This window comes from Cytobacillus sp. MT66 (assembly GCF_058792595.1).
The window spans coordinates 114,327-229,669 of the sequence record NZ_JBXAFB010000005.1; the positions used below are offsets into that span (position 1 = coordinate 114,327).

Genomic DNA, 115,343 nt, shown 5'->3' on the forward strand with positions numbered 1-115,343 from the left:
CAAGAAGCTCCACACAACACAGTAATCAAACGTCTTGACGAAACTCTGGCAGCACGCAAGCCAGTCCTGCGCTACCAAAAACAATAAGTGGACAGAGGTCCTTTGTCCTGTTTTCTCCAGCTATGCAAACGGGTCAGTGGGTTAAACCATTGTCCCGTTTTTTTACTATCAGGATAAGGGGTGCACAGCACCTAACTATTAATTGGCAGTAAAAAAAGACCTCTCAAAATGAGAGGCCTTTTTATATCGCTTGCTATTTTACTTCCTTTTGATTTTTCCTGACCATTTTTTAAAGCCGCCCTGCAGTTGAGAAAGGTCTTTGTAGCCTTTACGATGCAGAAATTGTGCAGCCCTTCCGCTTCTCATACCGCTTTGACAATATAAGTAGACTGGCTTGTCCGGGCGAAGCTCAGTTAGCCGCATTTTCATCTGCGAAAGCGGGATATTGCGCGCCCCAAGGATATGTCCTGCTTCGAACTCATTTGGTTCGCGGACATCAATTAATTGTGCTTTGCGGTATCCTTCACGGAATTGATCTTCAGTTAAGGTTTTGACAATCCTTTTCTGATACAGCCACATGATAATAGAATAAACAGCAAGGGCTCCTAAGATAATTAGCAGGAAATATAGTGTGTTCAATTTTAGTCTTTCTCCTTTCACGCTTAACTAAGCCAATTCTATTATATAAGTCATCATCCGCATGAGTAAAGGAATTCGGACAAATTTTTCATGATAGCCTGAAATGAGAATCCTTTGAAATTTGGCTGATTTTTGGTAGACTTAAACACAGGATTAATCTATTGGAAAAAGAGGTTTTTAAAATTATGGCAAAAGAAGTTTGGCGTTTTATTGATTCAGGGGCAGGTTCCCCTTCATTTAATATGGCTTTGGATGAAGCCTTGCTTAATTGGAACAGTGAAGGAAAAATACCTCCCACTATCCGTTTTTATACATGGAATCCAGCAACACTCTCCATTGGATACTTTCAGAAGGCTGAAAAGGAGATAGATTTGGAAGCTGTTAAGAAGCATGGACTAGGCTTTGTCCGCCGGCCAACCGGGGGCAGGGGTGTACTCCATGAGCATGAACTTACATATAGTGTCATCGTTTCTGAAGACCATCCGGAGATGCCCGAAACGGTCACAGAAGCATACCGCGTCATTTCTGAAGGGATTCTCAAAGGATTCCAACATTTAGGCTTGGAAGCGTATTTTGCGGTGCCGCGGACGGCTGAAGAGAGAGAGGCGCTGAAAAGCCCAAGATCTGCCGTTTGTTTTGATGCCCCAAGCTGGTATGAGCTAGTTGTAGAAGGCAGAAAAGTGGCAGGAAGTGCACAGACACGGCAAAAAGGAGTGATTCTGCAGCATGGAGCCATCTTGCTCGATCTTGAGGAGGACAAGCTTTTCAGTCTATTTAAATATCCGAATGATCGCGTAAAGGAACGGATGCAAAGGGCCTTTAAAAATAAAGCAGTGGCGATCAATGAATTAACCAATAATCCAGTTACTCTTGAACAGGCAAAAGTGGCTTTTAAAAAAGGCTTTGAAGACGGCCTTAACATCGAATTGCAGCCATACGAACTTACAGCAGAAGAACTTGAATACGTCAACAAAATTGCAAAAGAACGCTACGAAAACGACGAATGGAACTTCAAAAGATAACTGGGCAGCGGGAGATTCTTCGCATGCTTGCCAATGGCAAAACAGCCAAAGAAATATCTGCATCTTTATTTCTATCACAAGGCACGGTAAGAAACTACATGTCTGAAATTATAAGCAAGCTTCATGTGAAAAATCGCATTGAAGCCATAAGCACTGCAGAGGAAAAAGGGTGGATATAAGGGGAGAGTAGCAAAAAAAGCGGCATTACGCCGCTTTTTTTCGTATCTTATTATTCTTTTAAGTCTTCAATGGAATCAATGTCCATGTATTTTGGGACAACCAAACCAATTTTTGTGCCTTTCATGTTGTCGCCAAGGTCATCGAATTTGCCTTCGAATTTGGCAGCATAATCAGCATGTGTAACAGGCAGCCATGCAGCAACGCTTGCGTCAAGGCTTCCATCAGCAACTCCAGCCCATAGCGGACCTGCTTCAAGCTGGCTTAATTTAACCTTATAGCCTAGGTCGGTAAGCACTTGTGCAATGATATTGGTGCTGGCTATTTCACTATCCCATGCCACATAGCCAATATTAATTTCATCGCCGTCCACTTCTTCAACGCCTTCTGTCCATTGGGCTACCTTGTCTGAATTTTCGTCAACCCATGCTCTAGCGGCAGCTTCTGGATCTTCGCCATCCGTAATACTAACCATCACAGAACCCATATCATCGGCGGTCCAATTGAATTGGTCAAGGAATTTATAGGCATTTGGCTGATCTTCTGAAAGCCCTAAACGGGTAATGGTATTAATGTTTTCTTCTTCACCATAGACACCCTTTGGATCATCTAAATATTTAAGATCAAATTTGGAGAACATCCAGTGCGGAGTCCAGCCAGTTATGATGATAGGCTCTTCTTTATCATAGGCCTTTTTTAATGCAGCCGTCATTGCTGCACCAGAACCCTCCACTAATTCCCAGTCATTAAGCTCATACTCTTCAATAGCAGAGGCTGTAGCCTTCATAATGCCAGCTCCTGGATCGATGCCAATGATTTTATAGTCGACACTTTCGCCGACAGAGCTTTGGGCTGTCCCATTATCGTCTGTTTTTGATTTTTCGCTGCTTGCTTCGTCTGAACCACACGCGGCAAGTCCTAATGCTAGAACAGGCACGATAAGGGCAGACATCCATTTTTTCTTCATTACATATTTCCCCCTTGTTTTTTAACTCCTATATTTTGGGTAATCCGGTCAAGGACAATGGCAATTACCACGATCGCAAGACCAGCCTCAAAACCTTTACCAATTTGAATTTGAGTTACCGCACGGTAGACGTCGGCACCAAGTCCAGGCGCTCCAACCATGGAAGCAATAACTACCATTGATAAGGCGAGCATGATGCTTTGGTTTATGCCAGCCATAATGGTTGGCATAGCAAGAGGCAGCTGAACTTTTATAAGGCGCTGGCCTGTTGTTGACCCAAAGCTCTCTGTCGCTTCGATAATATCTGCCGGCACCTGGTGAATTCCGAGAATGGTCAGCCTGATGGTAGGCGGCACGGCAAAAATGACAGATGCCACAACTCCAGGAACGATACCTATATTAAAGAAAAAGATAGCAGGTATTAAGTAGACGAATGCAGGCATCGTCTGCATGAAATCCAAAACAGGTGTGACTATTTGCTTGACAGTTCTGTTTTGTGAAGCCCAAATTCCCACTGGGACACCAATAATAACGGACAGGAAGACCGCTGATAGAACCAGTGCGAGCGTTTCTAGCATTGGCTCCCAATATCCCAAGTTTTCTATTAAAAGCAGACCAATCACGGTAAACAGGGCGATTCCTTTAGAAGATAGCTTCCATGCAACGAGTCCTAATAGAATAATAAATATATAAAATGGAATATATCCTAATCCAGTGACAATGCCTTCAACAATTGTCTCAAGCCCATTAGAGACACCATCAAAAGCTGCGGCAAATGTAACTGTCAGCCAATCGACAAACAAATCAACCCATTTGGAAACCGGCAGTTTTGGGATTATGCCTTCCATTATTGATTCCCCCCTTTGAGCTGACTGGCAGCCGCTTCTGCTCTTGCTTGGTCAATGTCATTTATTGTTTCATTATTTCCGGCTAAAGCCCCAATGACTGCTCCTCTGACAAGGATGCCAAGAAGGCGGCTATTTTCATCAACAGCAGCAACCGGTAAAGAAGCGGTTGATACTTGATCGAATAGATCTGTTAATAAAGTATCGCTTGTCACTTTCTGCACATTGGGATCAATAATGTCATGGAGACCTTTTCCTGCTTCGACTGCTTCTTTGGCGTCCTCGGCATGAATCGCTCCAAGCAGGGTCTGTTTTTTATCCACCACATATATGCTTGATATGCCAAGCTTTTTCATCAGCTGCAAAGCAACGCGAGGTCCTTTGTCAACTTGAACAGTTTCAGCCCGTTTCATGACATGGCCAGCAGTGAGCACCTTCGATAAATCTACATCCTCTACAAATCTCTCAACATATTGATTAGAAGGGTTCATAAGAATTTCTTCAGGGGTGCCAATCTGGACGATTTCACCATCCTTCATAAGAGCAATGCGGTCGCCGATCCGAAGTGCTTCATCTAGATCGTGCGTTATGAAAATTATTGTTTTTTCCATTGAATTTTGCAGCTCTAAAAGCTCGTCCTGCATATCCTTTCTGATCAGCGGGTCAAGCGCGCTGAAAGCCTCGTCCATAAGCAGGATATCCGTATCGGTTGCAAGTGCCCTGGCCAGTCCTACACGCTGCTGCATACCGCCTGAAAGCTGGTTTGGATACTGGTTTTCATACCCCTCAAGTCCAACTAATTTAAGAGCCTTTATCCCACTTTCTTTTCTTTTGTCCTTTTGAATCCCTTGAATTTCAAGACCATATTCGGTGTTTTCAAGGACAGTTCGGTGCGGAAACAAAGCGAACTTTTGAAATACCATGCTGATTTTTTTTCGCCGAATGTCTCTTAGTTCGTCCTTTTTCATCTTGGTAATATCCTTGCCATCAATCAAAATCTCACCGGCCGTCGGATCAATCAGGCGATTGATCGTTCTGACCAATGTGGATTTACCGCTGCCGGAAAGCCCCATGATAACGAAAATTTCACCTGCATACACATCAAAAGCAGCCTGATTTACACCGACAGTTGAACCAGTCTTTTTTAATATTTCTCCTTTTGAAGAACCTTCTTTTAGAAGCTGAATAGCTTTTTTGGGGTTTTTTCCAAAGATTTTTGTTACATTTTTAACACTTAACTTTATATTCTTTTCACTCAAATATACTCACCTCATTCAATGTCAACCGGCCTAACGACCTTTTAATTGTATATTTTTTAGAAAAGGTGGGCAAAGCTGGTAAACAGGGATATTTGGCCGTAAAATCTATACAGTAAAAACTGAACGTACTGTACGTACGATATACTTAAAATTCCTGTCTTTTCCTTAATAATGCTCGCGGATGGGGTTCTTTACTTTCTAAAAAAACATGCTAGTCTAGTTTATGAGCATTTTTTTTTAGGGGATGCTGCAGGGTAAATCAGAAATTTTTCATTTAATGGATGTGAAAAGTAGTAATGGATGGAAAAGAACAGCTTGAGCGTGTTCGTGAACGAGTAATTGAAACGATTGCCAATAATATGAACTTATATGGTGTAACTGATTCAATTGGCCGCCTATATGGAATGCTATATTTTCATAATCAGCCTATGACCCTGGATGAAATGAAGGAAGAGCTTGGGATGAGCAAAACTAGCATGAGCACTTCTATTCGTCATTTATTAGAGTTAAAAATGGTTGAAAAAGTATGGAAGAAGGGAACAAGGAAGGATTTATATCAAGCCGAGGAAGACTGGTATCAAACCTTTATTGATTTCTTTACAATTAAGTGGCGTTCTGGTGTGACAATGAATATGTCAGCAATGACTAAGGCGATCACCGAGCTTGAAAAAATTATGAATGACGAGAATGTAAGCGAAGACGTAAAGTCGGAGGCAATGATTGATATAGAAAAAATGAAAAGTGCACTTGAGTATTATGACTGGCTTAACCGGGTCGTTGATTGCTTCGAATCAGGAAAAATATTTGATTTTATTCCTAAAACAGGTGAAAATGAATAAATGCAGCGGACGCACGCTATCGGCGTCCGTTTTGTATTTGCAAAGGTTCCCTTGATTGGAATTGTTTTCCTGACCACAGTGCAAGCCGTAAAATTTGTTGAAATTAATCTAAATCTGTCATTAATCTATGATTCTCTTTTATTATCTCTCGTTTCTAGTTTTTTTTGATTTTGACAAAAAAGAAATAACATGAATCGAACACAATATGTAGTGGTGTCGAAAATATTTTCGGTACTATATATAGTTTTATTTATTGATTTTACTAATTCTATATGATAACGTAATGTTATTACATCAAGATAGACTCACAAAGAATCTACTTTAAAATTGAATATATTATTTGAAGGAGTTGTGAAAATGTCTGTAGCATTAGGACAAAAAATGAGTGTGAACATTGACCGATTAAACAAGGACATCCGTTTATTTCCTCAAGTTCATCCAATCACCTCTGATATGAAGCTGACCCACAAAGGAGTTTCCCGTTTGGTCATGCTCGACAGATATACATTTAAGGATACAGAAAAAATTACTTTGACTAGTGGGGACTTTGTTGTACTTACCATTAAAGAAGATCCGAAATTTCCAGCAAGAGGCTTAGGCTATATTGTAGATATTGATTGGGAAAATAAGGCTGCAACCGTTCTAGTGGAAGAAGATTATAGAGGAGTGCTTGATGACCCAGAAGAGGCCCAAACAGGCATCATCAAGAGATCTCTGGACGTAATTGAAAAACCGCTGGAGCTTTTTTATGAGCAAATTGCTAAACGTAATGCAACAGGCCTTGCTTCTGTTGAAGAAACAGAAGAGAAGAAACAAGAATGGTTTGAAAAGTTCTACGAAGAACTTGTGAGCCTGAACTTCATTCCTGCTGGACGCGTGCTATATGGAGCGGGAGCGGAAACAGACGTAACCTACTTCAACTGTTACGTTATGCCTTTTGTTCAAGACTCACGCGAAGGTATTTCTGAACACCGCAAACAGGTCATGGAGATCATGAGCCGCGGCGGCGGAGTAGGAACGAACGGCTCAACGCTAAGACCGCGCAACACATTGGCAAAAGGCGTAAACGGCAAATCATCCGGATCGGTTTCATGGCTGGATGATATTGCAAAGCTTACACATCTTGTGGAGCAAGGGGGATCCCGCAGGGGTGCTCAGATGATAATGTTGGCGGATTAAATTAATAGACAATTTGCTGTTCTCTTGTTAAGATAAAAATAGAACAAACGTTCCTGTAAAAGGGGTGTATCTATGGATCTTACAAGGGAGCTACTTTACCGGAAATATATAATTGAAAACCAGACAACTACTCAAATTGCTAATGAATATGGATACTCAAAAACAAAAGTCAAAGGATGTCTTAGAAGATTTGGAATAAGAAAGACTCCGTTAAAACTTGGTAGTAAAATCTACGATAACAAGGATTGGCTTTTTGAAGAGTATATAGTAAAGAAAAAAGGATATACCGTAATTGCAGATGAATTAGGGGTAAGCTATACAACGATTCTAGATCGGGTTCTGTACTTTGGCTGGGAGTTAAGAGGTCATGAGGATATAGACAAAGGTGCTCCAAGAAGAGGAAAAAAACACTCTGCACAATCTTTGCTAAAAATTAAGAAGTCTAGAATAAAAAATCGAGTCCCTTTTTACTGCTTGAATTGTAATAGGAAAAATGAAAAGGTATTTTCTCTATATGTTAAAGCGAAAAGAAGATATTGCAGTTATAGCTGCTATATTGAGTATTTGAGAAAAAACAGAGTTGAAGCTGAAGATATTACAGATTCTGCAGAGTATAAAGAGTGGAGAAAAAAAGTTTACCTTAGAGATGGATATCGTTGTAAAATGCCTGACTGCAACTCTAGATCAAGGGATATAGCGGCCCATCATATTTATCCTAAAAAGAAGTATCCTGAAAAGCAATTTGATATAGATAATGGAATAACATTATGTAGGAAATGTCACGAGCTGACATACGGTAAAGAAGAGCAATTTATAGATGCACTAGTCCGCGTCGTTCAGAGATGAATGACAAGAAAATCGGGTGAATTGCAGGAAACTCCTTAGAGGCAGACAAGCTACAACGTGACTGGAAACGGTGAGCGTGAATGCTTAAAAATTGTCTGCATTGGACAATCTGCAGCCAAGCGTCATTGGGCAAAAGGTAATGGCGAAGGTTCAACGACTAGAGAGTGAGTCCCAACAATAATCTCTCATTAGCGCCCGGCCCCTAACAGATAATGCTGAGGGTGATGATATAGTCTAGTCCGGCTGCAAATGCAGCATAATATCCTGAAAGGGACGGTAAATACGTGGCATCCTGACATCATCGAATTTATTATTTCGAAAATGCAAAACCCAAGAATTTTACGATTCTTGCTTGAAACAACAAATGATGAGACCATCAAAAAATATGCAAAAGAAAAGCTGAAATTCACACCTTTTACTGAACAAGAGATTGCAATGTATCAAGGAATTATTAACTATAAACATATTCCTGGCTATGGCGGCTTCAGTGAAAAGATTATTAGTGATGCTGAGGAAAGTCTTGCAACTGGAGGAACATATTCTGTACACAACTCTGAATTCTTAACAGGTGCAAACATTTCCGTCTGCCTAACTAAAGAATTTATGGAAGCAGTAGAAAATGATGCAGAGTACGAGCTCCGCTTCCCAGATGTGGAAGGCTATAATAAAGAAGAAATGCAACATTATAATGAAGAATGGCACAAGATCGGTGATGTTCGTGAATGGGAAAAACTAGGCAATAAGGTTAGAGTATATCGTAAAATCAAAGCGAAAGAGCTTTGGAACCTAATCAATATTTGCGCAACCTATTCAGCAGAGCCAGGCATTTTCTTCATCGATAATGCGAATGATATGACAAACGCAAAAGCTTATGGACAAAAGGTTGTAGCGACAAATCCGTGTGGTAGAGTAGCTTAGTTTGCCTCACGTTAAAAACTGCGGAATGAAGCGGGAACCCTGAGATGGGAATCCGAACCGAAGATTATCTATAAAAAGGTAGTCAGGGGCAGAGCATAGATGGTGAACCTGTAAAACATTGCAGAATATAATCCATCCACGAGGCCGCAGCGTTGTGTTGATCCTACACAATGAAAAGATATGCCGACCTTACAGGAAACTGAACTGTAAGAACTAGAGGATAAAAAGCCTTTAGGATAACAAAATGGAACAGCCTCTCGCACCATTCAGTGTTTGTAACTTAGCTGCCGTGAACTTAGCAGAAATGGCAGATAAAGAAACAAAAACCGTTAACTTTGAAAAGCTTAAGAAAACTGTAGAAGTTGGCGTTAGAATGCAGGATAACGTTATTAACGCTACGCCTTACTTCTTAGAAGAAAATAAAAAGCAGGCCCTTGGCGAACGCCGTGTCGGCCTTGGAGTAATGGGACTGCATGACCTATTAATCTACTGTGAATCCGAATACGGTTCAGAAGAAAGCAATAAGCTCGTTGATAAGGTATTCGAAACAATTGCAACGACTGCTTATCGTGCATCCGTAGAGCTTGCCAAAGAAAAAGGAAGCTTTCCATTCTTAACAGGCGAAACAGAAGAAGAAACAAATAGACTTCGCCAAGCCTTTATCGAAACAGGCTACATGAAAAAAATGCCTGAAGATATCCGTGAATCTATTTTAGAAAATGGAATTCGCAATTCACATTTACTGACCGTTGCTCCGACTGGATCCACTGGGACAATGGTTGGCGTGTCAACAGGCCTTGAACCTTATTTCTCATTCTCATACTTCAGAAGCGGCCGACTAGGCAAGTTCATTGAAGTCAAAGCAGATATTGTTCAAGAGTATTTAGATAATAATCCAGAAGCAGATCCAAATAATCTTCCTAAATGGTTTGTAGCTGCAATGGACTTAGCTCCTGAAGCGCATGCAGATGTTCAATGTGTGATTCAGCGCTGGATTGACAGTTCGATCAGTAAGACGGTGAATGCACCAAAAGGCTACAGTGTGGAGCAGGTTGAAAAGGTATACGAGCGCCTATACCGCGGCGGTGCAAAAGGCGGTACTGTATATGTTGATGGCTCACGCGATTCCCAAGTTCTTACTTTAAAGGCAGAGGAAAACAGCTTTGATGATTCGTCCTTTGAGAAAAAAGAAAAGGCAAAAGCGCATGTAGTACTAGTTGATACCATTAACGATCTTCGCTCAACAAACGTAACGATTGGCAACGAGGTAGGAAATATTTGCCCAGTTTGCCGCAAAGGAAGCGTTGAAGAAATTGGCGGCTGTAACACATGTACAAACTGTAACGCACAGCTAAAATGCGGATTATAATATGAATCTAAAGAAGGTGGAGAGATCCATCTTCTTTTTTTGTGGATGCTTCCATACAATTTTCTCCTCGTCCAAAGTACTATTTTCTCCATTAGGTGATTATTAATAAATCAAGTACAACGACGGGAGTGGCTGCCTATGTATGTGGACGGGGTTTTTTCCGGCGGGGGAATTAAGGGGTTTGCCATTATTGGGGCTCACCGCGAGATTGAGAGAAGGGGCTTTCGTTTTAAAAGGGTTGCTGGAACCAGTGCAGGTTCTATTATGGCAGCCCTAATTGCCGCGAACTATACGAGTGAGGAAATTTATCAGATGATTGATGAACTCGATTTGAAAAGTTTTTTGGATGAGCGAAAAACCTATTTGCCTTTTAATCTGACGAAATGGCTTCTCGTTTATTGGCGCCTTGGCAGATACAAAGGGGATGAGCTGGAAAAATGGGTTGCCCACCATTTGGCAAGAAGAGGAATCTATAAATTCTCTGATCTGCCGCCGCAGACATTAAGGGTCATTGCTTCGGATTTAACAAATGGCCAGCTCGTTGTTTTGCCTGATGACCTTGTCAAATATGGAATTGACCCAGGCTCTTTTCCTGTAGCCAAAGCAATAAGAATGAGCTGCAGTCTGCCGTATTTTTTTGAACCTGTCAAGCTGTACGAAGGAAAATCTCCAAATATAATTGTTGATGGCGGTGTGTTAAGCAATTTTCCCATGTGGCTATTTGATCAGGAAAATGTGAAAAAGGTCCGCCCCGTATTAGGTGTCAAGCTCAGTCACAGCATCATACACAGTCCGAAAAATAAAATAAAAAATGCCATCCAAATGTATGAAGCTCTGTTTGAAACGATGAAGGATGCCCATGATGATCGCTATATTTCAAGAAAACACGCAAAAAATATTGTGTTTATTCCGACAGACGGTCTATTGGCAACTGAATTCGAAATGACAGAGGAGAAGAAAAAGGAACTCATTCAATTGGGGGAAACCTATGCAAAGCAATTCTTTTCCCAATGGTGCTATTAGAAAGGAACAGTGTTTGAAAAAATAAAAGCAATCGGTTAAAGCACTCCGATTGCTCCGCAATAAGCTTAGAGGATCGAGAATTAAAGGGAAGCTCGATCCTTCTTTTTGCCTTTTTTCCCTTCGATCACTGTTAAATGAACAGAGGATTTTTTTCTCATTTTTCTTAGGGATGTAATGGAACTAGCACTGCCTTTACGAAGATTGTCCTTCACTGTACTTTGCTGGAACCGTTTCTTCGATCTTTTTGCTGCTCGAACAAATGCACGCTGATCACGCTTTTTGGGATTAGCTCCATAAAGCCGACGAACTATGAAGAAAATAACAGCCCCTACTAATGCAATGACTGCTAATCTTTGAAAAAAGCCGGCAGGATTCGTAATCATGCCAACGGCCAATCCAAAAACGGCCAAGCCAATTAGAACGGAGATTACTATACTAGAGATCCTCATTTTCAAGAAAGCCACCTCCCTATGAGCATGATGAGCATATTTGCAAGCTTTTAAACTAATTCACGGAAATTTATCACTTTCTAACCATTTAAAGTATTACACAATTCCTTCTGTTTTTATTCGTTCCTCTGCTTCTCTTTCTTTTTTTAATAGCTGCTTAAAAGATAAGATGGCAACTTCGACCTGATCATCCTTTGGCTCCTTTGTGGTGAGAAGCTGAAGCCACAGGCCTGGAAGACCTAAATATTTCAGAACAGGAATGTCTCTTACTTTATTTGTTAATTGAAGAACTTCAAAGGAAATCCCCAAAACAACCGGTATTAAGGCAATTCGGTTTAGGACCCTGACATATAGCGGCTCTGTCGGTACAAGCAAATAAACAAACACACCAACAATAACCGTAAATAAGATGAAGCTGCTTCCGCATCGATAATGCAGGCGCGATGAGGCTTGCACATTTTCAATGGTTAATTCCATACCGCTTTCGTAAGCATTGATTACCTTATGCTCAGCTCCATGGTATTGAAACACCCTTTTTATAATGGGCGTAAGCGAGACAAAATAAATATAACAGAGCAACAGCAGCAGTTTAAAAAGGCCTTCAACCAAAATTTGCGATAAATCGCTGGAAAAAATCGGCTTTGTTAGTGCAGCTAAAAAAACGGGGACGAGTGTGAAGATGAATTTCCCAAAAATAAAGGAAAGGACCCCAATGGCTGCTACTCCAAGCCACATTGTCAGCTTTGAGCTCTCCTGCTGTTCTTGAAGCTTATAATCCTCACTCGGGTCTAAATCATAGCGTTCAGAGGAAAAATTCAAATGCTTAGAACCATTTGCACTGGCCTCAATAATAGCTATAATCCCACGAAGAAACGGAATTTTTTTCAGTGCTTGCAATGTCGGGTTTGACTTTCTCGGAAGCTCAAAATATTCGATGGAATGATCTTTGCGGCGGACGGCTGTAACATAATGATACTTGCCGCCAAACATAACGCCTTCTACAACGGCCTGGCCTCCGTATGCTGGCTTTTGATTATTTGACATAGAAGTTTACACCAACCTATAAATTAAACTCGGAATGAAACAGCTAATTCGACGTTGAACTTTAAGCATAGGCCAATGAATTGTTCAAAAGATCTGGCGTACTTTTAGAGGTATCCATCAAAAGCTGTATATACCTATATTTATTCTACTAAAAAAGCGAAAAAACCTCTAGGAAGGATCCTTCTTTTTAACGAATTTATGAAGAGTGATGTTTATTCCCGTTTTTTAATTCTAATTTTTTGGATGCAAGGTAATAAAAGGTCATGGACATAATAGGAATGGAGGTGTTGAAATTGGCTGAAGAAGAAAAGCAAGATTCCGGACAAAGAGAAAGAGAAGAGCCAATGACATTTATGACACTGGTTATTTTAACCGGGTTAATTGGAGGTGTCTTTTGGAGTGGGCTTGGCTATTTGGCACATACCATCAATTTGACGGAAATCCATCCTAGAGTGATCTTAGAACCTTGGACAATAGGAGATTGGAAGTCGGGCTGGCTTGGAACAGTTATTTCCCTCCTTTTGATTGGGGTAATCTCTATTTTAGCGGCACTTATTTATTATGGCACGTTACGAAAGTTTTACAGCATGTGGGCAGGAGTTGCTTATGGAGTCATACTGTTCCTCCTGGTGTTTTTTGTGTTAAATCCCATTTTTCCAAGCATAAGTCCAATCAATGAATTGGGAAGGGACACCATTATTACAACCGTATGTTTATATATATTATATGGTGTATTTGTTGGATATTCTATTTCCTATGAGGAAGCTGAACGAAAATATGCAGAAAAGAGGGAAAAAGAAGAGCAAGATGCGCCATCTGGCTAAAAGTGGCCTAGACAATTTTCGTTGGAAAAGAATTCATTTATGATAAAATGTTCTTGTGACTTTTTGGAAACGATTCAATGACAAGGGGAGAGGGTCTGATGGAAAAATTACAAAAACTTCGTGCCATTATTGAAAAATTAGGCATGGATGGAATGCTTATTACAAGCCCATATAACCGCCGCTACATGACAAACTTCACTGGTTCAGCAGGTGTGGTTTTGATATCAGGGGAAAGCGCACAATTTATCACAGATTTCCGCTATATTGAACAGGCTTCTAAGCAATGTGAAGGCTACGAAATTGTCAAGCATACCGGCTCAATCCCGGAGGAGGTTGCTAAGCAGGCAAAGAACTTAGGCATTAAAAAGCTGGGATTCGAGGAAGATTACCTGACTTTTTCAGCATACAAAGCCTATGAAAAAGCCGTAGAAGGTGAATTAGTGCCTGTTTCTGGCGAAATTGAAAAGTTGCGCTTGATTAAGACTGAAGCAGAGATTAATATATTAAAGGAAGCAGCGAAGATTGCAGACGCTGCATACAAACATATCCTTGAATTTATTCGCCCAGGCTTAACAGAGCTTGAAGTTTCGAATGAATTAGAGTTTTTTATGAGAAAAGCCGGCGCAGTTTCATCATCTTTTGATACAATCGTCGCTTCTGGTTTCCGTTCGGCACTGCCGCATGGCGTGGCAAGTGATAAAGTGATTGAAAAAGGCGATATGGTGACATTAGACTATGGTGCCTATTATAATGGCTATGTTTCGGATATTACCCGTACATTGGCAGTCGGCCAGCCGGATGCGAAGCTAAAGGAAATTTATGATATCGTTCTTGAAGCGCAATTGCGCGGCATGAAAGGATTCAAGCCTGGAATGACAGGGAAGGAAGCAGATGCCTTAACGCGTGATTATATTACGGAAAAAGGCTATGGTGAATATTTCGGACACTCTACAGGCCACGGCATTGGACTGGAAGTGCATGAAGGACCTGCCCTATCATTTAGATCTGATATTATTTTAGAACCTGGCATGGTCGTTACATGTGAACCTGGCATTTACATACCTGGATTAGGCGGAGTACGAATTGAAGATGACACATTGATTACAAAAGAGCACAATGAAGCGCTGACACATTCAACAAAGGAACTGATTATTCTTTAACACTTTAAAGCAACGGGGGCCTGTCCCCCGGCGCGGTAATGCTTTAAAGGGTGATAGCGTTCCTTTTTAAAACTTGAGGTTAGAATTAGGAGGATTTTTACATGATTTCTGTTAACGACTTTCGGACAGGTTTAACCATTGAGGTAGACGGCGGCATTTGGCGCGTAATGGATTTCCAGCATGTTAAGCCAGGAAAAGGTGCAGCATTTGTGCGCTCAAAGCTTCGTAATCTGCGTAATGGTGCAATTCAGGAAAAAACATTTCGTGCTGGTGAAAAAGTAGGCAAAGCACAAATTGACAATCGCAGAATGCAATATCTATATGCAAACGGCGATTCCCATGTATTCATGGACAACGAATCCTATGAGCAAATTGAATTGCCTGCAAACTCTATCGAACATGAATTGAAATTCCTTAAAGAAAACATGGAAGTTCATATCATGATGTACCAGGGAGAAACACTAGGTGTCGAGCTTCCAAATACAGTTGAATTAGAAGTAATTGAAACAGAGCCAGGCATTAAAGGAGACACAGCTTCCGGCGGCTCCAAGCCTGCAAAAATGGAAACTGGCATCATCGTCCAAGTTCCATTCTTCGTTAACCAAGGCGACAGACTTATCGTCAACACAGACGACGGTTCCTATGTATCCCGCGCTTAATAACTAAAAACCCGAAAGGACAAGTTGTCCTTTCGGGTTTTTTTAGTGCATTAACGCACTGGGGGCCTGACCCCCGCTGGTTCACCGCATTAACGCACTGGGGGTCAGGCCCCCGGTGGTTTAACGCGTTACCGTGTTGGGTTTCTTCCTTCTGCGCCTGGTGAGATGTTTGTGTTGTTAGCGCTGTTGTAGTCAGGGTTTGAGGTGGCTGGCGTTTGGTTGCTGCGGGCACCGCCCAGGTAGCTTGCCCTTGCGTTTTTTTCTTTTGAATTGATGTCTCCCCGGTCTCTAATTGTCATATCTTATAGCCCCTTTAGAAATATTTGGCCCATCTTTGAACCTAATTTTATTATTTTAAAGTGGGGCGCAGTTTATGAAACTTACGCAGTGACATTGATTTCCACTTGTAAAACATCGGGTATTCGGGTAATATAAGAGTACAAACAAGCTGCATTGTTCGCTAGTATATGAAGTTTCAACCATTGAATCAATTTAGGGAGTTCAAAATCATTTCCGGAACAACATGCCTCCATGGCTGAGGACGATTGCGAAAGAAATTGAGAACACCCACCTGGCGGAGCAGGTATGAAACTCCATATAAGACGGCGGCAACAGCGGCTATATATAAGAGTTCAAAAGCAACAACCTTTAATGGTTGTTGCTTTTTTTGTTTCCGTTATCTGGAAGGACAAGGGGCCTGTCCCCGCGTCCTGCTTAGTATTCAAACTCTGCTGTTACTTGACTTTGGATTTCGAGGGTTCCTGGCTGGATTGGGGTTGTGGCCGCTGCTTTGACAAAGGCGGTGGTCTGGTATGGGATAGGTCCTCCTTCCCCAACGGCTGTTTCGCTTACTTTTAAAGGAGTCGGGTTGAGGGTCACCCCAAGGGTTTTTGCGATGGTTTCTGCCTTTTCATAGGCATCTGCTACGGCCAGTGAGAGAGCAAGCTGTTGATAGGCGCCAGTATCTTCAACAGAAAATTGAATGCCAGAAACCTGATTGGCCCCATTTTTCACAGCGGTATCCACGATCATTCCCACGCTATCTATATCCTTGACCGTAATTTGCAGCATGTGTTCGACTCGATATCCCCGGAATTCCTGTTTGCCATCTACATAATCATATTGTGGAAAAATCGAATAATTGATAGTTTGAATCCCATCATCCGGGATCCCTGCTGTATTTAACGCGCTTTTAATGGCCGAAATAATCTCAGCATTTTCCCTTTGCGCGGCTTCTAACGAAATATCCTCTGTTACTGCGCCCAAGGTAACCTTTGCCTGATCGGGTTCAGCCGTTACTTTTCCTTCTCCAAAAACCCTTATTTTATGTTTCCTTCGGTCTGCATGAAGATGCCGGTATCCTGGCTGTTGATAGTACATATACTTCTCCCCCGTTTTTTTGTATTATTTCCATCATTTATAAGTACGGCAAAAGTGATTGGAGCATGCACATTCGGATGAAAAACAATAAAAGAAAAGTCATATTGTTTGTTTGCGGGCATACATTTTAAGTAGAAAAGCTAGTCCATCAACTTGATAGAACCAAAAACTAGGACTGCTAAATACTATAAGAAAAATAATAGGAGGCACAGTGACTTGGATACGATTCTAGCCTTTTTGCCGAAAACCATTGCAGACCAGCTGTTGAACATCCCTCCTGTCAAGTTAGCAGAGCTCGAAGAAATCCGGATCCGAATCCATCGGCCCATTGAGTTAACGATAAAGGGTGTCCCGCAATTTTTACCCTACATCGTAAAACCGGATGATGCCGTCCATCTGCTAAATAAAATCAGCCATTTTTCCATTTATACATTGGAAGAGGAGCTCAAGCGAGGCTATATCACGATAGAGGGCGGCCACCGTGTCGGATTGGCCGGTAAGGTGATTCTCGAAGAAAGCAAAGTGAAAGCAATCCGCGATATTTCTTCTTTTAACATCCGGATTGCCAGAGAGAAAATTGGCATTGCCAATCAATTAGTTCCGCTCCTATTGAATCGTGATCAATCCTGGTATCACACGATGATTATCGGCCCGCCTCAGACAGGAAAAACAACCTTGCTCAGAGATATCGCAAGAATCATTTCAAGCGGGGACGAACATAGGAGCTTACCTCCTTATAAGGTCGGGATTATTGATGAACGGTCCGAAATAGCAGGCAGTGTCAGCGGAATACCGCAAATGACCTTTGGGCCGCGCATTGATGTGCTTGATGCCTGTCCAAAAGCAGAAGGCATGATGATGATGATTCGTTCGATGAGCCCCGATGTGCTAATCGTTGATGAAATTGGCAGAAAAGAAGATGCCGATGCGATCATGGAAGCCATCAATGCCGGAATTAAATTAATCACAACGACACACGGCTATTCTTTAGGGGATATCCAAAAACGGCCGACACTAAAGCCTATCCTTGAAATGGCAAATTTCCAGCGCTACATCGAACTAAATCGAAAAAAAGGCCCTGGAACGGTGGCAAGTATAAAGGATGGAAGCGGAAAAGAAATTCTGTACGAAGTGAGAGTGACATAAAATGATCAAATTAATCGGTGCGATCATCATCATTGTTGCATCCACTTGGGGAGGATTTGAAGCGGCAAAAACTTTGACTGCACGGCCCCGGCAGCTGCGTCAGCTTAAATCAGCACTGCAATCATTAGAAGCGGAAATTATGTATGGACACACCCCTCTTCATGAGGCGGCCAGAAGGCTGTCTGCGCAAACTTCTAAGCCATTATCGCAATTTTTTGCTGCATTTGCTAAAAAGCTGACATATTCCGAAACAACCGTGAAGGATGCTTGGGAAGAAAGCCTAAAGGAAATATGGAAACTCACCGCTTTAAAGCAAAGTGAATTTGAAATCATGAAGCAATTTGGGGAGACCCTTGGCAGGCATGACCGCCATTCGCAGCAAAAGCAGATCATGCTGACCTTGACCCATCTGGAAAGAGAAGAAGCGGATGCCAGAGACAAGCAGGCACGGTATGAAAAAATGGTGAAAAGCCTCGGTTTCCTTTCAGGCCTGCTTTTGGTGATTTTATTAATATAGAGCAGAACAACTGTACAAGCGCTTAATAGTTTAGGAGGAGAATTTATGGGCTTAGAGGTAGATATTATTTTTAAAATTGCCGGTGTCGGAATTGTCGTCGCATTCCTTCACACCATTCTCGATCAGGTTGGAAAAAAAGAATATGCCCAATGGGTCACATTATTTGGATTTATCTACATTTTGTTCATGGTTGCCTCCATTGTGGACGACCTCTTCCAAAAAATTAAATCCGTCTTTCTATTTCAAGGCTAAAAGGAGGGCTCACCCATTGAGATCTTAAAAATTGTTGGTGTTGCGCTTGTTGCTACTTTTCTGGCTTTGATTGTCAAGGAGCAAAAACCGAATTTTGCCTTCCTCCTTATAGTTTTCGTCGGCTGTTCGATCTTTCTTTTTCTAGTAGACCAGATATATGCAATTATTCAAATGGTGGAAAGAATTGCCGTCAATGCAAAAGTAAATATGGTCTATATTGAGACCATTTTAAAAATTATTGGGATTGCCTACATCGCTGAATTTGCTGCACAGATAACGAAAGATGCCGGTCAGGGTGCAATTGCCTCAAAAATTGAGCTGGGCGGAAAAATCCTTATCCTTGCTATGGCCATTCCAATCCTGACAGTCATGATCGAAACGATCATTCAGATGATTCCTAATTAATATCAGCTTTGAACGCAGTTTTTGACCAAGAAGGATACCTAGGCTTAAAGCGAGGTGTAAAGATGAAGCAATGGATGCAGAAAATATTATTTCTAAATCTCCTATTCTTTTTTTTACTTATTCCAGATGTACAAGCCTCACCCAACACCACTGATCTGGCTGAAAAAATAAATCCGCAGGCTATTGTCAATTCCCAGCTGAATTCCTTAAATATTGATGAACTTAAAGGGTTTTGGGAAAAAATCAGTACACAATACGGCGGATTCTTGCCAGAAAGCCAAAAAGGAAGCCTATATGAGTTTTTAAAAGGGGAAAAACAGTTTTCCTTTAAAGAATGGTCAAAAGGCTTTATGAAATTTATGTTCCATGAATTTTTAGTGAACGGCAAATTGCTTGGTTCTTTGATTCTGCTGACAGTGCTCAGTATGTTTCTGCAATCCCTGCAAAATGCCTTTGAAAAAAGTACGATCAGCAAGGCAGCATATGCCATTGTGTTCATGGTTCTCATTATTATTGCCCTAAATAGCTTCCATGTAGTGATGAGCTATGCTCAGGAAACCATTGATACGATGATTTCCTTTATTTTAGCCCTGATTCCGCTTTTGCTCGCATTAATTGCCTCATCAGGAGGGCTTGTCTCAGCAGCATTTTTTCACCCGGTCATTTTATTTCTCATGAATATTAGCGGACTGCTTATTCAATATGTCGTTTTGCCGCTTTTGTTTTTATCAGCCTTATTGAGCATTGTCAGTACCCTTTCCGAGCAATACAAAGTCACCCAGCTGGCTAACCTGCTGAAGAATTGGAGTATCGGTCTTCTTGGAGCTTTTTTAACCGTGTTTCTCGGAGTCATTTCCGTTCAGGGGGCATCGGCTGCTGTGGCAGACGGGGTAACGCTTCGAACAGCAAAGTTTATCACCGGCAACTTTATTCCCGTCATTGGCCGAATGTTTACAGATGCAACGGATACCGTGATCACAGCATCGGTTCTGTTAAAAAATACGGTCGGGATTGCCGGTGTGGCCATCCTGCTCATCATTGCAGCTTTCCCAGCAATTAAGATTCTAATGGTCGCGTTTATTTACAAATTTTCCGCGGCCATCCTGCAGCCGCTTGGCGGCGGGCCGATTATAAGTTGCCTTGATATTATCAGCAAAAGCGTCATTTATGTTTTTGCAGCGTTAGCTATTGTTTCCCTTATGTTTTTCCTAAGCGTCACGGTGATCATCGCAGCCGGAAATTTGACAATGATGGTCAGGTAGGAGGCAGCCAACATGGATTTTATTAAAGAATGGATTACAAATATAATCTTATTTGTTCTTCTAGCCACCGTTATTGATATGCTTTTGCCAAATTCCAGCATGCAAAAGTACACAAAAATGGTGACGGGGCTGCTGCTGATTGCGGTTATTTTAACACCGGTATTAAAGCTGGTTTCTCAGGATTTCGAAGAAGCCATTGCGTCAGTCCCTGTATTTGAGGCATCAGAAGAAAAAAATATGGAAAATTCAATAGAATTGAAGAAAAAAGAAATACAAGCTCTAAACCATGCATATATTTTAGAAGAAATGGCTGTCCAAGTTAAAAAGGATGTGGAAGAGGAGTTGATGGATAAGTATCAATTGGAAATTACTAAGATTGAATTTGTCACAGATGAATATGATCAGCGCGCCTTCCCGGACAACCTGGATAAGGTAATGGTTGCAGTAAAGCAAAAAGAAGAAAATCAAGCAGCAGATGCCGTCGAGGTGGTCAAACAGGTAGAAATTAATGCACAAGAGGCACTTCCGTCAAAAAGTCATTCAAATGAGGCAGACAAAATCGCTGCGATATTAGCCGATAGGCTGGAAGTCAATGAAAAAATGATCGAAGTTGTGGTGGAAGGGGGGACATAGAAAAAGATGGACAAAGAAAAAGGGCCGTGGTCTTCATTGAAAAAGCTTTTTTCAAAAGAGGACCAGTCGGGCAAAAAGCCTGGAAAATATCAATACCTGCTCCTTGTCCTTTTGTTCGGAGCAGCCATAATGCTAGTCAGCAACGTACTTTTTTCAGACAAGACAGCAAATAGTGATGCAGCTGTTTTCAGCGATAAGAATGAAACGAATAATGAAGAGGATGTTCCGGCCTTCGGTAATAAAAAAGAGGCTGGAAATGATGACATTGCAAGCTACGAAAGAGCGTACGAGGAGCAATTAAAGGAAGCTTTAGACGCTATCGTCGGTGTTGAAGACGTATCAGTCGTAGTCAATGTCGATGCTTCTGAAAAAAAAGTTTTAGAAAAAAATACAACAAGCAAGGTTCAGACAACAGATGAAACCGACCGTGAAGGCGGAAAAAGAAAGGTTGAAGACCAGTCTAAAGAGGAGCAGCTGGTTATCATCCGCAATGGCGAAAAAGAGGTTCCTATTGTCATAGAAACGAAGAAACCAGTGATTAGAGGTGTCCTAGTGGTAGCTAAAGGGGCCGATAACATACAGGTGAAAAAGTGGATTATAGAAGCTGTTACAAAGTCTTTGGATGTGCCTGCGCATCGAGTAGCCGTCATGCCTAAAAAAACTAAGGGGGAATAATAGATGTTATTGAAAAAGCAAACAGTATGGTTATTAACAATGCTAAGTCTTGTAGTTGTTTTGTCGGTGTATTACATTACTTCACCTGAACAGAAAGGACAGGACCTGGCAGCAGTTGAGGAAAAAGCCGAAAAGGCAGTACAAAAAGAGGGAGCAGCAGCTGAAAATCCTGAAGATGCAGCCATCATTACAAATGCTTCCGGCGATGAAATGTTTGAGGCTTTAAGAATTCAGCTTAATGAAGAGCGCAGCAAGATCAAGGAAGAATTAACAGCGGTTGTCGGAGCTGCAGATGTTCCTGCAGAAGAGCGCAGTGCGGCAAAGGATCAATTGGATGAGCTAGACGAATTAGCGCAAAAAGAGCAAATGCTTGAAACATTAATCAGAGCTATGAACTATGAAGATGTCCTAGTTCGTGCAGACGGCAAAAACGTTCTAGTCACAGTAAAAGCCGATGAACTTGACCGCTCATCTGCCAACGACATCATCCGCGAAGTGCGCAACGAAATCGGCAGCACCCAACTAGTAACAGTAGAATTCCAGCCAGCTAAATAAGGACACAGGCTCTCTTTCCCGTGGACATGGGCGTGGACACGGGGACGGTTCCTTTGTCCTTGCAGGAAATGCTCAGGACATGTGGATCTGTCCTCACTATAAAGGTGTAGAAAATTGCTTCTGTATTCTCACCAATCAAAAAATAGCGGGTACTCCTAGTGGAGCCCGCTATTTTTGCTGAAGCTGAAGCAGGTATTCCATTGATTCGTTTGCATCGGCAACAGATGTAAATAAATTTTCATGATGCTTGGTCTGCAGACCGACTGCTGATGAGATTTCCTGCAGGGAGGCGCTTGCCTGTTCGATGACGGAACTAAATTCGCTGATCGATGATCCGATAATCTGCGAGGAATCGCGGATTTTTCTTGTTAACTGATCGTAATTGGCAATGTCATCCCTGAGCTGAAGAAAAGTATTTTTGATTGATTGAAAAGTGGCTTGAGTATCTGCTGCCAATTGAAGATTGTTTGTTAATTTTTCACCAGTGATTTGAACACTTTCCTTCGTTAATTCCGTATCTTCAATGACATTTTCCAAGTTCTCCGTAATTTGCAATGCAGTTTTGCCTGTTATATCAGCAAGCTTTCTAACTTCAGCAGCAACAACGGCAAATCCCTTGCCGCTTTCCCCGGCTCTGGCAGCTTCAATTGACGCATTTAATGCCAGGAGATTCGTCTGGCTGGCAATCTCATGGATAGCTGCAGCGAAGTTTGAGGTTTCTTTAACGAGATTGGATAATGACATCATGTGTCCATTCACTTTTTCCATTTCGGCGTAGGAATGAGAAATATCCTTTTTTAGCTGGCCGACAAGAGCATCCCCTTTATTGGTGATTTCTTCTGCTTGAATCGCATCGTTATGTAAATTTTCAACAAGTATGGCAGTTTCCTCGGTTATCCGGTGTGTATCCTCAAGAGATTGCGTAATATCAATGATTGTATCAGACTGGGCATGGATGCCGACAGAAATCTCTGCAATCGAAGCATTCATGTCTTTGGCAGACTGGCAGTTTTCTTCACTCATATGCTTGACATCTTGAATCATTAGGGAAAGATTTTTTGTGCTTTTTTCGACCGTCTTTTTCATTTCGATGTTATTTTCCAATAACAATTGGGTTTCTTTTTGAGCCGAAACAATATTTTCAGATAATTTTTTTGCCAGGGAAAGCTGAAAGGATAGCAAAATCGTAATCAGTATAAAAAGCAGGTATATCGTTACATAATTTTTCGTTTCCAGCGGGAGCTGTTCGTGATGCAAAAAGGTGAAAACAGTGATAACAGCAAGCCCAAGTCCGGAAGAAAGCCAGAGAATGCTTCTGACCATATAGATAGCTGCCAGGGCTATTACATAGTAAATTAAAAAATACGCTGTAGCCGAAACGGTGTTTTGCATTATGATGAACATCACTGCAGACACTAGAATAACAGCGATGTAAGGTATGGCTGAAATCATCTTTTGCAGATAATGCATAGCCGCTGTAATTCCCACACCGATCCCGCCAGCAATAATAATGGATAAAATAACTGCAAGCTCCTTCTTCATTGCAATATCAACAATTGCTGCCAGGATCACGCATACAAAGGTTGACTTTACAACAAGGGAGTTTTTCCTTATTAAATCCTCTTTCTTTATTTCATCAAGACTCTGCATTCCCGATCTCACCCTTCTAAACTAGTTCCTAAGCATTATTATTTCGATATTTTAATCAAAATTCCTCTGAAAAAATTACAAATATTCGTGAAAAAATAAACAGGAAAATAGTCAAGTACTGTTGGTTTAACGCAGTAAAGCACTGGGGGCCTGACCCCCGGAACTTCACAGCGTTAAAGCGCCGGGGGACAGGCCCCCAATGCGGTGATGTGCTAAAGTGGGTGGGTACATCCCATCCCATCATTTCCTGCCACTTGTTACACGATTATGAATACTGGTAAAATAGAGAAGTCAGACAGGGTTTTGAGCAGATAGGTATATTCCATTATTGAATTCTTAATAGGTGTTATCGTATGATATTAATAGCTAGTCATAATTTATTTCAATTGTGTGTGTTGTGCAAAAAATGACACATCAAATCTAAGGGGTGCTAATGAATATGTTGAAGGTTCAAGAAATTAGAGAACTAATTAAGCTAATTGATCAGTCGAATATTGATGAGTTTGTATACGAAAATGACGGCTCAAAAATTAAAATGAAAAAGAAGGTACAAGAAGCTGAATCCGTTCAGCAGGTAAGAACCGTTGTTCAGGAAGTGCCAGTTCAAGCAGCGCCTGTACAGCCTGCTGCTGTTATCCAGGAAGCTCCAGCCGCTGTCCAAGCAGAAGCTGCTGCACCTGCTGCAAAAGCGCCAGAAGCAGACACATCTAATCTACATAAAATTGTCTCCCCAATGGTAGGCACATTCTATCAATCTCCATCACCAGATGCTGACGCCTACGTAAAAGCCGGTTCAAAGGTGACAAATGATTCTATCGTATGTATTGTAGAAGCAATGAAACTTTTCAATGAAATCGAAGCAGAGGTTAACGGAGAAATCGTTGAGATTCTTGTTAAAGACGGACAGCTTGTTGAATACGGCCAGCCGTTATTTTTAGTAAAACCTGAATAAGGAGCGGTCACGCAAATGATAAAAAAACTGTTAATTGCAAACAGAGGAGAAATCGCAGTCCGTATCATTCGTGCATGCCGCGAAATGGGGATTGAAACCGTCGCTGTCTTTTCTGAGGCAGATCGCGAAGCCCTGCACGTCCAGCTGGCGGATGAAGCATTCTGTATAGGTCCAAAAGCATCGAAAGACAGTTACTTAAATTTCACGAATATTATAAGCGTTGCCAAGCTTACTGACTGTGACGCCATCCATCCAGGCTATGGCTTCCTTGCTGAGAATGCCGATTTTGCGGATCTTTGCCGGGAGTGCAATATCATTTTTGTTGGGCCAACACCTGAAGCTATTACAAAAATGGGAACAAAGGATATTGCAAGAGAAACCATGAAAGAGGCTGGCGTTCCGATTGTTCCAGGTTCAAACGGAATCATTAAAGACATTGATGAAGCCATTGAACTTGCGAATAAGATTCAATACCCAGTCATCATTAAAGCAACTGCTGGCGGAGGCGGTAAAGGAATCCGTGTTGCCAAAAATGAACAAGAGCTGGTCAAGGGCATTAATATTACCCAGCAGGAAGCATTAACAGCTTTCGGTAATCCAGGTGTATATATAGAAAAATATATTGAAGACTTCCGCCATGTTGAAATTCAGGTCCTTGCGGATACACATGGCAACGTCATTCACCTTGGCGAGCGTGATTGCTCCATCCAAAGACGTCTGCAGAAGCTTCTCGAAGAAACGCCTTCACCAGCGCTTGATGGGGAAACTCGTGCGGAAATGGGGGCTGCTGCTGTAAAGGCTGCACAGGCAGTAGATTACACTGGGGCAGGCACCATTGAGTTTATTTACGATTATAATAACCGTAAATTTTATTTCATGGAAATGAACACAAGAATACAAGTAGAACACCCGGTAACTGAAATGGTTACAGGCGTTGATTTAATTAAAGAACAGATCAGAGTAGCATCTGGAGAAAAGCTTAGCCTGCGTCAAGAAGACGTTACATACACTGGCTGGGCAATTGAATGCCGGATCAATGCCGAAAATCCGGAGAAGAATTTCATGCCATCTGCTGGTAAAATTGAAATGTATTTACCGCCGGGCGGCCTTGGTGTACGCGTAGATTCTGCCGCATACCCGGGATATACCATTCCTCCATATTACGATTCTATGATTGCCAAGCTGATCACGTATGGAGCTACTAGGGAAGAAGCCATTTCCCGAATGAAGAGAGCCCTAAGCGAATTTGTGATAGAAGGAATTCATACAACGATTCCATTCCATTTAAAACTTCTTAGCCATGAAAAATTTGTGGAAGGGCAATTTAATACGAAGTTTTTGGAAATGTATAACGTAATGAATAAAGAAGACTAACGGAGGTGTCATGATGAGCGAAAATATTTTAGAAATGAGTCATGAGGATACCGGTCTTGGAAAAATTGAAATTGCACCCGAAGTTATCGAGGTCATTGCCGGAATCGCTGCATCTGAAGTAGAAGGGGTCGCGCAAATGCGCGGGAACTTTGCATCTGGTGTTGTTGAAAGATTAGGCAAGAAAAATCACGGCAAAGGTGTAAAAGTAGAACTTGCTGAAGATGGCATAAAGGTAGATGTTTATTGTGTCATGAAATTTGGGGTATCTATACCGACAGTTGCCCAGAAAATTCAAGATAATATCCGTCAGGCCTTATTGAATATGACAGCTTTAGAAGCGCAAGAAGTAAACATCCATGTTGTCGGAATTACATTTGAAAATCAAAAGAATGAGCTTGAAATCGATCAGGAACTCTAATAATAAAGCTTTGAGCCAAAGGCACATTTACTTGTCTTTGGCTTTTTGCCTTTCTTTTTTCAGACAGGGCTGGAAAAACGGTGCGAAAATCATGCCTCTTATGCTATGATGAATAAGGTATTTTTGGCATAGAGGTATAAAGCTATGATAAAAAAGGTGAAGCTATAGATAAATGCGCAAGGCGCTGATCAAAATTAAGTATTTATATCTATCCTACCTTTAATAAGACTATGCCGTTAATCCGTCATTTTTCGCCTGAAAAAGGAGTTTAATAATAGAATGAGTAAAATGAAACGTAGAACAGCAAGAGAAAAAGCGTTACAGGCATTATTTCAAATCGATATGAGCGGAGCTGAACCAGGCTCTGCGATTGAACATGTCTTAGAGGATGCACCAAATGATGAGTTTTTAACTCAGCTTGTTAATGGAGTTGTAGAAAACAAAGAACAGCTGGATGAAACAATAAAAAAACACCTGGCAAATTGGAAAATAGAAAGATTGGCAACCGTGGATCGAAATCTGCTTCGATTATCTGTCTATGAACTGTTGTTTTTAAAAGAAGATGTTCCGGCAAATGTGGCAATTGATGAAGCCATTGAAATTGCTAAGCGGTTCGGAGACGATCAATCAAGCAAGTTTATTAATGGGGTTCTATCCAAAGTAAAACAGCAGATGTAAGACAATCATACGGTTCCTTTCATTATAAATGAGGAGGACTTTTCAGGATGGCCGCAAACCTAATTGATGGGAAAGAAATTGCAAGACAAAAGAAAGAAGCGATTGCAAAGGAAGTTGAAGAATTAAAAAAGGCAGGTATTTTACCAGGACTTGCTGTAATTTTAGTCGGAAATAACTCTGCATCCAGAACATATGTAACCAACAAAGAAAAAACCTGCAAGCAGCTTGGCATGCATTCTGTGCTGATTGAAATGCCTGAAAATGCAAGTGAGGAAGAGCTTCTTGAAAAAGTAAGAGAATTAAATAATGATGCCTCCATTCATGGCATTCTTGTGCAAATGCCATTGCCAAAGCATATCAGTGAAATTAAAGTTATTGAAACTATTTCACCGGAAAAAGATGTGGATGGCTTCCACCCAGTAAATGTGGGGAAAATGATGACAGGTCAGGATGCATTCTTGCCTTGTACACCCTATGGCATTATGGTCATGCTGGACTTTATTGGTGCAGAAATTGAGGGCAAGCATGTGGTTGTTGTCGGCCGAAGCAATATTGTCGGCAAACCTTCAGGGCAGCTGTTCCTAAATAAAAACGCAACAGTTACATATTGCCATTCTCGTACAGATGATTTAAAGAAATACACCAAACAAGCAGATATCATTGTTGCGGCTGTTGGTAAAGCAGATCTGATTACAAAGGATCATGTCAAAGAAGGAGCCATCGTTATTGATGTCGGCATGAACCGCAATAGTGAAGGCAAGCTTTGTGGAGACGTAGCCTTTAATGAAGTTAAGGAAGTCGCTAGCTTCATCACCCCTGTCCCAGGCGGTGTCGGTCCAATGACCATCACAATGCTGATGGCCAATACTCTTAAAGCAGCCAAAAACATTCATAAAGCGTAATACGATAAAAAAATGCTACTGCCCTGTTCCATATGTTTTAGACACTTATTTTCCAGTCCGTTTTTACGTGACGAATAAGTCATCTAAAACTATAATGGAAGGGGCAGTTTTATTTTGATTCTAGGATATTGTTGATCGGAGCGGAAGGTGCGAAGACTCATGCGGGAGAAGCGTGTCAGGGGAGACCGCTCAGGAGCGTAAGCGACAAGGAGGCTCCCCGCCCGCCACCCTGGAGAGGAGATCAACAGGGTTACAAAAAGGAAAAGAGGATTATCATGAAAGAACAGCGCTATTTAACGGTGAATGCCTTAACCAAATACATAAAAAGAAAATTTGATGCCGATCCGCATCTGCAAGATATCCTTGTAAAGGGAGAAATATCAAACTTCAAGCAGCATTCCAGCGGGCATATGTATTTCACCTTAAAAGATGAAAAAGCGCGCATCTTAGCTGTCATGTTTTCCCGCTATAATAACGGAATGAAATTCACGCCTGAAAATGGTATGAAGGTGCTGATTAGAGGCGACCTCACAGTCTATGAGCCATCAGGCAATTATCAAATATATGTAAAAGAAATGCAGCCGGATGGGATCGGTGATCTTTATTTAGCCTACGAACAGCTAAAAGAAAAGCTGGAAAAGGCAGGTTTCTTTTCGCCGGAGCATAAAAAAGCCATCCCAAAATTCCCAAAAACAGTAGGAGTAGTCACCTCACCTACAGGAGCGGCGATCAGAGATATTATCACAACCATTAAACGGCGCTACCCTGTAGCGAATATTATCATTTTCCCTGCATTGGTACAGGGGGAATATGCTGCGCCATCCATAGTCAAATCGATTCAGACAGCCAATCAGCTCAATGAAGCCGATGTCTTAATTATTGGACGCGGCGGCGGTTCGATTGAGGAGCTATGGGCCTTTAACGAAGAAGCTGTTGCAAGGGCAATCTTTGAATCAAGGATTCCTATTATTTCGGCAGTTGGACATGAAACCGATTTTACAATAGCGGATTTTGTGGCCGATTTGCGGGCGCCAACACCGACGGGAGCAGCTGAATTAGCGGTTCCGCATATAGAGGATTTGGCTGAAAGAGTACTGAATCGAAAGGTCCGCTTAATGCGCTCTTTAAAGGAACAGATCAATCTTAGAAAAGAAAAACTTGCACGACTGCAAAAATCATATGCATTTCGCTATCCGCAGAAATTATATGAGCAAAAGCTGGAACAGGCTGATAAGCTTGCAGAGCAGCTAGGAAGAGGAGCGCAAAAGTTATTTTATGATAAAATGGATAAATGGAAGCAGATAAATAAGCGGATTGAACGAAAGCAGCCGACAGAGCTTGTCAGGGCGTCAAGGCAGGAGCTTGAAAGACGTGAAAAACTGCTGTATAAAGAAATGAAGACCATTTTATTAGCGAAAAAGAAGGATTTTTCCCATCGTATCGCAACCTTAGAAGCATTAAGCCCTTTAAAAATTATGGACAGAGGCTACAGCCTTGTTTATTCGGATGAGGAAAAATTAATTAAATCTGTTAAGCATATCAATGAAAATGAGCAAATTAAGGTCAAGGTATCGGACGGAACGATCGATTGCCAGGTGCTGGGGATAAGGAGTGAAAAAGCATGACTTCAGAAAAAGAAATCACATTTGAAGAAGCAATGGAAAAGCTTGAAGTGATTGTGGAAAAGCTCGAAGAAGGGGATGTTCCGCTGGAGGAGGCTATTAATATTTATAAAGAAGGCATGGAGCTTTCCAAGCTTTGTCATGATAAATTGAAAAAAGTTGAAACAAGCTTGACGCAAATTTTGACTGAGGATGGCCGGAAGGAAACTTTCGTGATAGCTGAGGAGGAGTAGTCTTGGAACAAGAATCATTTACAGCTTTTGCAAAAACGCATAAGGCATTATTAGAAGAAGAACTTAGGACAAGCATAAGTAAATTGGATGCTCCTTCCATTATAAAGGAATCAATGCTGTATTCGCTGGAGGCTGGCGGAAAACGAATCAGACCCCTGCTCCTTTTTGCTACATTAACAGCTTTTGGTCATGATACGAAAAAAGGTCTGCAGGCAGCTGCTGCCATTGAAATGATTCATACGTATTCACTTATACATGACGATCTTCCAAGCATGGATAACGATGACCTAAGACGCGGAAAACCAACGAATCATAAGGTATTCGGCGATGCCTTTGCTATTTTAGCCGGCGATGCCTTATTAACCTATGCTTTTCAATTGATTTCTGATGCACCAGCAGAATCAGCATCTCCTGAAACGAAGATGGCTTTAATCACTGAGCTTTCCAAGTCCTCAGGTGCGGAAGGCATGGTTGGCGGCCAGGTTGCGGATATAAACGGGGAAAACAAAGACTTAACCATGGAAGAGCTGGAATATATTCATATTCATAAAACAGGCAAGCTCCTTGGCTGCAGTGTTGTATCTGGAGCGATTCTAGCGGGAGCTGATCAGCAAACGATCCAGACGCTAAGAGAATTTGCTTACCATCTTGGATTAGCTTTTCAAATCCGTGATGATATTCTTGATGTGGAAGGTTCTCAGGAGGTTATCGGCAAGCCTGTAGGAAGTGATACAAGCAATCACAAGAGCACATACCCAGCTTTATTGACGATGGATGGAGCAAAAAAAGCTCTTCATACGCACACAGAATTAGCGATAGAAAAGCTAGCGCAAACAGGACTGAACACCAAACTGCTTGAAGAGATTACAGATTTAATCGAAAAAAGAGACCACTAATATTTACCAGAATCATTGCATTTCCTTGAGGATTTCCAACATATTGATATAATAAACCATAAGTGAAAAAAACAGGACAGTTTTTAGGGGTTCAAAATCAAGCAGTAATCAGAATGAAAGTGAGTGATCCGTAAATGGATCTTTTGTCAATAAAAGACCCTTCTTTCTTAAAAGGGCTTTCGATAAAAGAGCTAGAAGCTCTAAGCCAAGACATTCGCCAGTTTTTGATTGAAAGATTATCGTATACAGGCGGACACATCGGCCCAAACCTAGGGGTCGTTGAATTAACTATTGCCTTGCATAAATGCTTTCACAGCCCGGATGACAAAATTATTTGGGATGTCGGCCACCAATCCTATGTCCACAAAATCCTGACAGGGCGTGCCGGGCAATTCGAAACATTACGCCAATATAAGGGCCTATGCGGATTTCCGAAAATGGCTGAAAGCGTCCATGATGTCTGGGAGACAGGCCACAGTTCGACTTCCTTGTCAGCAGCTATGGGAATGGCCATTGCAAGAGATTTGAAAAAACAGCATAATTACGTGATTCCTGTTATCGGCGATGGTGCTTTAACAGGGGGAATGGCTCTGGAAGCGTTAAACCATATCGGCCATGAAAAGAAGAATATGATTGTTATTTTAAATGACAATGAAATGTCCATCGCTCCAAATGTTGGCGCGCTCCATAATGTCCTCGGCAGGCTGCGGACAGCAGGCAAGTATCAATGGGCAAAAGATGAACTTGAGCTTCTTTTGAAAAGAATCCCTGCAGTTGGCGGCAAGCTTGCTTCAACGGCTGAAAGACTGAAGGATGCTCTGAAATATCTATTTGTTTCCGGAGTCTTTTTCGAGGAACTTGGGTTTACTTATTTAGGTCCTGTGGATGGACATGACTATGAAAGTCTTTTTGAGAATTTAAATTATGCAAAGAAGACAGAAGGACCTGTTCTCTTGCATGTTATAACGAAAAAGGGAAAAGGCTATAAACCTGCAGAAACCGATACAATCGGAACATGGCACGGCACTGGTCCATATAAAATGGATACGGGGGACTTTGTCAAACCGGCAAATACGCCTCCGGCTTGGAGCAAGCTTGTCAGTGAGACCGTAAGAAAGCTTGCGAGGAAGGATGAACGGATCGTTGCTATTACCCCAGCGATGCCTGTTGGTTCCAAGCTTGAGGGCTTTGCCAGCGAATTTCCTGATCGGATGTATGATGTTGGAATTGCAGAACAGCATGCAGCAACGGTTGCAGCCGGGCTGGCAACTCAAAAAATGAAGCCGTTTTTGGCGATTTATTCAACCTTCCTTCAGCGTGCCTATGATCAGGTCGTTCATGACATCTGCCGGCAGAACTTAAATGTATTTATCGGTATTGATCGCGCTGGGCTAGTTGGGGCAGACGGCGAAACACACCAGGGTGTATTTGATATTGCCTTTTTACGCCATGTGCCAAACCTTGTCCTTATGATGCCTAAGGATGAAAACGAAGGCCAGCATATGGTCAATACAGCTATGAATTATGATGATGGTCCAATTGCGATGAGATTCCCGCGCGGAAACGGAATTGGCGTTCCAATGGATGATAAGCTCACAAAGATCCCAATTGGCACATGGGAGGTTTTAAAGAAAGGAACAGATGCGGCCATCCTGACCTTTGGCACAACGATTCCAATGGCAATGGAAGCTGCCTCCCTTTTAGAAAAGCAGGGGTATTCCATTAAAGTAATCAATGCCAGATTTATTAAGCCATTAGATGAAAAGATGCTAATGGAGCTTTTCCACGAAAATATGCCGATTCTGACGATTGAAGAGGCTGTGCTCCAAGGCGGATTTGGCAGCATGGTCCTAGAATATGCTCATGATAATGGGTTCCATCATATGCAGATCGATCGTATGGGCATTCCAGACCGTTTTATTGAACACGGAAGCGTTAATGAGCTATTAAAAGAAATTGGCATGACAACAGGTGACGTTGTCGAGCGGATGAAAATTCTTGCTAGAAAAAAGCAAAAAAGGGCTTAAAGATGAAAGCAAAAAAAGAACGTCTAGATGTTTTATTAGTTGAAAGAGGCTTATCCGAGACAAGGGAAAAAGCTAAGCGCACGATTATGGCGGGACTTGTATTCAGCAATGAAACCCGCCTTGATAAGCCAGGTGAGAAGGTAAGCAGCGATATTCCGTTAAGAGTTAAGGGAAATCCGCTTCCATATGTCAGCCGAGGCGGTTTAAAGCTTGAAAAGGCATTGAAGGTATTCGACCTTGATGTTAAGGACAAGATTCTTCTTGATATTGGTGCATCAACCGGCGGATTTACCGATTGTGCCCTGCAAAACGGTGCGAAAATGTCCTATGCATTAGATGTAGGTTACAATCAGCTTGCATGGAAGCTGCGGCAGGATGAGCGTGTTGTCGTCATGGAGCGCACCAATTTCCGTTATGTGACGCCAGCTGATTTATCAGAGGGTATGCCAGATTTCGCTTCGATTGATGTATCCTTTATCTCATTGAAGCTAATCTTGCCAGTTTTAAAAACCCTCCTCGTTCCAAATAGTGATGTCGTTGCCCTAGTCAAGCCTCAATTTGAAGCAGGTCGGGAACAGGTTGGAAAAAAGGGGATCGTCAGAGAGGCAAAAGTACATGAACAAGTGCTTGAGAAGATCATCGCCTTCTCCCTAGATCTTGGCTATGATGTGAAAGATCTCTCCTTCTCACCAATCACCGGAGGAGAAGGAAACATCGAGTTTCTTCTTCACCTAAATTGGCAAGGCACAAAGGAAAAAGGAGAAAACCAGCTAAAAACAAGCCCAAAAGACATCGTCAATCAAGCCCATACAGAACTATAAGAAGCACGGGTAACAGCCCATGCTTCTTTTTTATGCTTTAACGTGCTGGGGGCCTGTCCCCCAGCGCTTTAAAGCAACGGGGGACAGGCCCCCGCCGAGTTAAAGCGCTAAAGAGAAAAATATTACTCCTCTTCGAAAAGAGAAAGGATTTTTGCCGAATCGCATCGAATTATGTAAAATGAACATATGTGGAGGCTTTTAAAGCAATCGGTCTTTACGATTAGAATATAAAAGGGTGAAATTATGACTAAAGGTCAGCGACATATTAAAATCCGTGAAATTATTACAAATAAAGAAATAGAAACACAAGATGAACTAGTTGACGAGCTGAAGCGTGCCGGGTTCAATGTCACACAGGCAACAGTTTCAAGAGATATCAAGGAACTGCATCTTGTTAAGGTACCCTTAATGGACGGACGCTACAAATACAGCCTTCCAGCAGATCAGCGCTTTAATCCGCTGCAAAAATTAAAGAGAAACTTAATGGATGCCTTTGTCCGTATAGATTCCGCTGGAAACTTAATTGTAATGAAAACCCTTCCAGGAAATGCAATGGCTATTGGTGCTTTAATTGACCATTTAGATTGGGAAGAAATCCTTGGAACCATCTGCGGCGACGATACGTGCCTGATTATTTGCCGAACACCAGAACAGTCGGACGTTATTTCCAACCGCTTTCTTGACATGCTGTAAGAGGTGACCACGTTGTTAAATGAATTATCTATCAGAAATTTTGCAATTATAGAAGCCCTTTCTATTTCGTTTGAAAAGGGCTTAACCGTGCTAACCGGAGAAACTGGCGCAGGTAAGTCAATCATAATTGATGCCATCCATTTGCTTGTTGGCGGACGCGGATCGGCAGAATTTGTTCGTCATGGTGAAGACCGTGCGGAAATCGAAGGGCTCTTTCAGCTTGACGACCCAAATCACCCGATTTTCGAAAAAGCCAGGGAATTTGGCATAGAAATAGAAGATGGAATGGCTGTGCTTAGAAGAGATATATCAAAGTCTGGAAAAAGCATCTGCCGAGTAAACGGCAAGCTTGTGACGATATCTACTTTAAGAGAAATCGGCAGCACATTAGTGGATATCCATGGCCAGCATGAGCACCAGGAGCTCATGGATGAGACCATGCATTTATTGCTTCTTGATCAGTTCGGCGGTGAAAAAATCTCATCAGCGCTTATCGAGTACCAAAAGGTGTACAGCGCTTATGAAAAAAAGCAGAAGCAATTAAAAAACTTAAGCGAAAATGATCAGCAAATGGCACACAGACTGGATTTAATTAAATTTCAGCTTGATGAGATTCAATCAGCTGATCTTAAATTGAATGAAGATGAAGATCTTTTAGAAGAAAGAAAACGGCTCAGCAACTTTGAAAGAATCTATGAGTCCCTCCAATCAAGCTATGATGGTCTGCAGGGAGAGAGAAAAGGTCTTGACTGGATTAGTCTCGTCATGGGGCATATTCAAGCTGCGGCCGATTTAGATCCAGCCTATAAAGAAGTGGCTGATGCGGTTTCGAATAGCTTTTATCAGCTCGAGGACGCAGCAAGAACGCTAAGAAATGATTTGGATTTTCTTGAATTTGATCCATCCCGGCTTACGGAAATTGAGGACAGACTGAACGAAATTCAGCGTCTAAAGCGGAAATATGGCAAGAGTGTCGATGAAATTCTTGAATATGCGGCAAAAATTGAAGAGGAAATTGAAACACTTCAAAATAAAGAATCACATATCGACAAATTAGAAAAAGAACTCATTTCACTGCGTAAGGATCTCCAAGTTGAAGCAGAAGAAGTAACCAATCTTCGCAAAAAAGCGGCAGAAAAGCTGACAAAATTAATTCATAAGGAATTAAAAGAGCTATATATGGAGAAAACTGTATTTGAGGTCTATTTTTATGAAAAGACCGGGGCATTTACGAAAAACGGCGCAGACTTAGTTGAATTTTACATTTCGACAAACCCTGGCGAACCGTTAAAGCCGCTGTCAAAAGTAGCTTCTGGCGGGGAGCTTTCCAGAATCATGCTTGCTATGAAGAGTATCTTTTCCAAGCATCAGGGTGTCACATCGATCATTTTTGACGAGGTTGATACCGGTGTCAGCGGTAGAGTGGCACAGGCGATTGCGGAAAAGATCCACAATGTATCTGTCAATTCACAGGTGCTTTGCATTTCCCATCTGCCGCAGGTTGCTGCCATGGCGGACAACCATTTATATATTGCCAAAAATATTTCGGATGGCCGGACAAGGACCTCTGTTAAAACCTTAAACGAGTCGGAAAAAATAAAAGAAATCGGCCGAATGATTTCGGGTGCAGAAATTACCGACCTGACAAAGGAACATGCCAAGGAATTATTGCAGCTGGCAGGTCAAATGAAAATACATTGAAAAGCTATCCAAAGGAGGATAGCTTTTTTTATCCCCAGTTAGGTTATAAATGCAAGCGTTACAGGCAAAATTAAAGATGTAGCCATTTGACGTAAGTGGATTAGAAGCGAGGAGAGTGAAGGTATTTGACAATAGATGTTATCAGAAAAATAATCGGTGTGCTTCTCCTTGTTTCATTAATTACAATTGGTTTTTCTAAACCTTTTCAAGATTATTTGCATATTCCAGCTTCTATTACCCTTTTTGAGGGTCAGCATTTTGAGATGGAAAAGGCCGAAATGGTGTCGGCAAAGGTGTTTTCAGACCCATCTAGTTTGGCATATAAGCAAGAGAATGATACGGTTTCCCTAAAGGCAAAGAAGCAAGGGGAAAATGAAATGCTGCTGGAATTTGCCGGCATTCCAATAAAAAAAGTTGATGTAAACGTTTTAAAGGATTTTAAGGTGATTCCAGGCGGCCAATCGATTGGCGTCAAGCTGAATACGGTTGGGGTTTTAGTGGTTGGACACCATCAGGTTAATACTGCTGAAGGTAAATCCTCTCCTGGCGAAATTGCAGGGATTAAAATCGGGGATATTATTAAAGAAATCAATGGAACAAAGATAGAAAAAATGTCAGATGTAGCCCCATTTGTGCAAGAAGCCGGAAAATCCGGCAACCCTCTAAATATTGTTATTAATCGCGAAAGTGAACAAATCACAACAAAATTAACGCCGCTTAAGGATAAAAGTGAAGATACCTATAAGCTTGGTTTGTATATTCGCGATTCAGCAGCAGGAATTGGAACTATGACTTTTTATCATCCGGAATCAAAAAAATATGGCGCTTTAGGTCATGTTATCTCAGATATGGATACGAAAAAGCCTATTGTTGTCGATGATGGTCAAATCGTACGATCTACTGTTACTTCTATTGAAAAAGGGAGCAACGGGAACCCAGGGGAAAAACTGGCACGTTTTTCTGAGGATCGTGAAGTAATCGGCAATATTACACGAAACAGCCCATTTGGGATTTTCGGTGAACTGCACCAAACGATTCCAAACGGTATCCTTGATAAGCCGATGCCAATAGCGTTATCCCATCAGGTGAAGGAAGGCCCCGCAAAAATTTTGACAGTAGTTGAAAATGATAAAGTTAATCTGTTTGATATCGAAATCGTCAGCACAATACCGCAAAAATTCCCGGCAACTAAAGGTATGGTGATTAAGGTAACAGATCCAAAACTTTTAGCGAAAACCGGCGGGATTGTTCAGGGAATGAGCGGCAGCCCAATCATTCAGAACGGTAAAGTTGTCGGAGCAGTCACCCATGTTTTTGTAAATGACCCAACCTCTGGCTATGGCGTCCACATCGAATGGATGCTCAACGAGGCCGGGATTGACATATACGAAAAACCTAAAGAAAAAGCATCCTAACAGAACAAATCGGAAGCAGGCGCCCCCTGCTTCCTTTTCTGCTTTAACGCAATGGGGGCCTGTCCCCCGGTGGTTTAACGCGGTAATGTGTATATTTTTTATATGGTTGTGATATAATTGAGATAAAGATTTTTCGACAAATCCAATTCAATTTTAAAAATATGGCGAAATCAGTCGAATGCGGGAGAAAATGAAAGGAAACTAAAGATTTATTCCTATTTTTGAGAAATTTTCAAAAAAGCAGAGGAATTTCGGTTGCATTGTCGAATTTCTAATTTAGAATAAAAGAGATGGCAAAGAGACCAGAATTGGATTGAGGAGGAAAGTATACGTGAAGAAAATAAAAGTATGTATCGTAGACGACAACAGGGAGCTTGTCGGACTATTAGAAGAATATATTTCATCCCAAGACGATATGGAAGTAGTGGGGGTTGCCCATAACGGACAGGATTGCCTGCAGGTTCTAGAGCATGAAGATCCGGATGTCCTTATATTGGATATAATTATGCCGCATTTGGACGGTCTAGCTGTGTTAGAGAAAATGCGGGAAATAAAGAAAAACAACCTTCCAAATGTCATTATGCTGACAGCTTTTGGCCAGGAAGATGTGACAAAAAAAGCGGTTGATCTTGGGGCTTCATATTTTATTTTGAAGCCGTTTGATATGGAAAACTTAGCAAACCATATTAGACAGGTAAGTGGAAAATCTAGCCATGTGATCAGAAAGTCCGCTTCAGCACCATCCTATCGTCCTCAGCAAGCAGAACCCAAATCCAAAAATCTTGATGCCAGTATAACCAGTATAATTCATGAAATTGGAGTACCAGCACATATAAAAGGATACATGTATCTGCGTGAAGCGATTTCGATGGTTTACAATGATATTGAGCTGCTTGGCTCGATTACAAAAGTTTTATATCCTGACATTGCAAAGAAATTTAATACAACTGCCAGCCGTGTAGAGCGGGCGATTCGTCATGCAATCGAAGTCGCATGGAGCAGGGGGAACATCGATTCTATTTCTTCTCTATTCGGCTATACCGTCAGCATGTCCAAAGCAAAACCAACAAACTCTGAATTCATTGCCATGGTGGCTGACAAATTGCGATTAGAGCATAAAGCTTCTTGAAAGGAATAGACAAATAAGCGTTCTCAAAAGCGGGAGCGCTTTTTTACTTTTTTTTGATAAGGCACTATTCCAGCTTGATGTTGATTTAACTGCTCAGTTGATTGGATTGGAAGGCGCGTAGACTCCTGTGGGATCAGCGGTGTAGGGAGACCCCGCAGGAACGCATGTGACGAGGAGGTTCGCAAAACCCCCCGGAAAGCGAAGCGCCTTGGAGAGGAAATCAACGGCCAAATTTACAAAGCCTAGAATTAAAGTAACTAAAGGAAAGAACCAATGGCAAAGGAGTTCATTTCATGACATTAATTTTTGCCCATAGAGGGTATTCAGCCCTATATCCCGAAAACACGATGAAGGCATTCCGGGAAGCTGAAAAAGCGGGTGCAGATGGCATCGAATTAGATGTTCAAATGACAAAAGACGGCGAATTGATCGTCATCCATGATGAAAAGGTCGACCGAACAACAAATGGGAAAGGGTATGTAAAAGACCTTACATTCAAGGAAATCAGAAAGCTGGATGCTGGCGCTGGAAAAAATGTTTTTCATAAAAAGATGCCCATACCTTCCTTAATAGAAGTGCTCGAATGGATGAAAACCAATCAAATCAACTGCAATATTGAATTGAAAAATGGAGTTTTTCCTTATGAGGGGATGGAGGAAAAAGTCATTAGCCTCATTCGTTCATATGGAATGACAGACCGGATCATTCTTTCATCCTTTAATCATTACAGCATTGTGTACTGCTATCGGCTGGCGCCCGAAATTGAAACAGCTCCGTTGTTTTCTGAGGGGCTTTATATGCCATGGGTATATGCACAATCCATTGGGGCAAAAAGCATGCACCCAAAATATACAATCGCAAAAACAAAGCTGATCCAAGAATCTCAAGCCTGCGGTATTGCTGTCAGGCCATACACGGTAAATAAAGAAAAGGAAATGCAACGGCTATTTGCCGCTTGCTGCAGTGCGTTTATAACAGATGACCCTCTTTTGGCACGAAAAGTTAAAGAACAATATAGATAAAAAGAGCATGGCCACTAAAAAGTGCCATGCTTTTTATAAAAAATAAAAATCCTTAGAATGAACGCCCGTACTGTCTCCGCTCAATTATTTTTTATTAAATCTTTGCTGTACTTTATTTCTTTTTCGATCTCGGTGAAGAATAAAGCCCCCAATAAAGCCAATCCCGCCAATACAAAGAATCAATCCCACTAAAAATTGCATCCAAAGTGCAGGAAACGGACTTTGCAGAATGCCAAACACCATATCCCTCATCAGCTTTATTCCATATGCAGCAATTGCGCCTGGTATCACCATGATGATCAAAGCTATAAGTCGAACCATGTGGTATCCCTTCATTTCTTAGCCAATAATACGTTCAATATCTGCAAGGAAAAAAGTCCCCTTGCGTCCCACTTCATCATAAATGAATGTGGAAATTTGTCAAGATTAAGGAATAGGGATAAAATTAAATAGTATGAAATATTTTGCATAATTGAATGAATTTTTTGTGAAATAAATTTCAGCTAAAAAAGAAGGGATAGTTATGCAAACAGTAATGATTGTAGGCGCTGGCAAGGGCGGCAGTGCGTTATTACGAATTCTGATGGAAACCTCAATGCTAAAGGTTAAGGTCATAGTTGATACCAATCCCCATGCTCCTGGTCTAAAGCTTGCTAAGGAGTATGGAATTCAGACAGGGACCGACTGGCGCGAATTCATTTCTGAGGAAATAGATATCATTATTGAAGTAACTGGGGACCAAGAGGTCTTTTTACAGCTCCGCGAGGCTAAAAGAAAGCATTCGGTCTTAATCCCGGGAAGTGTTGCTTACCTTATTGCGGCTCTTATTGAGGAAAAAGAGGACCTCATTTCAAGCATAGAAAACGAAAAATTTAAGCACGATCTTATTTTTAACTCAACAGGCGACGGGATGATTGGCATCAACCGCCAATCAGAGATTATTCTTTTTAACCAAAGTGCTGAAGAGATGATTGGCGTAAAAAAAGAAAAAGCAATCGGACGGCATATCTTAGATGTTATCCCGAATAGCCAGCTGCAAAGGGTCATGGAAACAAGGCGAGCCGAACAGAATCAGGAGCTTGTCTTAAATAATGGGTTAAAAATCATTACGACAAGAATCCCGATGATTGGAGAAAACAGCGAGCTTATTGGTGCCTTTGCTGTATTTAAAGATATTACCCAAGTGATGAATCTCGCAGAAGAAATTACGAATTTGAAGGAAGTCAAAACGATGCTTCAGGCGATTATCCAATCAAGTGATGAAGCAATTTCCGTTGTGGATGAGCACGGGCGCGGCTTACTGATTAACCCTGCCTATTCGAGAATCACCGGACTTTCGGAAGAAAAAATCATTGGAAAACCAGCATCTGCTGATATTTCTGAAGGTGAAAGTGTACATATGAAGGTTCTTCAGACAAGGCGTCCTGTCAGAGGGGTAGCCATGCGGGTCGGTCCGAAAAAGAAAGAAGTAGTTGTAAATGTAGCACCAGTGATTGTTGATGGTATTTTAAAAGGAAGCGTCGGTGTCATTCATGACGTGTCAGAAATCGAAACGTTAAACAGAGAACTGTATCGGGCCCGGCAGATCATTCGCAATCTTGAGGCCAAATATACCTTTGATGACATTATTGGGAAATCCGAAGAAATGACGATTGCGATTGAACAAGCAAGGCTGGGGGCGAAAACACCAGCAACCGTTCTTCTTCGCGGGGAATCGGGGACAGGTAAAGAGCTATTTGCCCATGCTATCCATAATGGCAGCGATCGAAAATACAATAAATTTATTCGCGTCAATTGTGCAGCTCTGTCTGAATCCTTATTAGAAAGCGAGCTGTTTGGCTATGAAGAGGGCGCTTTTTCTGGTGCGAAACGCGGCGGAAAAAGAGGTCTTTTCGAAGAAGCAAATAATGGGAGTATTTTTCTCGACGAAATTGGGGAGCTTTCGGCCAACACTCAGGCCAAACTTTTACGCGTTCTGCAGGAAAAGGAAATTACTCGAGTTGGCGGCACGAAGGCTATTCAGATTAATGTCCGCGTAATTGCGGCAACAAATGTCAACTTAGAAAAAGGAATTGCTACCGGCACGTTTAGGGAAGACTTGTATTATAGGTTAAATAGAATGCCTATCCATATCCCGTCCCTTCGAAAAAGGAAAGAGGATATTCCTTTATTATGCATAAGGCTCCTGCAAAAAATTAATCAGGAATATGGCAGAAATGTCGAAGAGATTTCTGAAGGGGCGCTAAAAAAACTAATGGCTTATGATTGGCCGGGTAACGTTAGAGAGCTCGATAATATACTCGGAAGAGCCATTATTTTTATGAACTATAATGAAAATATTTTGGATGAACATCATGTACCGGTATTGGCAAAAGGCGGTACACATCAGCATCCTAATAAACAATATGAAATTGATACTGTTTTAGAGAAAAATTTATCACAGCAGCTCGAGGAGTATGAAAAAAATATTATTAAGAATACCTTAGAACAGAACAGCGGCAATAAAACAAAGACTGCCAAACAGCTTGGCCTTTCAGTTCGAAATTTGTATTATAAGATTGAAAAATATGGAATTGCAAATGATGGCATGCAATAATTTTCATGTATGCAATTTTTTGCATGGTGTTATTGTGAAATATAAAGCGTTTTCATGGGGTTTTTAAGTTGGCACACTTCTTGCATTAAATAATAATGTGTGTTGCAACATGAATCTGGTTAACTAGAAGGGTTTTTGAAAAGGGGTTGAGACAGATGGAATTGGATACTCTTATAACGAGAGCAACCCAATATGAAGAAAAAGTAGTCGCTGTAGCAGCTGCAGAGGATCACGAAGTCATCGAAGCCGTCTCAGAAGCGCTCAAGCGCGACCTGGCAAGTTTTTTATTGTTTGGGGATAAAGAAAAGATCCAGCAAATAATGGAAGAACACGGTTCCATGGCGAACAGCGGTAAAGTGAAAATTATTCACACCAATTCAAATGTGCAAGCGGCGGAGAATGCAGTTAAAGCCGTTAAGCAAAATGATGCCGATGTTCTCATGAAAGGAAATGTACCGACTGCTGTTATTTTAAAAGCTGTCCTTAATAAGGATTTCGGCTTAAGGTCCGGCAGTGTACTTTCACACGTTGCTGTATTTGAAGTTCCTGGCTACGACCGGTTTACTATCGTAACTGACGCAGCTATGAACATTGCGCCTGATTTGCAGCAAAAAGCACAAATCATCCAAAACTCAGTGGGAATTGCTCAAAGCATCGGTATTGAAACACCGCTCGTAGCTCCGATTGCTGCTGTTGAAGTGGTGAATCCTGCTATGCAGGCAACATTGGATGCCGCAGCATTAACCATGATGAATAAGCGAGGACAAATCAAGAATTGTGTGGTTGACGGCCCGCTTGCCCTAGATAATGCTGTATCGCAAATTGCTGCTGAACATAAGGGAATAAGAAGTGATGTTGCAGGCCGTGCAGACATCCTGTTAGTTCCAACGATTGAGGTTGGCAACGCAATATATAAATCACTTATTTATTTTGCGAAAGCTAAGGTCGGAGCAGTTATTGCCGGAGCGAAAGCGCCAATTGTGCTAACTTCCAGAGCTGATTCCGCTGAAAGTAAACTTTACTCATTGGCATTGGCAATTTGCTCTGCTTCTAAATAAATTTGCTTTTTATGGAAAAATTAACTCGGAATAAAACTTTACAATTTTAGGGGGATAAAAAACATGGAAATCTTCAAATATCTTGAGAAATACGATTACGAACAAGTGGTATTCTGCCAGGACAAAACTTCAGGCTTAAAGGCAATCATTGCTATTCATGACACTACATTAGGACCAGCACTTGGCGGTACTCGTATGTGGACATATGCTTCTGAAGAGGCAGCTATTGAAGATGCATTGCGTCTTGCAAAAGGAATGACTTACAAAAATGCGGCTGCAGGTCTTAACCTTGGCGGCGGTAAAACAGTTATAATCGGCGACCCTAAGAAAGACAAAAACCAAGAAATGTTCCGTGCATTCGGCCGTTACATCCAAGGCTTAAATGGACGCTACATCACTGCTGAGGATGTAGGTACAACTGTGGCTGATATGGACCTTATCCATGAAGAAACAGATTATGTAACAGGTATTTCTCCTGCATTCGGTTCATCAGGTAACCCTTCACCAGTAACTGCTTACGGTGTATATGTAGGTATGAAAGCAGCTGCTAAAGCAGCATTCGGCTCAGATTCATTAGAAGGAAAAGTAGTAGCTGTACAAGGTGTAGGTAACGTTGCATATAACCTATGTAAACATCTTCACGAAGAAGGCGCACAATTAATCGTTACTGACATCAATAAAGAAGCTGTTGAGCGTGCAGTAAACGACTTTGGCGCAAAAGCTGTAGGACCAGATGAAATCTACGGCGTAGAGTGCGACATCTATGCTCCATGTGCTCTAGGTGCAACTGTAAATGATGACACTATTCCACAATTAAAAGCAAAAGTGATTGCTGGATCTGCCAACAACCAATTAAAAGAAGAGCGCCACGGCGATCAAATCCATGAAATGGGCATTATCTATGCACCAGACTATGTAATCAATGCCGGCGGTGTTATCAACGTTGCTGACGAACTATACGGCTACAACAGAGATCGTGCAATGAAAAAAGTTGAAGGCCTATACCAAAGCATTGAAACGGTTATCGAAATCTCAAAACGTGAAAATATCCCAACATACAAAGCAGCTGACCGTATGGTTGAAGAAAGAATTGAAAGAATGCGCAACTCTCGCAGCCAATTCCTTCAAAACGGCCATCACATCCTAAGCCGCAGAAAATAATTTATCACTTTAAAGCATTGGGGGTCTGTCCCCCATTACAGTAATGCATTAAACCAGTGGGGAGCCCTTGAAACTTTCGAGTTTCGGGGACCCCGTTTACGTTAATGCTTTAATCTGATGGAGGTTTACACTTCCATAAATGGAGGTAAAACAGTGCAAGAACAGACATATCGAATTCTCACAATCAATCCTGGTTCGACATCCACGAAAATTGGAGTGTTCGAAAATGAAATTTCTATTTTTGAAAAAACACTGCGTCATGATGCAGATGTAATAAATTCCTTTGAAAATATCATCGACCAATATGAATTCCGCAAAAATGTTATTCTTGAAGCGCTAGATCAAGAAGGCATGAACATCTCCAAATTAAGTGCAGTTTGCGGCCGCGGCGGATTGTTAAAGCCAATCGAAGGCGGAACCTATGCGGTTAATGAAGAAATGCTGACTGATTTACGTGAAGGCTATGCGGGCCAGCATGCTTCAAACCTTGGCGGAATCCTAGCGTTCGAAATTGCATCTGCTTTAAATATTCCATCATATATTGTTGACCCTGTAGTGGTTGACGAACTGGAGCCGATTGCACGGATTTCCGGTTTTGCGGGAATTGAACGCATCAGTATTTTCCATGCATTAAACCAAAAAGCTGTTGCAAGAAGAGTGGCAAAAGAATTAGACAAAAAATATGAAGAATTAAATCTGATTATTGCTCATATGGGCGGCGGTGTGACGGTTGGTGCCCACCAGAAAGGCCGGGTTATTGATGTAAATAACGGTCTTCACGGAGAAGGTCCTTTCAGTCCTGAGCGCGCCGGAACAGTACCTGTCGGAGAATTAGTGAATCTTTGCTTCTCAGGCCAGTTCTACCGTGATGAAGTCATGAAAAAACTAGTCGGACAGGGCGGTCTTGTCGGATACCTTGGCACTAACGATGCAGTTAAGGTTGAAAAAATGATTGAAGCTGGCGATGAGAAAGCTAAACTTGTCTACTCTGCTATGGCTTATCAAGTGGCAAAAGAAATTGCCTCAGCAAGTGCAGTGCTTAAAGGCAAAGTTGACGCCATTATCATCACCGGCGGATTAGCCTACGGCAAAGACTTCGTTAAAGAAATCAGTGACAGAATCAACTGGATCGCTGATGTCATTGTTCACCCAGGAGAAAACGAATTGCAGGCTCTTGCAGAAGGAGCACTGCGCGTACTCCGCAAAGAAGAACAAGTAAAGCACTACCCAGGTAACGTAAGAGAAACGGTCTTAGTATAAGTCATCCAGGGGTGAACCCCAACATGTTAACGCATTACCGCATTGGGGGCCTGACCCCCAGCGGAGCAGCGCGTTACAGCGATGGGGGCCTGACCCCCGGTGGAGTAATACGTTAAAGCAACGAGCAATTCCCTTAATGTACTAGGGTTCGCATATTAGATCGGTTGTATAGGAGGAAACGCAAGTGGCAGAAGAATATGATTTGGTCATTCTTGGCGGAGGGACTGGCGGTTATGTAGCAGCGATCCGCGCGTCTCAGCTTGGTTTAAAGACAGCTATTGTTGAAAAGGGAAAATTAGGCGGAACATGCTTGCATAAAGGCTGTATCCCAAGTAAAGCCCTGCTAAGAAGTGCAGAAGTATACGCAACAACCAAACGCGGCGAAGATTTCGGCGTATCCGTAAGTGACGTCAAAGTAAACTTTGGCAAGGTTCAAGAAAGAAAGAGCGGGATTGTTGAACAGCTTCATAAAGGTGTACAGCATTTAATGAAGCAAGGGAAAATCGATGTTTTTGAAGGTCTTGGCCGTATTTTAGGCCCATCTATTTTCTCTCCAATGCCTGGAACAATTTCTGTTGAAATGAACAGCGGCGAAGAAAACGCCATGCTAGTTCCTAAGAACGTCATTGTTGCAACAGGTTCTCGTCCACGCACGTTACCAGGACTTGAAATCGGTGGAAATGTCATGACTTCTGATGAAGCGCTGGAAATGCAGGAAATCCCTAATTCCATCATCATTGTTGGCGGCGGCGTTATCGGGATTGAATGGGCTTCTATGCTATCAGACTTTGGTGCACAAGTAACAGTCGTTGAATATGCAGACCGTATCATTCCGACTGAGGATAAAGAAATTTCTAAGGAAATGCAGCGCATTATGAAGAAAAAAGGCATCAACATCATTACAAGTGCCAAAGTTCTTCCAGAAACGTTAAAACAAACGGACAGCAATGCAACGATTTCTGCAGAAGTGAAAGGCGAACAGCAGGAATTCACGGCTGATAAGATTCTTGTTTCTGTTGGCCGTCAGGCAAATACTGAAGGAATCGGCATTGAAAATACAGATATTCAACTGGAAAAAGGCTATATCATTACAAACGAATATTTCCAAACAAAAGAATCACACATTTATGCTATCGGTGATGTCATCGGCGGTCTTCAGCTTGCACACGTTGCCTCCCATGAGGGAATTGTGGCTGTTGAGCATATTGCAGGGCAAAATCCATCACCAATCGATTACAACCTTGTTTCTAAGTGTATCTACAGCGCTCCAGAAGCTGCAAGTGTCGGCTTAACAGAAGATCAGGCCAAGGAACAAGGCTACAAAGTGAAAAAAGGCAAATTCAATTTCCGTGCAATCGGTAAAGCTCTTGTCTTTGGTGAAGCAGATGGGTTTGTAAAAATTGTTGCTGATGAAGAAACAAATGACATTTTAGGTGTTCATATGATTGGGCCGCATGTAACAGACATGATCTCTGAAGCAGGCCTGGCAAAAGTTCTCGATGCAACACCATGGGAAGTGGCACACACAATCCACCCACACCCAACATTATCTGAAGCAATTGGTGAAGCGGCTCTTGCTGTTGAAGGCAAAGCCATTCACGGGTAATAAAAGAAATGAAGGCATCAAGCTGCATCTCAAAAAGAGGGCAGCTGCCTTCTTCTGTATAAAGGCTCTTGGGCTCCGAAGTACGGAGGCTGGGGCCCCTACATATTGATCTAGGGGGTATTTAAATGGCTAAGAAGAAAAATCGTCATGCTGAACTAGGTTTGGGCGATGAACAAGTATTAGAAATGTATGAAATGATGCTTTTATCCCGCCGTGTTGACGAACGTATGTGGCTTTTAAACCGTGCTGGGAAAATTCCTTTTGTTATTTCCTGTCAGGGACAAGAAGCAGCACAAGTTGGTGCCGCATTTGCGCTTGATCGTGAGAAGGATTATGTTCTTCCATACTATCGTGATCTAGGGGTTGTTTTAACATTTGGAATGACTGCGAAAGATCTAATGCTTTCCGCTTTTGCAAAAGCTGAAGATCCAAACTCAGGCGGACGCCAAATGCCAGGACACTTCGGACAAAAGAAAAACCGTATTGTCACTGGCTCCTCTCCTGTTACCACTCAAGTTCCTCATGCGGTTGGGGTAGCTTTAGGCGGAAAAATGGAAGGCAAAGACCTAGTAACCTTTGTAACCTTTGGTGAAGGATCATCCAACCAGGGAGATTTCCATGAAGGGGCTAACTTTGCAGGAGTTCACAAGCTTCCAGTTATCTTCATGTGTGAAAATAACAAATACGCAATCTCTGTTCCAATTGAAAAACAATTATCATGTGAAAAGGTTTCTGATCGTGCGATTGGCTATGGTATGCCAGGAGTAACGGTTGACGGAAATGATCCGCTTGAAGTGTTTAAAGCAGTGAAAGAAGCTGCTGACAGAGGCCGCCGCGGTGAAGGACCATCCTTAATTGAAACGGTTTCCTACCGTCTAACTCCACACTCTTCTGATGACGATGACCGCAGCTATCGTTCAAGAGACGAAGTAGAAGAAGCAAAAACAAAGGATTCGATCATCACTTTTGCTGCTTACTTAAAAGAAAATGGCATCATGGATGATGCAAAAGAAAAAGAGATCAATGATCGTGTAATGGCAACTGTAAACGAAGCAACTGATTATGCAGAAAATGCACCATATGCTGAACCAGAGCATGCAATGAAATACGTTTATGCTGAATAGTAAGGGGGAACTAAAATGGCTGTAATTTCTTATATTGATGCGGTAACAAAAGCAATCCGCGAAGAAATGGAAAGAGATTCTAAAGTCTTTGTTTTAGGGGAAGACGTTGGAAGAAAAGGCGGAGTATTCAAGGCAACTCACGGTTTATACGAGCAATTCGGAGAAAACCGCGTAATAGATACACCGCTTGCAGAGTCTGCAATTGCCGGGGTTGGAATCGGTGCAGCAATGTATGGCATGCGTCCAATTGCTGAAATGCAATTTGCTGATTTCATTATGCCTGCTGTCAACCAAATTATTTCTGAGGCAGCAAAAATCCGCTACCGTTCCAATAATGACTGGAATTGTCCAATGGTTATCCGTGCACCATATGGCGGCGGCGTACATGGTGCCCTATACCACTCTCAATCAGTAGAAGCAATTTTTGCTAACCAGCCTGGATTAAAAATTGTTATGCCTTCTACTCCATATGATGTGAAAGGTCTGCTAAAAGCTGCAATCCGTGATGATGATCCGGTTCTTTTCTTTGAGCATAAGCGTGCGTACCGTCTAATCAAAGGGGAAGTTCCTGATGATGATTATGTATTGCCAATCGGAAAAGCAGATGTAAAGCGCGAAGGTGAAGACTTAACCGTTATTACTTATGGACTTTGCGTTCACTTCGCTCTTCAAGCTGCAGAAAAGCTAGCAAAAGATGGCATTTCAGTTCATGTACTTGATTTAAGAACAGTATATCCGCTTGATAAAGAAGCAATCATAGAAGCCGCAACAAAAACAGGTAAGGTTTTGCTTTTAACAGAGGATACTAAAGAAGGAAGCATCATGAGTGAGGTTTCTGCAATCATTGCTGAAAACTGCTTATTTGAACTAGACGCTCCAATTAAGCGTTTGGCAGGCCCAGATGTACCAGCTATGCCATATGCACCAACAATGGAGAAATACTTCATGGTAAACCCAGATAAAGTTGAAAAAGCAATGAGGGAACTGGCAGAATTTTAATCTAATCACATTAGTTGATTGAAGCGCCTCTCGCTGCAATCAACGGACAAATTTAATAGTGGCTATTTATAATAAACTTCTGCAAAGAATGCAGCAACTAGAAATGGATAGGCTCAAGGAGGTAAAACCTAATGGCAATCGAACAAATTAAGATGCCTCAGTTAGGGGAAAGTGTTACTGAAGGTACCATCAACAGATGGATGGTTTCCGTTGGCGACAAAGTAAATAAATATGACCCGCTAGCTGAAGTAACTACAGATAAAGTAAACTCTGAAATTCCTTCTTCTTTTACTGGAGTGATTAAAGAATTAATCGCACAAGAAGGCGAAACTTATGAGGTTGGAGAAGTTATTCTAACCATTGAAACAGAAGGCGGCGGTACTGCAGAAGCAGCACCAGCAGCACCACAAGCTGAAAGTGCACCAGCTCCATCAGCACCGGCACCAGCAGCAGCTCCACAGGCAGCAGCGAATGCTGCACCAGCTCCAAAAGCAGCTGATGGCAGCAAAGTACGCTATTCACCAGCTGTATTAAAGCTGTCCCAAGAGCATGGCATTGACTTAAATCAAGTAACTGGAACAGGCGCAGAAGGCCGTATCACTCGCAAAGACTTAATGCAAATAATTGAGTCAGGCAATATTCCACAAGCTGGCCAAGCACCAGCGGCGGCACAGCCTGCACAGCCGTCAGCGCAAATGGCTGCACCTGCAGAAACAGCTGCACCAAAAGCGGCTGCTCCTGCAAAGCAAGCATCTGCACCAAACGTACCAGTGGTTCCTGGGGATATCGAGATTCCAATATCTGGTGTGCGTAAAGCTATTGCAGCTAACATGACTCGCAGCAAGCACGAAGCTCCTCATGCATGGACAATGGTAGAAGTAGACGTTACCAGCCTTGTTGACTACCGTAACTCCATCAAAGGCGAATTCAAGAAAAAAGAAGGCTTCAACCTTACATTCTTTGCTTTCTTTGTAAAAGCAGTTGCTCAAGCACTGAAAGAATTCCCGCAAATCAATTCTATGTGGGCAGGCGACAAGATCGTTCAGAAGAAAGACATCAACCTTTCTATCGCTGTTGCAACAGATGATGCCCTATACGTACCTGTTATTAAAAATGCCGATGAAAAAACAATCAAAGGCATTGCCCGTGAAATCAATGAGCTTGCAGCAAAAGTTCGCTCAGGCAAATTGAGTTCTGCAGAAATGTCCGGCGGTACATTCACTGTCAATAACACAGGATCTTTTGGTTCCATCCAATCAAACGGAATCATCAACTATCCGCAAGCGGCAATCTTACAGGTTGAATCCATCGTTAAGCGTCCAGTCGTTATGAAAAACGGCATGATCGCTGTGCGTGACATGGTTAACCTATGTCTATCCCTAGACCACCGTATCCTTGACGGACTAGTTTGTGGCCGCTTCTTACAGCGTGTTAAAGAAATCCTTGAAAATACTTCAAAAGAAAATACATCTGTATATTAAGCAGAAAAACGGCTGCCGGCGACGGTGGCCGTTTTTTATAAGTGGAAGTGGTTCCCTTTAGACAGAGCAACGCGAAAATGGAGTGAGGGAGTCCAAAGTCGCTCGCCCTTTAGACAGAGCAAGCAGAAAATGGAGTGGGAGAGTCCGAAGCCGCTCGCCCTTTAGACAGAGCAAGCAGAAAATGGAGTGGGGGAGTCCGAAGCCGCTCGCCCTTTAGACAGAGCAAGCCGAAAATGGAGTGTGGGAGCCCAAAGTCGCTCGCCCTTTAGACAGAGCAACGCGAAAATGGAGTGAGGGAGTCCAAAGTAGCTCGCCCTTTAGACGGAGCAAGGCGAAAATGGAGTGGGGGAGTCCAAAGTCGACTGCACTTTAGACAGAACTAGTAGAAAATGGATTGGAAGAGTCCAAAGTTGTTGGCCCTTTAGACAAAGCAAGAAGAAAATGGAGTGGGAGCGTCTAAAGTTGTTCGCCCTTTAGACAGAACAAGCAGAAAAGAGAGTGGAAGAGTCCAAAGGCATCCGCATTTCAACGAGCCATTTCTCCAATTGCCACAATCCCATATGTATACTAAAATAAAATTAAGAATTTTACTGAAAATTCATTCCGCTAAAAAGGGGGGAAGCTGTCTCTTTCAGACAGTGGCATATGACACTAGAAAAGATGATCCATCAAACCTTTGAACAGCAAACTATTGAGAACTGGCAGCAAAAGGCCGAAGAAGCATTAAAAGGAAAAAACATCTCAACATTATATCGTCATACATATGAAAACATCGACTTGAAACCGCTTTATACAAAAGAAGACCTGGAAAATCAGCAGGTCTCCCAATTACCAGGCCAAACTGATTTTCGCAGAGGATCTGCATCGCTTGGTTATCTCACCGACGAGTGGCAGGTCGCACAAAAGCTTGAACCCAAAGAGGACACAAATTTAAATGAAGCAATCAAATCGGCAATGAAAAAGGGACAAACAGCAATTGCTTTTGACGCAGAAAAAATAAACATTAACGAACTTAAGTCACTCGGCACCGACCTATATAAACAATTTCCCTTTAGTCTAGAAGGAAATAATAATCAGCAGGAAGAAATTCTTGCAGCTCTAGCAAGCCTTGAAAACAGCGAAAACATTTCGGGCTACATTGCGGCAGATCCCGTTGCCGATGCGGCCAAACAGGGAGTAGCCTTAGACAAAAACTCACTTGATAAATGGGCTGAAACCATTCAATCCGCACATAAAGCAATGCCCAAACTAAAAACGATTTTAGTAAATACAAGCGTCTATCACAATGCGGGGGCAAACGCGGTACAAGAGCTGGCAATCGCCTTAGCGGCTGGTGTTCATCATACCGCTGAGCTTCTTGAACGCAAACTAAGTCTTGAAACCATTTTATCGAAGCTGGTTTTTAAATTTTCCATCGGCGGTAATTTCTTCATGGAAATTGCCAAGCTTCGCAGCGCTAGATTGCTTTGGAGCAAAGTGGCTGAAAGCTTTGGGGCAGATGAGCAACAGCAAAAAATGGTCATTTCTGGTGAAACATCAGGATTTACAAAAACTGTCTATGATCCATATGTGAACATGCTCCGCGCTGGAAACGAGGCATTTGCTGCTGTTCTTGGCGGAATCCAATATTTGCATGTCAGCCCGTACAATGAGCCGGAAAATCAAGCCACTTCATTCTCTGACAGAATTGCACGAAATACCCAATTAATTTTAAAAAATGAAGCCCATTTAAAAAATATCGTTGATCCAGCAGGCGGATCCTGGTATATCGAAAGCCTGACTAATCAGCTGGCAGAACAAGCATGGGCACTTTTTCTTGAAATCGAAGAAAAAGGCGGCATAACAAAAGCACTTGAAACTGGCTGGCTTCAGAAACAAATACAGGACGTTCTAAATAGAAGAAACAAGGATATTTTTACAAGAAAGCAGAGCATAATCGGTACAAACATCTATGCAAGCTTAAAGGACACCCCGTTAAAGGCAGAGGCTAAAACAAAATCGGCTCTTCCGCAGGTGCGCCTATCTGAACCATACGAAGAGCTTCGCAGAATCTCGGAGAAAATCAGCCCAAAAGCAGGCCTTATATGTCTTGGTGAACTTAAGGCCCATAAAGCACGCGCAGACTTTATTACAGGGTTTCTGGCACCAGGCGGCATCAGTACTGTAAGGGCTTCTGATATCAATAAGGGGGAGCAAGCTGCAGCGTTTGCAGAACAGACCAAGCTGACACACTACATCATTTGCGGATCAGACAGCCAATATCATGAATTAGCAGCCGAAATCGTCCGTTCAGTGAAAGAAATTCAGCCTAATGTAAAAATAATGCTGGCAGGACTGCCTGAAAGTCAGGAATCCTTCCTTGAGGCTGGCATCGATCAATTCATTCACCTGAGAAGCAATTGCTATGAGATCTTAGCGAAACTGCTGAGCGAAATGGAGGCGGAAAAACATGACTAAAAAACCTGACTTTAAAAACATATCTCTTTTTGAAAATAAAAAGACTGCCGAAATTCCGCCGAGTGAACTGACCTTTGAAACAAATGAACAGATAGCAACGAAACCGCTCTATACTAAAGCGGATCTTGAGGAGCTAGAGCATCTTGATTCAAAGCCAGGACTTCCGCCATATACAAGAGGTCCATATCCAACAATGTATGTCAATCGTCCATGGACAGTCCGGCAATACGCAGGCTTCTCAACAGCAGAGGAGAGTAACGCGTTTTACCGCCGCAACCTTGCGATGGGACAAAAAGGATTATCGGTTGCTTTTGACCTAGCGACACACCGCGGCTACGATTCTGACCATCCGCGAGTAGTCGGTGATGTCGGAAAAGCAGGTGTGGCGATTGATTCTGTTCTTGATATGAAGACATTGTTTGATGGGATTCCTTTGGATCAAATGTCTGTCTCAATGACGATGAATGGTGCTGTACTTCCCATTATGGCGTTCTTTATCGTGACCGCCGAAGAACAGGGAGTCAGCCAGGAAAAGCTAGCGGGCACGATTCAAAATGATATTTTAAAAGAATACATGGTCCGCAATACTTATATTTATCCGCCAGACATGTCGATGAAAATCATTGCTGATATTTTTGAATACACCTCCAAGTACATGCCTAAGTTTAACAGCATCAGTATTTCAGGCTACCATATGCAGGAAGCGGGGGCACCAGCGGATATTGAACTTGCCTACACATTGGCCGACGGTCTGGAATATGTCCGCACAGGCCTAAAAGCAGGAATTGACATTGATTCCTTTGCGCCAAGACTGTCCTTTTTCTGGGCAATCGGCATGAACTATTTCATGGAGGTCGCAAAAATGCGTGCGGCGCGCTTCATCTGGGCAAAAATGATGAAGACCTTTGAACCGAAAAATCCAAAATCAATGGCACTCAGAACCCATTCGCAAACCTCCGGCTGGAGCTTAACCGAACAGGATCCATTTAATAATGTTATGAGAACGTTAATTGAAGCCCATGCAGCGGCTATGGGGCATACACAGTCCCTGCATACCAATGCCCTGGATGAAGCCATCGCACTGCCGACGGACTTCTCTGCACGCATCGCACGGAATACTCAGCTTTATCTGCAGGAGGAAACAGGTATCACCAATGTGATCGACCCATGGGCTGGTTCTTACTATGTGGAATCCTTAACAGACCAACTGATCAAGCGGGCCTGGGAGCATATTGAAGAAATAGAAAGCCTTGGCGGCATGGCAAAAGCGATTGAAACCGGCTTGCCAAAAATGCGCATCGAGGAAGCAGCAGCCAGAAGACAGGCGCAAATTGATTCAGGCAAGGAAACGATTATAGGCGTTAATAAATTCCGTCTAGATCAGGAAGAGCCTATCGACATTCTTGATATTGACAATACCGCTGTGCGCTTGAAGCAAATCGAAAAGCTTGAAAAATTAAAAGCATCACGCGATGAGGAAAAAGTGGCAGAAGCCTTGGCTGCGATTACTAAAGCAGCAGAAAGCGGTGAAGGCAATCTTCTCGAGCTATCTGTACAGGCAGCAAGAGTGCGTGCCACACTCGGTGAAATTTCTGACGCGATTGAAAAGGTAGCAAACCGCCACAAGGCGATCATCCGCTCCATTAGCGGCGTATACAGCTCACACTTTTCAAATGAAGATGAAATTGCTGAAGTGAAGAAAATGACTGATGAATTTTTAGAAAATGAGGGCAGAAGACCGCGGATCCTTATCGCCAAAATGGGTCAGGATGGCCATGATCGCGGAGCGAAGGTCATTGCTACAGCCTTTGCGGACCTAGGCTTTGATGTGGATATTGGTCCATTATTCCAGACACCGGAAGAAACAGCGAAGCAGGCGATTGAAAACGATGTCCATGTCATTGGCATCAGCTCGCTTGCTGCCGGCCATAAAACCTTGCTTCCACAGCTTGTGGAGGAACTGAAAAAACTGGATCGCGAAGACATCTTGGTTGTTATCGGCGGGGTCATCCCGGCACAGGATTATGCGTACTTATATGAAAAAGGGGCTGCAGCCATTTTTGGTCCTGGAACTGTGATCCCTGTTGCTGCGCAGAAGGTGATTCGCGAAATCTATACCCGACTTGGATATGAGGAAGTTTCAAATGGATAAGGACAAAAAACCTGAATGGTTTGATCGGGAAAATCCTGATCAATTTACCAGTGTAGTGCGCAGAGGCGTTGAGGTCGCACATGATCAGGCAAGCTTTGTCAAGAATAATCGTTTTAAGAAAAAAGCGAAGCAGGATATTAATATTGATGAATGGGCTGCCGGCATTCTTGCCGGCAACCGCACGATCATGGCAAGGGCGATTACTTTAATTGAAAGCAATGCTGAACAGCATTTTCGAAAAGCACAGGATCTCTTGCAAAAGATCCTCCCTTATTCTGGAAAGTCCATTCGCATTGGCATTACCGGTGTCCCTGGTGCAGGTAAGAGTACATTTATTGAAGCTTTCGGAACTTATCTATGCGATTTGGGTTTCAAAGTAGCCGTGCTGGCAGTTGATCCAAGTTCTAGCCTGAGCGGAGGAAGCATTCTTGGTGATAAAACGCGAATGGAGCAGCTTTCCCGCAATCCGCAAGCCTTTATCCGGCCATCACCTTCAGCCGGTAAGCTAGGCGGTGTTCACCGTAAAACAAGGGAAACCATGATTTTATGTGAAGCGGCCGGCTTCGATGTGATATTAGTAGAAACGGTTGGTGTCGGCCAAAGCGAGGTCATTGTCAGAGATATGGTTGATTTTTTCATGCTGCTTGTTTTAACAGGAGCGGGTGATGAGCTTCAAGGAATGAAAAAAGGGATTATGGAGCTCGCCGACGCCATTATCGTCAACAAAGCAGATGGTCCTAACAAACAGCTCGCTAATAAAACAAAAGCTGAATATAACCGAATCCTGCACTTTCTTCAGCCGGCAACCAAAGGCTGGACAACGAAGGCTTCCACCTGTTCTGCCTTGGAAAACGAGGGGATGGAAGATATCTGGAAACTTATCCGTCAATTTGAGGAAACAACAAAGGAAACAGGTGTCTTTGAGGAAAGAAGAAGATCCCAGACAAAGGAATGGATCTACTCGATGATCATTGATCAGCTGCAGATCAGCTTTTTTTACGATCAAAACATTAAAGCTTTGCTTCCTAAAATAGAAAACGAAGTCATCGCAGGCTCCAGAACCGTTACTTCCGCAGTTGAAGAGCTTTTTTCCGTGTATGCGGGAAGATCAAATAATGAACCCCTTTAGGGATCCGAGTTCCCAGCGTTGAAAAATACATGTAACTATTGGTATGATGGTATAAAGCTAAATTTTAAGGAGGAACGATAAATAATGAGCATGGATTTCAATATCTTTATGAATGATGTTGTTAATCAGGCGCGTCAAGAGATTGTGTCTGCTGGCTATACAGAATTAAAAACAGCTGATGATGTGAAAGAGGCTCTAGAGCAGAAAGGGACAACACTAGTAATGGTGAACTCCGTTTGCGGCTGTGCCGGCGGAATTGCTCGTCCAGCGGCAGCACACGCCGTCCACTATGATAAGCGACCTGATCAGCTTGTGACTGTGTTTGCAGGCCAGGACAAAGAGGCAACAGCGACAGCACGTGAATATTTCACAGGCTATCCGCCATCCTCACCATCTTTTGCTCTTTTGAAAGATGGTAAGATCGTGACCATGGTCGAACGTCATGACATCGAAGGCCATGAGCCAATGGCAGTCATCCAAAAACTGCAAAATGCGTTCGAACAGCATTGCGAAGAGCTTTAATGATAAAAAGTCCCGAACTTCGGGGCTTTTTTTATTTGGCTTTCGTATAAACTGATAAGGATAAACAATATACCTATATTAAAAAAACATTTCCAACTGCTTAATCCCTTATAGAAAATCGGTTTAATTATTAATAAAAAAGAATAATCTATGCATAAATAAACCATGCTAATCCTGTTATTCATACATGAAAAATAGCATTTGTTCACCTGTTTATATAAAACTATTGCATAAAAACAAAAATGTGTTAAAATACATTTAGATGAATAAATATTAATAAAAAAGAAGCTTGAAAATTGATAGAGTATAGAAGATAATATAAATTGACATTATTATCAATTTTCGGAATGCTATAGGGGGAAAACAAAAATGAAAAAAATCTTCTCTTATTTTTTCGTTAGTATACTAGTAATCGGCTTACTTGCAGCCTGCGGAACAAGCGAAGAACCAGCATCAGAGGGAAGCGGCTCAGCAGATGACCAAAAAACAGAGAAAAAAGTATTAACAATGGGAACATCAGCAGACTATGCACCATTTGAATTTATTGATACAGCTAAAGGCGACGATATTATCGGGATTGATCCTGAAATTGCAAAAGCAGTGGCAGAGAAGCTAGGCTATGAAGTGAAAATTAACGATATGGATTTTGGCGGATTGATTCAAGCGCTTCAATCTGGACAGGTAGACTTTGTTATGTCAGCGATGTCAGCTACAGATGATAGACGAAAAAGCGTTGATTTCAGTGAAATCTACTACACTTCAAAACATATGATCGTTTCGAAAAAAGACAGTGGCATTAAAAAGGTTGAAGACCTTAGCGGTAAAAAGGTTGGCGTTCAATTAGGCTCCATCCAAGAGGAGAAAGCCAATGAACTGGCAGAAGAAGTAGATATGACGGTTGAAAACCGCAATCGTATTCCAGAAGTGATTCAAGAAATTAAAGCTGGCCGTTTTGATGCAGCGATCATCGAAGACACTGTGGCAGCGGGCTATCTTGAAAACAACGAAGACCTAGATGGTTTTACAATCGAAGATGCTGACGGCGGATATGCAGCTGCATTTCCAAAGGACAGCGAACTAACTGAAGAATTCAATAAAGCCCTTAAAGAAATGATTGATAGCGGAGAAATTGATGCTATCATCAAGAAATGGTTTGAAGAATAAAAGTAAATACTTCAGGACGTTCAGAAGCACCACACTTCTGAACGTTTTTTGAAAAATCAGGGAAGCTTCTCCCAAGAGGCTGCCCTCCTTTTCTTTTAGGATGTGTGAAAGGTTAATGTTGATTTTAACAGCATAGTTGACTTGAGCGGAAATTAATGGCTAAGCTTAACAAGAGCCATCATTAAAACAAGTTCATGCAATATTAGAAAATAGCATAACCTATGAACAACAAGCTTACGTCTCGTATCTGTCCTCTCACCTCTAGAGGTCAGTAGGTATCGTTTAAAATGAAAAAATCTAGTTGATAGTGAGAGGATTGAGTTTTACAATGAATTTCGATTTTACATCCGTTCTCCCATCACTGCCCTATATCCTTCGCGGCGTTATTGTCACACTCCAGATTGTTGCAGTCGCAGCGCTATTAGGGTTTGTTCTTGGGATTATTTTATCGCTTTTTAAAATCAGCAAATTTAAACCGCTCGTCTGGCTGGCAGATGCTTATACATCTATCTTTCGCGGAACGCCATTAGTCTTGCAGCTAATGATTATTCACTTTGGCTCGCCGCAGATTTTTGGCTACCAAATTGAACCTTATGTTTCGGCTGTACTTGCTTTTGGCCTGAATTCTGCGGCCTATATTTCTGAAATCATCCGTGCTGGAATTATGGCTGTCGACAAAGGACAGAGTGAAGCAGCAATGGCACTAGGGGTTCCATATGGGAAAATGATGCTGAACATCATTTTGCCTCAAGCCCTGAAAAATATTTTGCCAGCGCTAATGAATGAATTCATAACGCTTACTAAGGAATCTGCGATTGTTACAACCATCGGGGTCATGGATATCATGCGCCGGGCCTATCAGGTAGGTGCAGAAAAGTTCCGTTTTATTGAGCCGCTTTTGCTGGCCGGTCTCATTTATTACCTAATGGTGATCACCTTAACCTTACTCGGAAAGGTACTTGAAAGGAGAATGAGACGCAGTGATTAAGGTAGAGAATTTGCATAAGCAGTTTGGAAAGCTAGAAGTCTTAAAAGGAATTACCACCACGATTAAAGAACGTGAGGTTGTGGCCATTATCGGCCCATCTGGTTCGGGAAAATCAACCTTTCTCCGCTGCATCAATTTACTTGAAATGCCGACAAGCGGTAAAGTATGGATCAATGATCATGAAGTGACGGATAAAAAAACAAACATTATGAGAATCCGCCAAAAGGTAGGAATGGTGTTTCAGCACTTTCATCTTTTTCCTCATAAGACGGTTCTTCAAAACTTAACATATGCACCTGTTAACGTAAAAGGATTGACAAAGGCGGAAGCAGAAAAGATTGGCCTGGAATTATTGGAAAAGGTCGGCCTGGAACAAAAGGCCAATGAATACCCAAGCCGATTATCCGGTGGGCAAAAACAGCGGGTAGCTATTGCGCGTGCCCTGGCCATGCAGCCGGATGTCATGCTGTTCGACGAGCCAACATCTGCGCTTGACCCGGAAATGGTAAAGGAAGTACTCGATGTTATGAAAACACTGGCAGACTCGGGAATGACGATGGCGATTGTCACACATGAAATGGGATTTGCCCGTGAAGTAGCCGACCGTGTCCTCTTTTTAGACGGAGGCGTCCTTGTAGAAGACGCACCGCCAAGCGAATTTTTCACCAACCCATCCTCCGAGCGCGCCAAGGACTTCCTGCAAAAAGTTTTATAGTTGATTTGAAGATGACCGTTTTCTGGTCATCTTCTTTTTTTTCGGGACAAGGGCTCGTTGTCCGTCGGTTCACAGGTCCGCCCTTTGTCCAAAAGGACAAGGGGACAGGTTCGTTGTCCCAAATCGATATGGACATGTTTTAAGCTAACACTATATAATAAACAGGCATGGACTTGAATTTTAGGAGAAAACAATATGAAGTTTCGCATTGGTTACCGAACGATAAAAACAGCTATTGGTACGACAGCATCAATTATTTTGGCGTCAATCTTCGGCTTTAGTAATTTTGCCTCGGCTGGAATTTTGACGATCCTTTGTATACAAACCACGAAAAAAAAATCACTGCGGACATCCGTGGATCGTTTTATGGCATGTCTTTTGGCCATTGTGTTTTCGGGAGTGATTTTTGAAGGAATCGCCTACCATCCTATTATGATTGGATTTTTATTAATCTTTTTTATCCCGACGGCTGTTATGCTTCGGGTAAGTGATGGGATTGTTACAAGCTGTGTCATTATTTTGCATATTTTTTCAGCAGGCGAGATGACAGCAGAACTGGTTGTCAATGAAATTGGGATTATTACAATTGGTATTGGGGTCGCACTGCTTGCGAACCTGTTTATGCCAAGCCTTGATCAAAAGCTTAAGGAATACCAGCTGCAGGTTGAAGAAAATTTCCGACGGATTTTTGAAGAAATGGTCATCTATTTGCGGACAAACGAAAGCACTTGGGACGGTTATGAGATTACTGAATCAGCCCGGCTGATAGAAGAAGCCGAATCTTTGGCCTTTCGTGATGTGGAGAACCATTTTCTGCGCAACGAAAACATCTATTTTCATTACTTTAAAATGAGAGAAAAGCAATTTGAAATCCTTGAAAGAATGCTGCCGGTTGTCACTTCGATTACGCATACTGTCGAACAAGGTGAAATGATTGCCGATTTTTTGGAGGATTTATCGAAAAATATTCACCCGGGAAATACTGCACACCGATTTTTAGATAAGCTTTCAGAAATGAAGCATTATTTTAGAGACATGGATTTGCCGAAGAGCAGGGAGGAATTTGAAGCCCGGGCAGCTCTTTATCAATTTGTGCGTGAAATGGAAGAATATTTATGGATTAAAGGATCGACCAAAGAGCTTCCAGTTGGAAAAAGGGAGCACGTGACTGGGTAACATATATAGTTGTAGATGTAAAAATGTTTTAACAAAGCATAACGCTTTTAAAAGTGGGTTTTCCTAAGAAGCAGCATGAATCCTGCAAATTAGGGTTTGCAGCAGCAAGAAGAATGTGACTGTTGGAGCAACAAATGCATGAATCTGCGGCCAATGTGTACACTAAAGGGAAAAAAGTGGGTGAGATTGCATGTTCAAGCTGTTATCCGCTCTGATGATTGCTCTGTCCATATCCCCTTTATGGCCCTTAGGAGAAAACCCCATGCCTGGGGATCCTTTTGTCATTGTGAATAAAAAGACGAATGAGTTAGCTTTCATTCATGATAACAAGGTTCAGACCGTGATTACGGCCGCAACCGGGAAAACGGAAGAATTAACTCCAGAAGGTCTTTTTACCATTACGGTCAAAGCCAAGGATCCTTATTACCGGAAAAAAGATATTAAAGGCGGGGACGACAACAATCCATTGGGAACCAGATGGATCGGTTTTGATGCAGCCGATACGGATGGGAGAATATACGGGCTCCACGGCACAAACGACCCGTCGTCCATTGGCAAATACGTCTCACAGGGCTGCATCCGGCTCCAAAACGAAGCCATCGAATCACTGTACGACTTTATCCCGCTCGGCACGAAAATCTTAATCGTTTCCTCCTCCGAAAGCTTTGATCAGCTCGGCAATGCGTACGGAGCAATTAACGATAATGGTAGTGGACAAACAAGATGAATATTCAGTGTAAAAAGGCCTTCATCAACTTGATGAAGGCCTTTGTTTGTGTAATTTTTGTGCAAGATGTCCTTCATCGGACGAATGAAGGACATTTAGTGTGAAATACGAGGAGAGCTTGTCCTTCATCAGGCGAATGAAGGACATTTAGTGTGAAATACGAGGAGAGCTTGTCCTTCATCAGGTGAATGAAGGACATCCGGTGTGAAATGCAAGGAGAGCTTGTCCTTCATAGGGCGAATGAAGGACATTTAGTGTGAAATATGAGGAGAGCTTGTCCTTCATCAGGCGAATGAAGGACATTTAGTGTGAAATATGAGGAGAGCTTGTCCTTCATCGGGCAAATGAAGGACAAGCAGTGTAAAATATACAAAGAGTTTATCCTTCATGTCAGCAGTGAAGGACTTTTTTTTGAAACTTTCTCAGCTTTTTGCCCCTAAAATGACCTAATTGTCCGAAATTCCGCTAATGGTCTAATGAAGTTGTCCAAACGGAAATACCCTTTTCGAATATCTTAAAGTGAACCTAAAAAAGGAAAGGGGATTTTTTAAATGTCAGAAAGAAACAGACAGCCAGCAAGACAATCAGTGAAAAACAGCCAGGATATTGATCAATACGAAAAGCAGGGTCTAATTGTCCGCAACTCTCATACGGTTAATGTTACGCAAACAGAAGTTCAAGGACTCCTTCTTATTCAAGCAGCTCTGCAAGCAGCCATCGAAGCATCCATTGTCGTTCTAGGAAGTGACGAAAACAATAATGTTCGTCAGCTGCAAAGAGTGGCTCAATCACTAGATGTCACACAAGTCCAATCACAGCTTACTGTGATCGAAGATTCAGGCGAAGTAACTGTCACTCAAACAGAAGTACAAGTCGACGCAGTTGTTCAAGCTGCAATCAATCTTCTTGCTCAGCTTCTTCTAAAAATTGGCTAATAGAAAAAGGACTGCCGCACTCGGCAGTCCTTCTCTTATTTATCTTAAAGAAACATTGATGCTCCCACAATTAGCGATGATGCAAGCATAGCAAAAATCATTAAATAAACAACAATTTTTCTCATCTTTTTATTCGACAATCAAATACCCCCTTATAGAATATTTCATTACTTCTATTTTACTAAGAAAAACCAAAATGAACAACCGCTCGATATTAACAGGAATTTTTAGTATATTAAGAGTATAGTTAATATAGCATTATATTCAATATTGATAGAAAATATTTTTACAGCAGGAATGGAGGAGGGCAAGATGATCAAAAAAATCGACCATATTGGGATTGCAGTTCGTTCGCTGGAGGAGACGCTTCCTTTTTATACGGATATTCTTAAGCTTCCATTGCTCGGCATAGAAGAGGTTGAAAGTGAGAAGCTGAAGGTTGCCTTTTTGAAAGCAGGGGAAACGAAGCTTGAGCTGCTTGAACCGACATCAGGTGAAAGCGCTGTCGCTAAGTTTATTGAAAAAAGAGGCGAAGGCCTGCACCACGTTGCATTAGGCGTGGATTCCATCCAGGAGCGAATCAATGAAATCAAGGAAAAAGGCATCAGCATGATCAATGACGTTCCAAAGACTGGCGCCGGCGGAGCACAGGTGGCGTTTATGCATCCGAAATCTACTAAAAAAGTTCTCTTTGAACTTTGCGAAAGAAAGGATTGAAAGTAACCATGACGGACATCTATGAAAAAATAAATGAACTCTACGACCGCCGCAGGGAAATTGAATTAGGCGGTGGAGATGAAAGAATTGAAAAGCAGCATGAAAAAGGCAAGCTGACGGCAAGGGAACGAATTGACTTGCTGGTTGACCCAGGAACATTTGTGGAATTGAATCCGTTTATTGAGCATCGCTGCACAGATTTTGGCCTGGAAGATCAAAAGGGTCCTGGCGATGGCGTTGTAACAGGCTATGGCAAGGTCAATGGCAGACCCATTTTTCTATTCTCGCAGGATTTTACCGTTTTCGGCGGGGCTCTTGGGGAAATGCATGCGAAAAAAATTGCGAATGTTATGGATTTAGCCGCGAAAAATGGGGCTCCATTTGTCGGCTTAAACGACTCGGGCGGCGCAAGAATCCAGGAAGGCGTTGTCTCGCTTGATGGATATGGTCATATTTTTTACCGGAATTCCATCTATTCAGGGGTAGTCCCGCAGCTTTCTGTCATCATGGGACCATGTGCAGGCGGTGCCGTGTATAGCCCTGCAATCACTGATTTTGTTTTCATGGTGGAAAAAACAAGCCAAATGTTCATTACCGGTCCAAAGGTAATCGAAACCGTGACGGGCGAAAAAATTTCCTCAGAGGATCTGGGTGGTGCCAATGTACATAATACAATCAGCGGGAATGCCCATTTTAAAGCAGGAACAGAAGCGGAAGCTATTGAACAGGTCCGCAGACTATTAAGCTACTTGCCGCAAAACAATCAGGAAAAACCGCCAAGACTGGAGACAGATCTAGAGGATGATTACCGTCCAGATTTAACGGATGTAATCCCGTTTGATGCGCTCCGCCCATATGATGTCCGCAAAGTCATCGAGCAGGTAGTGGATGCGGATTCCTTCCTGGAAATTCATCAGGATTTTGCGAAAAATATCGTTGTCGGCTTGGCGCGCATCAAGGGTGAAGTGGTCGGTCTTGTCTGCAATCAGCCGAAATTTATGGCAGGCGGCCTTGATATCGATTCATCTGACAAAGCTGCAAGATTTATTCGTTTCTGTGATTCTTTTAATATCCCAATTATTACGTTTGAAGACGTTACCGGCTTTTTCCCAGGTGTTAAACAGGAGCACGGGGGCATCATCCGCCACGGCGCAAAGATTTTGTATGCATACTCTGAAGCGACAGTGCCAAAGCTGACGGTTATTTTACGAAAAGCCTTTGGTGGTGCTTATGTGGCGCTGAACAGTAAAGCGATCGGTGCCGATCTTGTGTACGCATGGCCGAACGCAGAAATTGCGGTTATGGGACCTCAAGGGGCAGCGAATATCATTTTTGCCCGCGAAATTCAAAACAGCGAAGACCCAGAAGCTGTCAGGGAACAGAAAATCGAAGAATATCGTGAAAAATTTGCTAATCCGTACGTTGCAGCAAGCAGAGGCATGGTCGATGATGTCATCGATCCGCGCGAAACCAGAATCAAACTCATCCAAGCTCTTGAAATGCTGCGCAATAAATCAGAAACAAGACCGAAAAAGAAGCACGGGAATATTCCGCTGTAAGTTAGTGGGGTAAAGAAATGCCGGAATGGTGAAACTGGCGGATATCCGCGGAAAACAGGGATATCAGGTTAATCCCGCGGATGTCATGCGGGATTCCGTACTGTAGCTGTATTTCTTAACATTCTAATCCTTTTGCAATTGATATGGACAAAGGTATACTAGAATAGTAAACCACTTACATATTGGAGGAAATATAGATGATTAATCAAGAACGTTTGCTAAACGAATTTTTAGAGCTTGTGCAAATTGATTCTGAGACGAAATTTGAAACGGAAATTGCAAAGGTATTAAAGCAAAAATTCACCGATCTTGGCGTGGAAGTTTACGAAGATGACACAACAGAACAAACTGGCCACGGCGCTGGCAACTTAATTTGTACACTTCAGGGAACAAAGGAAGGCGTGGACACGATCTACTTCACTTCCCACATGGATACCGTCGTGCCTGCAAAAGGCGTTAAGCCTTCTATCAAAGATGGCTATGTGGTATCTGACGGAACGACTATTCTTGGGGCAGACGACAAAACCGGGCTAGCTGTTATCCTTGAAACAATTAAGCTTTTAAAAGAACAAAACATTCCGCATGGAACAATCCAATTTATTATTACAGTCGGTGAAGAGTCTGGACTGGTTGGGGCAAAAGCAATTGATCCGAAATTAGTGACTGCTAAATTCGGCTATGCGCTTGACAGTGACGGCAAGGTAGGCAACATCGTTGTAGCCGCGCCAACACAAGCGAAAGTCAAAGCAACTATTTTAGGAAAAACAGCCCATGCGGGTGTTGCGCCTGAAAAAGGGGTTTCTGCCATTACCATGGCAGCCAAAGCGATTGCAAAAATGCCTTTAGGCCGGATCGATGAAGAAACAACAGCGAACATCGGCCGCTTTGAAGGCGGGACGCAAACAAATATCGTTTGCGATTACGTGGAAATTTTAGCAGAGGCACGTTCTTTAGTTACTGAAAAGATGGAACAGCAAGTTCGTAAAATGAAAGAAGCTTTCGAAAGTGTCGCTGAGCAAATGGGCGGTAAAGCCGAAGTGGATGTACAGGTGATGTACCCAGGCTTCAAATTTGGCGAAGGCGACCATGTTGTAGAAGTTGCTCGCAAAGCCGCAGCAAAAATCGGCCGCAGTTGTGAATTGCAAAAGAGCGGCGGCGGCAGTGACGCCAATGTGATTGCAGGCTTCGGCATCCCGACCGTAAACCTTGCAGTCGGCTACGAGGACATTCACACAACGAACGAACGCATGCCAATTGAAGAGCTTTATAAGCTAGCTGAAATGACGATTGCTATCATTGAAGAAGTAGCGGGAAATTAATGAATTTTTCAAGGAGCGGGACTCGTTTTCCGCTCTTTTTTCTTCAAAAAATGGCATTACTTTAGTACTATGGAGGAAAGGAGTGTTACCGATGGAAGAAAGTAATAAGGCCGTTGTTTTTCAGGTGGGAAAAGAGGAATATGCAATCTCCATCCAGCACGTGATTTCGATTGAAAAAATGGAAGGAATCACGCCAATTCCCCATCTGCCGATTTATGTGAATGGGATTTTCAAAGTAAGGGGCGAGCTCATGCCCGTCATCGACTTCGAGCAAGTTCTGTATAATCGGCCAACCGAAAGGACCGAAGCAACGAAAATTATCGTGCTGCAGACGGACGAGATTTCCATTGGCATCGTCGTGACCGATGCAAAGGAAATCATCTCCATCCCGCAGGAAAACATCAAACAAATTGGGCTCGTTGCCTACAAAAACACAGCTTACATCACTGGAATTGCCAACCTGGAATCAAGGCTCATCACCATTATTGATCCGTCCAGGCTTGTACGCGGCCTTGATGGCATCAAGCAAATCAGGGAGTATATGGAAGAACAGAAAAATCCACAATAACAGAGGAGCTGAGGCTCTTCTGTTTTTATTTGGGATGGATGTTAGTGCCGGAAAAAGAGTTGTGGGCTTTGAAACGGGAACTAACATTGGGTGTTAGTGCCGGAAAAAATGGTGCAGTATGAGAAACGGGAACTAACATTGGAAGTTAGTGCCGGAAAAAATGGTGCATGCAGAGAAACGGGAACTAACATCTCCCACTAGTTTCGGGAAAATCGCAGAACCCTCTAAAACGGTAACTAGATCGCCCAATTAGTGCCGGAAATCCAGACACCCTCGCCAAAACGGTAACTAGATCGCCCAACTAGTGCTGGAAATCCAGACACCCTCACCAAAATGGTAACTAGATCGCCCAACTAGTGCCGGAAATCCAGACACACTCACCAAAACGGTAACTAAATCGCCCAACTAGTGCCGGAAATCCAGACACCCTCGCCAAAACGGTAACTAGATTGCCTAACTAGATTGCCTAACTAGTGCCGGAAATCCAGACACCCTCGCCAAAACGGTAACTAGTTCCCCGAACTGCTGCCGAAAAAACCAGCCCCCAATCCAAATCAGTAACTAGTTCCCCCAACTACTCCCCAAAAACCCGACGCACCCTCTAAAAGAGTAACTAGTTTCCCGAAATGCCTTAACACAACCAGCTAATCTCCCAAAACAGCCACTTGTTCCCGCACCAAACCCCTCCGAAAGATGAACCTCGCTCATGTTTCTGTTAAAATAGTAGCAGAATAAATACAGGGAAGTGCCGGCATGATCAAGCAGATGTATCCGAAAAACGGGCGCGTCATTTTGCATGTTGATATGAATAGTTTTTATGCCTCCGTGGAAATGGCCTATGATCCAACACTGAAGGGGAAGCCGCTTGCTATCGCGGGAAATCCGGAGGAGCGCAGAGGAATTATCGTTACCTGCAGCTATGAAGCGAGAAAATTCGGTGTGAAAACTACTATGCCTCTTTGGGAAGCGAAGAAGCTTTGCCCGCAGCTCATCGTGAAAACACCTAACTTTGAGCGGTATCGGGCGGCGTCCATCGGCATGTTTGAAATTCTAAACGAATATTCCAAGCTTGTTGAACCTGTTTCTATTGATGAAGGCTATGTCGATATTACCGAAAGCTATGAACATGGCACGCCTATCAAAATTGCCGAAACGATTCAGCGGCAGATTTTGCAAAGGCTCGATCTTCCTTGCAGCATTGGCATTGCGCCAAATAAATTTTTAGCAAAAACCGCTTCTGATATGAAAAAGCCCTTAGGGATCACGGTCCTCCGCAAGCGTGATGTTCCGAACATCCTTTGGCCCATGCAGATCGAAGAGATGCATGGTGTCGGCAAAAAAACCGGTGCTAAGCTGCGGACCATCGGCATCCAAACGATTGGCGACCTGGCTAAGGCAAACGACATCCAGCTAAAAACGCTCCTTGGCATCAATGGCCAGCGCCTGAAAGAACGGGCCAATGGCCAGGACAGGCGGCCGGTTGACCCTGAAGCCGCATCCGAATTCAAAAGCATCGGCAACTCAACGACCCTGCCCAAAGACATTGCCAACCAGCAGGAGCTTTTCCATGTTCTCGAGCATCTTGCAAAGACGGTTTCTGTCAGGTTTAAGCGAAAAAAAGTTCTTGCAGCGGGACTTGGCATTACCATCCGCTACAAAGATCGAAAAACCATTACAAGAAGCAAAAAGCTGCCAAACCCAATCCAAAAAGATGAAGAAATTTTCCTGGCAGCAAAGCATTTATTTTTAAAACATTGGAATGGAAATCCGGTCAGACTCCTTGGCATCACAGGAACAGACCTTGTTGAACAAAATGCCGCGGTCAAGCAGCTCGATCTATTCAGCTATGAAAAAGAGGCAAAGAAGGAACCGCTTTTTGAAACCCTGGGCAAACTAAGGGAAAAATACGGCACACATATTATCGAAAGTGCGGCCGGAATGCCGGAAGTAAAGAAAAAGCAGGAGCAAATAGGAACGGAAACAAGCTTTAACAAGGATTTTTTGCGAGAGCTTCCTTTTAAAAAAGATGAATAAAAGAAGGGACGTACAAAGATGACAAAGGCACAATTTGGAGTAATTGGTTTGGCGGTTATGGGGAAAAACTTAGCCATGAATATTGAAAGCAGGGGCTATTCAGTGGCCGTCTATAACCGTTCACGCGAAAAAACAGATGACATGCTCAAAGAAGTAAGCGGGAAAAATATCACTGGTACATATACGTTAGAAGAGTTTGTTAACTCTCTTGAAACACCGCGAAAAATTATGCTGATGGTCAAAGCGGGCGCACCAACGGACAGCACAATTGAACAGCTGAAGCCGCTTCTAGATAAAGGTGATATTCTGATTGACGGAGGAAACACACTATTTACCGATACACAGCGCCGCAACAAAGAATTAAGTGAGCTTGGTTTCCATTTTATCGGCACAGGCGTGTCCGGCGGGGAAGAAGGCGCACTTCATGGCCCATCGCTCATGCCTGGTGGACAGCGTGAAGCCTATGAGCTGATTGCGCCAATTTTTAAAGATATTTCCGCTAAGGTTAATGGGGATCCTTGTACAACCTATATTGGTCCGGACGGTGCAGGTCATTATGTAAAAATGGTTCATAATGGCATCGAATACGGTGACATGCAGCTCATTGGCGAGTCGTATTTTCTTCTCAAGCATGTGCTTGGCTTGAATGCAGCTGAGCTTCATGAAGTTTTTTCCGATTGGAATAAAGGGGAACTTGATAGCTATCTGATCGAAATTACCGCTGATATTTTTACAAAAACAGACGAGGAAACTGGCAAGCCGTTAGTGGATGTGATCTTGGATACCGCTGGGCAAAAGGGTACTGGAAAATGGACAAGCCAAAATGCGCTCGATATGGGCGTACCGCTTCCGATTATTACGGAGTCCGTTTTCGCCCGGTTTATTTCTGCCATGAAGGATGAGCGGGTGGCCGCAAGTAAAGTGCTGCGCGGACCGTCCCAAGCTGCTTTTTCAGGCGACAAGCAATCGTTCATTGAATCTGTCAGAAAAGCGCTCTACATGAGCAAGGTTTGCTCATACGCGCAAGGGTTTGCACAAATGCGCGCGGCATCCGAAGAATACGGCTGGGATCTAAACTATGGTGATATCGCGATGATCTTCCGCGGCGGCTGCATCATTCGTGCGCAATTCCTGCAGAAAATTAAGGACGCTTATGACCGTGATCCTAATTTGAAAAATCTGCTGCTGGACCCGTACTTTAAAGAAATCGTGGAAAGCTACCAGGATGCACTGCGCGAAATCATCGGCACTGCTGTCCGGCAGGGCATCCCTGTGCCGTGCTTCTCTGCCGCTTTAGCTTACTATGACAGCTACCGCACGGAAGTGCTCCCTGCCAACCTCATCCAGGCACAGCGCGACTATTTCGGGGCACATACTTATCAGCGCATCGACAAAGAAGGCGTCTTTCATACAGAATGGATGGAAAAATAAGAACAGTAGGAGCGTCTGGGATTCAAGTCCCAGGCGCTTTTTTTGTCTAAAATATTAAAGCATTTTGTCGAATTAGCAACATTCAGTTTTTTAGTTAGTTCGTATGCTATGCTGAATTTGTAGATATTAACAAAAATATAGTCAAAAAGGCGGTGTTAAAAATGAAAGGAAAGAGTATGCTATCTGCTGTTTTAATCCTTGCATGTGTGACAAGCGGGGGAATGATTGCGAATGCTGAGGCTTTTACAAAGGCGAATGTGACGATTTACGGCGGAGGGATTCATTTTGCAGAAATTCCGCAGGATGTAGATTTTGGTGAAATTACGCTTGACGGATTGGAGATAACGAAAACATCCCCCATGTCGCTGCTCTCTGTGGTTGATGCAAGGGGTACCGGGGATGGCTGGGCAGTACAGATTTCAGCTAGCCAGTTCACAGACACAACGGCTGCTAAAAGGTTAGCAAAGGGATCTCTCGTGTTGAACAAACCAGTCATTGCTGCTGGCTATAATAATCCTTCTGCCAGCCCATTCATCAGACAAAGCTTTGGTATGTCCCAACCGATCGACGGTTATGGCGAAATTGCGTTTATTAATGCTGACATGGAAGCCGGGCTCGGCAAATGGAACTTCGATTGGGAAGGCAGTGATGCGTTGAAGCTGACTCTTAATCCAGGATCAACGAAAATCGGAACCTATGAAAGCACCATTACTTGGACGCTGATTACGAATCCGAATCCTTAGTTCTTATAGGGGGAAATTTTTATAAATATTTGTGAAGTAGTTCACATGTTAATAACCCTAAATGGGGGGATGGGATTCCATGCAATTTTTGAAAAAATATCTGTTTATCATTTGTTTGGCTATTATTATTTTTCCAAAGCAGGTGCACGGCAGTTCATTAATGGAAGTGCCATCTAGCTTTCAGTTTCCCTCAGTTACATTAACCGGAGAAACACAAGATGTTCAGGGCGGGGGCGGCAGGATTGTTGTGGGGGATTTGCTTGGTTTACTAGAAAACTGGCGAGTAACCGTTCAGGCCGCGCCAATTAGACAAGTCGGGGGAACAGGGATCACGCTGCCGATTGGATCACTTCAGCTTAATGGCCCAAGTGCGGGAAATAATACATATGCTCATTACATCAAAGAAGGAAGTCCTTGGATTATTGACCGAGGTGAGCCTGTTGAAATATTAAATAATGGATTACTTGTTCTTGGAATTGGCACGATATATTCATTTGATTTTGGATACGATCCATTTCAATTAACGATTCCTTCAGGGACTAAATTGATCGATTCCGGACAAGAATCTGCGGATTATGAGACAACTATTACCTGGACGTTAATATCCGCTGGAGTATTGTAGCCAGCTTGTAGAAGGTGAAGTTATGTGGAAAATAAGCAAGATGCTCGTTGCAAGCTTATTCATATTTTTAACGTATCCCGTTCCAGTTTCTTTTGCATCGGAAGCAGGGGCGATCCCATTTGAAGTATCGCCTATTCTGCCGGACAACCAGCATGGCGATGTAAGAGGCTATTTTGATTTAGATGCTGTTCCTGGGCAAAAGGATAAGATTTTTATCATGGCTAAGAACCTAAAGGATCACCAGATCACGGTAAAAATAACGCCATTTAATGCGATGACTTCAAATAATGGGGAGATTATTTATGATGTAAAGGCAAAGGAAGATCGGTTCATTGAGCTGCAAGCTGATTTCAAAAAGCACATTCAAAACGAAAATCAAATAGTAATTCCAGCTAAATCGAGTGTGAAAATTCCTTTTGAGATTAGTCATCCTGACGCTGCAAAGGGCATGGCGCTTGGGGGAATACATGTGATTGCGGAAAATGAAGCTATAAGTGAAGAAAAAATCGAGCAGGAACATTCAACTTTTCAGATTAAAAACCAAATTGCCTATGTTATTGGGCTGAAAATCCAGTATCCAGAAAAGGCAGAACCTGATTTTTCATTTGGTGATGTCCGGCTCGATATTCTAGACGGGAAGCCCAAGCTGGTGCTAGAAATGAAAAACTCCGCTCCAGCGGTGATCAAAAATGCTAAAATCCAATATTCGGTGGCCGATAAGCGCGGGACGGTCATTCTTGATGGCACACTTCCCGAAGTTGGCATGGCGCCAAATACAAAGTTTGATTACCCTGTGCAATGGCTTGACGGTGAAATCAAATCTGGGGAATATGAGATCAGCCTTGCCGCTGAATATGGAGGCAAACAAATCACAGACACGAAACAGTTAGCTGTTGAAAAAACGGATGACGTAAAGGAATTCAATAAGCAGACGAAAGCTGAGGCAGCAGACACGGGGATTGCCTGGTGGAACTACCTGTTAACCGCACTGAATGCGATCGTGATTTTTCTATTTGTAGCTCGAAGGTTAAAGAAGAGGAAATAGCCCGTTTTGTTAAAAAAGGGGGTCTGACCATGGGAGAATCAGACCCCTTTGTCTTTCTAACGTCATGGTAGGTGTCTCATGGACAGAGCCCGAGCAAAAAACAGCATGAGTGTCCATGATAGAGCGTCTCATGGACAGAGCTCGAGCAAAAAACAGCATGAGTGTCCATGATAGAGCGTCTCATGGACAAAGCCCGAGCAAAAAGCAGCCAGAGTGTCCATGAGCGAGCGTCTCATGGACAAAGCCCGAGCAAAAAGCAGCCAGAGTGTCCATGAGCGAGCGTCTCATGGACAAAGCCCTAGCAAAAAACAGCATGAGTGTCCATGATAGAGCGTCTCATGGACAAAGCTAGAGCAAAAAGCAACCTGAATGTCCATGAGCGAGCGTCTCATGGACAAGGCTAGAGCAAAAAACAGCCGGAGTGTCCATGATAAAGCCTCTCATGGACAGAGCCAGAGCAAAAAGCAGCCAGGGTGTCCATGATCAACCACTCACATCACACTCACGGACAAACCCCAGCACACAAACCAACCCCCCGCTAAAACCCCTAACCTAACAATTCTCCACATCCAAATCCGTCACCGGCCACCAGAAAAAGCCATCTTTTTCAAGAAGCTCATCTGCTTCCCGCGGACCCATCGTTCCTGATGAATAATTCGGGAAGTTCTCAGCTTTTGTGTTTTCCCACACATCCGAAATTTTATCAACAAAGCTCCAGGAAAGCGCAACCTCGTCCCAATGCGTAAAGTTCGTCGCATCACCGCGCATACAGTCATACAAAAGCTTTTCATATGCCTCAGGCGTATTGATGCCATCCACACCAGTATTGGAAAAATTAAGCTTAATCGGCGTGGCATCCATATGCTGCCCTGCTTTTTTGGCGTTCAAATAAAGCGTGATTCCTTCCTCAGGCTGAATATGGATCACTAGTAAGTTCGGGTTCAGTGTTTTTTCCGATTGATAATACAAATTCATCGGGATATCTTTAAACTGGATGACAATTTTCGTTGACTTGGCGGCCATTCTTTTTCCGGTACGGATGTAAAAAGGCACGCCCGCCCAGCGGAAATTATCGATTAATAGTTTTCCGGCCACAAAGGTTTCGGTATTGGATGCTGGATCCACATTATGTTCATCGCGATAATCTGGGACCTCTTGGCCTCCCATAACACCAGCACCATACTGGCCGCGGACAAAATGCTTCTTAACACCTTCGCCCTCCAATGGCCGCATCGCCCGCAATACCTTTACTTTTTCCGAACGGATTTCTTCCGTGTTCAGCCGAATCGGCGGTTCCATTGCAAGCAGGGCAACCATCTGCAGCATATGGTTTTGCACCATGTCCCTCAGAGCACCGCTTGTTTCATAATAGCGTCCGCGCTCCTCCACACCTAGCACCTCGCTTGAAGTCACTTGGATATTGGAAATATAGCGGTTATTCCACAGCGGTTCAAAAATGGCATTCGAAAACCGGATGACCTCGATATTCTGAACCATTTCTTTTCCAAGATAATGATCAATCCGGTAAATTTCTTCCTCGGAAAAAGCTTGCCTAATTTGTTCATTTAGCTGTTTAGCTGACTCTAAGTCATGCCCGAACGGTTTTTCAATAACTAGACGCTTAAATCCGGCCACATCGGTCAGTCCGTCTGATTTCAAATGCTCAGCAATCGTCCCGAAAAACTCCGGCGCCATCGCTAGATAAAAAATTCGATTGCCCTCAAGTTCGTAATGGTCGTCCAAATTCTCCGCAATATCCTTTAAGCTCATATACGAGCCAGAATCGGTCACATCATGGGAATGATAGTAAAAATGCGAGATAAATTCATCAAGATCTCCGGCATCTTTAATCGCTCCTCTAACGGAATCTTTTACATTTTGCTGAAATTCTTCGTTGGAGAGCGGTCTTCTGGCCACACCGATCACCGCAAAACTATCGGAAATTTTCCCCTTTTGTATTAATCGGTAAATGGACGGGAACAGCTTCCGCTTGGCGAGATCTCCAGTCGCTCCGAATATCATAATCAATGCCTTCGGTTTTTCATTATGTATCAAAGTATGTAGCTCCTTTTTGAAAAATAATATATGACAATCTTAATCGTTTTTTAATTTTTAGAAAAGAAGTTTTGCTAGTCCATAGTTATTTTTTGCGGAAAATGAATTACTATCCGTATAGTTCCTTATGGTATAGTTAACGTATTGAGTAGGAGAAGGGAGTCATCTTATGGATGTGTTTTTCCTTGGAACAGGAGCGGGAGTACCTGCCAAGCTGCGCAATGTGACCTCGGTAGCATTAAAGCTGCTTGAAGAGCGTGGCGCGATTTGGCTTTTTGACTGCGGAGAAGCAACGCAGCACCAAATTCTTCGCACACCAATCAAACCGCGGAGAATTGAAAAAATTTTTATCACGCATATGCACGGCGATCATATATACGGCCTGCCCGGACTGCTGGCCAGCCGTTCCTTTCAGGGCGGGGATACCGAGCTGACTTTGTACGGACCAAAGGGAGTCAAGGATTATGTGCAAATATCTCTATCAGTCAGCCAGACTTATTTGAAATATCCGTTGACAATTATTGAAATTGACGAGGGTACGGTATTCGAAGATGAGCAGTTTATCGTTGAGGCACGCCTGCTTGAACATGGCATTCCATCGTACGGGTACAGAATCGTGGAAAAAGACAAGCCAGGCACGCTTTTAGCAGACAAGCTTACCGAGGCAGGCATCCAACCAGGGCCTATTTATAAAAAAATAAAAAATGGCGAAAAAGTTGAACTAGAAGATGGACGAATCATCAATCCGGCAGATTTCGTTGGTCCTGCACAAAAGGGCCGTATTGTCACTATCCTTGGCGACACGAGAAAATGCGCGGCAGCCTACCATCTAGCGAAAAATGCCAATCTATTAATTCATGAATCAACATTCTCAGCTGGTGAGGAAAATTTAGCATACGAGTATTTTCATTCAACAACATTACAGGCAGCAGACGTGGCAAAAGAAGCGGGTGCAAAAGCGCTCTGCCTGACTCATATAAGCTCAAGATATGACCGGAATGATTGGGCCATCCTTGTTCAGGAAGCGCAGACCATCTTTGCAGACACAGAAATAGCCGAGGATTTTAAAGAAATCCATATTCCGCTTGAAAAATAAATACGAAAGGAACAGCACACGATGAAAACGGTATACTTAATTCGCCACGCGGAAGCTGAAGGGCAGCCATTTACCGCTAATTTGACAAAAAAAGGAGTCAAACAAGCAGCAGACCTCGTAGCTTTTTTCAAAAATAAACCAATCGACTGCATTTATTCCAGCCCATATAAGCGTTCCCTTGATACCATTCGTCCGCTTGCAGAATCGCGCGGCTTGGAAATAAAGGAAGATCATCGTCTCGGCGAGCGGGTGCTCAGTTCTGCATACCTTGAGAATTGGCAGGAAAAGCTTAAGATGAGCTTTGTCGATATGGAGCTTGCTTTTGAGGGCGGAGAATCCAATCATGCGGCCATGGAAAGAGCAGGGTCTGTTTTAAGCGATGTCATCCAATCCGATGATGAACACATCATTCTTGTCAGTCATGGCAACTTAACAACCTTAATGCTTCGCCACTTCAACGAAAGCTTCGGCTTCGAACACCTCATGGACATGTCAAACCCAGATGTGTACGAAATCGTTATTGCTAATGAGCAAGCGACGCTAAAAAGAATCTGGAACGATTAGTTCTTCGGATGATAAGAGAATTTGAAATGAATATTTGCAGATTGAAAAATATTTCTGAATTATTTTCTATTGACTAAACCTATTCTGGCATAATATAATCTACTAATAATTATTATATGAATATAAAGCCGCGAAGAGTTTTATTAAGTCTTATTTCCCTGTAGCTAAGAGAGTCAGTGGCTGGTGAAAACTGATACATAGGTAAGATGAATTTCAGCTTGGAGCTTTTCTTTATCACTTAAGGCGATAAAGACGGTTTAAACCGTTAACATTTAGAGTGGAAAGTCACAGTCTTTCAAAAAGGGTGGTACCGCGTGAGTGATCACGTCCCTTTTTTTGGCTGTGGCTTTTTTGTTTTTCATGTTCGGGAAAAGCTGCACAATAAAAAAAGGAAAACTTGCTCAACAAATTCAAAAACATCTAGATTTAGAAATGAAAAGAGGGGAATACTTATGCAGGAAAAACAACAATGGTCATCAAAGCTCGGTTTTATATTAGCATCAGCAGGATCTGCCATCGGGCTCGGAGCGATTTGGAAGCTGCCATACGTAACAGGAATGAGCGGCGGCGGAGCCTTTATTTTATTATTTATCATCTTTTCCCTGCTTGTTGGATTTCCGCTTTTGCTTGGTGAATTCGTCATCGGACGAAGCACGGGAAAGGAAGCTATTTCGGCCTATAAAGCGATTGCACCGGGGACGAAGTGGCATTGGATTGGCTATCTTGGCGTATTTACCTGTTTTCTATTATTATCCTTCTATAGCGTCATAGGCGGCTGGATTATCCTGTATCTTTTTAAAACAATTACAGGCACGCTTTCTGGCAACTATGAAGCGATGTTCGGAAGCACCGTATCAGATCCGGTTACGGTTGTCATTTTCCAGGGACTCTTTATGATCATTACGGTTGCCGTAGTAGCACGAGGGGTGCAGGCTGGGATTGAACGCGTAAGTAAAATAATGATGCCAGCGTTATTTGTGTTATTCATTATCCTGATCGTGCGCTCGCTCACCTTGGATAATGCCATGGCCGGAGTGGAATTCTTTTTAAAACCAGATTTCACAAGTTTAACTTCAGAAGGTATTCTATATGCGCTAGGGCAGTCCTTTTTCTCGCTTAGCGTCGGGGTTTCCGTTATGGTCACGTACAGTTCCTATTTATCTAAAAAGGAAAGCCTGCTGCAGCCGGCCATTTCGGTTGTCGTGATGAATCTATTTATTGCGATTTTAGCAGGATTGGCCATTTTTCCAGCGGTCTTTTCACTAGGATTCGAACCAGCAGCGGGACCGGGCTTATTATTCATTGTCCTGCCATCTGTCTTTGATCAAATAATATTGGGAAAATTATTCTTGATCCTTTTCCTTGCCTTATTCCTATTCGCGACGCTGACATCAGCGTTCTCAATGCTGGAAATCGTTGTCGCTGCTACAACAAGCAAAAGGGAAAAAGGCCGGGGTGCAATGTCCTGGATCGTTGGGGCCGCTATTTTCGCTGTCGGCATCCCATCCGCTTTGTCATTTAGCACACTGTCAGACATTACTTTTTTCGGAAAAAGCATTTTTGACAGCGCGGACTTTCTCGTCAGCAATATTCTTATGCCAATCGGCGCACTGCTCATCTCCATCTTCGTTTCTTATAAAATGAAGAAGGACCTTTTAAAGCACGAGCTCATCCAGGGATCGAAGGACTTAACAGCCGTATTCACCGTTTGGCATCTGCTTATGCGCTACATTGTGCCAGTTGTCATTATCGTCGTGTTCCTTGATTCACTCGATATTATTTAAATATAAAAAATGTTATAATGTCATTATTATTTTAGGGGAGTCATTGTGCGATGATCTCCCCTTTGTATTTTTTCTAGAAATACGAGAAATAGGGGATTTGCATGCTTTTTCCAAATAAAATGATGGCAAAATATCCAGAAGCAGCTACGCTGATTCTAACTGCACTAATAACTGCGTTTGCAAGTGAACTAAAAGTCATCCCCTTCGATGGGGCCGCCTTTCGTTTTGGGTTGGGAAGTATTACATTTTTTCTGCTGATTCTCATTTGGCCGCCAGCATCGATCATACGAACAGGTCTCGTAACCGGGATAATCATTATTTGTTTTAGGACCGCGGAGGACCTTCTACTATATGAAATTCCTATGGGGGTCAGCATAAAAAGTCATCTGCCAACCTTTTTTTATTACTTTTTCTTTGCCCTTGGCCTGCATAAAATTAAAGTGGAAAGGTACAAAACATCTCCGCTGATTTTAGGTGCCTGGGCTGCCCTATTTGAATTTATTGGAAACAGTACAGAATACTTGACTCGCGAATGGATGATGAACGAGGAAAAACTGGATATATGGACGTGGATGTTAATAGCAGGGGTGGCCATTTTTCGCAGTTATTTTGTTGTCGGGTTATATAGTTCTATTACCATTTCTGAACAAAAGAAACGGATGCAGGAAATGCTTGAAGTCAACTCAGAATTATATGGGGAAACACTTTACCTGCAAAAATCAATGAATCATATCGAGCAAATTACTGCTTCCAGCCATGAGTTATATCGACAATTAAAACAGCAAGAGCAGCACCAATTAAGCATTCAGGCATTAAAGATTGCCCAAGAAATTCATGAGGTGAAAAAAGATTCACAGCGAATTTTATCTGGGCTCACAAAGGTGACGAAGCGAGAACCGCATCGCTTTTTCCTGCTTTCCGATGTGATCCAGCTTGTCATTTCTGCAAATCAAAATTATAGTCATCTTTTAAAAAAGGATATTATCTTTCATATTGACTGTTCCGTAGATTATGAAACGAATCAGCAAATACCGCTGCTAGCCCTGTTGAACAATCTGACAGCCAATGCGGTTGAATCCATTACCGAAAAAGGCGAAATTCATTTTAAAATATTTGAGGAATCATCGTATACTTGTTTTGTTATTAAAGATTCTGGCAAAGGGATTCCAAAAGAGGAAGCATCAGTTATCTTTGAACCAGGATACACAACGAAATTTAACGTTCAAGGTGTGGCCGCAACGGGAATTGGCTTATCACACGTAAAAGAGATTGTTCAAGAGCTTCACGGGCAAATTCAGATCGATACCCCAGAAAAAGGGGCTATTTTTCGAATCCTTCTCCCAACGAAAATGATACGAAAGCGAGTTGAATAAAACTGCGTTATTTTATTGTAGATGATGATATTGCAAGCAGAACGATGCTGAAGAAGATCATAGCCCAAGGTGAACTTGGTGTTGTCATTGGCGAGGCCGAATCCGGAGCGGATAGTCTTTCAGCGATCCTCACTATTCATCCAGACGTTGTTTTAATCGACTTGCTCATGCCGGAAATGGACGGAATAGAAACGATTGAACAGTTGAGGCTAAAAGGATTCCAAGGACAATTTATTATGATTTCTCAAATCGTTAATAAAGAAATGGTTGCAGAGGCTTATAAAAAAGGCGTTGAATTTTTTATCCATAAGCCAATTAACCGCATTGAGGTCCAGACCATTTTAAAAAAGACAGCCGATCAAATTCAGCTAAAACACTCATTATTAGTGATTCAGGGCTCCTTTGCCCAAAACCATTCATCCACTGTGGTGAAAAAACAACAGCAAAGCGTCAAAGAGATTGTATTATCAATATTAAATGATATGGGGATTATTGGGGAGTCAGGAAGCGATGATATTATTCTAATGATGGAGGTTTTAATTCATAAAAGCAATCAAGCTGTTCAATTGCCGCCATTAAAAGATTTATATGAATCTGCTGCGGTTAGAATGGGAGCCGAAAATGTTAAAAAGGAATGCAAAGCAATCGAACAGCGGATTCGCAGAACCCTTTTAACAGCAGTAAATAATATTGCATCTTTAGGTTCGATCGATTATACGAATCCTGTGTTTGAATACTACGGCCCCCGCTACTTTGACTTTGAAACCATCAGAAATCAAATGATGTATTTTAAGGATGGCCGAAATGGGCCAATAAAGGTAAAAGTAAATATAAAAAAATTTCTGCAATCCCTCTATCATGACACGCTAGAAAAATATCATGAATGATAATGCAAATAATTTTATAGTCATATGAGATTATTTTTATGAGGAAAAATGTCGGATTATGTCGGATTTGATAGGTCACCCTTAAACTTAAGTATAATACTATCTCCAAACGAATTGGAAGCGTTTACTAAGTGAAGGGGTGACTAGATGAAGAAAAAGTTTAAATTTACTTTGGCCTATCAAATTCTTGCTGGATTAATTTTAGGAATAGCTGTTGGAGCCATTTTTTATGGAAACCCTGCAGTAGAAACTTACTTACAGCCAATTGGTACGATGTTTATTAATATGATCAAAATGATTGTTGTACCAATCATTATATCAACATTAATTTTAGGGGTTGCTGGAACAGGCGATCTAAAGCAACTAGGAAAACTTGGCGGAAAAACGCTCTTATATTTTGAAATTGTAACAACCATTGCTATTATCGTTGGTCTATTGTCTGCCAATATTTTCCGACCAGGTGATGGCCTAGATATTTCATCACTTTCCAAAGGGAATATTGATCAATATCTAGAGACGACCGAAGAAGTCCAAAATCAAAGTCATGGTGTTCTAGATATTCTTGTGGATGTTATTCCAAGTAATATTATTCAATCAATGGCTGAGGGAGATATGCTTCCGATTATATTCTTTTCCGTTTTATTCGGTCTGGGAATTGCGGCTATTGGTGAAAAAGGGAAACCCGTGCTTGCATTCTTCGAAGGTGTAGCAGATGCGATGTTCTGGGTAACCAATTTGATCATGAAGTTTGCACCATTCGGTGTATTTGCATTAATCGGTGTAACGGTTTCAAAATTCGGTTTAGAATCGCTGCTGCCACTTGGAAAATTAATGATTCTTGTATATGCAACCATGCTCTTTTTCATTGTTGTTGTGCTTGGCGGTATTGCGAAGCTGGTGGGCATTAATATTTTCCACTTGGTCAAAATTTTAAAGGACGAACTGCTTTTGGCCTATTCCACTTCCAGTTCGGAAACTGTATTGCCGAAGGTTATGCAGAAAATGGAAAAGTTCGGCTGTCCAAAAGACATTGTTTCGTTTGTCATACCTACCGGTTACTCCTTTAATCTCGATGGATCTACCTTATACCAAGCTCTTGCAGCGCTTTTTATTGCGCAAATGTACGGGATTGATTTAAGCATCACAGAGCAAATCACGCTTGTATTGGTATTGATGGTAACATCCAAAGGAATCGCAGGTGTACCGGGAGTTTCCTTCGTAGTTCTGTTAGCAACCTTAGGAACTGTCGGAATCCCGCTTGAAGGACTGGCCTTCATCGCTGGAATCGACAGACTGCTTGACATGGCACGTACCGTTGTCAACGTCGTCGGCAATTCATTAGCTGCCGTCGTTATGTCAAAATGGGAACGCCGATTTGATTCAAAAAAAGAAGTCGTATACTACGAATCATTTAAAAAGCTAGCGTAAGCTTGATGCCTGTCCCCGCTTAGAAATTTGTCGAGTTTGACAAATTTCCGGCGGGGGCAGGCTTTTTTTGGGGGATTGCGAGTTCATTCTGACAGGTCAGGGGATGAACCTCGCAAACTAGTCAGAAAGGCGGGTTCATTCTGACAGGTCAGAGAGGAAACCTTGCAAACTAGTCAGAAAGGCGGGGTCATTCTGACAGGTCAGAGCCGGAACCTCGTAAACTAGTCAGAAAGGCGATCTCATTCTGACAGGTTAGAGGATGAAACTCGTAAACCAGTCAGAAAGGCGGGTTCATTCTGACAGGTCAGGGGATGAACCTTGCAAACTAGTCAGAAAGGCGGGTTCATTCTGACAGGTCAGAGCCGAAAACTCGCAAACTAGTCAGAAAGCCGATCTCATTCTGACAGGTCAGAGGATGAAACTCGTAAACCAGTCAGAAAGGCGGGTTCATTCTGACAGGTCAGAGCCGAAACCTTGCAAACCAGTCAGAAAGCCGAGCTCATTCTGACAGGTCAGAGCCGAAACCTCGCAAACTAGTCAGAAAGCCAAGCTCATTCTGACAGGTCAGAGAGAAAACCTCGCAAACCAGTCAGAATGCCAGCCCATCCTATCAGAGTAAGAGAAAAAACTCCCAACCCTGTTCTAAAACATCATCCTCCACTCCCCAAAAAAGATCGACCTATTCAAAATAAGTATCTCTAGTATGTCCAATCATCGTATAGTTTTTCTTTAAAACCCTTGCAATGGTTCTTTGATGTAGGTCCGCATTGCACCAATCATGAATGTTGGAGGAAGTAATCTTCCGTTCAGGAAATAGCAGTTTAAATTCCTCAATACTCCGCAGTATCGCTGATTCAACTTTTTCATGTCCCCCACACTTTTTGCACACAAAGCTGTAATTATGAATGGCGACCAAAAAAGACTGGCAGGTTTTACAATAAATTCCCTTTTGCAGCTGATCATAGTCATAGTTCGGCAAGATGGTATATGGATTTTTAATTTGATGCAACGAGATCAATTTTTCAGCAAGTTTCTTGTGCCCATCATTTAACTTAGAAGGCGTGTTGCTTAAGACATTCAAAAACCGATTTAACTGTGATAGGAAAATAATGGGGCGGTCCCTTGGCGCTTGATACAAGGTGAATTCAGGGTTGATGAAGATTACGGAGGATTCAAAAAGGTAATTTTGCTGGAGGCTTTGCAGTAGCTGTCCGAATAGAGTCGTACTCCTTTTTAACTGATCCAAAGGGTTTTTATACTCGCGGCCGGATTTCACGGAATAAAGTTTGTCTGATTGCAAGTAAAAATCACCTTCAAAATTCTTTATATCCAGAAGGTGTATCACTCCCTGTGAAATAATCAATGAATCGATTTGAAAATAGGAGTTGTTTATTTCAAACAGCAAGTCATTTAAAATATACCGCTCATCCTGAAGACTTTCAGCCAGAGCATCAAATTTCACTTCCCCCTCATATCCTTTTTCAAGTTTTGAATAATGATACTTTTCCTTAGGCGTCAACTCCATTCGTGGGTTTAAATACCGCATTGTAAGCAATTCCGCTGATTCAGTTCTGCGTTTTAATAACATATTTCACAACCTTTCTTGATTTTAACCGCTTTAGTTGATTGGAGTGGAAACCAACGGCAGGATTTAAAAGATCCTAAAAATAAAGTCTAATAACCAAATTAAACCTAAGAGGATCATCTCCGTCAATATCCGTAAATTTTAATATTCTGGGGGCGGAACAGGCACTTTTTTTAAAAATAAGGCAGTAATCCGTACCGATTTAGTAAAGTTACATACTCTGTAAAAGTAAACAAGCTAAAGGAGTGATCATCCGATTGTCTAAACAATATATTGGAGTTCTGCTGCAAAGATCCTTGTATAGGAGATTAAAAGAGGGAAAACGAAAGCAGATTGATATTGGCTTTTTTGAAGAAGCTGCAAGAAAAAACAATCTCATTCCCTGTTATTTTCTTGTCAGGAATCTTGCGGGTAGGCAGGATACAGCACCTGCTTTGGTAAATAATAATGGGGTTTTTCAAGAAAAAATAGTAGAGGTCCCTCGGGTCATTTATAACCGTGATTGGAATATGCCCAGCAGGCAAAGAATTATAAACCAACTAACCAAACAGGGGATCATTGTGTTTAACGAAAAAAATTATCTGAGGAAATACAAATTTCAAGCGATATTGGAGGATAACAAAGAGTTTCTGAGGTATTTGCCTGAAACAAAAATAGCCAGTCCCCAAACTCTAAAAGAAATGATGCAAAAATATCATCAATTAATTTTGAAGCCAGAAAATGGTTTGAGGGGGAGAGGGATTCACAAACTGCAAAAATTGAATAAAAAAGAATGGAAAGTATCCTATAAAACTGAGATAGGGGAAAGAGGCGTCTGGAAAGAAATCATCTTTAGTGAAACGATTCCGGAATATTTAGAGCAGCTTATCAAAAAAAATACCTATTTAATTCAGAATTTTCTTCCGCTAGCTACGTACCATGGATCGCCATTTGACTTAAGAGTGGCTACGCAAAGGAATAGGACAGGGGATTGGGAGGTCTCAGCCATTATCGCAAAAGTGGCTGGGGAAGGAAGTTTCTTGACAAACATCGAGCAGGGAGGCACCTCCTATACGCTCAATAAGATCCTCGAACAGTATCCGCACCTGAATGCCGAGCATGTTAGGGAGCAAATAGTCTCACTGGCAATTAAAATAGCCAATCTATTTAGTCGGCACCTTCCCCATATTGGCGACCTAGGCTTTGACTTTGCCATAACACCAAAGGGAGATCTATATTATATTGAATGCAATTTCGTTTCCGGTTACAAAGGGTTTACCATCAAGGATGGAGTATTGCTTCACGATGAATGGAAGGCTGTATTTACAAAACCCGCAGATTACGCTCGTTTTTTATTAGATGACAACTTCCAGAATTAAAATCGGTGCCAGTCACCACTAGAATGAGACAACATTCGGGCGGTGACAGTGGCACTTTTTTTATGAAGATGGGTGGCTGGTACTGTCGCGAATGAGCAAGGATGCTCCATTTATAATCTGGCCTTGCTCAATTTCTTCGTCCTTTCCTTGGATCCTTTTTATCAGTTTGCTAACCGACTCTCTGCCCATTTCATATAATGGCATTTTTACGGTTGTGAGCGAGGGGAAGAGGGAAGACGCAAATAATACATCATGAAATCCGATGATCGAAATATCCGATGGGATTGATAATCCGCGATCATAAATGGCTTTCATGGCACCCAAACAAATCAGAATATTGGCTGCAAAAATAGCTGTAGGAGGAGCAGGTAAATCTAATAGCACTTGAGCGGCTTTGTATCCGCCCTCCACAGAGTATTCGCTTTCCTGCAGATAACCTGGGATAAATTCAATCTGTTCTTCCCGCAGGCCCTCACGATAACCCTGAACCCTGCTGAGACCCGTCCCCGTATAAAGAGGCCCTGAAATATGGGCAATCCGTTTATGCCCAAGCTGAGCTAAATGCTTTGTTGCTAATTTTCCTCCGTTGACATCGTCCAAGATCACATAATCATTGATGCCTGGGACATAGCGATTGACCAGAACAAAGGGTTTATTTTTTTGTTTCAGCTCTAGAATATCTTTTTTATCAGATTCAGAATTGGCGATTAACAATCCGTCAATACGGCCCTCTAACAGGTGGGAAAAATATTTTTTTTCCAGCCCTTTTTGCTTCATGCTATACACAAGCAAGTCATAGCCTTCCAGCGCAGCCTGATCCTCCGCGCCATGGATGATGCTTGCATATACGGGATTTGAGAAATCAGGGATGATCATGCCGAGCAATTTTGTCTCATTTTTTTTAAGATTCCTAGCAGCTAGATTCGGACGGTAATTCAATTCTTCAACCGCCTCTAGAATTCGAGCGCGTGTTTCTGCTTTTATATTTAACGCCGGATCCTTGTTTACCACCCTTGATACAATCGAAGGGTCTACACCAGCTAGTTTTGCAACCTCTTTTAACGTGGCCAATTTTTACATGCACCTTTCCCTTGAAAAAAGTTTTTTCTTTTTACATGTATTATATAGCAAGAACTCAGCGTTATCTAATAAGGCGGAAAGTTGTTTAAAAATTAAAAATCTATTGACAGGAAGACGCCCATCCATTAATCTAAAAAATATCAAATTAGACAAACGTTTGCCTAATCAAATGAACATAGTCGGTATATTATACCTATATATTTTTTTATAAAATTAGACAAACGTTTGCCTTGGTGCATTTTTAATACGTTTTGCCCAATTGTATTTTGTATACGTTTACACAATTTATTTAGGAGGTATTTTAATGGCTTCATACGTGATTGATTCGGAGCTTTACAAAGGTATTTACACGTCAGAGGAAATGAACAAGGTTTTTTCAGATGAATCCTTGCTGCAAAAATGGCTGGATGCAGAAGCGGCGTTAGCACTTGCAGAAGCTGAAGCTGGTTTAATCCCAGAAGAGGCAGCGCAGGAAATTGCTAAAAAAGCTAAGTATGAAAATTTAGATATGAAAACAATACGCGAAGGCATTGTTGAAACATCCCATCCGTTAATTACGTTAATTCGCTCATTAGAAAAAGTTTGTGATGGCGATGCCGGCGGTTATGTTCATTGGGGGGCCACCACTCAGGATATTATGGATACCGCTGTTGTTCTGCAAATGAAGGAAGCGCAAAACCTGCTCTTAGAACAATTGCATCAGTTTTTAGATACTTGTCTAAAGCTAGCCAACGATCACAAGGATACAATTATGCCTGGCAGAACCCATGGTCAGCATGCTTTACCAGTGACCTTAGGCTATAAAATTGCGATTTGGGCAGATGAAATTGGCAGACATATCGAGAGATTAGAGGAAGGTAAAAAACGTTATCTGATGGGCCAATTCGCAGGTGCTGCCGGAACGCTTGCATCGATCAGTGAACATGGATTGGATGTTCAAGAAAGATATTGCCGAATATTAGGGCTTGAGCAGCCGACAATTACTTGGCATGTGGAACGCGATGGGTTTGCCGAATTTGCCAATATCATTGCCATGATTTCAGGAACGGTTGGAAAAATTGCCAATGAAATTATTAATCTGCAAAAATCCGAAATCGGCGAAATCGAAGAAGGATTTGCTATGGGTAAGGTGGGCAGCAGCACGATGCCGCACAAACGTAATCCAATGGTCTGCGAGTATGTCGTCGGATTAACAAGACTAGTGCAAAGAAATGCAACCTTAGGCTTGGATGGAATGATTCAAGAGCATGAAAGAGATATGACCTTCTGGCTAACGGAATGGGCATTTATCCCGCAAATCTGCATTCTAACCAGTTCAGGCTTGCAGCAAATGCAGGGTGTCCTTGAAGGATTAATCGTTCACAAGGAAAATATGAATCGAAATCTATATTTATTGCAAGGTTTAATCGTGTCAGAAAATCTCATGCTAACATTAGGTAAATTTGTCGGCCGCCAGGTAGCACATGATTTAGTCTATGAAGTTTCTATGAAAGCTTTTGAGGAAAAGCGGCCATTGCTGGAAGTGACTTTGGAAAATAAAGAAATTATGATGCATTTGAGCGAAGAAGAAGTAAGAACCCATTTGGATCCAAAAAGCTATATTGGGTTATGTCCGCAATTTGTTGATCGCGTGAATCATAAATGGCTGCCAATTGTAACCGAATACAAAAAGAACCAGGCCGGTCAGCCAGTCTAATAAATCATTGAATTCAATATAAAGGAGGCAAAAACCGCATGTCCGCAGCCACGATAACACTTCTTGTCTTATTATTAGCAGCCATACTATTTGTTACAGAAATCATTCCAGTTGCCGCGACTGCTCTAGTAGTGATGTTTCTCCTGTATCTAACAGGTGTTATTGATGCTGCTACCGTATTTTCAGGATTTACGAACAATATCGTCATTTTGATCACAGGTATGTTTGTCATTGGTGCAGCTTTATTTGAAACAGGAGTAGCAAAGAAGATCAGTAATCTTATAACAAAATTTGCAAAGACAGAAAAACAGCTTCTGCTGGCCATCATGGTCATTGGAGCATCGCTTTCAGCATTTTTATCCAACACAAGCACGACAGCGGTTTTAATGCCTATTGTTATTTTAATCGCAGATAATATGGGATTTTCCCGGGCAAAGCTGTTAATGCCTTTAGCTTATGCCACAGCACTTGGCGGTCTGATTACCCTCGTGGGAACGAACAGTAACCTTGCCGCACAGGGTGTGATGGAAAATGAAGGAATCCCGGTTTTTGGATTTTTTGAATTTGCTAAAATTGGCATTCCATTAACCGTGATAGGCATTATATACATGATGACAATCGGTTATAAGCTAATTCCAACCAGAGAAAATCCAAAGGATGAGACGGCAATAGCTAAAGAAGAAGCAGCAGCGGCAATAGCTGCGTCCGATAGCCAGAAGGACAATCCGGTTAAACAGTTTATTGCAGTGGCCATATTAATTCTTACTATCATCTTTATGGTCTTTGAACAACAAATCGGCATTCCATTACACATTGTTTCTATTATGGGTGCCTTATTAATTGTCCTCACGCGAACAATGACGGAAAAACAGGCCTATAAATCTCTTGATATGTCTACAATCATATTGGTTGCGGGGATGATGCCTTTAGCCACGGCCCTTTCAGAAACCGGAGCGGCAAAAATGATCGCCGAAACCGTTATGGGATCGGTTGGAAATGGTGCGGGTCCCTATGTCATAACAGCGCTGATATTTATAATCACAACAGTCTTAACATCAGTTATGTCTAATACGGCAGCCGCTGCCCTAATGGCGCCTATCGCGATTGTCATTGCCAGCAGTATGGGAGCAGATCCAAGAGCGATCTTAATGGCAGTATGTATAGGTGCTTCAGCTGCCTATGCTTCACCAATTGGCACGCCGCCAAACACCATGATTTACAGCCCCGGCAACTATCGATTTATTGATTATATAAAATGCGGATTGCCATTTATTATTATCCAGCTGATTATTTGTGTCCTGTTAGTGCCGTTATTCTGGCCATTTTATAATTAATCTATAGAAAAAGATTGGATGACTATAAAATGGTCATCCAATCTTTTAATTCATGCTAAAAAGTCTTCAATAAGCAAGTTACTTAGACTCCAAATCCTTTCAACATTTTCGGGATTTACGGCATAGCTAGGATAGGTACTTGAGCCAAGAATGTTCTTCAATTGCTCTAAGCCTTTTTCAGTGGTCGCTGGCTGAACAATCTCTCTTTTATGATTGATTAGCTGGCCAGTAACTTCCTTAAATTCATCCGAAGTGCAAATATAAAAATAGGTATCTGCCATCCCTGATGGTAAAGGATTCGTGAGATTTTGCGCATACGCTAACACTTGCCAAAAAGAATTCATCTTCTTAATCGTCTCTTTTGATAGTTTGACACGGTTAATTTGCAGGGCATTAACTTTAATCCCTCTGCTTTTATATTCCTCAGCCATTTTGAAGGTAAGCATTAATAATCCCATTTTTGAATCGCCGTACATCTTATAGGTACTATAAAGCTGTGAGTCCTTTAGTTCTCCGCGCAAATTATCGAACTCGATCTGTCTTTTTGGGTCAAAGAAATTTTTGATATTGGTGGTACAAGCATGGAGGATTCGCGGGTCTGATGATTTTGCGAGATGATCGGCCAGTAAACGTGTCATGAAAAAAGGACCAAATGTATTGGTAGCGAAGGACAATTCGATATGCTCGGGACTGAGTTTATATTCTTTTTCACCGTGATTTAAATAAGCGGCGTTATGTATTAGAATATCCAATCGCGGGTATTTCGCTGTAAAAGCAGTGGAGAACGAACGGATGGACTCAAATGAAGAAACGTCTAGCTCCATTAAATCTACATTTGGATTTTTGGCGGTTTCCATGATGTCTTTTTGTGCTTTTGAACTAATCTTTAAATTGCGGCAAGCCATGACCACAAAATAGCCTTCTGCTGCAAACTTAAGGGCTGCTGCATGACCGATCCCTGAATTTGCCCCAGTAATAATGACATATTTGTCTTGCATGCGTAAACCTCCTTTTCTAACGTCTTTTCTCTGTAAGCAATACGCACTATGCATATATTACCAAGAAAGAAATGTAGAAAATGTCGAAGCTTGAATGAAACGATTTATTATTCGGCAAATAATTTTATCAGTTTAAAAATTACACACATTGACATGGGTGTGAATTTGATTCATAATATTCATAATCTATAAAATTGAAAATGATTCGATATTAATAAAGTAATGATAGGGAACTAGTAGGCAGTCCTCAGGTAAAAGAGAGTAAAATTCACCGGCTGAAAGATTTTACGACCTGCAATGCTGCCGAACCTGTCCCTTGAACTGTTAGGCAAAACCTAACCGTATTCCTCGCGTTATAGGGTGTTTGAGTGGATATTAGATTGATTCTAATGTCAATGAAGGTGGTACCACGAGAGACTAGCTCTTTTCGTCCTTTTTAGGGACGGGAAGGGCTTTTTTTTTCGAGAATAATTGGATGGTGAATGAAGTGAAAAAGAAACGAATTGTTGTCAAAATAGGCAGTAGTTCTCTGACTAATACGAATGGCGGACTTTCCACCGAGAAGCTGCGTGAGCATGTTGATGCTCTTGCAAGCTTAAGGAAGCAGGGGCATGAGGTTATTCTTATATCATCTGGAGCCGTTGCGGCTGGCTTTGCAAATCTCGGCTATCCCGCGCGCCCGAACACCATTGCCGGCAAGCAGGCAGCTGCAGCCGTTGGTCAAGGATTATTATTAAAAGGGTATACGGAAGAATTCAAACGACATGGAATTGTGGCCGCACAATTATTGTTAACCAGACAGAACTTCCTGCACAAAGATCAATATAATAATGCCTATGCCACCTTATCCGAGCTATTAAAACGCCAAGTGCTGCCGATTATTAATGAAAACGACTCTGTTTCCGTAGAAGAATTAACCTTCGGAGACAACGATATGTTATCGGCATTAGTCAGCGGGCTGATACATGCAAACCTGCTAATCATCATCACGGATATTAATGGGATCTATGATCAAAATCCGCGAAAACACCCGAACGCCAAAAAGTATAACTATCTTAATGAAATAAATGAGGAATTGCTGCGCAATGCTTCTGGAACGGATTCGAAGGTTGGCACTGGCGGGATGAAATCAAAAATTGAAGCAGCCCGCACCGCCTTAGATTTGGGCGTGAAAGTGTTTATTGGATCCGGTATCGGAGATGAAAAATTTACTGATATTCTTTTAGGAAAAGGGGATGGGACTTATATTGGCGGCACTGCGCATCCCAGTATGAAAACATCCAAGCAATGGCTAGCACTGCATTCAATTCCAAGCGGAAAAGTTGAAGTCGATCATGGAGCGGAAATGGCTATGCTAAAGCATGGAAAAAGCCTGCTTCCTGCTGGAATTACCAATGTCATTGGCCACTTTGGGGTTAACGATGTTGTTGAGATTATCAACCTCAAAGGCGAGATGATCGGAAAAGGTAAAGTGAATTTTTCTTCAGATCAGCTATTGGCCATTAAAGGATTATCAAGTTCGGAAGCGATGGTTATCGCTAACAGTGATCAAAGAGTTGTCGTTCACCGGGATCATTGGGTAAGTCAAAGCGAAAGGGGAATTATGTTATGAGTGACATGCTGCAAGTGACGCAAAGCAGTGAATTAATTGAAAAAGCTCAACAGGCTAAAAAGGCAGCAAGCTTACTGGCAAAAGCAAATACTGACGAGAAAAATCAGGCACTACATATGATTTCTCAACAGCTAATGAAGGAACAAGCCTTTATTTTAACAGAAAACAATAAGGATGTACTGGCTGGAAAAGAAAATGGCATGAGCGAATCTTTAATTGATCGTCTGAAGTTAACACAACAGCGTCTCCAAGATATGGCAGATGCCCTGATTCAGTTAACCTCACTGAAAGACCCAATAGGGGAAATATTGGAAGGGTGGGAACGTCCAAACGGTCTGGCTATCTCCCAAGTTCGCGTACCGCTTGGGGTAATCGGCATGATTTATGAAGCAAGACCAAATGTGACGGTAGATGCCTCCAGCCTTTGTTTAAAAACAGGCAATGCTGTCTTGCTTCGCGGCAGTTCAACAGCCATTCATTCCAATAAAGCAATTGTTAAAGTGATCCAGCAGGCACTCCAATTAAGCGGCTTGCCGATTGAAGCGGTCCAGCTGTTGGAAGATACCAGCCGGGAAACGGCATCACAAATGTTCAAATTAAATGAATACCTTGATGTGCTAATCCCGCGCGGGGGCGCAAAGCTGATTCAGACTGTCGTACAAAACTCGACCGTTCCCGTATTAGAAACGGGTGCAGGCAATTGTCATGTCTTTATTGATGAAAGTGCCGATCCAAAGATGGCCATTGACATTGCAATCAATGCGAAAACTCAGCGTCCATCGGTCTGTAATGCGTGTGAAACGATCCTTGTTCAGAGAGACTGGGCATCGAGCCACTTACAGGAGTTACTTGCGGCATTACGGGAAAAAGAAGTTCGCATACATGGGGATGAAACCGTCCAGCAGGCAGGGGTGGATGTCATTCCTGCTAGTTTAGAAGATTGGGGCAAGGAATTTTTAGGACTGGAAGTCGCATTAAAAGTGGTTGAAAACGTGGAAGAGGCAATTGCCCATATTAATCAATATGGCACAAAACATTCAGAAGCAATTATTTCAAAAACAATGGCGAATGTTGAAAAATTTTTCACGGAAATCGACGCGGCAGCCGTCTATCACAATGCCTCCACCCGATTCACAGACGGATTTGAATTTGGCTTCGGCGCCGAAATCGGCATAAGCACCCAAAAGCTCCATGCCCGCGGACCAATGGGGCTTCAGGCTTTGACCTCGACTAAATATATTATTCGGGGAACTGGGCAGATTAAGTAAAGAAAGATAGATAGAGGTTCGATTTTATTTGAAGGACATTTCCCCTGGGTTTTCTATGGGATTTGTCCTTCATTGCTTATATGAAGGACAAGTAATGGCAATTTTCATTAGAGAAAGTTCATCATGAACCTGATGAAAGACAAGTTACCTTTGTTTTTCGGTGAGAAAGTCCATCATCGCGAGCATGAAGGACAAGTCCCCGTAATTTTCCTAAAAGAAAGTCCATCATGAACCCAATGAAAGACAAGTTACCATTGTTTTTCGGGGAGAAAGTCCATCATGGCGAACATGAAGGATAAGTCCCGGTAATTTTTTTCAGAGAGTATCCATCATCGCGAGCATGAAAGACAAGTTTCCATAATTATCCTAAAAGAAAGTCCATCATCAAGACAATTCCCACTCGATTTCTCCGAAGTTTATTTTATAAAAGCAAAAGAATCACATTTATAATACCAAAAACAGCCGTTCCAGCTCCTCCATCTCATCACGCGACAAGATACTCTCGGCCAGCGGAAATAGCACTTTTTCTTCCTTAGCAAAGTGCTGTGTCAAGGTCGCATGGGCTTGGACTGCGTATACGGTAAGCGCTTGGGCATTGTCTTCATCAATGGCAGAACCCGCAAGCTTAGCTTCAGTTAAAAAATCTTCGAGATGCTGCTCGGCCTTTTCGTGTTCATACTCCATCACTTCGATCGTATGATCATTCTCATCAAGGCGGCGGGACATCATTGGGAATAATCCTTCTTCCTCCCGCCTAGAATGGGCCTTCAGCTTATCAGTAAAAGTCGCAACCTGCTCGTACAATTGCGCAAATAGTTCAACGACAGCTGGTCCTGACTCATATTCAATCTCTTCCGTCATTTCATAGAAAAGGTCCATGTCTGCCCGCAATGACACATGCTCATTTGTTAACTGCCGGAGCGGGGCACTTAATTTCGAAACGTCCATCAGCAAAACCCTCCTCCTAAATTCAAACAACCCTATTCATTCTTGTTACAGCATACATCAAAAGTGCTGATAATTTTATGATGGCAATCACGGAAAAAGGGTTACAATAGAAAAATCATTTTTTATTATTATGATATTATATACGTTAGTTTCGTAAACTCACATAACAGGAGGGGACATGTTGAAGTTTATTTTACCTTTGCTGGTCATTCTAATTATTGCAGGGCTAGCTGATATCAAATATAAAGGTTTATTTTATCGGTCATTGCCAAAAAGTGTTCAAAATTTATTAGACCGCAAGCAATAATCTTAAAAGGCCATCCTCAATCATCTAAAAGGATGGCCTCCGTTTATTTCGGATACATTCCTTCCTTTTAAAAATAATCCCTGGACAAATTCTCCATTTTTATTAAAATACCAAAAATAAGGCGATAATCCGTACCGACTAGGTATGCTTACATACTCTGTCTAGTAAACAAGTAAAAGGAGTGGTTATCGGATTGTCTGGACAATATGTTGGATTTCTCATACAAAAACACCTATATCAGAACTTAAAAAAAGGCGGACAAGCTCCAAAAAGTATTATTATTCAAGAAGAGGCAGCAAGGGAAAATAGCCTTATTCCTTGTTATTTTCCTTTTAAGCATCTTTCAGCAGGGCGCGATCAAGTTTTAGCTATAGTAAGGAAAAATGGAATTTATCAGGAAAAAATAATTCAAGTTCCTCGCGTCATTTATAATCGTGAATGGAGTACCCCGGGCAGGGATAGAAAAATAAGATATTTAACCAAAAAGGGAGTCACTGTATTTAATGAAGGGAATTATCTAAAAAAATATAAGTTTCAAGCTCTCTTGGAGAAAAAGGAAGAGTTTCGCAGGCATTTGCCGGAAACCAAGATTGCCAATGCCCAAAATCTAGAATACATGATGAAAAAATATAACCAATTAATTTTAAAGCCAGATCATGGTTTGGTAGGGAAAGGGATTCATAAGCTTTACAAAGTAAATGAAAGGGAATGGTGTTTAACATTCCAGATTAAAAATGGGAAAAAAAGAAGCTGGCAGGAATTCAGATTTACCGAAACAATTCCAGAAATTTTACAGCAACTAATGGAAAATAACTTCTATTTGAGTCAGAACTTGCTGCCATTAGCTACTTATCAAGGATCACCGTTTGATTTTAGGGTAGCCACGCAAAGGAATGGGACAGGGCATTGGGAAGTAACAGCTATTATCGGAAAAGTGGCCGGGGAAGGTAACTTTTTGACGAACATCGGTCAAGGCGGCTCCGCCTTTACTCTTGATGAGTTAATTCAAGCGTATCCGCACCTTAATGCGGATTTTTTAAGAGAACAAATTGTCGCACTGGCTATAAAAATAGCCAATCTATTTAGTGACCACCTACCTCATATTGGAGACCTCGGGTTTGACTTTGCGATTACACCAGACGGAGATATTTATTATATTGAGTGCAATTTTATTTCAGCGTATCCAGCACTTACTATGAAGAATGGAGTATTAATGCACGACGATTGGAAAAATGTATTTATCAAACCGGTAGATTATGCACGTTTTTTATTAGATCATCACTAATTCACTGCAAAACCAGCTAATCTCATGAAAACAATTAGCTGGTTTATCTGCTGGAACTTGCTTAATCAGCGTTGCCATCACAATAAGAAGCAACCACTGCAGCCATAGCTTTCGCACTGATGATCAAGCTTTTCTCATCAATATCAAATTTAGGGTGATGATGCGGGTAGGTTTCGCCTGATTCAGGAGCCGCACCGACATAGAAGAAACATCCAGGCACTTTTTGAAGGTAGTAAGCGAAATCTTCTGATGGCGGCTGTGGCGGTGTTTCCAGTACAGCCTCTGCCTCAGGAATGGATGCTTGTTGAAGCGCTTGGCGCACCTGTTCAGTAACGTCCGGATCATTATATAGAACAGGATAGTCATTTTTATATTCAAGAATGGATTTTACTCCATAGGAAGCCTCTAATCCTTCCGCAAAAGCCTGCACTTCTGATTCGACGATCTCTCGAGTCTCAGAAGACATGGTTCGAACATCGCCTTCAATCGTAACCGCATCCTTAATGACATTAAATGTCCCTTTCCCATCAAAATTACCGATCGTAATTGAAGCGGTATCAAAGGGGTTGATTCGGCGGCTGACGATCGTTTGCACATTCATGACAAATGAACTTGCCGCCACAATCGCATCATTGGCCAGATGGGGGGACGAGCCATGCCCGCCTTTACCTTGAACAACTAGCTTAAAATAGGATCGGCCTGTTTGCGTGTTTCCGCTTCTGTAATAAATATGTCCCGTCTTCATATTGCTCATAACATGGATGCCGAGGATGGCATCAACCCCATCAAGCACACCGGCTTTAATCATCCCGATGGCGCCACCCGGAGGAGCTTCCTCTGCGGGTTGATGAATCACACGAATGATCCCTTTTAATTGATCCTTAAACTCCGCCAAGGTCTCAGCTAATACCAGCATGTAGGCGGTATGGCCATCGTGTCCACACGCATGCATAACTCCCTCGTTTTTCGAAGCAAATGGCAGCCCTGTTTCTTCCTTGATAGGCAACGCATCAAAGTCCGCGCGAATAGCAATGGTTTTTCCAGGTTTTGCACCGTTAATCGTTACAACAATCCCACGCTGCCCGCCAAAATTGGTTTCTACGGAATCGACGGGAACTTCTTTATAAAAATCGGCAATATATTTAGCCGTCTCTTCTTCTTGAAAGGAAAGTTCCGGGTGTTCATGCAGATAACGGCGAATCTCAATAATGCGTTCCTTTTTTTCGTCTAATTTTTTCATTAGTTCATCTACTAACATTGGATGATCCTCCCAAAGACTGTTTTCCAATCACTTTTTTAAAAAATACCTTAATGAACGGGATCTGGCTGACCAGGATTCGGCTTTCTAACCCGTTTTGCCTGTTCAGGTGCCTTGAGTTTTCCGGTATCCCGAGGGACCATAAATATAATGGAAAGAATCGAAAGGACACCAAATATGACGTTAACAATAATCCCTGCAGTTGCAGCTGTTTCTAGGCTGGTAAAGGCTGAGATTGAACTGTAGGCAGTTGCTGAAATCGCAACCCCGAATGCTCCGCCAAGCGAGCTAGCCATTTTGTAGATGCCCGCCGCTTCACCCACTTTGTTTGCAGGTGCATTTGATACAGATGTGTCTGTTGATGGAGTGGCGTAAATCCCAAGACCAAGGCCAAATAAAGCAAATCCAATAAAGACAACTACGGTATAAACAACATCTGATAAAAATGTTAATCCCATCATCGCTACGCCAACAGTTGTGATAAGGGCTCCCCAAATCATCGGTGATTTTGCCCCTGCTTTTTGTAAAATTTTCTCACCGACACGAATCATCGCTAACACGGCTACTAAATAACCCAGTGATAACATTCCAGATTGGAAGGCATTAAATCCTCTGCCAACTTGTACATAAGTGTTTGCCACAACAAGCGTTCCAGCGATGGCATTTAACAAAAAATTAGAAAAAGTGGCACCAGAATACGGTTTATTTTTAAATAAAGCAAAGTCAATAAGGACGATCTCTTTACTCTTTTCAACTTTGATGAAAACAATGGCTCCAATGACTGTGACGACAGCAAGACCGATCGTAATCAGGCTTGTCCAGCCTAAATCAGAACCAAAAGTAATAAAAACATTTAGTGCAAGCATGGTAATGATGAAAATAACTAATCCAGTGTAATCGAACTTAAAGGAACCGGATGTCTCTGCTCTACTTTCCGGAGTATCCTTAATTAGCCACATGGCAAGTAAAGAGAAGACGATAGAAAAGATAAAGATCCATTTCCATCCCAAATACGTGGCAATCGCACCGCCGGCAAAAGAAGCCACTCCAGACCCGCCCCAAGAACCAATGGACCAGTAACTAAGAGCCCGCTGGCGTTCTGCCCCTTCAAAATAAGCTTTAATCAACGCGATAGTTGCCGGCATAATACAGGCTGCCGAAAGCCCTTGAATCGCACGGCCGACTATCAGTAAAACAGACCCCTGCGCTAGCACAAGGCAAAGGGAGCCAATCACACTAAGGATTAACCCAATGTAAGTCAATTTTTTTCGCCCCATTTTATCCGCTAACCCGCCGGCAGCAACGATGAACATTCCAGAAAATAAGGCCGTTAAACTAATAGCAATGTTTAATGTTCCAAGAGAAATGCCGAGATCTTCCTGAACAGCCGGAACCACATTGACCATGGCCTGAGCAAAAAGCCAAAACGTGATCACCCCGAATACAATGCCAATAATCATTTTATTGGTGCCTTTATAACTTGTTGTAGCCATACGTGTGCCTCCATTATGATAGGTTTGTTATTAATCTTTGCAGTCCAAGATAGTCTCATCCTTAAAAAATGCCGTCTTGACGGAAGTACAAAAATTTTCTAACAGTACTTTTATGGTAAAATAATGCAAAAGTAGAGGGGGGATATTTATGATTAGATACCCGTTTTTAGAAGAAAGGGCAACAATAGGGGTTACCGCACCCTCATCGGGGGTACCAAAAGAATTACACGGACTTGTGGAAGCTGCCTGTAACCGTATGAAATCAAAAGGGTTTGATGTTATTTGCGGCGATACGGTTTGGACCCAAAACAAAGCAAGGTCTTCGTCAGCTAAATTTCGGTCAGAAGAGTTTAATAAAATGATGCAGAATGAAAATATTAATCTGATTATTCCGCCATGGGGTGGAGAACTATTAATTGAGATGATTGAATATGTAGACTTTGAAAATATACAAGATAAGTGGATATTAGGCTATTCTGATATTAGTGTATTATTATTAGCTATGACTTTAAAAACCGGTCTTGCCACCGCTCACGGAACAAATTTAGTTGATTTAAGGGGAGAATATTCAGATGAAACGACAGCGATGTGGCAGTCTGTTTTATCCACGAAAAAAGGAGGGTCAATCCAGCAGCATTCATCAGAAAAGTATCAAAAAGAATGGCAGCATGATAAACCTACCCCATATATCTTCCATTTAACCGAACCAACCGATTGGAAAGCCATTTCAAACAATCAAGTCAAAATACAGGGGCGTTTACTTGGAGGATGTATTGATGTGATCAGACATCTAATCGGCACGCCATATGGAGATGTAACGGCCTTTAGGAAAAAGTATATTCAAGATGAACCAGTTATTTGGTTTCTTGAAAACTGTGAACTCTCATCGACTGATTTGCGCCGGTCATTGATTCAGATGAAATTAGCTGGCTGGTTTGATCATTGCTCAGGTATTATGTTCGGCAGAAGTCCAGCCAACACCCCTGTCGATGAATATACAGTTGAAGATGTATATAAGGAACTTTCAGACGAACTTCAAATCCCCATTATATATAACATTGATTGCGGACACGTTCCGCCTCAAATTACTTTTATAAATGGTGCCTTTGCTGAAATTGAGACAAACAATGGAAAAGGTACGGTAATACAGCATTTTAGATGAAAAATAAACCAGAAATGCTCAGAGATGGTCTGAGCATTTTTAAACTGTATCTTTAAAAGTTGTGGTTTATTAGAAGTTAATCGAAGGGCGCCTTTTAATTTGTTAAGCCCGTTTTTATGACATTTCTTTCCCCGGTACAGGTGACGGGTAGCTGACAATGACTGTATCGGCTTTTGCTGCCTTTTTCTTATTAACCAAGTGAAGGGCTAAGGCTGTAAAAATAAAGCCGCCAATAAAGTTGCCGATTGTCACAGGAATTTGATTCCACAGCCACCAATCGCCGAGTGAAATATCAGCACCCATAAGCATAGCTGTAGGAATCACAAACATGTTAACAACGGCGTGCTCAAAGCCATGTGCGAAAAATAAAAAGACCGGAAGCCACATGGCAGCAATTTTTCCAATCGTTGAGCTTGAAACAAAAGCCATAAAAGCACCAAGCGTAACCATCCAATTACATAAAATAGCCTTGGTAATCGCAACGATTAGCCCCTCTCCGCCAAGGCTTTTATAGGCAAGAGTCTTTCCCTCGGCCACCGCAATAATCTTCTCAATCATCGCACTTTCGGTAATGTGCCCAAGTTTTGTCGCAACGATATAAAATAAAACACCATACAAAAGACTGCCTAACAGATTTCCAAGAAACGCCCAGAAAAAGTTGTAGATGACCTTACTGCTGGCAGTAAGACCTCTCAATCTAGCAAGCGGGAGCATCGCGAAGTTCCCAGTGACTAGCTCGAGACTTAATAATAATATAAGTACAAATCCCACTGGAAAGACAAACGCACCAGCAATACTAAGCTTTGTTTCAATCGCAGCAGTAAAGGCAAGCGTTGTGGCAAAGCCCAAAAAAGCACCTGAGAGAATCCCTTTTATTAAAATATCACTCACACTTAAGGTGGATTTATAAGCACCAGCATGTGCCACATCCTCTACTAAATCACCCGGTTTAATATAATCCAAAGTCATGACCCCGTTTCTTTTAAAAAAATAATCCTCTTACCATTGTAATGAGTTACAAATTCCTATGACAAGAATTATTTACAAAAATTTACAATTTTACAATTTGCATGGTGGAAACAGTGGGCATAGATGATATGTTGATTATCTTGTCTTGAATTTCAGCTTTAGACAGATAGGAGTGGTAACTGGTACGCAGAGTCCGAAGTTCATGCAGCTTTAGACAGAATGGAGTGGTAACTGGTACGCAGCGTCCGAAGATCGTGCAGCTTTAGACAAAGATGAGAGAAGATCGGTTCACAGAGTCCGAAGTTCATGCAGCTTCAGACAGAATGGAGTGGTAACTGGTACGCAGCATCCGAAGATCGTGCAGCTTTAGACAAAGTTGAGAGAGGCTTGATTCACAGAGTCCGAAGTTTATGTAGCTTTAGACAAAGTTGAAAGATGATCGGTCCGCAGAGTCCGTAGTCAGTGCAGCTTCAGACAGAGTTGAGAGATGCTCGGGGTTCAGAGTCCGAAGATTGTATAGCTTTAGACAGAAAAAACGGTAACTGGGTCGCAGAGTCCGAAGCCCTCAAAGTTTTAAACAGAAATGGCAATTTTTCGGTCAGTCTGTCCTAAGTACAATAAACAAGCATTAAGAACGAACATATTTGTTTACATTTTTCATGACAATTTATCTAATTTTTCAATTATCATAGTAAAAATGCTACAATATTGGAAAAAGGAGGCAGAACCGCCATGTACGAATTAAAAACTAAGGAAACTGATAACAGCGTTATTGAGTTTATTGAAAAAGTGGAAAGCCCGAAGAAGCGGGTGGATGCCCACAAGCTTTTGGATATTTTTACCGAAACCACCGGCTATGAAGCTAAAATGTGGGGCCCAAGCATAATTGGGTTTGGCAGCTATCACTACAAGTACGCATCCGGCCACGAAGGCGACGCGCCATTGGTAGGCTTTTCTCCGCGTAAAGCCAAGACCAGCTTGTATTTTGCAACGGGAGACCAGGAGCGGGAAGAACTGCTAAAGACCTTTGGCAAACATACCTCAGGCAAAGCATGTGTATACATAAACAAATTGGCTGACGTTGACGTTGATGTGCTAAAAGCACTAATCAACCAATCCGTAAAATTCTTGCAGAAAACCTACCCGGCCAAATAGGGACACAGGGACGGTTCTCTTGTCCCAAAGGGGGAAGTGCGAACATGACTAAAATGATTTTAAAAATCGCAGGCTTGGAACTGCTAGTAATCTTCTTTTTCACACTAAACGGTGCCTATGTAACAATGACAAACCCATTGAATCCTATGATGCAATATATAGGGGTAGTGCCATTAGCCTTAATGATTGCTCTATACCTGACTTTTAAGAAAAAATGGAAGGATTACTTTTCATTTGAAATATCAAAAATATCACCACTGCTTTATTCGCCGCTGCTGCTAGTATTATTGATTATTCTCGTTGGAAATAATGTTTTAAACACAGCCGAATCTGCATCTAATTTTTTCCTCATCCTAATTAGTCAGCTATTTATTATTGCTTTTATCGAAGAAATGGTTTTCCGCGGGTTTATGATGAACATTTTGCTTGCAAAAGGATTTAAAACAGCGGTCATCATTACAAGCCTTTTGTTTGCACTGACCCATTCCTTGCAGCTGCTTGGCGGGCAATCGCTGGAGGAAACGCTAATTCAAATCAGTTATGCTTTTGTAGTCGGTATGACCCTGTCGCTGCTGATCGTTAACGGGCAATCATTAGTGGTGGCCATTGTCTTCCACGGGATTAATAATTTCCTGCAGATGAGTGCCCCAGATTCCGAAGGCTCTTATATCCTTAGCTGCGTGATAATTACTATTTTACTAGTGTATGCGATTATTTTATGGCGGAGGGCAGTTAATCAGGAGGGAGCTTCATCTAATATCAGTGTGAAAATTGATAGTTACTTGTAAAAAATTTAGGTTGAAGGACAAAACTTGTCTATTCTCGAAATAGTAGTCCTTCATAAAGGGTATGAAGGACAATCTAGGCCATATGAAAAAGGGGAATGTCCTTCATAAGGTTAATGAAGGACAATCTAGGCCATATGAAAAAAAGAAATGTCCCTCAGAAAAACTCTGAAAGACATTTCTTTCCAAAAATTAAACCCAACCACGCTCATACTGCTTAGGCCCGGCAATTTTCACACCAAGCTCTTTTGCAGCTGTCCGCGGCCAGTAAGGGTCACGAAGAAGCTCGCGTGCAAGCAAGATGAGATCCGCCCGGTCGTTTTGCAAAATTTCCTCGGCATGGAGCGGGTTCGTAATCAAGCCAACTGCACCTGTAGGAATATCAGCCTCATGTTTGATTTTTTCAGCATAGTTTACCTGGTAGCCTGGGTATGTATTGATTCTAGCAAGAGCCACACCGCCCGAGCTGCAATCGATAAGGTCGACGCCCTGTTCCTTCATCCAACGCGCCATTTGCACATAATCCTCTACACTCATGCCTTCTTCCATATAATCATTGGCTGAAATCCGCACAAACAGCGGGCCGTCCCAGACTGTTTTCACAGCGTCAATAACCTCGCGCAAAATGCGATAGCGATTTTCCGCACAACCGCCGTATTCATCTGTACGCTTATTGGAAAGCGGGGATAAAAACTCATTAATTAAATAGCCATGTGCACCATGAAGTTCAATGACCTCAAAGCCAGCCTTTCTCGCTCTTTCGACACCTTGCTTAAACGCTTCAACCGTTGCCTTAATATCTTCAATTGTCATTTCCTTCGGCGTTTTCGATTCTTCATTAAAAGGAATCGCAGAAGGGGCAATGATTTCACCTTCAAGAACGGCTTTTCTGCCTGCATGGGCAATCTGAATGCCTGGAACGGCTCCGTGTTCCTTCATTAGACTGGTAAGTTCCTGCAAGCCCGCAATATGATCATCGCTCCAAATGCCAAGATCATTTGGCGAAATCCGGCCCTGTGGGGTAACGGCAGTGGCTTCAACAATAATCAGTCCAACCTGGCCAACTGCACGGCTCGTATAATGAGTCCGATGCCAATTGGTGACCATGCCATCCTCCTGATCACAGGAATACATGCACATCGGCGACATCACAATCCGATTTTTTAAAGTAACATTTTTAATGGTAAAAGGGGTAAACAGCTTCGCTTCCATATTAAATCCTCCTTTTTCGTTCTATTTGATAGTATACCAAAATCTGCTAATCCTTCTCACGCAATTCGCTCAAACGATACTTTGTTCCCCGCCAAACGATGCCCCCTCGGCGGTAGGTCAAGAAGCTCGCACGAATGATGGAATAGATAAAAATCAGCGCAGTAATCGGAAATACGAGAAAAAGCAGCGGTGAATAAGTGGTCATTCTTTTAATAATCATTGTATAAATAATGGCAATCAGAATAATGTTTCCAAGACTAAGAATGGTCCAATGTGCCGAAAACACGGTGAAAAAGGGAAGCACCTGCGAAATAAAGACACCAGCAATGGCAAACAGCACCATGCTAATCCGGTAATGCAGCCCGGCAAATGTATTTTTCTCCAGCCCCACAAGAGCTTCCTTCAGATTGCCGTACCACTCAACCTCCAGAAGCTCCATAGCAGTGACAATCCGCTGCTGCATACCCATCTGCTTAATTTTCATGCCAAGCATGAGATCATCGTCGGGCCGCATTTTAATACTTTCATGAGTCCCGAACCTCGCGTAGGCTTCCTTGGAAATCATATTAAACGCACCGATCCCCGTTCCAATTTTCGAGTGTGGCCGGTTCGCCATCCACGGCCGCTTAAAATAGGAAAACCCAAATAAGAAAAAGGAGACAAACGTGCGCAGCCAAAAGCTTTTTCCATGTAAATTCGGTGCTGCCGTCAAATGGTCAAGCTTATTTCTGATAAAATAACGGACAGCCTTGCCGACGGCGTCTTTTTGAAAAAGAACATCCGCATCTGTAAAAAGCAGCAGCTCACCAGAAGCATGCTGTGCACCATTATACAGTGCATGGTTCTTCCCAAGCCAGCCATCTGGCAGGGTGCTGATATGAATAACATTAACCCGCGGATCCAGTTTTTTAAGATGGTCCATGATTTGCCCAGTACGGTCAGTGGAGCGGTCATTGACCAGAATCCACTCGATATTGGAATAGGTTTGCTTTAATTGGCTGAGCACACTTCTCTCAATATCCTTTTCCTCATTCCTGGCCGCAACAATAATCGAAACAAGCGGGCCCTCTGAAAGCGGGGCTTCATCTTCAAGCCGGTGTACAGTTTTTAAACCGACAAAGGAGTCAACGAAGATCCCGGCCCAAACGAGCAAAGAGAGTATAAGTAAAATAGTGATAAGCAAGCAGGGCGCCCCCTTTCTAAGGTCTCCTTGAAAAGCCGTTTGTGTAACCGCAGGAAAATAATGATGAAAGCGAGTCCGAAGCACCACCAACTTCGGACAGCCGCCGTAGAAAAACGGTGCTATGAGTCTGAAGCAACACCAACTTCGGACAGCCGCTGCAGAAAAACGGAACCGAGAGTCCGAAGCACCTCCAACTTTGGACAGCGATCACGGAAAAACGGTGCTGAGAGTCCGAAGCACCACCAACTTCAGACAGCCATCGTAGAAAAACAGTGCTGAGAGTCCGAAGCACCACCAACTTCGGACAGCGATCACAGAAAAACGGTGTCGAGAGTCCGAAGCTACACCAACTTCAGACAGTCATCACAGAAAAAACGGGCCGAGAGTCTGGAGAAACACCAACTTCGGACAGTCGCCGCAGAAAAACGGAACCGAGAGTCCGAAGCAACACCAACTCCGGACAGCCGCCGCAGAAAAACGGGGCCAAGAGTCCAAAGCACCCCCACAAAACCCCTCTTTAGATAAATTCCCTTAATTCTCCAAACGGGATAAGCCCTCGAATAACCTTCCTCAGACCAATCCATTAATCAAATTGTATCCCATCACCAGGCCAAACTCCAAAACCAAGCCCTTGTCAGAAAAAGTCCAAATGAATTCCTACAAAAATAACATAATTACTGTTATTATTAGAAAATACAGAAAATTTATTAGAGACAAAGGAGGTAACAAAAAATGCTCGTCAAATTAAGAGAAGTTGCCCATGCAAGATCCGGAGAGAAAGGCGATTTGTCCAATATCTCCGTAATCGCCTACAACGAAGAAGACTACGAAATTCTTAAAAATCAGGTCACCGTTGAAGCTGTCCGCAAGCTTTATGGTCCGATAACGAAAGGGGACATCATCCGCTATGAGGTACCAAGAATCGGTGCCCTAAACTTCGTGCTGCACGGCATCCTTGAAGGGGGACGCTCACGGACGCTAGCCTTTGATGAGTCAGGGAAGGCATTATCCTCTTTAATGTTAACCATGGATATTGAGGTTTCCGATACATACATCACCAGATCGGCAAAAATGCAATCACTGAAAGGAGCGAACTAAATGAAAACAATCAGACTCGGCGCAGCCACCGGATGGTCAAGAGACAAGTTTGATGCGGCAGAGGATTTGGTGGAACACGGAAACATCAATTATTTATGCTTTGATTCCATGTCTGAAATCACTATGAGTGCGGCTCAGGTCAGCAAAATAGAAAAGCCCAATCTGCCCGGCTATGACCCATACTTGGAGAGCCGAATGACCCCGATTTTAAAATCATGCCACGAAAAAGGGATAAAAATCATCACAAATTCCGGATGGCTGGATCCAGTGGGTGCTGCGCAAAAGGTGGCAGAGATCGCAAAGAAAATGGGCCTTCATGATTTAAAGGTGGCTGCCGTCAGCGGGGGCATTTTAACAGAAACCATTGCCGACATGGGATTAGACTTTATGGAAAACGGGGAGCCAATAAGCAGCTGCCGGGACAAAATCGTTTCGGCTGAAGTGTATCTAGGGGCAAAGGGGATTGTAGAGGCACTTGAAGCGGGAGCGGATATCGTAATCACCACTCGGGTCGGTGATGGCTGTGTGTATCTAGGACCGCTAGCTTATGAATTCAAATGGGATTTTTCAGACTATGATGCCATCGCCAAAGGGATGATAATCGGACATTTGATGGAATGCGGTGCGCAAGTATCTGGCGGGTATTTTGCCGATCCAGGCTATAAGGATGTGCCCGACTTGCATGATGTCGGCAACCCTATTGCTGAAGTGACAGAAGACCAAATTTTTATCACGAAAAATCCACATAAGGGCGGCGTGGTTTCCACAGAAACCTGCAAGGAACAGCTTCTTTACGAGATTCAGGATCCATCACGCTATTATTTGCCTGATGTCGTGGCGGATTTAACAAAGGTATCTTTCCAGCAAGTGGAAAAGGATAAGGTAGAAGTAATCATTGTTGATGGAGCAGGTTTGCCTGAAACGGATACTTACAAAGCTCTAATCGGTTTAAAAGAAGGCTATATGGCCGAGGAAATGGCGGTCTTTGCAGGCCCTGGCGCGATGGAGCGGGCGGAGCTGACCAAAACCATATTAAATGAAAGTTTTAAAAAGCTTAATCTGAACGCAAGTGAAATTCGAATGGATTATTTGGGCTTAAATGCGATTCATCGGGAATCATCACCAGCTTCTGGCCATATACCGTACGAGGTCATTCTGCGAATGGCTATTAAAACGGAGACAAAAGAAGAAGCTGAAAAATTACGGATAGCGATTGATCCTCTGGCTGTCAACGGTCCGGCTGGTACAGGAAAATGGGGATCCATCGGCGGCTCCCGGGTCCGTCCGATTATTGGATTAAACTCTGCCCTAGTTCCAAAGAAAGATGTTCCATATGAAGTAACAATAATCGATTTAAAAAGCTCGATTACTCAATAAGGCGAGGGGGGCTGCTAAAAAAGCCCCCAGTATTATTCTTACAATACCTTCATCTCAGCTCCAAATGCTTTGCCAAGCCGTTTTGATTGCTCCGTTGCTTCTTTAATGCAGTCCACAAACGCATTTTGCACACCATAGGAATCAAGGACTTTAATGCCGGCCTCTGTCGTTCCGCCTGGGCTTGTCACTTCTTTTCGTAATTGCTGCGGTTCTTTTGGCGATTTTGACAGCATTTCCGCGGCTCCAAGCAATGTCTGCACAATCAGTCCTTTGGCCACATCTTTTTCCAGACCGATGTCAGCTGCACTTCTTTCCATAGCTTCAGCGAGATAGTAGATATAGGCAGGACCGCTGCCTGATAAGCCAGTCACCGCATCCAGCTGCTCTTCCTTCACGATTGCCGTCAGCCCAACTGTATCGAATATTTTGCGGCCAAGCTTCTTTTGTTCTTCCGATACCTGATCATTTAATGCCAACGCAGTCGCCGATTTTCCGACTGCTGCTGAAGTATTTGGCATCGCACGGATAACAGCCAGCGATTTTTCAGCTAAGCGTTCAATGCTGTCGATCGCCACCCCAGCCAAAACAGAGATAACTAGCATATCCTTTGTTAAATATTCCTTTATCCGAGAAATTCCGTCAGTCGCATCCTTTGGTTTCATAGCCAAAAAGACAATATCCGCTCCTTGAAAAAATTCTTCCAAATCATACGTTGTCTGCACGCCATAGCGATTATGCAGCTCCGTTAATTTATCCTGATCTTGACGATTAGTGACCCAAATATTTTCACTGCTTATGATTTGATTTTCAACAATTCCAGAAATTAAGGCTTCTGCCATCGATCCAGCTCCAATAAATGCCATCTTTTTCATCATGTTGCCTCCTTTTATTCGCTATCTGCATATCGCCATATAAATAAAAAAGCCCTTTCATCCACTAAAAAGGACGAAAGGACTATGCTTCGCGGTACCACCTTCATTACCTTCACCATATACTGGAAAAAGGTATCTCTGCTCCGTTAACGCCGGATGTACGTTTAGGTTTGCCTAACTGCTCATAAGGTAGGTTCAATGGTCAAGTGGACGGTGAAGCCTTTCAGCCGGTGAGCCTCACTCTCTTTCGCCGTTTTCCATTTACTGGCCCTATTCATTGCCTTTTCACGATGTTCTCTGGGAACTGCCCAGAATTTTCGAAAGATATTAATAGTGATTATGGACGAGGACAAGGCTGTTTGTCAAGGGGTGTTTGTTGAAAAATACAGAATATTTACGAAACCAAATTTGAACATTTTTTAACAATCCTTGGATTTAAGAGATTTCTAGAGAAAACTTGGATAGAATATATATAAAGGAGGCGTGACCGATGGCAGAAAAACGACACACATCAGAAACCGATCCGAAACTACGTGAAAAAAAAGAAGAAGAAATCGAACAAGAATGGCTCCCATCCACTGAGGAATATGTACAAATGATGGAGTGGGGAGTTCTCTAGTCCCCAGCCATAATTTATTTTCAATACACCCGAACCTTAGCACCCTATTGGAGTGCTATTTTTGTTTTTAAAAGCTCTTATTGATTTTATTGTCCCTGAAAAATAGACGGGAAAAATCCGTTTAAATTTAAAAATACTTATATTTTCCCAAAAATAAAGGAGGTTTTTCCGGTTATATATCCAAATCTTTGATTTCTGTCTTATTTAGAACAGTTAATCGGAGTATCTTCTCTTATTTCTGCGCTTTTAGCGTCCACTATATACATTAGCAGGAAACTCTCTGTTTATGAATTCTCATATCTCCACGATCCTGTCATCATCCTCATTATACCCCACACGCAAACACCACTTGTAACTTTCAAAAAATGCAAAAACATGACCCATATGACCCAAAAATCAACCTCATCGATTTTATTCCACAAATTATTGAATTTTACAAAAAATCTAAACATTACTATCATTAAACTAAATAATGGCATTAATTTGGAGGGTGGAAGATGAGTCAGCATTTTGAGTTGTCATGCATTATCGGTGGTCAGCAAGGCGAAGGAATTGAGAGTGTTGGTGAAATTTTAGCGAAGACGATGGGGCGTACGGGTTATTTTTTATTTGGTGCCAGAAACTTTTCATCGCGCATTAAGGGCGGACATACAGATTTTAATCTGCGAATCAGCAAGGAGAGGGTCTATACCACTTCTGAGCAGGTTCATATCCTGTTTGCTTTTGACAGGGAAACGATTGAGCTCCACCAGCATGAGCTTGTGGATAACGGTATCATTCTTTATGATCCAAAAACAGTTCCGATGAAAGATATTGAGCTGCGCCAAGGTATTCAAGCACACGAAATGGCCTTTACTGATATCGCAGGAGAAATTGGCAGCAAGCTGATGAAGAATATTGTCGCTGTTGGGGCGGCTGCAGCCCTATTGGATCAGCCTTTAGAGGTATTTGAAACCGCCATCATCGAGCAGTTTGAGAATAAAGGCAAAGCGATTGTGGAAAAAAATATTTTGGCGTTCCGTAAAGGTCATGAGGATTTACAGGCCATCACAGCAGCTAAATTCTCGCTTGAACAGCCTGAAACTGGAAATCGCATGTTCCTGTCAGGCAATGATGCGATTGCCCTCGGTGCAATTTTAGGCGGATGCCGCTTCATGGCAGGTTACCCGATCACACCTGCATCTGAGATCTTAGAAAACCTTATGAAATTAGTACCTGAATACGGCGGAGTGGTAGTTCAGGCAGAGGATGAGCTGGCATCAGCCGCATTGATCATTGGTGCTGGATATACAGGTGTTCGCGCCATGACAGCGACCGCAGGACCAGGATTATCCTTAATGCAGGAAGCGATTGGCTTGGCTGGGGCGACTGAGGTTCCAATCGTCATTGTTGATTGTCAGCGCGGAGGTCCAAGCAGCGGGATGGCAACTAAGATTGAACAAAGTGATTTGAATGCAATGATCTCTGGTTCCCACGGTGAATCACCAAGAATTGTCTTAACGCCAAGTACGGTGGAAGAAGCCATGATGGATATGCCGAAAGCCTTTAATTTGGCAGAAATGTTCCAATGTCCTGTATTTGTTGCATCAGACTTAATGATTGCTACCTCAAAGCAATCATGCATGGTTCCGGATTTTAGCCAAATTGAAATCAACCGCGGAAAAATGATTAGTGAGGAAGAGCTGCAAAGCTTGGAAGGACCTTTTTATAAAAGGTTTGCTCCTTCTGCAGATGGCATTACCCCACGAAGCATTCCTGGACAAAAGAAAGGCATGCACCATGTAACAGGAATCGAGCACGGACCAACCGGACATCCGAGTGAAAATCCGGACAACCGGATTCAGCAGATGAATAAACGTGATCGCAAATTGGAGTTTGTCCCGCAAAACGATGCGGTTAAATATGAAGGTGCAGAAAAAGCAGACGTCTTGCTCGTTGGATTTGGCTCCACATACGGCGCGATTCGCGATGCACGAAAGCATCTGGAGACCCTTGGAGTATCTGTTGGCCATGCGCATATCCGCATGATTCATCCATTCCCAATGGATATTCTAACCAACTATCTTGACGAAGCATCAACGGTGATCGTTGTCGAGCAAAACTCAACAGGCCAGCTGGCAAGCTTGATTAAGAAGCATAAGGATGTCCATCAAAAGCTTCACAGCTGCTTAAAATTCAGCGGCGTGCCTTTTGCAAAATCAGATATTACATCCTTCTATAAAGACTTAGAAATTCCAAATGTATCTATTCATTCATAAGGAGTCGAGATAAAAATGGTCACATTAAAAGATTATCGTGTCGATATTAAACCAAACTGGTGCCCGGGCTGCGGAGACTTCTCCGTGTTGGCTGCTATCCAAAAAGCAGCTGTTAATCTAAACATCGAACCGGAGAATTTTGTCCTTCAATCAGGAATCGGCTGCTCCGGAAGAATTTCTGGCTATCTGAATGTATATGGCATGCACTCCATGCACGGTCGCGCTCTTGCCGTTGCTCAAGGGACAAAACTGGCAAACAAAGATCTCACAGTAGTTTGTGCCGGGGGAGACGGTGATGGCTTTGGCATCGGCGGTAACCACTTTGTCCATGCTGCCCGCCGGAACGTCGATATCACCTATATTGTTATGGATAACCAAATCTACGGTTTGACAAAAGGGCAAATGTCGCCAACAAGCCCGCAAGGATTTATCACAAAATCAAGCCCAGAAGGAAATCCGGATAATCCAGTATCACCACTGCAGGTAGCACTGGCAGCCAATGCCGGATTTATCGCACAAGGATTCTCCGGGGATATTAAGCATATTACGTCACTTATCGAGCAGGGCATGCAGCATAAAGGATTTTCGTTTATCAACATTTTCAGCCCATGCGTTACGTTCAACAAAATCTTTACCTTTGAATGGTTTAAGAAAAACCTGCAAAACGTCGACGATGATCCAAACTACGATTCTAGCAACCGCTCCATGGCATTTGACAGAGTCGAGCAAACAGGCGGATTCATCACAGGTTTAATCTATCGCGCCGAACGCAAAGATTATGTAGAATCCCTGCCAGGGAAAGCTGGAAAAGAGAACTTAGTTAAACAAGATTTGAAGCTATCTAATGAGCAGGTTCAGAGTTTAGTACAGAAGTTTATGTAAGCAGATGCTGGAGGGAATCGAGGAGGTTAGATCGATTCCCTTTAACTATGGAAATTGTTGTTTGAGGGAATTGATGGGGTGGAACGATGCCCTTGTGCTGGGAAAATTGGTGTTTGAGGGAATTGATGGGGTGGAACGATGCCCTTGTGCTGGGAAAATTGGTGTTTGAGGGAATTAATAGGGTGGGACGATGCCCTTGTGCTGGGAAAATTGGTGTTTGAGGGAATCGATAGGGTAGAACGATGCCCTCGTGCTATGAAAATTGGTGTCCGTGGGAATTGATAGGGTAGAACAATGCCCTCATGCTATGAAATTTGGTGTTTGAGGGAATTGATAGGGTGGGACGATGCCCTTGTGCTGGGAAAATTGGTGTTTGAGGGAATCGATAGGGTAGAACGATGCCCTCGTGCTGGTAAAATTGGTGTCCGTAGGGATTGATAGGGTAGAACGATGCCCTTGTGCTGGGAAAATTGGTGTTTGAGGGAATTGATGGGGTGGAACGATGACTAAAGGCAATGAAAATAGTTGTTTGAGGGAATCGTTGCCCCGAACCACCTTATACTATGAAAAATCAGTGAGTGGAATTATGCTCAAACTCTACGAAAATAGTGTATGAAGGTAACGCAAGCCCCCGAATCGTGCCCAAGATCGAAGAAAACGATAGGCGGAGGTAACGCAAGCCCCTGAACCGTGCCCGAGTTCGATGAAAACGATTGGTGAAGGTAACGCAAGCCCGCGAATCGTGCCCGAGCTCGATGAAAACGACTCGCGAAGGTAACGCAAGCCCCTCTACCGTTCCCATCCCCGGGAAAAATCAGTCTCAGAGGGAACGATAGCAATCTAATACCCTGCTAAAAAATATAAAAGGAGGCCAAAAATCAGCCTCCATCACTGCATATTAAGCCCTTCAAAAGGCTCTTTTACAAGTTTTAATTTCGACTCCAGCAGCGCAAGACTCTCAACGGCACTGGAGCGAGGAAATCGCTGGCGAATTTTATAATAGGCCCGATCCGGCGGGGAGTCTTCCAATTTGTATAAGGAATAGGTGCCTAAGGCAGCAAACTTTCTAGCCATCGACATCGGAATAATCGACCATCGCCCTGGATTTTCCAAAAGGGTCAATATAAGCCCGGCAGAATCGACCCGAACACCGGAAAATTCTATACCTTCACCGCTTCGTTCATACCAGGTGCGAAACGATGGGCTCCATTCATGATACAGTTCGTTTGCCCGATCGAGATCACGAAATTTTATTAGCCGAAACGAATGATCGGCTTTATCTTCATTACGAATCACAACCATCGGTTCGGAATAAAATTTTTCCACAATCAGATTGGGCACCGGTTTTTCAAAAAGGGCGAAAGCGATATCAATTTCGCCTTGCTCGATCAATGAATAGAGCTCAAATCCAATATATGTTTTTAAGACTAGTTCTATCTCCTGTGAATGAGAAATAAGCGACCGGTAAACGGGCGGCAACAGAAAATTATGTACACTATCAACAGAGCCAATAATCAGTTTATCCTTCTTAGTACTATCCCGGATAAATTTCGTTTCGTTTATCAGTTCTTCCCATTTTCGCGCAAGCTTTAAAAACTCCTCCCCAGCAGGTGTCAAAGATAGTGACTTGATGCCTCGGCCGCGGTCTATCAAGTTTGTGCCGACAGCCTTTTCCAGCTGCATGATCCGGTGACTGAGGGTGGATTGTGATAAAAAAAGAGAAGTGGCTGCCTCCGTTAAAGTGCCGTGCCGCACAACCGCGAGGAACGATTCAATCCAGAGTGAATCCAATTGGTTCACCTCATTATAATAGTATAGTCATATTATATCGAAAATTGATAATATTAGCAATTTGAGAGGATTGATAGAATTAATAAAACCTAATATCAATAAAGCCTGACATATTACACTATTAGAATAGCAGCTCGATGTTTATATAGGAAAATGACACAATGTAATTTTTAGCGGTAAAGAATAAATCGGCAGGAGGCTTTTTCGATGTATACAAAGGTATTAGAAGCATCTAATCGGTTAGAGGGCGTAGCCCATAGGACACCAGTAGTTACTTCAAGTCTGCTTGATGAACACACTCGAAATAACATATTTTTAAAATGCGAAAACCTTCAGCGAGTGGGCGCCTTTAAATTTCGCGGTGCCTTTAACGCAGTAAGTTCATTGCCGGAGAAGATACGCCAAAAAGGGATCATAACCTACTCTTCAGGAAATCATGCCCAGGCAGTGGCCTTGACAGGAAAACTATATAATATTCCCGCAACAGTGGTAGTGCCCTCGGATACATCGCCAGTTAAGATTGCTGCCGCTGAGGCCTATGGAGCCCGTATTGTTTACTATAATCGGGAAAAGGAGATACGGGAAGAGATTACCAAGCGCTTGATCGCTCAGCATGATTATACGTTTATCCCGCCTTTTGATCATGAGGAAGTACTAGCGGGACAAGGAACGGCTGCCAAGGAATTAATTGATGAGGCTGGAGAGCTGGATTATCTTTTTGTCCAATGCAGTGGCGGGGGACTGCTTAGCGGAAGCGCAATCACTAGTAAACATCTGCTTCCAAAGTGCAAGGTAATTGGTGTTCAACCTGAAATGGCTGATTATGCTGTTCGTTCTTTTAAGACCGGTGTCATTCACCGAATGGATAATGCCCAAACGGTTGCAGATGGAATAAGAGGAACGAATCTGGGGAATCAAACTTTTTCAATCATTAGGGAACTTGTCGATGATATGATCACAGTCAGTGATAAAGACATTGTAACTACGATGTATTATCTATGGACTCGTCTAAAACTAGTTGTTGAACCAGCTGGTGCGGTTGGCCTGACTCCCGTATTTCACCATCATTTTCCAATTGAAGGAAAGCGAATTGGGGTGATTTTAAGCGGTGGTAATTTTGATGTTCGAATGACAGATAAGTTGTTTGCTGGAATCAAGTGAATGTATCTGCTTGTATTATTACTAGTTTACTTTTCATAAAATTTATAATTTTCACAATAAAATAAGGTATTATATTATTAAAACCAATAACATGGAGGCAAGTAATGAAAATCATAATAACCGAAAAAATTCATCAATCAGGCATTGAATTTCTCAAAGAACAATTTGACGTGACAGAAATGTACGATCCTGGCAAAGAACGCTTGCTAGAAGTAATCAAGGACTATGATGCCATTATCCAAAGAGCTTCCATAGATTTGGATAAGGAAATGATTGATGCAGCGACGAACCTGAAGGTCATTGGGATGGCCGGTGTTGGCCTTAATAATATTGATGTCGCCTATGCAAAATCAAAGGGGATTCCTGTGTTCAATGTGCCTGATGGCAGCACAAACGCGGTGGCAGAGCTGACATTTTCACTGCTATTAAATGTCGCGCGAAAAATCACGCCAGCAAACGATTTTGTAAAAGGCGGCGGGTGGAACAAGCATCTGTTCCCAGGATCTGAGCTGAAAAATAAAACCATCGGCACCATCGGATTTGGC

Annotated in this window: 104 protein-coding genes, 1 other RNA gene, 4 pseudogenes and 2 other annotated features (2 of these 111 cut by a window edge); of the genes and pseudogenes, 86 read left to right on the forward strand and 23 right to left on the reverse strand. The window is 42.4% G+C overall.

Annotated elements, in window-relative coordinates:
• A protein-coding gene (gene gcvPB / locus AC1Q59_RS10920) for an aminomethyl-transferring glycine dehydrogenase subunit GcvPB (protein ID WP_492365859.1) crosses the window boundary here: on the forward strand, positions 1-87 show its final stretch. It extends 1,374 nt beyond the left edge of the window; the window shows 87 of its 1,461 coding nt (coding positions 1,375-1,461); the start codon falls outside the window, past its left edge; its stop codon occupies positions 85-87.
• Between the two features lie 171 nt (positions 88-258).
• On the opposite strand, the gene AC1Q59_RS10925 is transcribed toward gcvPB, so the two are convergent.
• Complete coding sequence (locus AC1Q59_RS10925; protein WP_492365860.1) at positions 259-639, reverse strand: rhodanese-like domain-containing protein; 381 nt, start codon at positions 637-639, stop codon at positions 259-261.
• A 185-nt stretch (positions 640-824) separates the two neighbouring features.
• Between AC1Q59_RS10925 and AC1Q59_RS10930 the strand changes: the two genes are divergently transcribed.
• Both AC1Q59_RS10930 and AC1Q59_RS10935 read left to right on the forward strand, forming a co-directional pair.
• Entirely contained in the window at positions 825-1,661 is an 837-nt protein-coding gene (locus AC1Q59_RS10930) for a lipoate--protein ligase family protein (protein ID WP_492365861.1), read from the forward strand.
• A gap of 17 nt (positions 1,662-1,678) precedes the next feature.
• Positions 1,679-1,840 (forward strand): annotated as a pseudogene (locus tag AC1Q59_RS10935) (response regulator transcription factor); the annotation flags it as partial.
• 50 nt (positions 1,841-1,890) lie between these two features.
• Here AC1Q59_RS10935 and AC1Q59_RS10940 read toward each other — a convergent pair.
• Genes AC1Q59_RS10940 through AC1Q59_RS10950 form a run of 3 tightly spaced genes read right to left on the reverse strand, consistent with a single transcriptional unit; the run spans position 1,891 to position 4,909 of the window.
• Positions 1,891-2,805 carry a glycine betaine ABC transporter substrate-binding protein gene (locus tag AC1Q59_RS10940; RefSeq protein ID WP_492365862.1) on the reverse strand — a complete coding sequence of 305 codons (915 nt, stop codon included), beginning with the start codon at positions 2,803-2,805 and terminating at the stop codon, positions 1,891-1,893.
• Positions 2,805-3,653, reverse strand: coding sequence for an ABC transporter permease (locus tag AC1Q59_RS10945; protein ID WP_492365863.1), 849 nt, complete (start codon positions 3,651-3,653; stop codon positions 2,805-2,807). Before AC1Q59_RS10945 ends, AC1Q59_RS10940 begins: the two co-directional genes overlap by 1 nt.
• Entirely contained in the window at positions 3,653-4,909 is a 1,257-nt protein-coding gene (locus AC1Q59_RS10950) for a quaternary amine ABC transporter ATP-binding protein (protein WP_492365864.1), read from the reverse strand. The genes AC1Q59_RS10945 and AC1Q59_RS10950 overlap by 1 nt, the downstream gene beginning before the upstream one ends.
• A gap of 296 nt (positions 4,910-5,205) precedes the next feature.
• Here AC1Q59_RS10950 and cudC point away from each other — a divergent pair, with 296 nt between their 5' ends.
• The 6 genes and pseudogenes from cudC to AC1Q59_RS10980 all read left to right on the forward strand — a co-directional run bounded on the left by cudC (position 5,206) and on the right by AC1Q59_RS10980 (position 11,083).
• On the forward strand, positions 5,206-5,748 hold the full coding sequence (gene cudC / locus AC1Q59_RS10955) for a choline uptake/conversion transcriptional regulator CudC (RefSeq protein ID WP_492365865.1): 543 nt from the start codon (positions 5,206-5,208) through the stop codon (positions 5,746-5,748).
• A gap of 357 nt (positions 5,749-6,105) precedes the next feature.
• Positions 6,106-6,924, forward strand: a pseudogene (locus tag AC1Q59_RS10960) (ribonucleotide reductase barrel domain-containing protein); the annotation flags it as partial.
• Between the two features lie 75 nt (positions 6,925-6,999).
• Complete coding sequence (locus tag AC1Q59_RS10965; RefSeq protein WP_492365866.1) at positions 7,000-7,773, forward strand: HNH endonuclease; 774 nt, start codon at positions 7,000-7,002, stop codon at positions 7,771-7,773.
• A 264-nt stretch (positions 7,774-8,037) separates the two neighbouring features.
• Positions 8,038-8,679, forward strand: a pseudogene (locus tag AC1Q59_RS10970) (ribonucleotide reductase barrel domain-containing protein); the annotation flags it as partial.
• A gap of 259 nt (positions 8,680-8,938) precedes the next feature.
• A pseudogene (locus AC1Q59_RS10975) lies at positions 8,939-10,060 on the forward strand (ribonucleotide reductase barrel domain-containing protein); the annotation flags it as partial.
• Positions 10,061-10,198: 138 nt separating this feature from the next.
• Positions 10,199-11,083, forward strand: coding sequence for a patatin-like phospholipase family protein (locus tag AC1Q59_RS10980; RefSeq protein WP_492365867.1), 885 nt, complete (start codon positions 10,199-10,201; stop codon positions 11,081-11,083).
• Between the two features lie 80 nt (positions 11,084-11,163).
• Here AC1Q59_RS10980 and AC1Q59_RS10985 read toward each other — a convergent pair whose 3' ends face one another.
• Together AC1Q59_RS10985 and AC1Q59_RS10990 are read right to left on the reverse strand one after the other, a co-directional pair.
• The gene (locus tag AC1Q59_RS10985; RefSeq protein WP_492366083.1) at positions 11,164-11,532 is read right to left on the reverse strand and encodes an SA1362 family protein; all 369 of its coding nucleotides are present in this window, start codon (positions 11,530-11,532) and stop codon (positions 11,164-11,166) included.
• Between the two features lie 96 nt (positions 11,533-11,628).
• On the reverse strand, positions 11,629-12,576 hold the full coding sequence (locus AC1Q59_RS10990; RefSeq protein ID WP_492365868.1) for a DUF1385 domain-containing protein: 948 nt from the start codon (positions 12,574-12,576) through the stop codon (positions 11,629-11,631).
• A gap of 278 nt (positions 12,577-12,854) precedes the next feature.
• On the opposite strand from AC1Q59_RS10990, the gene AC1Q59_RS10995 reads away from it, so the two are divergent.
• From AC1Q59_RS10995 to efp, 3 genes are all read left to right on the forward strand, one after another.
• Positions 12,855-13,400, forward strand: coding sequence for a YqhR family membrane protein (locus tag AC1Q59_RS10995; protein ID WP_492366084.1), 546 nt, complete (start codon positions 12,855-12,857; stop codon positions 13,398-13,400).
• A 98-nt stretch (positions 13,401-13,498) separates the two neighbouring features.
• Complete coding sequence (locus tag AC1Q59_RS11000; protein ID WP_492365869.1) at positions 13,499-14,560, forward strand: M24 family metallopeptidase; 1,062 nt, start codon at positions 13,499-13,501, stop codon at positions 14,558-14,560.
• A gap of 101 nt (positions 14,561-14,661) precedes the next feature.
• The gene (gene efp, locus AC1Q59_RS11005) at positions 14,662-15,219 is read left to right on the forward strand and encodes an elongation factor P (protein ID WP_492365870.1); all 558 of its coding nucleotides are present in this window, start codon (positions 14,662-14,664) and stop codon (positions 15,217-15,219) included.
• Between the two features lie 128 nt (positions 15,220-15,347).
• Here efp and AC1Q59_RS11010 read toward each other — a convergent pair whose 3' ends face one another.
• A complete protein-coding gene (locus AC1Q59_RS11010) occupies positions 15,348-15,518 on the reverse strand; it encodes a hypothetical protein (RefSeq protein ID WP_492365871.1) in 171 nt (56 codons plus the stop codon).
• Positions 15,519-15,661: 143 nt separating this feature from the next.
• Here AC1Q59_RS11010 and ssrS point away from each other — a divergent pair.
• A non-coding RNA gene (ssrS, locus tag AC1Q59_RS11015) (6S RNA) lies at positions 15,662-15,844 on the forward strand.
• An 89-nt stretch (positions 15,845-15,933) separates the two neighbouring features.
• Here the strand turns inward: ssrS and AC1Q59_RS11020 are convergent.
• Positions 15,934-16,599 (reverse strand): SIMPL domain-containing protein, encoded by a 666-nt coding sequence (locus AC1Q59_RS11020; protein WP_492365872.1) that lies wholly within the window; start codon positions 16,597-16,599, stop codon positions 15,934-15,936.
• 216 nt (positions 16,600-16,815) lie between these two features.
• On the opposite strand from AC1Q59_RS11020, the gene spoIIIAA reads away from it, so the two are divergent.
• The 8 genes from spoIIIAA (at position 16,816) to AC1Q59_RS11060 (ending at position 22,044) form a co-directional block, all read left to right on the forward strand.
• Positions 16,816-17,745: a stage III sporulation protein AA gene (gene spoIIIAA, locus AC1Q59_RS11025; RefSeq protein WP_492365873.1), complete on the forward strand. Its 930-nt coding sequence runs from the start codon at positions 16,816-16,818 to the stop codon at positions 17,743-17,745.
• Between the two features lies 1 nt (position 17,746).
• Positions 17,747-18,262, forward strand: a complete 516-nt coding sequence (spoIIIAB, locus tag AC1Q59_RS11030; RefSeq protein ID WP_492365874.1) for a stage III sporulation protein SpoIIIAB — start codon at positions 17,747-17,749, stop codon at positions 18,260-18,262.
• Positions 18,263-18,307: 45 nt separating this feature from the next.
• Positions 18,308-18,514, forward strand: a complete 207-nt coding sequence (gene spoIIIAC, locus AC1Q59_RS11035) for a stage III sporulation protein AC (protein WP_009794945.1) — start codon at positions 18,308-18,310, stop codon at positions 18,512-18,514.
• A gap of 15 nt (positions 18,515-18,529) precedes the next feature.
• The gene (gene spoIIIAD / locus AC1Q59_RS11040; RefSeq protein WP_492366085.1) at positions 18,530-18,919 is read left to right on the forward strand and encodes a stage III sporulation protein AD; all 390 of its coding nucleotides are present in this window, start codon (positions 18,530-18,532) and stop codon (positions 18,917-18,919) included.
• Positions 18,920-18,981: 62 nt separating this feature from the next.
• Positions 18,982-20,181 carry a stage III sporulation protein AE gene (spoIIIAE, locus tag AC1Q59_RS11045; RefSeq protein ID WP_492365875.1) on the forward strand — a complete coding sequence of 400 codons (1,200 nt, stop codon included), beginning with the start codon at positions 18,982-18,984 and terminating at the stop codon, positions 20,179-20,181.
• 12 nt (positions 20,182-20,193) lie between these two features.
• On the forward strand, positions 20,194-20,814 hold the full coding sequence (spoIIIAF, locus tag AC1Q59_RS11050) for a stage III sporulation protein AF (protein WP_492365876.1): 621 nt from the start codon (positions 20,194-20,196) through the stop codon (positions 20,812-20,814).
• Positions 20,815-20,820: 6 nt separating this feature from the next.
• A complete protein-coding gene (gene spoIIIAG, locus AC1Q59_RS11055; RefSeq protein ID WP_492365877.1) occupies positions 20,821-21,489 on the forward strand; it encodes a stage III sporulation protein AG in 669 nt (222 codons plus the stop codon).
• A gap of 3 nt (positions 21,490-21,492) precedes the next feature.
• A complete protein-coding gene (locus AC1Q59_RS11060) occupies positions 21,493-22,044 on the forward strand; it encodes a SpoIIIAH-like family protein (protein ID WP_492365878.1) in 552 nt (183 codons plus the stop codon).
• A gap of 168 nt (positions 22,045-22,212) precedes the next feature.
• On the opposite strand, the gene AC1Q59_RS11065 is transcribed toward AC1Q59_RS11060, so the two are convergent.
• On the reverse strand, positions 22,213-23,694 hold the full coding sequence (locus AC1Q59_RS11065) for a methyl-accepting chemotaxis protein (protein WP_492365879.1): 1,482 nt from the start codon (positions 23,692-23,694) through the stop codon (positions 22,213-22,215).
• Between the two features lie 439 nt (positions 23,695-24,133).
• On the opposite strand from AC1Q59_RS11065, the gene accB reads away from it, so the two are divergent.
• From accB to AC1Q59_RS11140, 15 genes are all read left to right on the forward strand, one after another.
• Positions 24,134-24,646: an acetyl-CoA carboxylase biotin carboxyl carrier protein gene (accB, locus tag AC1Q59_RS11070; protein WP_492366086.1), complete on the forward strand. Its 513-nt coding sequence runs from the start codon at positions 24,134-24,136 to the stop codon at positions 24,644-24,646.
• Positions 24,647-24,661: 15 nt separating this feature from the next.
• The gene (gene accC / locus AC1Q59_RS11075; RefSeq protein ID WP_492365880.1) at positions 24,662-26,020 is read left to right on the forward strand and encodes an acetyl-CoA carboxylase biotin carboxylase subunit; all 1,359 of its coding nucleotides are present in this window, start codon (positions 24,662-24,664) and stop codon (positions 26,018-26,020) included.
• 13 nt (positions 26,021-26,033) lie between these two features.
• Positions 26,034-26,438 carry an Asp23/Gls24 family envelope stress response protein gene (locus tag AC1Q59_RS11080; protein WP_492365881.1) on the forward strand — a complete coding sequence of 135 codons (405 nt, stop codon included), beginning with the start codon at positions 26,034-26,036 and terminating at the stop codon, positions 26,436-26,438.
• Positions 26,439-26,726: 288 nt separating this feature from the next.
• A complete protein-coding gene (gene nusB / locus AC1Q59_RS11085) occupies positions 26,727-27,116 on the forward strand; it encodes a transcription antitermination factor NusB (protein WP_492366087.1) in 390 nt (129 codons plus the stop codon).
• A gap of 47 nt (positions 27,117-27,163) precedes the next feature.
• Complete coding sequence (gene folD, locus AC1Q59_RS11090; RefSeq protein ID WP_492365882.1) at positions 27,164-28,018, forward strand: bifunctional methylenetetrahydrofolate dehydrogenase/methenyltetrahydrofolate cyclohydrolase FolD; 855 nt, start codon at positions 27,164-27,166, stop codon at positions 28,016-28,018.
• A gap of 275 nt (positions 28,019-28,293) precedes the next feature.
• The gene (gene xseA / locus AC1Q59_RS11095; RefSeq protein WP_492365883.1) at positions 28,294-29,643 is read left to right on the forward strand and encodes an exodeoxyribonuclease VII large subunit; all 1,350 of its coding nucleotides are present in this window, start codon (positions 28,294-28,296) and stop codon (positions 29,641-29,643) included.
• Positions 29,640-29,873 (forward strand): exodeoxyribonuclease VII small subunit, encoded by a 234-nt coding sequence (gene xseB / locus AC1Q59_RS11100; protein WP_492365884.1) that lies wholly within the window; start codon positions 29,640-29,642, stop codon positions 29,871-29,873. Before xseA ends, xseB begins: the two co-directional genes overlap by 4 nt.
• Positions 29,874-29,875: 2 nt before the next feature.
• Complete coding sequence (locus AC1Q59_RS11105) at positions 29,876-30,769, forward strand: polyprenyl synthetase family protein (RefSeq protein ID WP_492365885.1); 894 nt, start codon at positions 29,876-29,878, stop codon at positions 30,767-30,769.
• Positions 30,770-30,903: 134 nt separating this feature from the next.
• Positions 30,904-32,796, forward strand: coding sequence for a 1-deoxy-D-xylulose-5-phosphate synthase (gene dxs, locus AC1Q59_RS11110; protein WP_492365886.1), 1,893 nt, complete (start codon positions 30,904-30,906; stop codon positions 32,794-32,796).
• Positions 32,797-32,798: 2 nt separating this feature from the next.
• The gene (locus AC1Q59_RS11115; RefSeq protein ID WP_492365887.1) at positions 32,799-33,617 is read left to right on the forward strand and encodes a TlyA family RNA methyltransferase; all 819 of its coding nucleotides are present in this window, start codon (positions 32,799-32,801) and stop codon (positions 33,615-33,617) included.
• Between the two features lie 243 nt (positions 33,618-33,860).
• The gene (gene ahrC, locus AC1Q59_RS11120; protein WP_492365888.1) at positions 33,861-34,310 is read left to right on the forward strand and encodes a transcriptional regulator AhrC/ArgR; all 450 of its coding nucleotides are present in this window, start codon (positions 33,861-33,863) and stop codon (positions 34,308-34,310) included.
• A gap of 12 nt (positions 34,311-34,322) precedes the next feature.
• Positions 34,323-36,011 (forward strand): DNA repair protein RecN, encoded by a 1,689-nt coding sequence (recN, locus tag AC1Q59_RS11125; protein ID WP_492365889.1) that lies wholly within the window; start codon positions 34,323-34,325, stop codon positions 36,009-36,011.
• A gap of 125 nt (positions 36,012-36,136) precedes the next feature.
• Positions 36,137-37,426: a SpoIVB peptidase gene (spoIVB, locus tag AC1Q59_RS11130; protein WP_492365890.1), complete on the forward strand. Its 1,290-nt coding sequence runs from the start codon at positions 36,137-36,139 to the stop codon at positions 37,424-37,426.
• 331 nt (positions 37,427-37,757) lie between these two features.
• Complete coding sequence (gene spo0A, locus AC1Q59_RS11135) at positions 37,758-38,555, forward strand: sporulation transcription factor Spo0A (protein ID WP_492365891.1); 798 nt, start codon at positions 37,758-37,760, stop codon at positions 38,553-38,555.
• Between the two features lie 293 nt (positions 38,556-38,848).
• On the forward strand, positions 38,849-39,577 hold the full coding sequence (locus tag AC1Q59_RS11140) for a glycerophosphodiester phosphodiesterase (RefSeq protein WP_492365892.1): 729 nt from the start codon (positions 38,849-38,851) through the stop codon (positions 39,575-39,577).
• 84 nt (positions 39,578-39,661) lie between these two features.
• Here the strand turns inward: AC1Q59_RS11140 and AC1Q59_RS11145 are convergent, their stop codons facing one another.
• Complete coding sequence (locus AC1Q59_RS11145; RefSeq protein WP_492365893.1) at positions 39,662-39,898, reverse strand: DUF2627 domain-containing protein; 237 nt, start codon at positions 39,896-39,898, stop codon at positions 39,662-39,664.
• A 202-nt stretch (positions 39,899-40,100) separates the two neighbouring features.
• On the opposite strand from AC1Q59_RS11145, the gene AC1Q59_RS11150 reads away from it, so the two are divergent.
• From AC1Q59_RS11150 to AC1Q59_RS11235, 18 genes are all read left to right on the forward strand, one after another.
• Positions 40,101-42,173, forward strand: a complete 2,073-nt coding sequence (locus AC1Q59_RS11150; protein WP_492365894.1) for a sigma-54 interaction domain-containing protein — start codon at positions 40,101-40,103, stop codon at positions 42,171-42,173.
• Between the two features lie 155 nt (positions 42,174-42,328).
• A complete protein-coding gene (yqiS, locus tag AC1Q59_RS11155) occupies positions 42,329-43,231 on the forward strand; it encodes a phosphate butyryltransferase (protein WP_492365895.1) in 903 nt (300 codons plus the stop codon).
• 63 nt (positions 43,232-43,294) lie between these two features.
• Positions 43,295-44,392: a branched-chain amino acid dehydrogenase gene (gene bcd, locus AC1Q59_RS11160; RefSeq protein WP_492365896.1), complete on the forward strand. Its 1,098-nt coding sequence runs from the start codon at positions 43,295-43,297 to the stop codon at positions 44,390-44,392.
• Between the two features lie 153 nt (positions 44,393-44,545).
• Positions 44,546-45,652: a butyrate kinase gene (gene buk, locus AC1Q59_RS11165; protein ID WP_492365897.1), complete on the forward strand. Its 1,107-nt coding sequence runs from the start codon at positions 44,546-44,548 to the stop codon at positions 45,650-45,652.
• Positions 45,653-45,836: 184 nt separating this feature from the next.
• Positions 45,837-47,258 carry a dihydrolipoyl dehydrogenase gene (gene lpdA / locus AC1Q59_RS11170; protein ID WP_492365898.1) on the forward strand — a complete coding sequence of 474 codons (1,422 nt, stop codon included), beginning with the start codon at positions 45,837-45,839 and terminating at the stop codon, positions 47,256-47,258.
• A gap of 125 nt (positions 47,259-47,383) precedes the next feature.
• Positions 47,384-48,382 (forward strand): thiamine pyrophosphate-dependent dehydrogenase E1 component subunit alpha, encoded by a 999-nt coding sequence (locus AC1Q59_RS11175; protein WP_492365899.1) that lies wholly within the window; start codon positions 47,384-47,386, stop codon positions 48,380-48,382.
• A 15-nt stretch (positions 48,383-48,397) separates the two neighbouring features.
• Positions 48,398-49,381: an alpha-ketoacid dehydrogenase subunit beta gene (locus AC1Q59_RS11180; RefSeq protein WP_492365900.1), complete on the forward strand. Its 984-nt coding sequence runs from the start codon at positions 48,398-48,400 to the stop codon at positions 49,379-49,381.
• A gap of 131 nt (positions 49,382-49,512) precedes the next feature.
• Complete coding sequence (locus AC1Q59_RS11185) at positions 49,513-50,862, forward strand: dihydrolipoamide acetyltransferase family protein (protein ID WP_492365901.1); 1,350 nt, start codon at positions 49,513-49,515, stop codon at positions 50,860-50,862.
• A 645-nt stretch (positions 50,863-51,507) separates the two neighbouring features.
• Complete coding sequence (locus AC1Q59_RS11190) at positions 51,508-53,319, forward strand: methylmalonyl-CoA mutase family protein (protein ID WP_492365902.1); 1,812 nt, start codon at positions 51,508-51,510, stop codon at positions 53,317-53,319.
• Positions 53,312-55,471, forward strand: coding sequence for a methylmalonyl-CoA mutase (scpA, locus tag AC1Q59_RS11195; protein ID WP_492365903.1), 2,160 nt, complete (start codon positions 53,312-53,314; stop codon positions 55,469-55,471). Before AC1Q59_RS11190 ends, scpA begins: the two co-directional genes overlap by 8 nt.
• The gene (gene meaB / locus AC1Q59_RS11200) at positions 55,464-56,600 is read left to right on the forward strand and encodes a methylmalonyl Co-A mutase-associated GTPase MeaB (RefSeq protein WP_492365904.1); all 1,137 of its coding nucleotides are present in this window, start codon (positions 55,464-55,466) and stop codon (positions 56,598-56,600) included. Before scpA ends, meaB begins: the two co-directional genes overlap by 8 nt.
• A gap of 84 nt (positions 56,601-56,684) precedes the next feature.
• On the forward strand, positions 56,685-57,122 hold the full coding sequence (locus tag AC1Q59_RS11205; RefSeq protein ID WP_492365905.1) for a BrxA/BrxB family bacilliredoxin: 438 nt from the start codon (positions 56,685-56,687) through the stop codon (positions 57,120-57,122).
• A gap of 369 nt (positions 57,123-57,491) precedes the next feature.
• Positions 57,492-58,286 (forward strand): transporter substrate-binding domain-containing protein, encoded by a 795-nt coding sequence (locus AC1Q59_RS11210; protein ID WP_492365906.1) that lies wholly within the window; start codon positions 57,492-57,494, stop codon positions 58,284-58,286.
• Between the two features lie 328 nt (positions 58,287-58,614).
• Positions 58,615-59,274 carry an amino acid ABC transporter permease gene (locus AC1Q59_RS11215; protein WP_492365907.1) on the forward strand — a complete coding sequence of 220 codons (660 nt, stop codon included), beginning with the start codon at positions 58,615-58,617 and terminating at the stop codon, positions 59,272-59,274.
• Positions 59,267-59,989, forward strand: coding sequence for an amino acid ABC transporter ATP-binding protein (locus AC1Q59_RS11220; RefSeq protein WP_492365908.1), 723 nt, complete (start codon positions 59,267-59,269; stop codon positions 59,987-59,989). Before AC1Q59_RS11215 ends, AC1Q59_RS11220 begins: the two co-directional genes overlap by 8 nt.
• 195 nt (positions 59,990-60,184) lie before the next feature.
• Positions 60,185-61,165 carry an aromatic acid exporter family protein gene (locus AC1Q59_RS11225; RefSeq protein ID WP_492365909.1) on the forward strand — a complete coding sequence of 327 codons (981 nt, stop codon included), beginning with the start codon at positions 60,185-60,187 and terminating at the stop codon, positions 61,163-61,165.
• 190 nt (positions 61,166-61,355) lie between these two features.
• Entirely contained in the window at positions 61,356-61,892 is a 537-nt protein-coding gene (locus AC1Q59_RS11230) for a L,D-transpeptidase (RefSeq protein WP_492365910.1), read from the forward strand.
• 551 nt (positions 61,893-62,443) lie between these two features.
• Positions 62,444-62,827 carry a spore coat protein gene (locus tag AC1Q59_RS11235; RefSeq protein ID WP_492365911.1) on the forward strand — a complete coding sequence of 128 codons (384 nt, stop codon included), beginning with the start codon at positions 62,444-62,446 and terminating at the stop codon, positions 62,825-62,827.
• A gap of 44 nt (positions 62,828-62,871) precedes the next feature.
• On the opposite strand, the gene prli42 is transcribed toward AC1Q59_RS11235, so the two are convergent.
• Complete coding sequence (gene prli42 / locus AC1Q59_RS11240) at positions 62,872-62,967, reverse strand: stressosome-associated protein Prli42 (RefSeq protein WP_492365912.1); 96 nt, start codon at positions 62,965-62,967, stop codon at positions 62,872-62,874.
• Positions 62,968-63,139: 172 nt separating this feature from the next.
• Here prli42 and mce point away from each other — a divergent pair, with 172 nt between their 5' ends.
• The 9 genes from mce to AC1Q59_RS11285 all read left to right on the forward strand — a co-directional run bounded on the left by mce (position 63,140) and on the right by AC1Q59_RS11285 (position 72,865).
• A complete protein-coding gene (gene mce / locus AC1Q59_RS11245; protein ID WP_492365913.1) occupies positions 63,140-63,544 on the forward strand; it encodes a methylmalonyl-CoA epimerase in 405 nt (134 codons plus the stop codon).
• Positions 63,545-63,552: 8 nt separating this feature from the next.
• Positions 63,553-65,103 carry an acyl-CoA carboxylase subunit beta gene (locus AC1Q59_RS11250; RefSeq protein ID WP_492365914.1) on the forward strand — a complete coding sequence of 517 codons (1,551 nt, stop codon included), beginning with the start codon at positions 63,553-63,555 and terminating at the stop codon, positions 65,101-65,103.
• A gap of 197 nt (positions 65,104-65,300) precedes the next feature.
• Positions 65,301-66,422 (forward strand): tripeptidase T, encoded by a 1,122-nt coding sequence (locus tag AC1Q59_RS11255; protein ID WP_492365915.1) that lies wholly within the window; start codon positions 65,301-65,303, stop codon positions 66,420-66,422.
• Between the two features lie 91 nt (positions 66,423-66,513).
• Positions 66,514-66,990: a chemotaxis protein CheW gene (locus AC1Q59_RS11260; protein WP_492365916.1), complete on the forward strand. Its 477-nt coding sequence runs from the start codon at positions 66,514-66,516 to the stop codon at positions 66,988-66,990.
• A 756-nt stretch (positions 66,991-67,746) separates the two neighbouring features.
• Positions 67,747-69,024 (forward strand): DNA polymerase IV, encoded by a 1,278-nt coding sequence (locus tag AC1Q59_RS11265; RefSeq protein WP_492366088.1) that lies wholly within the window; start codon positions 67,747-67,749, stop codon positions 69,022-69,024.
• A gap of 18 nt (positions 69,025-69,042) precedes the next feature.
• Entirely contained in the window at positions 69,043-70,455 is a 1,413-nt protein-coding gene (gene gnd / locus AC1Q59_RS11270; protein ID WP_492365917.1) for an NADP-dependent phosphogluconate dehydrogenase, read from the forward strand.
• A 161-nt stretch (positions 70,456-70,616) separates the two neighbouring features.
• A complete protein-coding gene (locus AC1Q59_RS11275) occupies positions 70,617-71,198 on the forward strand; it encodes a WxL domain-containing protein (protein ID WP_492365918.1) in 582 nt (193 codons plus the stop codon).
• 79 nt (positions 71,199-71,277) lie between these two features.
• Positions 71,278-71,820, forward strand: coding sequence for a WxL domain-containing protein (locus AC1Q59_RS11280; protein WP_492365919.1), 543 nt, complete (start codon positions 71,278-71,280; stop codon positions 71,818-71,820).
• A 22-nt stretch (positions 71,821-71,842) separates the two neighbouring features.
• Positions 71,843-72,865, forward strand: coding sequence for a DUF916 domain-containing protein (locus AC1Q59_RS11285; protein ID WP_492365920.1), 1,023 nt, complete (start codon positions 71,843-71,845; stop codon positions 72,863-72,865).
• A gap of 552 nt (positions 72,866-73,417) precedes the next feature.
• On the opposite strand, the gene zwf is transcribed toward AC1Q59_RS11285, so the two are convergent.
• Complete coding sequence (gene zwf, locus AC1Q59_RS11290) at positions 73,418-74,920, reverse strand: glucose-6-phosphate dehydrogenase (RefSeq protein ID WP_492365921.1); 1,503 nt, start codon at positions 74,918-74,920, stop codon at positions 73,418-73,420.
• Positions 74,921-75,089: 169 nt separating this feature from the next.
• Here zwf and rnz point away from each other — a divergent pair, with 169 nt between their 5' ends.
• The 6 genes from rnz (at position 75,090) to AC1Q59_RS11320 (ending at position 82,052) form a co-directional block, all read left to right on the forward strand.
• Positions 75,090-76,016, forward strand: coding sequence for a ribonuclease Z (gene rnz, locus AC1Q59_RS11295; protein ID WP_492365922.1), 927 nt, complete (start codon positions 75,090-75,092; stop codon positions 76,014-76,016).
• Positions 76,017-76,037: 21 nt separating this feature from the next.
• A complete protein-coding gene (locus AC1Q59_RS11300) occupies positions 76,038-76,580 on the forward strand; it encodes a histidine phosphatase family protein (RefSeq protein ID WP_492365923.1) in 543 nt (180 codons plus the stop codon).
• 121 nt (positions 76,581-76,701) lie between these two features.
• Positions 76,702-76,915: a binding site (T-box leader), on the forward strand.
• A gap of 117 nt (positions 76,916-77,032) precedes the next feature.
• Positions 77,033-78,364 (forward strand): sodium-dependent transporter, encoded by a 1,332-nt coding sequence (locus tag AC1Q59_RS11305; protein WP_492365924.1) that lies wholly within the window; start codon positions 77,033-77,035, stop codon positions 78,362-78,364.
• A 101-nt stretch (positions 78,365-78,465) separates the two neighbouring features.
• A complete protein-coding gene (locus AC1Q59_RS11310; RefSeq protein WP_492365925.1) occupies positions 78,466-79,737 on the forward strand; it encodes a sensor histidine kinase in 1,272 nt (423 codons plus the stop codon).
• A 2-nt stretch (positions 79,738-79,739) separates the two neighbouring features.
• Entirely contained in the window at positions 79,740-80,624 is an 885-nt protein-coding gene (locus tag AC1Q59_RS11315) for a response regulator (RefSeq protein WP_492366089.1), read from the forward strand.
• 147 nt (positions 80,625-80,771) lie between these two features.
• Positions 80,772-82,052, forward strand: a complete 1,281-nt coding sequence (locus AC1Q59_RS11320; protein ID WP_492365926.1) for a cation:dicarboxylate symporter family transporter — start codon at positions 80,772-80,774, stop codon at positions 82,050-82,052.
• Between the two features lie 679 nt (positions 82,053-82,731).
• Here the strand turns inward: AC1Q59_RS11320 and AC1Q59_RS11325 are convergent.
• Complete coding sequence (locus AC1Q59_RS11325; RefSeq protein ID WP_492365927.1) at positions 82,732-83,640, reverse strand: nuclease-related domain-containing protein; 909 nt, start codon at positions 83,638-83,640, stop codon at positions 82,732-82,734.
• Positions 83,641-83,894: 254 nt separating this feature from the next.
• On the opposite strand from AC1Q59_RS11325, the gene AC1Q59_RS11330 reads away from it, so the two are divergent.
• A complete protein-coding gene (locus AC1Q59_RS11330; RefSeq protein WP_492365928.1) occupies positions 83,895-84,995 on the forward strand; it encodes a YheC/YheD family protein in 1,101 nt (366 codons plus the stop codon).
• Between the two features lie 60 nt (positions 84,996-85,055).
• Here the strand turns inward: AC1Q59_RS11330 and AC1Q59_RS11335 are convergent, their stop codons facing one another.
• Positions 85,056-86,066: a LacI family DNA-binding transcriptional regulator gene (locus AC1Q59_RS11335; protein WP_492365929.1), complete on the reverse strand. Its 1,011-nt coding sequence runs from the start codon at positions 86,064-86,066 to the stop codon at positions 85,056-85,058.
• Between the two features lie 313 nt (positions 86,067-86,379).
• Between AC1Q59_RS11335 and purB the strand changes: the two genes are divergently transcribed.
• A complete protein-coding gene (gene purB / locus AC1Q59_RS11340; RefSeq protein WP_492365930.1) occupies positions 86,380-87,771 on the forward strand; it encodes an adenylosuccinate lyase in 1,392 nt (463 codons plus the stop codon).
• A gap of 38 nt (positions 87,772-87,809) precedes the next feature.
• A complete protein-coding gene (locus AC1Q59_RS11345) occupies positions 87,810-89,105 on the forward strand; it encodes an SLC13 family permease (RefSeq protein WP_492365931.1) in 1,296 nt (431 codons plus the stop codon).
• A 50-nt stretch (positions 89,106-89,155) separates the two neighbouring features.
• On the opposite strand, the gene AC1Q59_RS11350 is transcribed toward AC1Q59_RS11345, so the two are convergent.
• Complete coding sequence (locus AC1Q59_RS11350) at positions 89,156-90,103, reverse strand: SDR family NAD(P)-dependent oxidoreductase (protein WP_492365932.1); 948 nt, start codon at positions 90,101-90,103, stop codon at positions 89,156-89,158.
• Between the two features lie 213 nt (positions 90,104-90,316).
• Positions 90,317-90,541 (forward strand) — a binding site (T-box leader).
• Positions 90,542-90,590: 49 nt separating this feature from the next.
• Here AC1Q59_RS11350 and proB point away from each other — a divergent pair.
• Together proB and AC1Q59_RS11360 are read left to right on the forward strand one after the other, a co-directional pair.
• On the forward strand, positions 90,591-91,715 hold the full coding sequence (gene proB / locus AC1Q59_RS11355) for a glutamate 5-kinase (RefSeq protein ID WP_492365933.1): 1,125 nt from the start codon (positions 90,591-90,593) through the stop codon (positions 91,713-91,715).
• Entirely contained in the window at positions 91,712-92,983 is a 1,272-nt protein-coding gene (locus AC1Q59_RS11360) for a glutamate-5-semialdehyde dehydrogenase (RefSeq protein WP_492365934.1), read from the forward strand. Before proB ends, AC1Q59_RS11360 begins: the two co-directional genes overlap by 4 nt.
• A 444-nt stretch (positions 92,984-93,427) precedes the next feature.
• On the opposite strand, the gene AC1Q59_RS11365 is transcribed toward AC1Q59_RS11360, so the two are convergent.
• A complete protein-coding gene (locus tag AC1Q59_RS11365) occupies positions 93,428-93,931 on the reverse strand; it encodes a hemerythrin domain-containing protein (RefSeq protein WP_492365935.1) in 504 nt (167 codons plus the stop codon).
• Between the two features lie 178 nt (positions 93,932-94,109).
• Here AC1Q59_RS11365 and AC1Q59_RS11370 point away from each other — a divergent pair, with 178 nt between their 5' ends.
• Together AC1Q59_RS11370 and AC1Q59_RS11375 are read left to right on the forward strand one after the other, a co-directional pair.
• Positions 94,110-94,238 (forward strand): hypothetical protein, encoded by a 129-nt coding sequence (locus tag AC1Q59_RS11370; protein WP_492365936.1) that lies wholly within the window; start codon positions 94,110-94,112, stop codon positions 94,236-94,238.
• A gap of 193 nt (positions 94,239-94,431) precedes the next feature.
• Positions 94,432-95,523 carry a YheC/YheD family protein gene (locus AC1Q59_RS11375; protein ID WP_492365937.1) on the forward strand — a complete coding sequence of 364 codons (1,092 nt, stop codon included), beginning with the start codon at positions 94,432-94,434 and terminating at the stop codon, positions 95,521-95,523.
• 61 nt (positions 95,524-95,584) lie between these two features.
• Here the strand turns inward: AC1Q59_RS11375 and AC1Q59_RS11380 are convergent, their stop codons facing one another.
• Both AC1Q59_RS11380 and AC1Q59_RS11385 read right to left on the reverse strand, forming a co-directional pair.
• Complete coding sequence (locus tag AC1Q59_RS11380) at positions 95,585-96,781, reverse strand: M20 family metallopeptidase (protein ID WP_492365938.1); 1,197 nt, start codon at positions 96,779-96,781, stop codon at positions 95,585-95,587.
• A gap of 50 nt (positions 96,782-96,831) precedes the next feature.
• Positions 96,832-98,274 carry an MFS transporter gene (locus AC1Q59_RS11385; RefSeq protein ID WP_492365939.1) on the reverse strand — a complete coding sequence of 481 codons (1,443 nt, stop codon included), beginning with the start codon at positions 98,272-98,274 and terminating at the stop codon, positions 96,832-96,834.
• Positions 98,275-98,422: 148 nt separating this feature from the next.
• Here AC1Q59_RS11385 and AC1Q59_RS11390 point away from each other — a divergent pair, with 148 nt between their 5' ends.
• Entirely contained in the window at positions 98,423-99,436 is a 1,014-nt protein-coding gene (locus AC1Q59_RS11390; RefSeq protein ID WP_492365940.1) for a S66 family peptidase, read from the forward strand.
• 114 nt (positions 99,437-99,550) lie between these two features.
• On the opposite strand, the gene AC1Q59_RS11395 is transcribed toward AC1Q59_RS11390, so the two are convergent.
• On the reverse strand, positions 99,551-100,399 hold the full coding sequence (locus tag AC1Q59_RS11395) for a formate/nitrite transporter family protein (protein WP_492365941.1): 849 nt from the start codon (positions 100,397-100,399) through the stop codon (positions 99,551-99,553).
• Between the two features lie 738 nt (positions 100,400-101,137).
• Between AC1Q59_RS11395 and AC1Q59_RS11400 the strand changes: the two genes are divergently transcribed.
• Both AC1Q59_RS11400 and AC1Q59_RS11405 read left to right on the forward strand, forming a co-directional pair.
• Positions 101,138-101,560: a DUF1801 domain-containing protein gene (locus tag AC1Q59_RS11400; protein WP_492365942.1), complete on the forward strand. Its 423-nt coding sequence runs from the start codon at positions 101,138-101,140 to the stop codon at positions 101,558-101,560.
• A 44-nt stretch (positions 101,561-101,604) separates the two neighbouring features.
• Positions 101,605-102,348 (forward strand): CPBP family intramembrane glutamic endopeptidase, encoded by a 744-nt coding sequence (locus AC1Q59_RS11405; RefSeq protein ID WP_492365943.1) that lies wholly within the window; start codon positions 101,605-101,607, stop codon positions 102,346-102,348.
• Between the two features lie 189 nt (positions 102,349-102,537).
• Here AC1Q59_RS11405 and namA read toward each other — a convergent pair whose 3' ends face one another.
• Positions 102,538-103,557: an NADPH dehydrogenase NamA gene (namA, locus tag AC1Q59_RS11410; RefSeq protein WP_492365944.1), complete on the reverse strand. Its 1,020-nt coding sequence runs from the start codon at positions 103,555-103,557 to the stop codon at positions 102,538-102,540.
• A 46-nt stretch (positions 103,558-103,603) separates the two neighbouring features.
• Positions 103,604-104,740, reverse strand: coding sequence for a glycosyltransferase family 2 protein (locus AC1Q59_RS11415; protein ID WP_492365945.1), 1,137 nt, complete (start codon positions 104,738-104,740; stop codon positions 103,604-103,606).
• Between the two features lie 732 nt (positions 104,741-105,472).
• Between AC1Q59_RS11415 and AC1Q59_RS11420 the strand changes: the two genes are divergently transcribed.
• Both AC1Q59_RS11420 and AC1Q59_RS11425 read left to right on the forward strand, forming a co-directional pair.
• The gene (locus AC1Q59_RS11420) at positions 105,473-105,838 is read left to right on the forward strand and encodes an AtuA-related protein (RefSeq protein WP_492365946.1); all 366 of its coding nucleotides are present in this window, start codon (positions 105,473-105,475) and stop codon (positions 105,836-105,838) included.
• Positions 105,839-107,215: an acyclic terpene utilization AtuA family protein gene (locus tag AC1Q59_RS11425; RefSeq protein ID WP_492365947.1), complete on the forward strand. Its 1,377-nt coding sequence runs from the start codon at positions 105,839-105,841 to the stop codon at positions 107,213-107,215.
• Positions 107,216-107,253: 38 nt separating this feature from the next.
• Here the strand turns inward: AC1Q59_RS11425 and proC are convergent, their stop codons facing one another.
• Complete coding sequence (gene proC / locus AC1Q59_RS11430) at positions 107,254-108,087, reverse strand: pyrroline-5-carboxylate reductase (protein WP_492366090.1); 834 nt, start codon at positions 108,085-108,087, stop codon at positions 107,254-107,256.
• A 490-nt stretch (positions 108,088-108,577) separates the two neighbouring features.
• Between proC and AC1Q59_RS11435 the strand changes: the two genes are divergently transcribed.
• The 3 genes from AC1Q59_RS11435 to AC1Q59_RS11445 all read left to right on the forward strand — a co-directional run bounded on the left by AC1Q59_RS11435 (position 108,578) and on the right by AC1Q59_RS11445 (position 111,846).
• A complete protein-coding gene (locus AC1Q59_RS11435; RefSeq protein WP_492365948.1) occupies positions 108,578-108,706 on the forward strand; it encodes a hypothetical protein in 129 nt (42 codons plus the stop codon).
• 497 nt (positions 108,707-109,203) lie between these two features.
• On the forward strand, positions 109,204-110,964 hold the full coding sequence (locus AC1Q59_RS11440; protein WP_492365949.1) for a 2-oxoacid:acceptor oxidoreductase subunit alpha: 1,761 nt from the start codon (positions 109,204-109,206) through the stop codon (positions 110,962-110,964).
• 15 nt (positions 110,965-110,979) lie between these two features.
• On the forward strand, positions 110,980-111,846 hold the full coding sequence (locus AC1Q59_RS11445; RefSeq protein ID WP_492365950.1) for a 2-oxoacid:ferredoxin oxidoreductase subunit beta: 867 nt from the start codon (positions 110,980-110,982) through the stop codon (positions 111,844-111,846).
• 888 nt (positions 111,847-112,734) lie between these two features.
• Here AC1Q59_RS11445 and AC1Q59_RS11450 read toward each other — a convergent pair.
• Complete coding sequence (locus AC1Q59_RS11450; protein ID WP_492365951.1) at positions 112,735-113,637, reverse strand: LysR family transcriptional regulator; 903 nt, start codon at positions 113,635-113,637, stop codon at positions 112,735-112,737.
• A gap of 207 nt (positions 113,638-113,844) precedes the next feature.
• Here AC1Q59_RS11450 and AC1Q59_RS11455 point away from each other — a divergent pair, with 207 nt between their 5' ends.
• The gene (locus tag AC1Q59_RS11455) at positions 113,845-114,798 is read left to right on the forward strand and encodes a pyridoxal-phosphate dependent enzyme (protein WP_492365952.1); all 954 of its coding nucleotides are present in this window, start codon (positions 113,845-113,847) and stop codon (positions 114,796-114,798) included.
• Positions 114,799-114,902: 104 nt separating this feature from the next.
• Positions 114,903-115,343, forward strand: partial view of a hydroxyacid dehydrogenase gene (locus AC1Q59_RS11460; RefSeq protein ID WP_492365953.1) — the beginning only. Its footprint extends 495 nt past the window's final position; the window shows 441 of its 936 coding nt (coding positions 1-441); the start codon lies at positions 114,903-114,905; its stop codon lies beyond the right edge, outside the window.

Bases quoted from the DNA above. Each gene is read 5' to 3' on its own strand.
- AC1Q59_RS10930 (WP_492365861.1), top strand. From the start codon at position 825: ATGGCAAAAGAAGTTTGGCGTTTTATTGATTCAGGGGCAGGTTCCCCT.
- AC1Q59_RS10940 (WP_492365862.1), bottom strand. From the start codon at position 2,805: ATGAAGAAAAAATGGATGTCTGCCCTTATCGTGCCTGTTCTAGCATTA.
- AC1Q59_RS10945 (WP_492365863.1), bottom strand. From the start codon at position 3,653: ATGGAAGGCATAATCCCAAAACTGCCGGTTTCCAAATGGGTTGATTTG.
- cudC (WP_492365865.1), top strand. From the start codon at position 5,206: ATGGATGGAAAAGAACAGCTTGAGCGTGTTCGTGAACGAGTAATTGAA.
- AC1Q59_RS10965 (WP_492365866.1), top strand. From the start codon at position 7,000: ATGGATCTTACAAGGGAGCTACTTTACCGGAAATATATAATTGAAAAC.
- AC1Q59_RS10980 (WP_492365867.1), top strand. From the start codon at position 10,199: ATGTATGTGGACGGGGTTTTTTCCGGCGGGGGAATTAAGGGGTTTGCC.
- AC1Q59_RS10985 (WP_492366083.1), bottom strand. From the start codon at position 11,532: ATGAGGATCTCTAGTATAGTAATCTCCGTTCTAATTGGCTTGGCCGTT.
- AC1Q59_RS10990 (WP_492365868.1), bottom strand. From the start codon at position 12,576: ATGTCAAATAATCAAAAGCCAGCATACGGAGGCCAGGCCGTTGTAGAA.
- AC1Q59_RS10995 (WP_492366084.1), top strand. From the start codon at position 12,855: ATGGAGGTGTTGAAATTGGCTGAAGAAGAAAAGCAAGATTCCGGACAA.
- AC1Q59_RS11000 (WP_492365869.1), top strand. From the start codon at position 13,499: ATGGAAAAATTACAAAAACTTCGTGCCATTATTGAAAAATTAGGCATG.
- efp (WP_492365870.1), top strand. From the start codon at position 14,662: ATGATTTCTGTTAACGACTTTCGGACAGGTTTAACCATTGAGGTAGAC.
- AC1Q59_RS11010 (WP_492365871.1), bottom strand. From the start codon at position 15,518: ATGACAATTAGAGACCGGGGAGACATCAATTCAAAAGAAAAAAACGCA.
- AC1Q59_RS11020 (WP_492365872.1), bottom strand. From the start codon at position 16,599: ATGTACTATCAACAGCCAGGATACCGGCATCTTCATGCAGACCGAAGG.
- spoIIIAB (WP_492365874.1), top strand. From the start codon at position 17,747: ATGATCAAATTAATCGGTGCGATCATCATCATTGTTGCATCCACTTGG.
- spoIIIAC (WP_009794945.1), top strand. From the start codon at position 18,308: ATGGGCTTAGAGGTAGATATTATTTTTAAAATTGCCGGTGTCGGAATT.
- spoIIIAE (WP_492365875.1), top strand. From the start codon at position 18,982: ATGAAGCAATGGATGCAGAAAATATTATTTCTAAATCTCCTATTCTTT.
- spoIIIAF (WP_492365876.1), top strand. From the start codon at position 20,194: ATGGATTTTATTAAAGAATGGATTACAAATATAATCTTATTTGTTCTT.
- spoIIIAG (WP_492365877.1), top strand. From the start codon at position 20,821: ATGGACAAAGAAAAAGGGCCGTGGTCTTCATTGAAAAAGCTTTTTTCA.
- AC1Q59_RS11060 (WP_492365878.1), top strand. From the start codon at position 21,493: ATGTTATTGAAAAAGCAAACAGTATGGTTATTAACAATGCTAAGTCTT.
- AC1Q59_RS11065 (WP_492365879.1), bottom strand. From the start codon at position 23,694: ATGCAGAGTCTTGATGAAATAAAGAAAGAGGATTTAATAAGGAAAAAC.
- accB (WP_492366086.1), top strand. From the start codon at position 24,134: ATGTTGAAGGTTCAAGAAATTAGAGAACTAATTAAGCTAATTGATCAG.
- accC (WP_492365880.1), top strand. From the start codon at position 24,662: ATGATAAAAAAACTGTTAATTGCAAACAGAGGAGAAATCGCAGTCCGT.
- AC1Q59_RS11080 (WP_492365881.1), top strand. From the start codon at position 26,034: ATGAGCGAAAATATTTTAGAAATGAGTCATGAGGATACCGGTCTTGGA.
- nusB (WP_492366087.1), top strand. From the start codon at position 26,727: ATGAAACGTAGAACAGCAAGAGAAAAAGCGTTACAGGCATTATTTCAA.
- folD (WP_492365882.1), top strand. From the start codon at position 27,164: ATGGCCGCAAACCTAATTGATGGGAAAGAAATTGCAAGACAAAAGAAA.
- xseA (WP_492365883.1), top strand. From the start codon at position 28,294: ATGAAAGAACAGCGCTATTTAACGGTGAATGCCTTAACCAAATACATA.
- xseB (WP_492365884.1), top strand. From the start codon at position 29,640: ATGACTTCAGAAAAAGAAATCACATTTGAAGAAGCAATGGAAAAGCTT.
- dxs (WP_492365886.1), top strand. From the start codon at position 30,904: ATGGATCTTTTGTCAATAAAAGACCCTTCTTTCTTAAAAGGGCTTTCG.
- AC1Q59_RS11115 (WP_492365887.1), top strand. From the start codon at position 32,799: ATGAAAGCAAAAAAAGAACGTCTAGATGTTTTATTAGTTGAAAGAGGC.
- ahrC (WP_492365888.1), top strand. From the start codon at position 33,861: ATGACTAAAGGTCAGCGACATATTAAAATCCGTGAAATTATTACAAAT.
- AC1Q59_RS11140 (WP_492365892.1), top strand. From the start codon at position 38,849: ATGACATTAATTTTTGCCCATAGAGGGTATTCAGCCCTATATCCCGAA.
- AC1Q59_RS11145 (WP_492365893.1), bottom strand. From the start codon at position 39,898: ATGGTTCGACTTATAGCTTTGATCATCATGGTGATACCAGGCGCAATT.
- AC1Q59_RS11150 (WP_492365894.1), top strand. From the start codon at position 40,101: ATGCAAACAGTAATGATTGTAGGCGCTGGCAAGGGCGGCAGTGCGTTA.
- yqiS (WP_492365895.1), top strand. From the start codon at position 42,329: ATGGAATTGGATACTCTTATAACGAGAGCAACCCAATATGAAGAAAAA.
- bcd (WP_492365896.1), top strand. From the start codon at position 43,295: ATGGAAATCTTCAAATATCTTGAGAAATACGATTACGAACAAGTGGTA.
- AC1Q59_RS11175 (WP_492365899.1), top strand. From the start codon at position 47,384: ATGGCTAAGAAGAAAAATCGTCATGCTGAACTAGGTTTGGGCGATGAA.
- AC1Q59_RS11180 (WP_492365900.1), top strand. From the start codon at position 48,398: ATGGCTGTAATTTCTTATATTGATGCGGTAACAAAAGCAATCCGCGAA.
- AC1Q59_RS11185 (WP_492365901.1), top strand. From the start codon at position 49,513: ATGGCAATCGAACAAATTAAGATGCCTCAGTTAGGGGAAAGTGTTACT.
- AC1Q59_RS11190 (WP_492365902.1), top strand. From the start codon at position 51,508: ATGACACTAGAAAAGATGATCCATCAAACCTTTGAACAGCAAACTATT.
- scpA (WP_492365903.1), top strand. From the start codon at position 53,312: ATGACTAAAAAACCTGACTTTAAAAACATATCTCTTTTTGAAAATAAA.
- meaB (WP_492365904.1), top strand. From the start codon at position 55,464: ATGGATAAGGACAAAAAACCTGAATGGTTTGATCGGGAAAATCCTGAT.
- AC1Q59_RS11205 (WP_492365905.1), top strand. From the start codon at position 56,685: ATGAGCATGGATTTCAATATCTTTATGAATGATGTTGTTAATCAGGCG.
- AC1Q59_RS11210 (WP_492365906.1), top strand. From the start codon at position 57,492: ATGAAAAAAATCTTCTCTTATTTTTTCGTTAGTATACTAGTAATCGGC.
- AC1Q59_RS11215 (WP_492365907.1), top strand. From the start codon at position 58,615: ATGAATTTCGATTTTACATCCGTTCTCCCATCACTGCCCTATATCCTT.
- AC1Q59_RS11225 (WP_492365909.1), top strand. From the start codon at position 60,185: ATGAAGTTTCGCATTGGTTACCGAACGATAAAAACAGCTATTGGTACG.
- AC1Q59_RS11230 (WP_492365910.1), top strand. From the start codon at position 61,356: ATGTTCAAGCTGTTATCCGCTCTGATGATTGCTCTGTCCATATCCCCT.
- AC1Q59_RS11235 (WP_492365911.1), top strand. From the start codon at position 62,444: ATGTCAGAAAGAAACAGACAGCCAGCAAGACAATCAGTGAAAAACAGC.
- mce (WP_492365913.1), top strand. From the start codon at position 63,140: ATGATCAAAAAAATCGACCATATTGGGATTGCAGTTCGTTCGCTGGAG.
- AC1Q59_RS11250 (WP_492365914.1), top strand. From the start codon at position 63,553: ATGACGGACATCTATGAAAAAATAAATGAACTCTACGACCGCCGCAGG.
- AC1Q59_RS11255 (WP_492365915.1), top strand. From the start codon at position 65,301: ATGATTAATCAAGAACGTTTGCTAAACGAATTTTTAGAGCTTGTGCAA.
- AC1Q59_RS11260 (WP_492365916.1), top strand. From the start codon at position 66,514: ATGGAAGAAAGTAATAAGGCCGTTGTTTTTCAGGTGGGAAAAGAGGAA.
- gnd (WP_492365917.1), top strand. From the start codon at position 69,043: ATGACAAAGGCACAATTTGGAGTAATTGGTTTGGCGGTTATGGGGAAA.
- AC1Q59_RS11275 (WP_492365918.1), top strand. From the start codon at position 70,617: ATGAAAGGAAAGAGTATGCTATCTGCTGTTTTAATCCTTGCATGTGTG.
- AC1Q59_RS11280 (WP_492365919.1), top strand. From the start codon at position 71,278: ATGCAATTTTTGAAAAAATATCTGTTTATCATTTGTTTGGCTATTATT.
- AC1Q59_RS11285 (WP_492365920.1), top strand. From the start codon at position 71,843: ATGTGGAAAATAAGCAAGATGCTCGTTGCAAGCTTATTCATATTTTTA.
- rnz (WP_492365922.1), top strand. From the start codon at position 75,090: ATGGATGTGTTTTTCCTTGGAACAGGAGCGGGAGTACCTGCCAAGCTG.
- AC1Q59_RS11300 (WP_492365923.1), top strand. From the start codon at position 76,038: ATGAAAACGGTATACTTAATTCGCCACGCGGAAGCTGAAGGGCAGCCA.
- AC1Q59_RS11305 (WP_492365924.1), top strand. From the start codon at position 77,033: ATGCAGGAAAAACAACAATGGTCATCAAAGCTCGGTTTTATATTAGCA.
- AC1Q59_RS11310 (WP_492365925.1), top strand. From the start codon at position 78,466: ATGCTTTTTCCAAATAAAATGATGGCAAAATATCCAGAAGCAGCTACG.
- AC1Q59_RS11320 (WP_492365926.1), top strand. From the start codon at position 80,772: ATGAAGAAAAAGTTTAAATTTACTTTGGCCTATCAAATTCTTGCTGGA.
- AC1Q59_RS11325 (WP_492365927.1), bottom strand. From the start codon at position 83,640: ATGTTATTAAAACGCAGAACTGAATCAGCGGAATTGCTTACAATGCGG.
- purB (WP_492365930.1), top strand. From the start codon at position 86,380: ATGGCTTCATACGTGATTGATTCGGAGCTTTACAAAGGTATTTACACG.
- AC1Q59_RS11345 (WP_492365931.1), top strand. From the start codon at position 87,810: ATGTCCGCAGCCACGATAACACTTCTTGTCTTATTATTAGCAGCCATA.
- AC1Q59_RS11350 (WP_492365932.1), bottom strand. From the start codon at position 90,103: ATGCAAGACAAATATGTCATTATTACTGGGGCAAATTCAGGGATCGGT.
- AC1Q59_RS11360 (WP_492365934.1), top strand. From the start codon at position 91,712: ATGAGTGACATGCTGCAAGTGACGCAAAGCAGTGAATTAATTGAAAAA.
- AC1Q59_RS11365 (WP_492365935.1), bottom strand. From the start codon at position 93,931: ATGGACGTTTCGAAATTAAGTGCCCCGCTCCGGCAGTTAACAAATGAG.
- AC1Q59_RS11370 (WP_492365936.1), top strand. From the start codon at position 94,110: ATGTTGAAGTTTATTTTACCTTTGCTGGTCATTCTAATTATTGCAGGG.
- AC1Q59_RS11380 (WP_492365938.1), bottom strand. From the start codon at position 96,781: ATGTTAGTAGATGAACTAATGAAAAAATTAGACGAAAAAAAGGAACGC.
- AC1Q59_RS11385 (WP_492365939.1), bottom strand. From the start codon at position 98,274: ATGGCTACAACAAGTTATAAAGGCACCAATAAAATGATTATTGGCATT.
- AC1Q59_RS11390 (WP_492365940.1), top strand. From the start codon at position 98,423: ATGATTAGATACCCGTTTTTAGAAGAAAGGGCAACAATAGGGGTTACC.
- AC1Q59_RS11400 (WP_492365942.1), top strand. From the start codon at position 101,138: ATGTACGAATTAAAAACTAAGGAAACTGATAACAGCGTTATTGAGTTT.
- AC1Q59_RS11405 (WP_492365943.1), top strand. From the start codon at position 101,605: ATGACTAAAATGATTTTAAAAATCGCAGGCTTGGAACTGCTAGTAATC.
- namA (WP_492365944.1), bottom strand. From the start codon at position 103,557: ATGGAAGCGAAGCTGTTTACCCCTTTTACCATTAAAAATGTTACTTTA.
- AC1Q59_RS11420 (WP_492365946.1), top strand. From the start codon at position 105,473: ATGCTCGTCAAATTAAGAGAAGTTGCCCATGCAAGATCCGGAGAGAAA.
- AC1Q59_RS11425 (WP_492365947.1), top strand. From the start codon at position 105,839: ATGAAAACAATCAGACTCGGCGCAGCCACCGGATGGTCAAGAGACAAG.
- proC (WP_492366090.1), bottom strand. From the start codon at position 108,087: ATGAAAAAGATGGCATTTATTGGAGCTGGATCGATGGCAGAAGCCTTA.
- AC1Q59_RS11435 (WP_492365948.1), top strand. From the start codon at position 108,578: ATGGCAGAAAAACGACACACATCAGAAACCGATCCGAAACTACGTGAA.
- AC1Q59_RS11440 (WP_492365949.1), top strand. From the start codon at position 109,204: ATGAGTCAGCATTTTGAGTTGTCATGCATTATCGGTGGTCAGCAAGGC.
- AC1Q59_RS11445 (WP_492365950.1), top strand. From the start codon at position 110,980: ATGGTCACATTAAAAGATTATCGTGTCGATATTAAACCAAACTGGTGC.
- AC1Q59_RS11455 (WP_492365952.1), top strand. From the start codon at position 113,845: ATGTATACAAAGGTATTAGAAGCATCTAATCGGTTAGAGGGCGTAGCC.